General features: G+C 33.8%; 108 protein-coding genes, 1 other RNA gene and 1 riboswitch (1 of these 110 running past the window's edge). Of the genes, 68 read left to right on the top strand and 41 right to left on the bottom strand.

From position 1 onward, the window contains the following. Positions 1 to 1,119, bottom strand: partial view of an endonuclease MutS2 gene (locus FQU23_RS05800; protein ID WP_147673031.1) — the 5' portion only. Its footprint begins 1,050 nt before the window's first position; the window shows 1,119 of its 2,169 coding nt (coding positions 1–1,119); the start codon lies at positions 1,117 to 1,119; the stop codon falls past the left edge of the window. Between the two features lie 113 nt (positions 1,120 to 1,232). Here FQU23_RS05800 and ung point away from each other — a divergent pair, with 113 nt between their 5' ends. The 3 genes from ung (at position 1,233) to FQU23_RS05785 (ending at position 2,710) form a co-directional block, all read left to right on the top strand. Continuing rightward, the gene (gene ung, locus FQU23_RS05795; protein ID WP_147673030.1) at positions 1,233 to 1,925 is read left to right on the top strand and encodes a uracil-DNA glycosylase; all 693 of its coding nucleotides are present in this window, start codon (positions 1,233 to 1,235) and stop codon (positions 1,923 to 1,925) included. A gap of 129 nt (positions 1,926 to 2,054) precedes the next feature. After that, complete coding sequence (locus FQU23_RS05790) at positions 2,055 to 2,489, top strand: CBS domain-containing protein (RefSeq protein WP_147673029.1); 435 nt, start codon at positions 2,055 to 2,057, stop codon at positions 2,487 to 2,489. Between the two features lie 35 nt (positions 2,490 to 2,524). After that, on the top strand, positions 2,525 to 2,710 hold the full coding sequence (locus FQU23_RS05785) for a membrane or secreted protein (protein ID WP_147673028.1): 186 nt from the start codon (positions 2,525 to 2,527) through the stop codon (positions 2,708 to 2,710). On the opposite strand, the gene FQU23_RS05780 is transcribed toward FQU23_RS05785, so the two are convergent. From FQU23_RS05780 to FQU23_RS05750, 7 genes are all read right to left on the bottom strand, one after another. Further along, positions 2,707 to 3,714: an FAD:protein FMN transferase gene (locus FQU23_RS05780; RefSeq protein WP_165425732.1), complete on the bottom strand. Its 1,008-nt coding sequence runs from the start codon at positions 3,712 to 3,714 to the stop codon at positions 2,707 to 2,709. The genes FQU23_RS05785 and FQU23_RS05780 overlap by 4 nt on opposite strands. Positions 3,715 to 3,724: 10 nt before the next feature. After that, positions 3,725 to 4,990: an NADH:ubiquinone reductase (Na(+)-transporting) subunit F gene (nqrF, locus tag FQU23_RS05775; RefSeq protein ID WP_147673026.1), complete on the bottom strand. Its 1,266-nt coding sequence runs from the start codon at positions 4,988 to 4,990 to the stop codon at positions 3,725 to 3,727. A gap of 18 nt (positions 4,991 to 5,008) precedes the next feature. Then, positions 5,009 to 5,623, bottom strand: a complete 615-nt coding sequence (nqrE, locus tag FQU23_RS05770) for an NADH:ubiquinone reductase (Na(+)-transporting) subunit E (RefSeq protein WP_147673025.1) — start codon at positions 5,621 to 5,623, stop codon at positions 5,009 to 5,011. 30 nt (positions 5,624 to 5,653) lie between these two features. Then, complete coding sequence (locus tag FQU23_RS05765) at positions 5,654 to 6,334, bottom strand: NADH:ubiquinone reductase (Na(+)-transporting) subunit D (protein ID WP_147673024.1); 681 nt, start codon at positions 6,332 to 6,334, stop codon at positions 5,654 to 5,656. Positions 6,335 to 6,345: 11 nt separating this feature from the next. After that, entirely contained in the window at positions 6,346 to 7,077 is a 732-nt protein-coding gene (nqrC, locus tag FQU23_RS05760; RefSeq protein WP_147673023.1) for an NADH:ubiquinone reductase (Na(+)-transporting) subunit C, read from the bottom strand. Next, positions 7,070 to 8,251, bottom strand: a complete 1,182-nt coding sequence (locus FQU23_RS05755) for an NADH:ubiquinone reductase (Na(+)-transporting) subunit B (protein WP_147673022.1) — start codon at positions 8,249 to 8,251, stop codon at positions 7,070 to 7,072. Before FQU23_RS05755 ends, nqrC begins: the two co-directional genes overlap by 8 nt. Before the next feature lie 337 nt (positions 8,252 to 8,588). Continuing rightward, complete coding sequence (locus tag FQU23_RS05750; RefSeq protein ID WP_147673021.1) at positions 8,589 to 9,944, bottom strand: Na(+)-translocating NADH-quinone reductase subunit A; 1,356 nt, start codon at positions 9,942 to 9,944, stop codon at positions 8,589 to 8,591. A 318-nt stretch (positions 9,945 to 10,262) separates the two neighbouring features. On the opposite strand from FQU23_RS05750, the gene FQU23_RS05745 reads away from it, so the two are divergent. Both FQU23_RS05745 and chrA read left to right on the top strand, forming a co-directional pair. Further along, complete coding sequence (locus tag FQU23_RS05745) at positions 10,263 to 10,703, top strand: GNAT family N-acetyltransferase (protein WP_317165184.1); 441 nt, start codon at positions 10,263 to 10,265, stop codon at positions 10,701 to 10,703. Positions 10,704 to 10,848: 145 nt separating this feature from the next. After that, positions 10,849 to 11,982, top strand: coding sequence for a chromate efflux transporter (chrA, locus tag FQU23_RS05740; RefSeq protein WP_147673019.1), 1,134 nt, complete (start codon positions 10,849 to 10,851; stop codon positions 11,980 to 11,982). Positions 11,983 to 12,114: 132 nt separating this feature from the next. On the opposite strand, the gene FQU23_RS05735 is transcribed toward chrA, so the two are convergent. The 4 genes from FQU23_RS05735 to FQU23_RS05720 are packed head-to-tail and all read right to left on the bottom strand — an operon-like array spanning position 12,115 to position 18,342. Further along, complete coding sequence (locus FQU23_RS05735) at positions 12,115 to 13,515, bottom strand: efflux transporter outer membrane subunit (protein WP_147673018.1); 1,401 nt, start codon at positions 13,513 to 13,515, stop codon at positions 12,115 to 12,117. Then, complete coding sequence (locus FQU23_RS05730; RefSeq protein ID WP_147673017.1) at positions 13,505 to 16,675, bottom strand: efflux RND transporter permease subunit; 3,171 nt, start codon at positions 16,673 to 16,675, stop codon at positions 13,505 to 13,507. Before FQU23_RS05730 ends, FQU23_RS05735 begins: the two co-directional genes overlap by 11 nt. An 11-nt stretch (positions 16,676 to 16,686) precedes the next feature. After that, entirely contained in the window at positions 16,687 to 17,823 is a 1,137-nt protein-coding gene (locus tag FQU23_RS05725; RefSeq protein ID WP_147673016.1) for an efflux RND transporter periplasmic adaptor subunit, read from the bottom strand. 18 nt (positions 17,824 to 17,841) lie between these two features. Continuing rightward, the gene (locus FQU23_RS05720) at positions 17,842 to 18,342 is read right to left on the bottom strand and encodes a GbsR/MarR family transcriptional regulator (RefSeq protein WP_132109608.1); all 501 of its coding nucleotides are present in this window, start codon (positions 18,340 to 18,342) and stop codon (positions 17,842 to 17,844) included. A gap of 201 nt (positions 18,343 to 18,543) precedes the next feature. On the opposite strand from FQU23_RS05720, the gene FQU23_RS05715 reads away from it, so the two are divergent. The 14 genes from FQU23_RS05715 (at position 18,544) to FQU23_RS05650 (ending at position 33,300) form a co-directional block, all read left to right on the top strand. Next, positions 18,544 to 19,785 (top strand): HD domain-containing protein, encoded by a 1,242-nt coding sequence (locus FQU23_RS05715; protein ID WP_147673015.1) that lies wholly within the window; start codon positions 18,544 to 18,546, stop codon positions 19,783 to 19,785. Between the two features lie 27 nt (positions 19,786 to 19,812). Further along, entirely contained in the window at positions 19,813 to 20,856 is a 1,044-nt protein-coding gene (gene lpxD / locus FQU23_RS05710; RefSeq protein WP_147673014.1) for a UDP-3-O-(3-hydroxymyristoyl)glucosamine N-acyltransferase, read from the top strand. Then, positions 20,849 to 22,237: a bifunctional UDP-3-O-[3-hydroxymyristoyl] N-acetylglucosamine deacetylase/3-hydroxyacyl-ACP dehydratase gene (locus tag FQU23_RS05705; RefSeq protein WP_147673013.1), complete on the top strand. Its 1,389-nt coding sequence runs from the start codon at positions 20,849 to 20,851 to the stop codon at positions 22,235 to 22,237. Before lpxD ends, FQU23_RS05705 begins: the two co-directional genes overlap by 8 nt. A gap of 78 nt (positions 22,238 to 22,315) precedes the next feature. Continuing rightward, the gene (gene lpxA / locus FQU23_RS05700; RefSeq protein WP_147673012.1) at positions 22,316 to 23,101 is read left to right on the top strand and encodes an acyl-ACP--UDP-N-acetylglucosamine O-acyltransferase; all 786 of its coding nucleotides are present in this window, start codon (positions 22,316 to 22,318) and stop codon (positions 23,099 to 23,101) included. Positions 23,102 to 23,200: 99 nt separating this feature from the next. Next, a complete protein-coding gene (efp, locus tag FQU23_RS05695; protein WP_132109613.1) occupies positions 23,201 to 23,767 on the top strand; it encodes an elongation factor P in 567 nt (188 codons plus the stop codon). 69 nt (positions 23,768 to 23,836) lie between these two features. Continuing rightward, entirely contained in the window at positions 23,837 to 24,766 is a 930-nt protein-coding gene (locus FQU23_RS05690; RefSeq protein ID WP_147673011.1) for a UDP-3-O-(3-hydroxymyristoyl)glucosamine N-acyltransferase, read from the top strand. Between the two features lies 1 nt (position 24,767). After that, complete coding sequence (locus FQU23_RS05685) at positions 24,768 to 25,130, top strand: nuclear transport factor 2 family protein (protein WP_132109615.1); 363 nt, start codon at positions 24,768 to 24,770, stop codon at positions 25,128 to 25,130. Between the two features lie 86 nt (positions 25,131 to 25,216). Then, entirely contained in the window at positions 25,217 to 26,089 is an 873-nt protein-coding gene (gene sucD / locus FQU23_RS05680; protein ID WP_132109616.1) for a succinate--CoA ligase subunit alpha, read from the top strand. A 205-nt stretch (positions 26,090 to 26,294) separates the two neighbouring features. Further along, positions 26,295 to 26,717: a hypothetical protein gene (locus FQU23_RS05675; protein ID WP_147673010.1), complete on the top strand. Its 423-nt coding sequence runs from the start codon at positions 26,295 to 26,297 to the stop codon at positions 26,715 to 26,717. A 108-nt stretch (positions 26,718 to 26,825) separates the two neighbouring features. Continuing rightward, positions 26,826 to 26,922, top strand: a riboswitch (SAM-I-IV-variant riboswitch). Between the two features lie 57 nt (positions 26,923 to 26,979). Further along, entirely contained in the window at positions 26,980 to 28,302 is a 1,323-nt protein-coding gene (locus FQU23_RS05670) for a Na+/H+ antiporter NhaC family protein (protein WP_147673009.1), read from the top strand. Positions 28,303 to 28,488: 186 nt separating this feature from the next. Beyond that, positions 28,489 to 29,235, top strand: coding sequence for a 3-oxoacyl-[acyl-carrier-protein] reductase (gene fabG / locus FQU23_RS05665; protein WP_147673008.1), 747 nt, complete (start codon positions 28,489 to 28,491; stop codon positions 29,233 to 29,235). Between the two features lie 74 nt (positions 29,236 to 29,309). Then, on the top strand, positions 29,310 to 31,337 hold the full coding sequence (locus tag FQU23_RS05660; protein ID WP_147673007.1) for a hypothetical protein: 2,028 nt from the start codon (positions 29,310 to 29,312) through the stop codon (positions 31,335 to 31,337). A 16-nt stretch (positions 31,338 to 31,353) separates the two neighbouring features. After that, positions 31,354 to 32,250, top strand: a complete 897-nt coding sequence (locus FQU23_RS05655; protein ID WP_147673006.1) for a LysR family transcriptional regulator — start codon at positions 31,354 to 31,356, stop codon at positions 32,248 to 32,250. A gap of 144 nt (positions 32,251 to 32,394) precedes the next feature. Next, the gene (locus FQU23_RS05650) at positions 32,395 to 33,300 is read left to right on the top strand and encodes a YeiH family protein (RefSeq protein ID WP_317165183.1); all 906 of its coding nucleotides are present in this window, start codon (positions 32,395 to 32,397) and stop codon (positions 33,298 to 33,300) included. On the opposite strand, the gene FQU23_RS05645 is transcribed toward FQU23_RS05650, so the two are convergent. After that, positions 33,293 to 33,802 (bottom strand): YoaK family protein, encoded by a 510-nt coding sequence (locus tag FQU23_RS05645; RefSeq protein WP_317165182.1) that lies wholly within the window; start codon positions 33,800 to 33,802, stop codon positions 33,293 to 33,295. The genes FQU23_RS05650 and FQU23_RS05645 overlap by 8 nt on opposite strands. Positions 33,803 to 34,132: 330 nt before the next feature. Here FQU23_RS05645 and FQU23_RS05640 point away from each other — a divergent pair, with 330 nt between their 5' ends. Beyond that, a complete protein-coding gene (locus FQU23_RS05640; protein ID WP_147673005.1) occupies positions 34,133 to 35,137 on the top strand; it encodes a zinc dependent phospholipase C family protein in 1,005 nt (334 codons plus the stop codon). Positions 35,138 to 35,208: 71 nt separating this feature from the next. Here FQU23_RS05640 and FQU23_RS05635 read toward each other — a convergent pair whose 3' ends face one another. Then, the gene (locus tag FQU23_RS05635) at positions 35,209 to 37,302 is read right to left on the bottom strand and encodes an alkaline phosphatase family protein (protein WP_147673004.1); all 2,094 of its coding nucleotides are present in this window, start codon (positions 37,300 to 37,302) and stop codon (positions 35,209 to 35,211) included. Between the two features lie 216 nt (positions 37,303 to 37,518). Between FQU23_RS05635 and FQU23_RS05630 the strand changes: the two genes are divergently transcribed. The 24 genes from FQU23_RS05630 (at position 37,519) to FQU23_RS05515 (ending at position 65,319) form a co-directional block, all read left to right on the top strand. Next, positions 37,519 to 37,956: a thioredoxin family protein gene (locus FQU23_RS05630; RefSeq protein WP_147673275.1), complete on the top strand. Its 438-nt coding sequence runs from the start codon at positions 37,519 to 37,521 to the stop codon at positions 37,954 to 37,956. Then, a complete protein-coding gene (locus FQU23_RS05625) occupies positions 37,956 to 38,948 on the top strand; it encodes an FAD:protein FMN transferase (protein WP_147673003.1) in 993 nt (330 codons plus the stop codon). Before FQU23_RS05630 ends, FQU23_RS05625 begins: the two co-directional genes overlap by 1 nt. Continuing rightward, positions 38,941 to 39,150 (top strand): DUF4266 domain-containing protein, encoded by a 210-nt coding sequence (locus FQU23_RS05620; RefSeq protein ID WP_147673002.1) that lies wholly within the window; start codon positions 38,941 to 38,943, stop codon positions 39,148 to 39,150. The genes FQU23_RS05625 and FQU23_RS05620 overlap by 8 nt, the downstream gene beginning before the upstream one ends. A 9-nt stretch (positions 39,151 to 39,159) precedes the next feature. Further along, positions 39,160 to 40,602, top strand: a complete 1,443-nt coding sequence (locus FQU23_RS05615) for a DUF3570 domain-containing protein (protein WP_147673001.1) — start codon at positions 39,160 to 39,162, stop codon at positions 40,600 to 40,602. A gap of 11 nt (positions 40,603 to 40,613) precedes the next feature. After that, entirely contained in the window at positions 40,614 to 41,276 is a 663-nt protein-coding gene (locus tag FQU23_RS05610) for a response regulator transcription factor (RefSeq protein WP_147673000.1), read from the top strand. Positions 41,277 to 41,282: 6 nt separating this feature from the next. Further along, positions 41,283 to 42,677, top strand: coding sequence for a sensor histidine kinase (locus FQU23_RS05605; protein WP_147672999.1), 1,395 nt, complete (start codon positions 41,283 to 41,285; stop codon positions 42,675 to 42,677). 58 nt (positions 42,678 to 42,735) lie between these two features. Next, entirely contained in the window at positions 42,736 to 47,070 is a 4,335-nt protein-coding gene (locus FQU23_RS05600; protein ID WP_147672998.1) for a CusA/CzcA family heavy metal efflux RND transporter, read from the top strand. A gap of 10 nt (positions 47,071 to 47,080) precedes the next feature. Further along, the gene (locus FQU23_RS05595) at positions 47,081 to 48,199 is read left to right on the top strand and encodes an efflux RND transporter periplasmic adaptor subunit (protein ID WP_147672997.1); all 1,119 of its coding nucleotides are present in this window, start codon (positions 47,081 to 47,083) and stop codon (positions 48,197 to 48,199) included. Positions 48,200 to 48,208: 9 nt separating this feature from the next. Next, the gene (locus FQU23_RS05590; RefSeq protein WP_147672996.1) at positions 48,209 to 49,327 is read left to right on the top strand and encodes a VIT1/CCC1 transporter family protein; all 1,119 of its coding nucleotides are present in this window, start codon (positions 48,209 to 48,211) and stop codon (positions 49,325 to 49,327) included. Between the two features lie 68 nt (positions 49,328 to 49,395). Further along, positions 49,396 to 49,905, top strand: coding sequence for a hypothetical protein (locus FQU23_RS05585; protein WP_147672995.1), 510 nt, complete (start codon positions 49,396 to 49,398; stop codon positions 49,903 to 49,905). 269 nt (positions 49,906 to 50,174) lie between these two features. Next, the gene (hisG, locus tag FQU23_RS05580) at positions 50,175 to 51,032 is read left to right on the top strand and encodes an ATP phosphoribosyltransferase (RefSeq protein WP_132109635.1); all 858 of its coding nucleotides are present in this window, start codon (positions 50,175 to 50,177) and stop codon (positions 51,030 to 51,032) included. Positions 51,033 to 51,140: 108 nt separating this feature from the next. Next, positions 51,141 to 52,433 (top strand): histidinol dehydrogenase, encoded by a 1,293-nt coding sequence (hisD, locus tag FQU23_RS05575; protein WP_147672994.1) that lies wholly within the window; start codon positions 51,141 to 51,143, stop codon positions 52,431 to 52,433. After that, positions 52,423 to 53,472: a histidinol-phosphate transaminase gene (gene hisC, locus FQU23_RS05570; protein WP_147672993.1), complete on the top strand. Its 1,050-nt coding sequence runs from the start codon at positions 52,423 to 52,425 to the stop codon at positions 53,470 to 53,472. Before hisD ends, hisC begins: the two co-directional genes overlap by 11 nt. 55 nt (positions 53,473 to 53,527) lie before the next feature. Further along, positions 53,528 to 54,664 carry a bifunctional histidinol-phosphatase/imidazoleglycerol-phosphate dehydratase HisB gene (hisB, locus tag FQU23_RS05565; protein WP_147672992.1) on the top strand — a complete coding sequence of 379 codons (1,137 nt, stop codon included), beginning with the start codon at positions 53,528 to 53,530 and terminating at the stop codon, positions 54,662 to 54,664. Positions 54,665 to 54,763: 99 nt separating this feature from the next. Beyond that, positions 54,764 to 55,345, top strand: a complete 582-nt coding sequence (gene hisH / locus FQU23_RS05560) for an imidazole glycerol phosphate synthase subunit HisH (RefSeq protein ID WP_147672991.1) — start codon at positions 54,764 to 54,766, stop codon at positions 55,343 to 55,345. 69 nt (positions 55,346 to 55,414) lie between these two features. Continuing rightward, positions 55,415 to 56,140 carry a 1-(5-phosphoribosyl)-5-[(5-phosphoribosylamino)methylideneamino]imidazole-4-carboxamide isomerase gene (gene hisA / locus FQU23_RS05555; RefSeq protein ID WP_147672990.1) on the top strand — a complete coding sequence of 242 codons (726 nt, stop codon included), beginning with the start codon at positions 55,415 to 55,417 and terminating at the stop codon, positions 56,138 to 56,140. A 217-nt stretch (positions 56,141 to 56,357) separates the two neighbouring features. Beyond that, positions 56,358 to 57,113 carry an imidazole glycerol phosphate synthase subunit HisF gene (gene hisF, locus FQU23_RS05550; protein ID WP_147672989.1) on the top strand — a complete coding sequence of 252 codons (756 nt, stop codon included), beginning with the start codon at positions 56,358 to 56,360 and terminating at the stop codon, positions 57,111 to 57,113. 35 nt (positions 57,114 to 57,148) lie between these two features. Continuing rightward, positions 57,149 to 57,748 carry a bifunctional phosphoribosyl-AMP cyclohydrolase/phosphoribosyl-ATP diphosphatase HisIE gene (gene hisIE, locus FQU23_RS05545; RefSeq protein ID WP_147672988.1) on the top strand — a complete coding sequence of 200 codons (600 nt, stop codon included), beginning with the start codon at positions 57,149 to 57,151 and terminating at the stop codon, positions 57,746 to 57,748. Between the two features lie 136 nt (positions 57,749 to 57,884). Beyond that, positions 57,885 to 59,021: an alpha/beta hydrolase gene (locus tag FQU23_RS05540; RefSeq protein WP_147672987.1), complete on the top strand. Its 1,137-nt coding sequence runs from the start codon at positions 57,885 to 57,887 to the stop codon at positions 59,019 to 59,021. Beyond that, positions 59,022 to 60,452, top strand: a complete 1,431-nt coding sequence (locus FQU23_RS05535) for a leucyl aminopeptidase family protein (protein WP_147672986.1) — start codon at positions 59,022 to 59,024, stop codon at positions 60,450 to 60,452. Between the two features lie 4 nt (positions 60,453 to 60,456). Next, entirely contained in the window at positions 60,457 to 61,671 is a 1,215-nt protein-coding gene (locus FQU23_RS05530; RefSeq protein WP_147672985.1) for an acetyl-CoA carboxylase biotin carboxylase subunit family protein, read from the top strand. 149 nt (positions 61,672 to 61,820) lie between these two features. Further along, positions 61,821 to 62,864 carry an alkaline phosphatase D family protein gene (locus FQU23_RS05525; RefSeq protein WP_147672984.1) on the top strand — a complete coding sequence of 348 codons (1,044 nt, stop codon included), beginning with the start codon at positions 61,821 to 61,823 and terminating at the stop codon, positions 62,862 to 62,864. A 60-nt stretch (positions 62,865 to 62,924) separates the two neighbouring features. Then, the gene (locus FQU23_RS05520) at positions 62,925 to 64,571 is read left to right on the top strand and encodes a M1 family metallopeptidase (RefSeq protein ID WP_147672983.1); all 1,647 of its coding nucleotides are present in this window, start codon (positions 62,925 to 62,927) and stop codon (positions 64,569 to 64,571) included. 58 nt (positions 64,572 to 64,629) lie between these two features. Then, complete coding sequence (locus FQU23_RS05515; RefSeq protein WP_147672982.1) at positions 64,630 to 65,319, top strand: DUF4240 domain-containing protein; 690 nt, start codon at positions 64,630 to 64,632, stop codon at positions 65,317 to 65,319. 5 nt (positions 65,320 to 65,324) lie between these two features. On the opposite strand, the gene FQU23_RS05510 is transcribed toward FQU23_RS05515, so the two are convergent. The 6 genes from FQU23_RS05510 to FQU23_RS05485 all read right to left on the bottom strand — a co-directional run bounded on the left by FQU23_RS05510 (position 65,325) and on the right by FQU23_RS05485 (position 71,014). After that, on the bottom strand, positions 65,325 to 66,515 hold the full coding sequence (locus FQU23_RS05510; protein ID WP_147672981.1) for a hypothetical protein: 1,191 nt from the start codon (positions 66,513 to 66,515) through the stop codon (positions 65,325 to 65,327). 15 nt (positions 66,516 to 66,530) lie between these two features. Further along, positions 66,531 to 67,361, bottom strand: coding sequence for a type 1 glutamine amidotransferase (locus tag FQU23_RS05505; RefSeq protein ID WP_147672980.1), 831 nt, complete (start codon positions 67,359 to 67,361; stop codon positions 66,531 to 66,533). Positions 67,362 to 67,408: 47 nt separating this feature from the next. Continuing rightward, a complete protein-coding gene (locus tag FQU23_RS05500; protein WP_132109651.1) occupies positions 67,409 to 68,515 on the bottom strand; it encodes a carboxylate-amine ligase in 1,107 nt (368 codons plus the stop codon). A 144-nt stretch (positions 68,516 to 68,659) separates the two neighbouring features. Next, positions 68,660 to 69,607, bottom strand: coding sequence for a RimK family alpha-L-glutamate ligase (locus FQU23_RS05495; protein ID WP_147672979.1), 948 nt, complete (start codon positions 69,605 to 69,607; stop codon positions 68,660 to 68,662). 56 nt (positions 69,608 to 69,663) lie between these two features. After that, positions 69,664 to 70,377 carry an esterase family protein gene (locus FQU23_RS05490; protein ID WP_147672978.1) on the bottom strand — a complete coding sequence of 238 codons (714 nt, stop codon included), beginning with the start codon at positions 70,375 to 70,377 and terminating at the stop codon, positions 69,664 to 69,666. A gap of 235 nt (positions 70,378 to 70,612) precedes the next feature. Continuing rightward, positions 70,613 to 71,014 carry a glyoxalase gene (locus FQU23_RS05485; protein WP_147672977.1) on the bottom strand — a complete coding sequence of 134 codons (402 nt, stop codon included), beginning with the start codon at positions 71,012 to 71,014 and terminating at the stop codon, positions 70,613 to 70,615. A 69-nt stretch (positions 71,015 to 71,083) separates the two neighbouring features. Between FQU23_RS05485 and FQU23_RS05480 the strand changes: the two genes are divergently transcribed. Next, positions 71,084 to 71,467, top strand: a complete 384-nt coding sequence (locus FQU23_RS05480) for an acyl-CoA thioesterase (RefSeq protein WP_132109655.1) — start codon at positions 71,084 to 71,086, stop codon at positions 71,465 to 71,467. Positions 71,468 to 71,551: 84 nt separating this feature from the next. Here the strand turns inward: FQU23_RS05480 and FQU23_RS05475 are convergent, their stop codons facing one another. Together FQU23_RS05475 and FQU23_RS05470 are read right to left on the bottom strand one after the other, a co-directional pair. After that, entirely contained in the window at positions 71,552 to 72,811 is a 1,260-nt protein-coding gene (locus tag FQU23_RS05475) for a mechanosensitive ion channel family protein (RefSeq protein ID WP_147672976.1), read from the bottom strand. Beyond that, a complete protein-coding gene (locus FQU23_RS05470; protein ID WP_147672975.1) occupies positions 72,804 to 73,088 on the bottom strand; it encodes a DUF3817 domain-containing protein in 285 nt (94 codons plus the stop codon). Before FQU23_RS05470 ends, FQU23_RS05475 begins: the two co-directional genes overlap by 8 nt. Before the next feature lie 102 nt (positions 73,089 to 73,190). Between FQU23_RS05470 and FQU23_RS05465 the strand changes: the two genes are divergently transcribed. The 4 genes from FQU23_RS05465 to FQU23_RS05450 all read left to right on the top strand — a co-directional run bounded on the left by FQU23_RS05465 (position 73,191) and on the right by FQU23_RS05450 (position 77,750). Next, the gene (locus tag FQU23_RS05465; RefSeq protein ID WP_147672974.1) at positions 73,191 to 73,721 is read left to right on the top strand and encodes a DUF6155 family protein; all 531 of its coding nucleotides are present in this window, start codon (positions 73,191 to 73,193) and stop codon (positions 73,719 to 73,721) included. A 108-nt stretch (positions 73,722 to 73,829) separates the two neighbouring features. Beyond that, entirely contained in the window at positions 73,830 to 75,374 is a 1,545-nt protein-coding gene (locus FQU23_RS05460) for a DEAD/DEAH box helicase (RefSeq protein ID WP_147672973.1), read from the top strand. Positions 75,375 to 75,507: 133 nt separating this feature from the next. Beyond that, positions 75,508 to 76,845: a DEAD/DEAH box helicase gene (locus FQU23_RS05455; protein ID WP_147672972.1), complete on the top strand. Its 1,338-nt coding sequence runs from the start codon at positions 75,508 to 75,510 to the stop codon at positions 76,843 to 76,845. Positions 76,846 to 77,039: 194 nt separating this feature from the next. Continuing rightward, positions 77,040 to 77,750, top strand: coding sequence for a hypothetical protein (locus tag FQU23_RS05450; RefSeq protein WP_147672971.1), 711 nt, complete (start codon positions 77,040 to 77,042; stop codon positions 77,748 to 77,750). 98 nt (positions 77,751 to 77,848) lie between these two features. On the opposite strand, the gene FQU23_RS05445 is transcribed toward FQU23_RS05450, so the two are convergent. After that, positions 77,849 to 78,856, bottom strand: coding sequence for an IS110 family transposase (locus FQU23_RS05445; RefSeq protein WP_147672970.1), 1,008 nt, complete (start codon positions 78,854 to 78,856; stop codon positions 77,849 to 77,851). A 269-nt stretch (positions 78,857 to 79,125) separates the two neighbouring features. Between FQU23_RS05445 and FQU23_RS05440 the strand changes: the two genes are divergently transcribed. The 4 genes from FQU23_RS05440 to FQU23_RS05425 all read left to right on the top strand — a co-directional run bounded on the left by FQU23_RS05440 (position 79,126) and on the right by FQU23_RS05425 (position 82,979). Further along, complete coding sequence (locus FQU23_RS05440; RefSeq protein WP_147672969.1) at positions 79,126 to 79,680, top strand: REP-associated tyrosine transposase; 555 nt, start codon at positions 79,126 to 79,128, stop codon at positions 79,678 to 79,680. Between the two features lie 145 nt (positions 79,681 to 79,825). Beyond that, on the top strand, positions 79,826 to 80,398 hold the full coding sequence (locus tag FQU23_RS05435; protein WP_147672968.1) for a hypothetical protein: 573 nt from the start codon (positions 79,826 to 79,828) through the stop codon (positions 80,396 to 80,398). Between the two features lie 206 nt (positions 80,399 to 80,604). Further along, on the top strand, positions 80,605 to 81,216 hold the full coding sequence (locus FQU23_RS05430; protein ID WP_147672967.1) for a hypothetical protein: 612 nt from the start codon (positions 80,605 to 80,607) through the stop codon (positions 81,214 to 81,216). A 476-nt stretch (positions 81,217 to 81,692) separates the two neighbouring features. Further along, entirely contained in the window at positions 81,693 to 82,979 is a 1,287-nt protein-coding gene (locus FQU23_RS05425; protein WP_147672966.1) for an NAD(P)/FAD-dependent oxidoreductase, read from the top strand. A 290-nt stretch (positions 82,980 to 83,269) separates the two neighbouring features. Here the strand turns inward: FQU23_RS05425 and FQU23_RS05420 are convergent, their stop codons facing one another. Then, entirely contained in the window at positions 83,270 to 84,481 is a 1,212-nt protein-coding gene (locus FQU23_RS05420) for a multidrug effflux MFS transporter (protein ID WP_147672965.1), read from the bottom strand. Between the two features lie 522 nt (positions 84,482 to 85,003). Between FQU23_RS05420 and FQU23_RS05415 the strand changes: the two genes are divergently transcribed. Then, positions 85,004 to 86,074 (top strand): type I restriction endonuclease, encoded by a 1,071-nt coding sequence (locus FQU23_RS05415; RefSeq protein ID WP_147672964.1) that lies wholly within the window; start codon positions 85,004 to 85,006, stop codon positions 86,072 to 86,074. Positions 86,075 to 86,193: 119 nt separating this feature from the next. Here the strand turns inward: FQU23_RS05415 and FQU23_RS05410 are convergent, their stop codons facing one another. Then, complete coding sequence (locus FQU23_RS05410; protein ID WP_147672963.1) at positions 86,194 to 86,913, bottom strand: sulfite exporter TauE/SafE family protein; 720 nt, start codon at positions 86,911 to 86,913, stop codon at positions 86,194 to 86,196. Positions 86,914 to 87,017: 104 nt separating this feature from the next. Here FQU23_RS05410 and FQU23_RS05405 point away from each other — a divergent pair, with 104 nt between their 5' ends. After that, complete coding sequence (locus FQU23_RS05405; protein ID WP_147672962.1) at positions 87,018 to 87,446, top strand: Lrp/AsnC family transcriptional regulator; 429 nt, start codon at positions 87,018 to 87,020, stop codon at positions 87,444 to 87,446. 200 nt (positions 87,447 to 87,646) lie between these two features. On the opposite strand, the gene FQU23_RS05400 is transcribed toward FQU23_RS05405, so the two are convergent. Continuing rightward, the gene (locus FQU23_RS05400) at positions 87,647 to 88,078 is read right to left on the bottom strand and encodes a peptidylprolyl isomerase (RefSeq protein ID WP_147672961.1); all 432 of its coding nucleotides are present in this window, start codon (positions 88,076 to 88,078) and stop codon (positions 87,647 to 87,649) included. 382 nt (positions 88,079 to 88,460) lie between these two features. On the opposite strand from FQU23_RS05400, the gene FQU23_RS05395 reads away from it, so the two are divergent. Both FQU23_RS05395 and FQU23_RS05390 read left to right on the top strand, forming a co-directional pair. Then, complete coding sequence (locus FQU23_RS05395) at positions 88,461 to 89,828, top strand: NAD-dependent succinate-semialdehyde dehydrogenase (RefSeq protein ID WP_147672960.1); 1,368 nt, start codon at positions 88,461 to 88,463, stop codon at positions 89,826 to 89,828. Positions 89,829 to 89,895: 67 nt separating this feature from the next. Next, the gene (locus tag FQU23_RS05390; protein WP_147672959.1) at positions 89,896 to 90,336 is read left to right on the top strand and encodes a TlpA family protein disulfide reductase; all 441 of its coding nucleotides are present in this window, start codon (positions 89,896 to 89,898) and stop codon (positions 90,334 to 90,336) included. A gap of 636 nt (positions 90,337 to 90,972) precedes the next feature. On the opposite strand, the gene FQU23_RS05385 is transcribed toward FQU23_RS05390, so the two are convergent. The 4 genes from FQU23_RS05385 to FQU23_RS05370 all read right to left on the bottom strand — a co-directional run bounded on the left by FQU23_RS05385 (position 90,973) and on the right by FQU23_RS05370 (position 95,898). Next, positions 90,973 to 91,488 (bottom strand): DinB family protein, encoded by a 516-nt coding sequence (locus tag FQU23_RS05385; RefSeq protein WP_147672958.1) that lies wholly within the window; start codon positions 91,486 to 91,488, stop codon positions 90,973 to 90,975. Between the two features lie 12 nt (positions 91,489 to 91,500). Further along, complete coding sequence (locus FQU23_RS05380; protein ID WP_147672957.1) at positions 91,501 to 94,086, bottom strand: phosphoenolpyruvate carboxylase; 2,586 nt, start codon at positions 94,084 to 94,086, stop codon at positions 91,501 to 91,503. Positions 94,087 to 94,185: 99 nt separating this feature from the next. Further along, positions 94,186 to 94,665 carry an Lrp/AsnC family transcriptional regulator gene (locus tag FQU23_RS05375; RefSeq protein WP_132109674.1) on the bottom strand — a complete coding sequence of 160 codons (480 nt, stop codon included), beginning with the start codon at positions 94,663 to 94,665 and terminating at the stop codon, positions 94,186 to 94,188. Positions 94,666 to 94,743: 78 nt separating this feature from the next. After that, positions 94,744 to 95,898 carry a M14 metallopeptidase family protein gene (locus tag FQU23_RS05370; protein ID WP_147672956.1) on the bottom strand — a complete coding sequence of 385 codons (1,155 nt, stop codon included), beginning with the start codon at positions 95,896 to 95,898 and terminating at the stop codon, positions 94,744 to 94,746. Positions 95,899 to 96,210: 312 nt separating this feature from the next. On the opposite strand from FQU23_RS05370, the gene FQU23_RS05365 reads away from it, so the two are divergent. Then, on the top strand, positions 96,211 to 96,687 hold the full coding sequence (locus tag FQU23_RS05365) for a helix-turn-helix domain-containing protein (protein WP_147672955.1): 477 nt from the start codon (positions 96,211 to 96,213) through the stop codon (positions 96,685 to 96,687). 66 nt (positions 96,688 to 96,753) lie between these two features. On the opposite strand, the gene FQU23_RS05360 is transcribed toward FQU23_RS05365, so the two are convergent. Next, the gene (locus FQU23_RS05360) at positions 96,754 to 97,305 is read right to left on the bottom strand and encodes a 1-acyl-sn-glycerol-3-phosphate acyltransferase (RefSeq protein WP_147672954.1); all 552 of its coding nucleotides are present in this window, start codon (positions 97,303 to 97,305) and stop codon (positions 96,754 to 96,756) included. A gap of 62 nt (positions 97,306 to 97,367) precedes the next feature. Between FQU23_RS05360 and FQU23_RS05355 the strand changes: the two genes are divergently transcribed. Both FQU23_RS05355 and FQU23_RS05350 read left to right on the top strand, forming a co-directional pair. Beyond that, positions 97,368 to 98,033, top strand: coding sequence for a spermidine synthase (locus FQU23_RS05355; RefSeq protein ID WP_147672953.1), 666 nt, complete (start codon positions 97,368 to 97,370; stop codon positions 98,031 to 98,033). Positions 98,034 to 98,116: 83 nt separating this feature from the next. Next, complete coding sequence (locus tag FQU23_RS05350; protein WP_147672952.1) at positions 98,117 to 98,827, top strand: potassium channel family protein; 711 nt, start codon at positions 98,117 to 98,119, stop codon at positions 98,825 to 98,827. Between the two features lies 1 nt (position 98,828). Here FQU23_RS05350 and kdsB read toward each other — a convergent pair whose 3' ends face one another. The 4 genes from kdsB to FQU23_RS05330 form a co-directional block, all read right to left on the bottom strand. Continuing rightward, on the bottom strand, positions 98,829 to 99,554 hold the full coding sequence (gene kdsB, locus FQU23_RS05345; RefSeq protein WP_147672951.1) for a 3-deoxy-manno-octulosonate cytidylyltransferase: 726 nt from the start codon (positions 99,552 to 99,554) through the stop codon (positions 98,829 to 98,831). A gap of 163 nt (positions 99,555 to 99,717) precedes the next feature. Then, positions 99,718 to 99,795, bottom strand: coding sequence for a hypothetical protein (locus tag FQU23_RS05340; protein WP_317165181.1), 78 nt, complete (start codon positions 99,793 to 99,795; stop codon positions 99,718 to 99,720). A gap of 177 nt (positions 99,796 to 99,972) precedes the next feature. Continuing rightward, positions 99,973 to 101,058, bottom strand: coding sequence for an acyltransferase family protein (locus tag FQU23_RS05335; RefSeq protein WP_147672950.1), 1,086 nt, complete (start codon positions 101,056 to 101,058; stop codon positions 99,973 to 99,975). 45 nt (positions 101,059 to 101,103) lie between these two features. Next, complete coding sequence (locus FQU23_RS05330; RefSeq protein WP_147672949.1) at positions 101,104 to 102,525, bottom strand: ATP-dependent RecD-like DNA helicase; 1,422 nt, start codon at positions 102,523 to 102,525, stop codon at positions 101,104 to 101,106. 222 nt (positions 102,526 to 102,747) lie between these two features. On the opposite strand from FQU23_RS05330, the gene FQU23_RS05325 reads away from it, so the two are divergent. Continuing rightward, a complete protein-coding gene (locus tag FQU23_RS05325; protein ID WP_132109683.1) occupies positions 102,748 to 103,569 on the top strand; it encodes a DUF3822 family protein in 822 nt (273 codons plus the stop codon). Further along, positions 103,566 to 104,156 (top strand): RsmD family RNA methyltransferase, encoded by a 591-nt coding sequence (locus tag FQU23_RS05320; RefSeq protein ID WP_147672948.1) that lies wholly within the window; start codon positions 103,566 to 103,568, stop codon positions 104,154 to 104,156. The genes FQU23_RS05325 and FQU23_RS05320 overlap by 4 nt, the downstream gene beginning before the upstream one ends. Before the next feature lie 81 nt (positions 104,157 to 104,237). Here the strand turns inward: FQU23_RS05320 and FQU23_RS05315 are convergent, their stop codons facing one another. From FQU23_RS05315 to rnpB, 3 genes are all read right to left on the bottom strand, one after another. Further along, entirely contained in the window at positions 104,238 to 104,774 is a 537-nt protein-coding gene (locus tag FQU23_RS05315; protein ID WP_147672947.1) for a hypothetical protein, read from the bottom strand. Between the two features lie 140 nt (positions 104,775 to 104,914). Next, a complete protein-coding gene (locus FQU23_RS05310) occupies positions 104,915 to 105,847 on the bottom strand; it encodes a ketopantoate reductase family protein (RefSeq protein ID WP_147672946.1) in 933 nt (310 codons plus the stop codon). 26 nt (positions 105,848 to 105,873) lie between these two features. Beyond that, positions 105,874 to 106,214: RNase P RNA component class A (gene rnpB / locus FQU23_RS05305), an RNA gene on the bottom strand. A gap of 118 nt (positions 106,215 to 106,332) precedes the next feature. Here rnpB and FQU23_RS05300 point away from each other — a divergent pair. The 5 genes from FQU23_RS05300 (at position 106,333) to FQU23_RS16155 (ending at position 109,191) form a co-directional block, all read left to right on the top strand. Next, positions 106,333 to 106,644 carry a hypothetical protein gene (locus FQU23_RS05300; RefSeq protein WP_147672945.1) on the top strand — a complete coding sequence of 104 codons (312 nt, stop codon included), beginning with the start codon at positions 106,333 to 106,335 and terminating at the stop codon, positions 106,642 to 106,644. A gap of 84 nt (positions 106,645 to 106,728) precedes the next feature. Beyond that, positions 106,729 to 107,031, top strand: a complete 303-nt coding sequence (locus tag FQU23_RS05295; RefSeq protein ID WP_147672944.1) for a hypothetical protein — start codon at positions 106,729 to 106,731, stop codon at positions 107,029 to 107,031. Between the two features lie 69 nt (positions 107,032 to 107,100). Then, positions 107,101 to 107,400: a hypothetical protein gene (locus FQU23_RS05290; RefSeq protein WP_147672943.1), complete on the top strand. Its 300-nt coding sequence runs from the start codon at positions 107,101 to 107,103 to the stop codon at positions 107,398 to 107,400. 73 nt (positions 107,401 to 107,473) lie between these two features. After that, positions 107,474 to 108,559 carry a DNA polymerase III subunit gamma/tau gene (gene dnaX / locus FQU23_RS05285; protein ID WP_147672942.1) on the top strand — a complete coding sequence of 362 codons (1,086 nt, stop codon included), beginning with the start codon at positions 107,474 to 107,476 and terminating at the stop codon, positions 108,557 to 108,559. Between the two features lie 59 nt (positions 108,560 to 108,618). After that, on the top strand, positions 108,619 to 109,191 hold the full coding sequence (locus tag FQU23_RS16155; RefSeq protein WP_245181074.1) for a DNA polymerase III subunit gamma/tau: 573 nt from the start codon (positions 108,619 to 108,621) through the stop codon (positions 109,189 to 109,191). Positions 109,192 to 109,315: 124 nt separating this feature from the next. On the opposite strand, the gene FQU23_RS05275 is transcribed toward FQU23_RS16155, so the two are convergent. The 3 genes from FQU23_RS05275 to FQU23_RS05265 all read right to left on the bottom strand — a co-directional run bounded on the left by FQU23_RS05275 (position 109,316) and on the right by FQU23_RS05265 (position 112,828). Continuing rightward, positions 109,316 to 110,206 (bottom strand): Ppx/GppA phosphatase family protein, encoded by an 891-nt coding sequence (locus FQU23_RS05275; protein ID WP_147672941.1) that lies wholly within the window; start codon positions 110,204 to 110,206, stop codon positions 109,316 to 109,318. Between the two features lie 61 nt (positions 110,207 to 110,267). Then, positions 110,268 to 112,337, bottom strand: coding sequence for a polyphosphate kinase 1 (gene ppk1 / locus FQU23_RS05270; RefSeq protein WP_132109691.1), 2,070 nt, complete (start codon positions 112,335 to 112,337; stop codon positions 110,268 to 110,270). Between the two features lie 5 nt (positions 112,338 to 112,342). Then, a complete protein-coding gene (locus FQU23_RS05265) occupies positions 112,343 to 112,828 on the bottom strand; it encodes a SixA phosphatase family protein (RefSeq protein WP_132109692.1) in 486 nt (161 codons plus the stop codon). A gap of 965 nt (positions 112,829 to 113,793) precedes the next feature. Between FQU23_RS05265 and FQU23_RS05260 the strand changes: the two genes are divergently transcribed. Continuing rightward, positions 113,794 to 115,343: SprB repeat-containing protein (locus tag FQU23_RS05260; protein ID WP_209282324.1), on the top strand; the 1,550-nt coding region annotated here is incomplete at its 3' end.

The following is a 115,343-nucleotide window of genomic DNA, read 5'->3' as shown; positions in this document are numbered from 1 at the left end:
GCGTTCATGAACCGGAATCAACATGCCAGACTGCAACATCAATTGGAGCAATCCAACTGTTTTAAGGGAAATTGTTTTACCACCAGCATTAGGTCCAGAAATCACAATTATTCTGTTTTCTTGCTTCAGTTCAATGGTTTGCGGATGCGTAATTTGCTTCTTCTGTTTGTTGTTTAAATACAAAATAGGATGGTAGGCATCTCTAAAATAAAGACGTCTTTCTTCCGTAATCGTAGGTATTATACCATTGATACGATTCGCATATTTTGCTTTGGCAGCAATAACATCAATATCGCTCAGGAAATCCTGATATTGGATTAACAAGGGCAGAAACGGACGAATATCATTCGATAATTGTTTTAAAATCCGCGTAATTTCTTCGGCCTCTTCGTATTCTAAATTACTTAATTCACGAGAATATTTTAAAGTTGCTTCCGGCTCGATATAGGCGATACTTCCTGTTTTTGAACTTCCTAAAATGGATCCTTTAACCTTACGACGGTACATTGCTAGAACCGCCAAAACCCTGCGGTTTTGAACGAAACTTTCCTTGATATCATCCAAGTAACCCAAACTGTTGTATTGTGTCAATGCCACACCAAAACTCTGGTTGACTTTCCCGCGAATTAAATTGATATCTCTACGAATATTTAATAATTCTGGGGACGCATTGTCTTTGATCTCACCATATTTATCAACGATCGCATCAACAGAACTGATAATTTCCTTGGTAAACTCAACTTCTAAAGCTCTGGTATTTAGGTGAGGGTAATAGTCATCGAATTTTTTGAAATAAGTCAATAAAAAATTCACCGTTGAAGACAAGGTGGCGATTTTTCTAAAACTACCTACTTCAAGAAAGCTATCCTCTATTGCCAGAAATTTAATTTCGTGAGTTATAGCATCAAAACCATGATTTGGAATCGCATTGTTATTTTGAAAGGAAGAAACATATTCAGATGTTTGCAATAAAGCTTGCATCAAGGTTTCTTTGTCTCTAAAAGGCGTGATTTCTAATGCTTTTTGTTTCCCAATGTCGGTATTACAGATCTCTGAAATAGTTTCGAGAACGGTTGGGAATTGTAAATCTTGTAAGGTCTTTTCGGTAATGGATATCATTTTATAAGGTACGTTCTAAAAGGCTCAAAGTTACAAAGTTTCCCACTAAAAACGGTTTACTTTTTTGTGTAGTTTGCGAAAAAATTTGCCAACTTTGCACTTAAAAATATTCTATGCAAATCAACCTTAAGCCCGAATGGCAAACCCTTTTGGCCGACGAAATTCAGAAACCTTATTTTAATGAATTAGCGGTGATCGTGGAGGAGGAATACAAAATTCACGCCTGTTATCCGCCAAAAGAGTTGATTTTTGCAGCTTTTAATCGCTGTTCATTTTCAGATGTGAAAGTAGTGATTATTGGTCAAGATCCGTATCATGGAACTGGAGAGGCAAATGGCTTGTCTTTCTCGGTGAATGATGGAGTAAGAATTCCGCCTTCTTTGCGTAATATTTTCAAGGAAATCAGTGCCGATTTTGGCCATATTTTTTTGCCAACATCGGGTAATTTAGAAACCTGGGCTGAGCAGGGTGTTTTACTGCTAAATGCTTCGCTAACCGTTAGAAAAGACAGTCCAAACAGTCATAAACATTTAAAATGGAATCTATTTACAGATGCTGTAATTCAAAAAATTTCTGAAGAAAAGGACAATGTAATATTTATGCTTTGGGGCGGATTTGCTCATAAAAAAGGAGCTAAAATTGATAGAAATAAGCATTTAGTTTTAGAATCGGGCCATCCCTCACCTATGAGTGCTAATCAAGGAAAATGGTTTGGAAATAAGCATTTCACTAAAGCAAATTTGTATTTGAGGGATAATAAAAAAAAGGAGATTGATTGGATTTTCAATAATGGAAGTCTTTTTTAGTTGACCTTTAAATTACTATAAGTTTATATTTATATTCATTTACAGTTAGTTAAGTAAAAAATAATCATGTGATCTAACAAAAATCAATTTATTTTTTCTTAAATTTATGGATAACTAAAACCAACCTATATGACTGTAGATCAAATATTAAAAGAGAAAGGGCATGAAGTTTATTCAATAATTTCCACTATTACGGTTTATGAAGCTTTAAGAATAATGGGCGAAAAAAACGTGGGAGCAATTCTGGTGATCGAAGATGATGTTTTAAAAGGAATTTTATCTGAAAGAGATTACGCTAGAAAAATCGTTTTGAAAGACAAAGCTTCCAAAGATACTTTTGTTCATGAAATTATGGGCGAGGAGATTATTAGTGTAAAACCAACGGATAACATCGAATATTGTATGGATTTAATCACCAATAAAAGAGTTAGACATTTACCTGTTTTATTAGATCAAAAAGTTGTTGGTATAGTCTCTATTGGTGATGTGGTTAAATCAATTATTGAATTACAAAAAAATACGATTGATCACTTAGATTCTTATATCCACGGTACTAAAGCTTAATTATACCTAAATTTATAATAACCTAGCGAAATACTATGGCAACAATCATTCTTTCTATTGTACTTCTAGCTATTGCAATTGCTGGAATTGCCATCAAACTGTTGGTGAAAAAAAACGGTAGTTTTTCAGGTACTTGTAGTAGTAATAATCCATTGGTGCAAGGCGATGGGGAGTCATGTGGTATTTGTGGCGCTAGACCGCAGGAAAAATGTAAATCTTAATTCAATTGCTCTATACGCTTCTTTAAACTCTGGGAAGTATGGGTTTTCCAATGTCCATTTTCATCATAAATAAAATAAACCTCCAAATTTAAACTTTTGTTTTTTTCCAAAAAAGCAATCGATTTGCCAAACCCCATAACCATGAAAGCTGTAGCATAAGAATCCGCCGTGATTGCATCATCAGCAATTACTGTCGTACTCAATAAATTATGTTTGGCTGGATAACCCGTTTTAGGATCAATTATGTGTGATAGCTTTTGATTTCCTTCGATGTAAAACTTTCTATAATTACCAGAAGTGGCCAGCGCTCTATTATTTAAAGTAATAATGGCTTCGAGTTTTCTTTCATCGGATTTATCTTCAGTAGGTTGGTCGATACCTACTTTCCATTCTTCAGTATTTTTTTTCCCTTTGGCTTTAATTTCGCCTCCTAATTCGACCAAGTAATTTTTAATCCTTTTGCTTTCGAGAAAATCAGCTATAACATCTACTGAATATCCTTGCGCAATAGCATTAAAATCGATTTGTATTTCTGGTTTTGCTTTTATAATGCGGTTATTCTTCAAAGTCACCATTTTATAATTCACTAATTGTAGTAAACTATCAACTTGGATTTTGCTCAACTTGTTTTTTTTCGTTCGTCCAAATCCCCAGGAATTTACCAATGGACCGACTGTGATATCAAAATTTCCTTCCGTTTTTTGAGACACTTCAACAGATTTATTAAAAACCGTTCTAAAATATTCATCAACAATAATATTTTTTTCATTGTTATTTATTCTAGAAATAATCGAAGTTGGAATCCATGTTGACATTGATTGATCAATATTTTTTAATAGTGAATCAATCTCTTTTTGGTACAAAACACCATTGTCAGATAAATAAGTAATGTGGTAGGTTGTTCCTTGCGAATTTCCTTCTAGCTTTATAATTTCTTTTTTATCGGAAGCACAACTCGTTAGGACTAATAGCAGAAGAAGAATAAGAAGTAGTGTCTTTGTCATAAAAATATTATTAACCTCCAAAGTCATCAAATGCAATATTTTCCGGTGGAACACCTAGATCGTCTAACATTTTAAATACTGCCGCATTCATCATTGGTGGGCCGCAAATATAATATTCAACATCTTCAGGTGCTTCGTGATGTTTCAAGTAATTTTGAAATAATACATTATGTATAAAACCAGTGTAACCAGTCCAATTGTCCTCTGGTAATGGCTCAGAAAGTGCAATATTATATTCGAAATTTGGAAATTCTTTTTCTATTTTTCTAAAATCCTCGGTATAAAAAACTTCTCGTGAGGATCTTCCTCCATACCAAAAACTAACTTTTCTATTTCTTTCTTTTTCAGTGTGAAATAGATGAAATAAATGCGAGCGTAAAGGCGCCATACCTGCTCCACCGCCTATGTAAATCATTTCTCTTTCTGTTGGTTTAATGTGGAAATCTCCAAAAGGTCCAGCAATTGTGACTTTTTCTCCAGGGTTTAGCGCAAAAATATAGGAAGATGCTATCCCAGGATTAATCTTCATAAATCCACCTGATTTTCGGTCGAATGGGGGAGTTGCTAATCGAATGTTAAGGATAATAATATTGCCTTCCGCAGGATGATTCGCCATCGAATAAGCTCTAAAAATGGGTTCTGAATTTTTCATTTTTAAATCCCAGATCCCGAATTTATCATAATCCTCTTTGAAACGTTCATCAATTTTGTATAAATCATTTTTAAAGTCTACTTCACATTCAGGAATATCTATTTGAATATAACAACCTGACTCAAATTCTAGAAAATCACCTTCGGGCAATTTAACCACTAATTCCTTAATATAGGTGGCAACATTGTCATTTGAAACTACTTCGCATTCCCATTTTTTGATCCCCATCACATTATCAGGAATGACTATTTCCATGTCCTGTTTTACTTTTACTTGACATCCCAATCTCCAATTGTCTTGCTGTTCTTTTCTCGAAAAATAAGGGGTTTCAGTTGGTAATATTTCGCCGCCACCGGATAAAACTTGGCATTTACACATACCACAGGTACCGCCGCCGCCGCAAGCTGAGGGTAAAAATATCTTTTTGTTAGATAAGGTAGAGAGTAGTGTTGCACCAGCTTCTGTTTCAAGCTGATCAACTTCGTTTATAATTATCTTGACTAATCCTGAAGGAATAAGCTTTGATTTGGCATACAGAATTATATAAACAAGTAATGAGTTGAAGAGTAAAAATACTATTACGCTACTTATTATTGTTGTGCTATCAATACTTAATATTATCATTTCAATTTGATTAAAGATTTATACCGAAATGCCCATAAAACTCATAAAAGCGATTGCCATTAATCCAGTTAAAATAAACGTAATCCCTAAACCTCTTAAAGGCGCTGGAACATTAGAATATCTTAACTTTTCTCGAATAGCAGCTAAAGCAACTATCGCTAGAAACCATCCCACACCAGAACCCAAAGCAAAAACAGTCGCTTCCCCTAAAGAGGCATATTCTCTCTCTTGCATAAATAATGCACCTCCCAGAATAGAGCAATTTACCGCAATTAGGGGTAAAAATATCCCCAAGGAAGTGTATAATGCGGGCGCAAATTTTTCAACAATCATCTCTACTAGTTGTACAATAGAGGCAATGGTTGCGATAAACATAATAAAACTTAAAAAACTTAGATCAACAGACTTGTAGTCATCAGATAACCATTGCAAAGCTCCCGCTTTTAAGACATATTTTTCTAGGAGATAACAAACAGGAACAGAAATAGTTAATACAAAAGTCACCGCAAGGCCAAGTCCCACAGCGCTTTTTACCGTTTTAGAAATCGCCAAATAAGAACACATGCCAAGAAAATAGGCAAATATCATGTTTTCAATAAAAACCGCTTTTATAAATATATTGAAGTGTTCCATGTTAAAATGTTTAAATCGTTCATTACTTGATTACTTCGATTCAATTAGTTTTTCATTGCGACTTCTTTGAATCCATATAAGAATTCCCACAATGATTAAAGCCATAGGTGGCATGATGACGAGGCTATTGTTAAAATATCCCATTTTATAAATGGATTCTGGAATGACACGAAAACCCATCAGTTCTCCAGAACCAAATAGCTCCCGAATCATAGAAACGATTACCAAAATTAAGCCGTAACCAAAACCGTTACCCATTCCGTCTAAGAAGGAAGGCCAAGGTTTATTAGACATGGCAAAGGCTTCTAAACGCCCCATGATGATGCAATTTGTAATAATTAATCCTACAAAAACCGATAACTGTTTGCTCACATCAAATACAAAAGCTTTTAAGAATTGATCTACTATAATTACCATTGCAGCAACCACCGTTAGTTGAACGATAATCCGAATGCGATTGGGAATAATATTTCGAATAAAAGAAATAATCACATTCGAAAAAGCACAAACTACCATTACTGCAAGAGCCATTACAATAGAAGGTTTCATTTTTACCGTTACCGCCAATGCTGAACAGATGCCTAATACTTGAACCGTAATGGGATTGTTCTCATTTAATGGATCAAATAAAAGTCTTTTATTTTTTGGCGAAAATAAAGGCTCTTTTTCTTTTTTAGGTTTTGCAGGTAATGTGATGGTTTCTTTGCTCATATCCTGTTATTTTAGTTTATTGAAGCAACTTCTCCTTGTTTTTTGAAATATGGGATGTAGTTGCTGACCGTTCGTTTAATCATTTCAGAAACTCCTTTACTAGTAATCGTCGCTCCCGAAACTGCGTCAACACCGTGTATGTCATCTGGTTTTGCGCCACCTTTAATTACAGTAACGGAAACAAAGTTTCCAGAATCATCAAATATTTTCTTCCCAACGAACTGCTGCTGAAATTTTATAGTTTCAATCTCCGCACCAAGGCCAGGTGTTTCGCTTTTGTGGCCAAAACTAACTCCATAAACAGTATTCTTATCGCTTTCTAGCGAAATAAAACCCCAAATAGGTCCCCACAATCCTTTTCCTCTAATCGGAATAATATAAAATGACTTGCCATCTTTGGTACAAATAAATAACGGAAACAACTGCTCATTGGTTTTTCCAGTTTTGGCTTTATCCAATTCTTTTTTGAGGTCAATGTCAAATACAGTGACATTGCCAGTTATTTGTTCCCCTTTATTATTCAACACAATTTGCTTGCTAATGTATTGATTAAAGGCAGCTTCGGTTTCGGATGTTTCAGTAGGGATTGAAACAGAGGTGAGTATATTTTTCATTTTTTCGACCCTAACATTTTTCTCCTGATAGGGAGCAAGACTTATGGCTGTTACTGATAACAGAATAGCAATCACTACCACCATAACGGAGGAAAAAATAAACGTGGCTTTGTTACTGTCTTTATCCATTTTGATTGTGTATTGGAGTAACTCTATTTAGTCTTTTTTTGATATTTGCTTCTACTACATAATGGTCTATTAAGGGCGCCATTACGTTCATAAATAAAATAGCTAACATCATTCCTTCGGGATAAGCGGGGTTAAATACTCTGAAAAGAATTGCTAACAGTCCTATTAAAAATCCATAGATGTATTTTCCAGTATTCGTTTGTGCAGCACTCACAGGATCAGTGGCCATGAAAATAGCGCCAAAGGCAAAACCTCCTAATACTAAATGATGTAGCGGGCTGATTTGCATTAAGGTATTCAATCCAAAAATATTAAATATTACAGCCATCAAAAATCCTCCAGCAAAAACTGATGCCATAATGCGCCAACTACCAATGCCTGTATATAATAAAATTCCAGCTCCAATCAAGCAAGCAATAGTCGAAGTTTCCCCTACAGATCCAGGAATAACACCTATAAAGGAATCCATAATACTGGGAATTTTATCAGTAAAACCAGCTGCCGCATCTCCTAATGGTGTCGCACCACTATAAGCATCAACAACGGCTTGCCCTTTGTTTGTACTCGTGTTAATCCAAACTTCGTTTCCTGACATTTTGGTTGGATAGGCAAAGAATAAGAATGCCCTAGCGGTAAGCGCAGGATTTAAAATATTCATTCCAGTACCACCAAAAACCTCTTTTCCTATAATTACCGCAAAAATGGTGGCAATAGCCAACATCCACAAAGGGACGTCAATGGGCATTATGAGCGGAATCAACATACCTGAAACTAAGAAACCTTCATTTATGGTATGTTTTCGAATAATAGCAAAGATGAACTCTGTTGTCAATCCTGCTCCGTAAGAAACTAAGATAAGTGGGAGAACTTTAATAGCTCCATAAATAAAATTATCAATTAAAGAAACATCTGCAATCCCTAAAGCTAGATGGTGTTGGTTACCAATATTCCACATACCGAATAACAGACATGGAATTAAAGATAACACCACTAAGATCATCGTGCGTTTTAAGTCGATCGCATCGCGTACGTGTGTTCCCTTGCTTTTTGTAGTATGGTTAGGCACAAATAGGAAGGTTTCAAACGCATCAAATGCGGGATGGAATTTCTCTAGTTTTCCTCCTTTTTCGAAATTAGGTTTGAGATTGTTTAGTAAGTTTCTAAGTGGCTTCAAATTCAGATTATTTAAGGATTAAATTTGCTAACTATTAGATAGTGTGCTTTTTATATCGGTTTAATTAATTTGATACTTATATGTTTAAAAGACTCATTTTTGAGAATTGCTATAGATAATATTTTAGTGCAATTGATAATTTCCTTTTACTAATTTTCTTGATCAACCCCACCAACTTCGCTTTGATTGACGGAAATAACTTTATCGAGGCATTAAATATTCATTGTTTAACGATGCGACTTTTATTCCCTTTTATTAAGGTTTCCTATAAACTAGTTATAGAGTAAAACTAAAAAATCTTATATGTCTTATATGTTTTAAAAAGAGACATAACTATTCAACTAAATTCCTTCCGAACCATATCTAGTCCGTGACGAATGATTTCTTGCGATTTTATCTTTGATGTACAGACTAACTCGCAGAGTGCAAAATCTTCCTCTGCTACTTCATAAATACCCAGTTTTTCCATCATATCGATATCTTCAATTAGTATTGATTTTAAAAGTTGTACAGGGTAAATGTTCATTGGAAAAACTTTTTCATATTGTCCAGTCATTACAAAAGGACGTTCTTCGCCATGTAGATTGGTATTTAAATCGTGTTGTTTATTTGGTGACAACCAAGAGAAAAAAGTACGAGACATACTGAATTTATCAAAGCCTGGTTTTAGCCAACCCATAAATTCGTATTGGTTTCCTTCTGGAATCACGGTAATTTGGGAATCATAGAAACCTAAAAATCCGTCCGCGGGAACTTTACTGCCTGACAAAATAGAGCCACTAATGATCCGGTTGTCTCCTTTTTTTAGACCTGTATCTGCAAGGATATTTTTTATAGAAGAACCTACAATCGTTTTGTAATATTGGGGTTTTATAATTTGAGAACCTGTAACTGCAATGGTTCTAGCGGCGTCGAATATTCCTTTGTCAAATAATTTTCCAATGATGACTACATCTTGTGGATTAATGTACCACACGACTTCACCTTTATTTATTGGGTCAATGTGATGAATTTGGACGCCAATATTTCCCGCGGGATGAGGACCTGATATATTGTTGATTTGTACGTTTTGAGTCTGGCCAAAAGTAGCAGCGGGGGAGCTGTTTGCTTTTACATTTAAGTGTGTTTTTCCGGTCGTTAATTTTTTTAAGGCATCAATTCCCGTTTGAAAATGAGACTCTTTCCCTGACATAATGAAATCGTTATCAGGTGCTAATGGATTTGTATCAAAAGCAGAAATAAAGATCGCTTTTGGGTTTTCGCTAGGTTTCGCAATAGTTCCGTATGGACGTTGACGAATAAAAGTCCAAATACCGCTATCTAGCAGTTGCTCAACGATTTCTTTTCTCGAAAGTTGGTTGGGATTTGATTTATTAAATAAGAGGTGTTTTATTTCTCTGTCAGCAAGGATTTTAATTTCTAAGATGACTCTTTTTTCTCCACGAATAATTTCAATTACTTCGCCGCTTACGGGAGAGCAAAACAGAATATTTTCATTGTTTTTATCGTAAAATAGTTTAGTTCCAGCAAGAACATTAGTGCCTACTTTTACTAATAATTTTGGCGTAAGACCCACAAAATCTTTTGGTTTAATAGCAAATATCTCGGCCACGGGAAGTTCCAATACTGACTTAGCAGCTTCACCTATCAATTTGAGATTCAATCCCCTTTTAATTTTAATATATTCACTCATACATTAATTTCTTTTTAGTGGGTATTACTTATGATATTCTGGTTTATGGATGTAATTTTAGTATGCTATAAGATTATGCGTATTAGTTATTTGTTAAAAAAGATGTTTAAAGTACTAATTTAATGAATTTGTGTGAAAAAACAACAGTGAAAATATTTTAATTTTATATTAACAAATAATGCAGAACAAAAATTTTAGTTTTATAACTAAATGAATACTAAAGTAATAACATTGAATTTAAATTGTAAATCTAATCTTATTTTACAAAGGAAAGAATAAGTTGGATGATTTAGATTAGCTACCAGATATGTAAACTAGATAAGGAATCTATCAATTGCTTGGATTAAATTTATAGGAGATAGAAACATAAAAAAAACTCAGGATGCTAAGGATTATATATCGAATTATATGACTCCTCAACTCGAAAGACTTGGTTTTGGGAACTTTACTATTATACGAAAATTTAATGGAGTAAAAATAGGTTGCTGTGGACTTTATGATAGAGAAGCCGGGGAGGGAATCGACATTGGATTTGCTTTTCTTCCAAAATATGAAAATAAAGGTTACGGTTTTGAAAGTACAAATACCTTGAAAGAAGCTGCTTTTGCCGAGTTCAATTTAATGGGAATCAGCGCAATTACTGCACAAAGGAATATCAGTTCACAAAAATTATTAGTAAAAATCGGTTTGCAATTTGAGAAAAACATCAAACTAATTGATGATTCCGAACAGTTACTACTATTTAAATTATTGGTTTAGATTAGAAGTAATAGACTTTTTTCTAAATCCTCGACGCTAAGTATAAAAACAGTGGTGCTAATTTTAAAAAGAAATTTGGATTCCTATAAAACTGAAAAAATAGTATCTTGGCTCGCTGTAATAAAATAATAAACGAGCGATCGTGATGAATGAAAAGCAAAAATTAAAGGAAGTCGCAGGACTTTTTTTAAAGTTAGGAATTATTGGTTTTGGTGGTCCCGCCGCACACATTTCGATGATGCGAGAGGAAGTAGTGGTGAAAAAAAAGTGGCTTGATGAGCAACACTTCTTAGATTTAATAGGTGCAACTAATTTGATTCCGGGTCCTAACAGTACTGAAATGGCAATTCATATTGGTCACGAAAGAGCAGGATGGAAAGGACTTATTGTAGCTGGATTATGCTTTATCACTCCAGCCGTTTTGATAACTGGAATATTTGCTTGGCTTTACAAAGAATACGGTCAGCTGCCTGAAATCCAGCCTTTTTTGTACGGAATAAAACCCGCAATAATTGCCATTATTCTAAGTGCTATTTTTCCTTTGGCAAAAAAATCATTAAAAACAGTTCGATTAGGAATTATAGGAGGCATCGTTTTGCTGCTTTCACTATTGCAGTTCAATGAAATAGCACTGCTTTTTGGCGCTGGATTCCTGGCTTTGTTTTGTTATTCCATAACCAACAAAGATTCTAATATTAAAGGAAACAACTGGATTCCGATGATGCTAATTCCAGTTTCCAAAACAGCGTTATTAGCACCCACTAACTTAAATTTATTTCTTATTTTTTTAAAAATTGGGTCAATACTATATGGAAGCGGCTATGTGCTTTTTGCTTTTTTGGACGCCGAATTAGTTGCTAAAGGATTACTCACCAGGACGGAATTGATTGACGCCATTGCGGTAGGACAATTTACACCAGGACCTGTTTTCTCCTCAGTTACTTTTATTGGATATCAGATCAATGGTATATCAGGGGCACTTATTTCTACGCTAGCAATATTTTTACCCTCTTTTGTATTTGTGGCGCTATTAAATCCTTTGGTAAAAAAGATGAGAAACTCAAAGTCTTTTGCCCTATTTTTGGACGCGGTGAATGTAGCTTCGATTGCGATAATTGTATCAATCTGTTATGAATTAGGTACTGAAACTATCACAGACTGGCGTACGATTTTAATAGCCTTATTGAGTATTGGAATTGCGTTCAATTATAAGAAAATAAATAGTGCTTTTATTGTTTTGGGAGGAGCATTAATGGGTTATTTACTGCTTTTGGTTTAACAAAATTTGTTTCGTTTTTCTGGTCGTTTTCGAAAAATAGAGGGGAACATTAAAATATAAAAAAGCCACTAAGAACGATACTTAGTGGCTTTTTTGGAATTAACAACCTCTTAAATTTTTATTCGCAATAGCTTATTGCCATCCACCACCAAGGGCTTTGTACAATTGAATTACAGCTCTATATTGTTGGAACTTGTTATCTACTAAACTTAATTCGGCATTTAAAGCATCATTCTTAGAAGTCAAAACCTCTAGGTAATTGGCTAAACCATAAGTCAACAATTCATCTGAAAAATTAGCTGCTTTTTTAAGGGCATCAGCTTGTTTCACTCGAACCGTCATTTTATAAGTTTCATTATTGTATTGAGCTAATGCATCTGAAACTTCTTTACCTGCAATAAGCAGTGATTGTTCAAACTGTAAGTAGGCCTTCTCCTGATTGGCTTTGGCAATTTCAAATTTCGTTCTAACTTGTCTTTGATTGAAAATAGGTTGCGTTAACCCCGTAATCACATTAGCAAATATAGAATTAGCACTAAACCATTCTTTCAAATCGATACTTTGAAGTCCGCCTGTAGCTGTAATTCTTAAGGCAGGATAAAATCCGCTTTTAGCTACATTAGTCATTTCAAAATTAGTGATCAAATTGTATTCGGCTGCGATCACATCAGGTCTGTTTCTCAATAAACTTGCAGATACTCCTAGGGTAATTGCTGGTTGCATCGTTTGAGATTCGAGTGTGTTGCGTTCAATTTTAGCCGAAGGCTCTCCTAAAAGAATACTCATCGTATTTTCAAGGAAAATGATGTTGTTCTTTAGATCCGCAATGATTAGATCAGTAGCATATTTTTGAGCTTCGGTTTGTTTAACACCAACTTCAGTTACATTACCGGCCTCTTTTAAAGCAAGAATAGTTTCAACACTTTTGTTGCGGTTAATCAAGGTTTCTTCAGCTACTTTTATTTGTGCATCGACTGAAAGTAATTGATAATAAGTAGTCGCGATTGAGGCAATCAACTGTGTTTTTATCGCTTGATTTACGGCAGTAGTTTGCAAGTAAGATGCATTAGCAGCACGTTTATTGCTTCTTATTTTACCCCAAATATCTGCTTCCCAAGATAAAGAACCTGTTAATTGATACTGATCTGTGCTGCGGTCTTTTAACAAAGCGCCAAACTGACTGTTTCTAGATAATTCCTGGTGCGTCCAGTCTGCTCCTGCAGAAAGAGTAGGGAAGTAGCCCGCTTTTCCTTGCTTCATTGTTGCCTCAGCAGCAACTAGATTTTGCATGGCAATACGGATGTCTAGGTTGTTTTGTAATCCTTTAGAAATATATCCTTGCAATAATGGGTCTGTAAAAACCTTGTCCCATGATACATTAGCTAATGAAATAGTGTCCGTAGACACTACCTCATTTCTATATAAATCAGCTGTTTTTAATTCTGGTCGCTTGTAGTCTTTAGCAACGAAACATGATTGCATTACCGTTGCAGTTAGCCCTAATAGCGCGACTCTGTATATTTTATTTTTCATTTTCTTCTTCTAAAAGTGGAACATCATTTTCATTAGCAACTACTGGTTTTCCAGATAGACGTTCTTGTAATCCTTGAAAGATGATAAACAAAATTGGAATAACAAATACTCCTAAAATTGTTCCTACTAACATTCCTCCAACAGCTCCCATACCGATAGAACGGTTTCCTACCGCTCCAACACCTGAAGAAAATGCCAATGGCAATAATCCGAAGATAAAGGCTAGTGAGGTCATTAAAATAGGACGCAAACGTGCTTTGGCACCTTCGATAGCGGCTTTTGTAAGATCCATTCCATTTCGGCGCCTTTGTATAGCAAACTCGACGATCAGAATGGCATTTTTGGCCAGTAGTCCTATCAACATTATCAAGGCGACTTGGAAATAAATATTATTTTCTAAACCGGCTAGTTTTATAAAACCAATAGCTCCCGCAAGACCTACAGGTAGTGAAAGTAGCACTGATAATGGTATTAAATAACTTTCGTATTGTGCACTCAGCAAGAAGTAAACAAATATTAAACTCAATAAGAATACACCAATTGCTTGACTTCCAGCTAAAATTTCTTCCCGCGTCATTCCAGAGAATTCGTAGGTATAACTTTTTGGCAAATGTTCTGCAGCTACTTCCTGAATAGCTTTAATTGCATCTCCTGAACTGTACCCTGGTTTTGCTTTACCGTTTACGTTTACTGCTTTTAGCATATTAAATCGCGCCACGGCTTCAGGTCCATAAATTCTTTTGAAATCAACAAATTGACTTATTGCAACCTGCTGTCCTGAGGAATTTTTAACATAAACAGAATTAATCGATTCCAGATTGGCGCGGTCTGATGCTTTGGCTTGAATCATTACACGGTATTGTTTTCCGAATTTATTGAAATCCGTGGTGTACAATCCACCATAATAACCTTGCATAGTATTAAAAATATCAGTTACTGAAACTCCAGCATCCTTAGCTCTTTCTACATTAATATCCATTTGATATTGTGGAAAAGAAGGGTTAAAGTTTGTAATTGCATATTGAATTTCAGGCCTTTTCATTAATTCGCTTAGAAACTCATTACTCACCTTACTCATCGTCGCCCAGTCATCATCTCCTTTGTCTTGAATTTTTAGTTCGAAACCATCTGCTGATCCAAAACCTTGTACACTAGGTGGCGTAAAAAACAGTGCTTTTGCATCTTTAAAGTGAGCGGTTTTAGCAAATAGTTGCCCCACAACAGCATCAACTGATTGGTTGTCTTCTTTACGTTGGCTCCAGTCTTTTAATCTAATAACGGTAAAGGCATAAGAACCTCCATTTACACTGTTTAACAAACTGAAACCTACCACACTCATTCGTGCTTCGACAATGTCCATTGCTCCAAGAATAGAATCTAATTCATTGACCGCAAGTTGAGTTTTCTCTAAGGTTGTTCCAGGAGGAAGCGTCAAATCGGCCATGATAATTCCTCTGTCTTCATTAGGAATAAACCCAGAAGGTGTTGATTGGAACAAAATGAAAGTAATCCCTGAAAACACTACTAAAGCCGTAATGGTAATCCATTTTTTTCGTGCCAAGAATCCAAGAGACTTAACATATTTGTTATTCATTCGATCAAAACTAGTGTTGAAAGCGATGAAGAATTTATCTTTAAAGTTTTTGTCTTTATGGTCAGAATCTTGGTGTGGCTTTAAAAATAAAGCACATAATGCCGGACTTAAAGTCAAAGCATTTACTGCCGAAATCAAAATCGCAATGGCCAATGTTATGGCAAATTGCTTATAAAATACTCCCGATGGACCACCCAAAAAAGATACTGGAATAAATACCGCTGCCATTACTAGCGTAATCGAAATAATCGCTCCTGTAATTTCGCTCATTGCTGATAAAGTAGCTTCTTTTCCTGTTTTAGCGCCCTCATCAAGTTTAGCATGTACTGCCTCGACGACGACAATAGCATCATCGACCACAATACCAATCGCCAGAATCATGGCGAAAAGTGTTAACATATTTATAGAGAAACCAAATATTTGAAGGAAGAAAAAGGTTCCAACAATAGCTACAGGTACTGCGATAGCAGGAATTAAAGTAGATCTAAAATCTTGTAAGAATAAATAAACTACAAGGAAAACCAGCAAAAAGGCTTCGATTAAAGTATAAACTACTTTATCAATAGAGGCGTCTAAGAAGGTTTTCGTATTATAGGGAATTACATAATCTACTCCCGCAGGGAAGTTGGGTTTTGTTTCGTCAAGAATATCTACAATTTCAGTAATGATGTCTTGTGCATTCGAACCAGAAGTTTGAAATACACCTACAGCAACACCTTGTTTACCCATAGCGATATTCTTAGTCCCGTAGTTGAAACCACCTAATTCTATGGTTGAAACATCTTTAAGTCGCAAGAAATTTCCATTTCCTATTGCTTTTACAATGATATTCTCATAATCTTCTACTTCAGAAAGACGCCCTTTGTATTTGATTACATATTCATAAACTCCATCGGCATTTTCTCCAAATTTACCTGGAGCAGCTTCAACATTTTGTTCTTGCAATGCAAGTTGAATGTCTTTAGGAGTTAGATTATAAGTAGCCATTTTTGCTGGATCGATCCAGATTCTCATCGAATAATCTTTGGCTCCAAAAACATTAACCTGACCTACACCTTTAACACGCTGTAATTTAGGTACTAGATTTATTTTGGCATAATTCTGAATATATGTTTCATCAAAATCATCATTATTAGAATATAAAGCAAAGAACATCAAGGCACTAGTCTGGCTTTTTACGGTTGTAACTCCAGTTTGCACTACTGCTTGAGGCAGTTTAGAAGTCGCACGAGCCACTCTATTTTGCACGTTTACCGCAGCTAGATCTGCATCAACTCCTAATTCGAAATAAACAGAAATTTTAGCCGAACCATCATTAGCGGCAGAGGAAGTCATATAGGTCATTCCTTCGACACCGTTGATCTCTTCTTCTAGCGGTATAACCACACTATTCAATACTGTTTCGGCATTTGCACCGGTATAAGTTGCAGATACTTGAACTGTTGGCGGAGCAATTTCAGGGTATTGTTCTACGGGTAATGACATCAATCCTAAAACACCTAAAATGGTAATTAAGATTGAGATTACGGTCGAGAGTACTGGCCTCTCTATAAAAGTTTTAAACATCTCAGTAAATATTATTTAGTAGTAGTTTTTGTTGCAGTTTCTGCAGCTGCTGGAATTACTTTTTCAGCTACTGTATTTTTTGTAGGCTGTGGTACAATTTCCATGTCCTCTTTTAGTTTGGAAGCTCCCTCAACAACGACAACATCTCCTTCAGCAAGTCCTGAAGTTACAATGTAATTCAAGTCAGAAGTTCCATTAGTTTCTATAATTTTCGACTTTACTTTGTTGCTTTTATCAACAGCATAAACCATTTGTTTTCCCTGCACTTCAAAAACAGCATTTTGAGGTAATAAAATAACATTGCTTTGTACGATTGGTAAACGAACAACTCCGCTACTTCCACTTCTTAAAATCCCTTCTGGGTTCTTAAATTCGGCTCTAAACTCCGTAGTTCCTGTAGTTGGATTTACTAAGCCGTTGATTGTTGCAATTTTTCCTTTTTGATCGTATTCTGAATTGTCTACTAAAATCAGGGAAACTTCTGGAGCTGATTTTAACTTTTCAGCAGTTGTAGCACCTTTAAATGTCTTATTAAAATAGAGCACTTGTTTTTCATTCATCGAAAAGTAGGCACGTACAATTTTTGTGTCAGACACTGTTGTTAAAGGCATTTCGCTAGTAGGATTTACTAAACTTCCTTCTTTAAAAGGCAAACTACCAATGACTCCGTTTACAGGAGAATATATCGTTCCGTAACCAATATTAGCAGCAATACTTCCATAAGCACTTTTAGCTTGTGCTAATTTTGCTTTGGCTGTAGCCAATTGAACATTACTAATAATGCTTCTTTCTACAAGAGGCTTCAAACGATCTACTTCGACTTGTGCCGCTGATACCATCGCTTTTGCAGCTGATGCATCTTGGTTTAGCGTTTGTGTTTCTAATTTGAACAAAATTTGTCCTTTTCTTACCACCTGACCTTCATCAACATACACTTTTTGGATAAATCCGCTCACTTTTGGTCTAATTTCAACATTTTGTTGACCTTCAAGATTAGCAGTAAACTCTTGATAGACCGTCGCATCTTGAGTTATTATTTCTTGTACAGGAAAAGGAGCGGGTCCTTTTACTGCAGCTTGTTGTTCTTTCTTTCCGCACGAAGAGAGTAGCAGTACGAAAGCTATTAGTGGTAATGAAATTTTTTTCATCTTGTTAAATTTGATTAATTATTGATTATTATTGTTATTATCGATTTCTATTATTTTAAATTCAGCAATGGTCTTTACAAAAAGTTCCTCCATTTCTTCAATGTGATTTTTATATGCTTTTACATTCTCCAAATTGCATTTTTCTTGAGGACATGTAATGGTTTGTTCGCGATAATGAAGCATTTTATTAACAAGGAATTTTTCCGCTTCCAGCATTTTTTTATAATTCAAAAGTCGTTCGCTTAATGGAGAAGCTTTGAAATATTTTTTTCGATCACCAGCAATTGTGAAATAATTTATTTTCTCCATTTTAAGGAGTAAATTCAGGTTTGTGGATATCGAACTCTTACTCGCCGATAATTTTTCGACTAAACTCTCAAAGGTCAATCCCGATTTGCATCCGTCAATGATCAGTAATGCTAAAATTCTCGCTGCTAGTGGAGGAATATTATATGTAGACGCAAAATGAATTCCGGAAAATTCAATGAGTTCCCCTCTCTCTTTTTGTAAATTGTCCATGTTTTTTTTGCAAAGATACAATTGGTTCGCAAATCACCGAACCAATCGAACTTAATGTTATGTTAATTTTATCGAAATTAAATGAGCTCGAGAAATAGCCAGTATTCTATAAGTATCACTGGTAGTAAACAGCTGTAAAAAACACTTTGAAAAACTAAAATCTATTTTTCCTATATTTGTTGACCTAAAAACAAACTTATAGTGAGTCAAATCAATAAGCTAAAAATATTTAATGACCCTATTTATGGGTTTATTACCATACCCAATGCATTAATTTACGATTTAATTCAGCATCCTTATTTTCAACGCCTGAGAAGAATTTCGCAAATGGGATTGTCATATCTTGTTTACCCAGGAGCGAACCATACTAGGTTTCACCATGCTTTGGGCTGCATGCACCTGATGCAAAAGGCAGTTGATGTTTTGCGTTTTAAAGACGTCGAAATTTCAAAAGAAGAGGAAAATGCGCTTTATATTGCCATTTTATTACATGATATAGGACATGGACCTTTTTCGCATGCCATGGAAAGAAGTATTGTTGAAGACGTACACCATGAAGAAATTTCTTTGTTGTTTATGCATCAGTTAAACGCTGAATTTGATGGCCAACTTGATTTAGCTATAAAAGTATTTAAAGGCGAATACCATCGTTTGTTTATGTTGCAATTGATATCCAGTCAGCTGGATATGGATCGAATGGATTACCTAAAAAGAGATAGTTTTTACTCGGGTGTGGCCGAAGGAAATGTTAACTCAGAACGATTGATTCAGATGATGAATGTGGCTGATGATGTTTTAGTAATCGAAGAAAAAGGGATTTATTCTGTTGAGAAATTCTTGATGTCCAGACGTTTAATGTACTGGCAAGCTTATTTGCATAAAACCAGCTTAGCGGCCGAATTGATTTTGACGCGAATTCTAAAACGTGCCAAAGAACTAACTCTAAAAGGAGTGGTTTTACCATCAAGTAGACCTTTGAACTATTTCTTGCAACATAAAGTTACAATGGATATATTTGATGCCCAGACTTTAAATTTATTCGCTCAACTCGATGATTTTGATATAATTAGTGCTCTAAAGGAATGGCAATATCAAGATGATTTTATTTTATCTACGATGAGTAAAATGATAATTAATAGGGATTTATTAAAAATAAAATTAACTAGCGATAAAGTGCCTAGTGAAGATTTACAACCTTTAAAAGAACGTTTTGCATTAGAAAACAATATCAGTTTATTAGAAACTAATTATTTTATTTTTAAAGGAAAAATAAAAAACCAAGCTTATAGCAAAGAAGCAGAACCCATACGAATATTGAAAAAAGATAGGACAGTAGAAACTGTTATTGAATCTTCTGATCAGTTGAATTTAAAATCATTATCTAAATCAGTGACCAAATATTACATATGTTTCCCAAAACAACTCGTGGAAATGAACATTTAAAATCTATTTTTTTATATTTTTGTCGCAATGAAATTTACAGCAGAACAAATAGCGGGGATATTGGAAGGTGAAGTTGTTGGGAATCCCAATGCTGAAGTGCATGAGTTGTCTAAGATTGAAGAAGGAAAGGAAGGCTCGCTGACTTTTTTATCAAATCCAAAATACAATAACTACATATATAGCACCCAAGCTACAATCACGATTGTAAATAAAAGCTTTTTTCCAGAATCGGAAATAACGACAACGATGATAAAAGTAGAAGATGCTTATTTGGCTTTTTCTAAATTATTAGAGTTCTATGATCAGGCAAAAGGGGCTAAAAGCGGAATCGAACAGCCTTCGGTAATAGCAGAGAATGCTACTTATGGTAAGAATTTATATTTAGGTAGTTTTAGCTATGTAGGTTCTAAGGTCGTTTTAGGCGACAATGTAAAAATTTATCCTAACTGTTTTATCGGAGATAATGTTGTCATTGGCGATAATGTAACTATTTTTGCAGGAACTAAAATTTATGAGCAAACCGTAATTGGAAATAATTGTACCATACATTCTGGTGCGGTGATAGGAGCTGATGGTTTTGGCTTTGCGCCAAATCCTGACGGAAGCTTTAAAAAAATTCCGCAAATAGGAAATGTCATAATAGAAGACAACGTAGACATTGGAGCTTGTACATCTATAGATCGAGCTACAATGGGCTCTACAATCATAAGAAAAGGAGTGAAACTGGACAATCAAATCCAGATTGGTCACAACGTGGAAATAGGAGAGAATACCGTAATTGCAGCTCAAACTGGTGTTGCAGGCTCTACTAAAATTGGGAAAAACGCAATGATTGGTGGTCAGGTAGGAATTGCAGGACATTTAACCATTGGGAATAATGTTCGAATTCAGGCGCAATCCGGAGTAGGAAGAAACATCAAAGATGCGGAGATCTTACAAGGAAGTCCAACATTTGGTTACAACGATTACAGTAAATCGTATGTCCACTTTAAAAATTTACCAAAGATCGTCGCAGAATTAGAAGAATTAAAAAAACAAATATTAAACCAAAAAATCGGGAATAATGGTTAAACAGAAAACTATAAAGACAGAAGTTTCGCTAACAGGAGTTGGATTGCACACTGGTAAAGAAGTTACAATGACTTTTAAACCTGCTCCGGTAAATAATGGTTTTACTTTCGTCCGAGTAGATTTAGAAGGACATCCTGTTGTTGAAGCAGATGCAAACTATGTTGTAAATACACAACGAGGAACCAATTTAGAAAAACTTGGAGTAAAAATACAAACGCCAGAACATGTGTTAGCGGCCCTAGTTGGTTGTGATTTAGATAATGTTATTATCGAATTAAATGCTTCAGAGCTGCCTATAATGGATGGTTCGTCTAAATATTTTGTTCAAGCACTTGAAGAAGCAGGGGTAGAAGAACAAAACACAAAACGCAATGTTTATGTTGTAAAGGAAGTTATTTCATTTACTGACGAGGAAAGCGGAAGCGAAATTTTAATCATGCCAAGTGATCAATATTGTGTTACTACGATGGTTGATTTTGGTACAAAAATTTTAGGTACTCAAAATGCAACTATGAAAAGCATTTCTGAATTTAAAAATGAAATTTCAGAATCAAGAACCTTTAGTTTTCTGCATGAATTAGAATCATTATTAGAAAATGGTTTAATTAAAGGAGGAGACTTGAACAATGCTATTGTGTATGTAGATAAAGAAATATCTGCGGCTACTATGGAGAATTTGAAAGTTGCTTTTGGAAAAGAAGATATTAATGTGAAGTCAAATGGGATTTTAGACAATCTGACATTACATTATCCTAATGAAGCTGCCAGACACAAACTACTTGATGTTGTAGGGGATCTAGCTTTAATTGGAACAAAAATACAAGGTAAAGTTATTGCTAATAAACCGGGGCACTTTGTAAATACACAATTTGCTAAAAAGATGGCTAAAATCATAAAAATCGAACAAAGAAATTATGTTCCTGTTTTTGATTTAAACCAAGAGCCCTTGATGGATATCCATAAGATTATGGCTGTACTTCCACACAGACCTCCGTTTTTATTGATTGACAGAATTATCGAAATGTCTGAAAGTCATGTGGTAGGGATGAAAAATGTTACAATGAACGAAAATTTCTTTGTTGGGCATTTCCCAGAAGCACCAGTAATGCCAGGAGTTTTAATTGTAGAAGCAATGGCACAAACCGGAGGAATATTAGTATTAAGTACGGTTCCAGATCCTGAAAATTATTTGACTTATTTCATGAAAATTGATAATGTTAAGTTCAAACAAAAGGTATTACCTGGTGATACTTTAATTTTTAAATGTGATTTGATAACACCTATTCGAAGAGGAATTTGTCATATGCAAGCAAATGCTTACGCTAATGGTAAATTAGTTGCAGAAGCCGAATTAATGGCTCAAATTGCTAGAAAGCAATAAATTAATGATAGGATAAGGCCCTGAAACATACCCTTTCATGGTTTTTATTTTATAGATATAAATTATAAAAAAAAGTAGATGAATCAACCATTAGCATATGTTCATCCTGGTGCGAAAATCGCCAAAAATGTTGTCATTGAGCCTTTCACAACAATTCACAATAATGTAGTTATTGGAGACGGTACTTGGATAGGATCTAATGTTACCATTATGGAAGGCGCGAGAATTGGAAAAAATTGTAATATATTTCCTGGCGCAGTTATATCTGCTGTTCCACAGGATTTAAAATTTGGTGGAGAAGAATCACTAGCAATTATAGGTGATAATTGTACGATTAGAGAATGTGTGACTATTAATAGAGGAACTGTAGCATCTGGACAAACTGTAATTGGCAACAATTGTTTAATTATGGCTGCGGCTCATATTGCTCACGATTGCATCGTTGGTCATAATGCGATTATTGTTAACGGTGTTCTATTAGGTGGACATGTCACTATTGGGAATCATGCTGTTATTGGTGGCTTAGCTGCTATTCATCAATTTATTAGTGTTGGTGATCACGCCATGGTTTCGGGTGGTTCATTAGTGCGAAAAGATGTGCCGCCGTTTACTAAAGCGGCAAAAGAACCTTTGTCGTATGTAGGTATCAATTCTGTTGGACTGAGAAGAAGAGGTTTTACATCTGAAAAAATCAAAGAAATACAAGAGATTTATAGGATTTTATATCAAAAAAACTACAACGTAACTCAAGCTTTAGGAATAATTGAAGCAGAGATGGAAGCGACTCCTGAACGAGATGAAATCATTGATTTTATTAGAAATTCGTCACGTGGTGTAATGAAAGGTTATACAGGAAATTACTAAAGAAAGCTCTGGCTCGTGGCATCTAGCTATTAGCCTAAAAATAAATAATTTAAATATCAATCGCTAATAGCCATAAGCTAATAGCCAAAAGCAAAATAAATGGCATCTACTTCAGACATTAAAAACGGATTATGCATTAAGTACAATAATGACATATACAAGATTATAGAATTTCTTCACGTTAAACCGGGAAAAGGACCTGCTTTTGTTCGAACTAAATTAAGAAGTTTGACAAATGGGAAAGTATTAGACAATACTTTTTCTGCTGGGCATAAAATTGACGAAGTGAGAGTTGAAAACCACAAATTTCAATTTTTATATCCAGAAGGAGATGATTTTCATTTCATGAATACGGAGACTTTCGAGCAAATTTCTTTGAACAAGAACATTTTAGATTCGCCAGATTTATTAAAAGAAGGAGAAAATGTCATGGTAAGTATTAATACAGAAACAGATTTACCTCTTTCTGTAGATATGCCTGCGTCAGTAATTCTTGAAGTAACATATGCTGAACCAGGAATTAAAGGAAATACTGCTACAAATGCTACTAAATCGGCAACGGTTGAAACTGGAGCTAGCGTAAATGTACCTTTGTTTATCAATGAAGGAGATAAAATTAAAATTGATACCGCATCAGGTTCTTACATGGAGCGTGTAAAAGAGTAAATTACAGTTTTCAGTATTCAGTTTGTAATCAAGCTGAATACTGAACATTGAATACCGAATACTAAATTTATGAAATTTCCAAAAGTTTACGCGCTAAAAGAAATTGCCACTATTATCAACTGTGAATTTGTTGGGGATGCTAATTTTACAGTATCTGGAATGAATGAAATTCATGTTGTAGAAAAGGGCGATATTGTATTTGTGGATCATCCTAAATATTATACCAAAGCTTTAAATTCAGCTGCGACTATTATTTTGATTAATAAAAAAGTAGATTGTCCAGAAGGGAAAGCATTATTAATTTCAGAAGATCCCTTTACTGATTTTAATAGATTGACGAAACATTTCAAACCTTTTGAGTTTTCGAGTGCTTCAATTTCTCTTTCAGCTGTAATAGGTCAAGGGACTATAATTCAGCCTAATGCTTTTATTGGAAACAATGTAGTAATAGGTAAGAATTGTTTAATACATGCTAATGTTGCGATTTATGACAATACCATAATTGGAAATAATGTCATTATCCATGCTGGAACAGTTTTAGGCGCCGATGCTTTTTATTACAAAAAGCGCGAAGATGGATTTGATCAATTGCTTTCAGGTGGTAGAGTCGTGATAAAAGATAATGTGGGTATTGGAGCACTTTGTACAATTGACAAAGGAGTTACGGGAGATACCGTTATTGGAGCAGGAACAAAAATTGACAATCAGGTTCATGTTGGTCATGATACTGTAATTGGGGAAAAGTGTTTAATTGCCTCTCAAACTGGAATAGCAGGTTGTGTTATTATAGAAGATGAAGTTACTATTTGGGGACAGGTAGGAACAACCAGCGGAATCACGATTGGCGAAAAAGCTGTCATTCTGGGCCAAACAGGTGTCACAAAATCTGTTGAAGGTGGAAAGTCCTATTTTGGTACACCAATAGAAGAATCACGAGAAAAATTAAAACAACTGGCTAATATTAAGAAAATTCCAGAAATTTTAAATAAATTAAAATAATATGACAGCAAAGGAACTCGTTCAAAGTTTTTATAAATCAGATGCTCTTATTGATAGTGCAGTGCTGAAGGAATATTTGCACGCAGACATTCTGGTAGATTGGAATAACAGTACGGGTTTTGTACAGCTTAACTACGATGCTTTAATAAATCTGTCTGAAGAATTAGGTCGCGCATTTGTTCGATCGAAGATTAGAATAAGTCATATTATTGAAGAAAATGATATGATTACCGTGCGCTATTCTCATTTTGTTAAAACAATAGAAAACCCTAGAGAAGAGATGTTAATGGCACATTTCATATCGATTTGGCAAATAAAAGACAATAAATTATTTCGAGGCCACCAAATGAGTCAATTAGCATAATTTATTTTGTTAATAAATGGCCACAAATAATTTTCAAAACCTTACTTTTGCATCACAATTTTTAAAAATCACATAAAATATATATCATGAGTGTTTTAGTTAATAAAGATTCCAAAATAATTGTTCAAGGATTTACAGGAAGCGAAGGAACTTTCCATGCTTCTCAAATGATTGAGTACGGAACAAACGTTGTAGGTGGTGTTACTCCAGGAAAAGGAGGCTCAACTCATTTAGATCGTCCTGTTTTTAATACAGTAAAAGACGCTGTAGAACAAGCAGGTGCTGATACTACTATTATTTTTGTGCCACCCGCTTTTGCTGCTGATGCAATAATGGAAGCTGCTGATGCAGGAATAAAAGTGATTATCGCTATTACAGAAGGAATTCCTGTAGCTGATATGATCAAAGCAAATGCTTATGTTAAAGAAAGAAACGCAAGATTGATAGGGCCTAACTGTCCAGGAGTTATTACTCCAGGTGAAGCTAAAGTTGGTATTATGCCAGGTTTTGTTTTCAAAAAAGGAACTGTAGGTATTGTTTCTAAATCAGGAACATTAACGTATGAAGCGGCTGACCAAGTAGTAAAACAAGGTTTAGGAATTACTACAGCAATTGGTATTGGTGGAGATCCAATCATTGGAACTACTACAAAAGAAGCAGTTGAATTGTTAATGAATGACCCAGAAACAGAATGTATCGTAATGATAGGTGAAATAGGGGGACAATTAGAAGCTGATGCTGCTAAATGGATTAAAGCTGATGGTAACCGTAAACCAGTAGTAGGATTTATTGCAGGAGTTACCGCTCCAGCTGGTCGTACAATGGGTCACGCAGGTGCTATTGTAGGTGGAACTGATGATACAGCAGAAGCTAAGAAAGAAATCATGAGAGCATGCGGAATCCACGTGGTAGATTCTCCAGCTGAAATTGGTAAAAAAGTAAAAGAAGTTTTAGGATAGTTTGCTATTTTAAACTAAAATAGAATAAGCCTCACATTTGTGGGGCTTTTTTATTATAAAATAGAATTAAAGAATATCTTTGCACTTTATTAAAAGAGGTCATTTTTAGCCTTTTCATTTAATAAATAAAACATATGGTTGTAGTAATCCTTACTTATTGTGGGGTATTTTTTTGTGAAAGCCAAATAAAATAAAAATAAATAATATGTATAAGGAATTAAAAAAATTCAAGATTAGCGACTCATTTTCATTTGCTACAGACGACAGCTTAGAACAAGTTTGTAATGCTTCAGAAGGAAGTGGTGTGTTTTTGGTATATGCAGTAGGAGAAGAGAAAGAGTTAATCATGGTAGGTTCTACTGGAACAGTACAAAATGATGGCTCTTTGAAAATAAAAAATGGTGGCTTAAAAGAAAAGATTGTTGAAGGACATCAATTTGCAAAAACAGGAAGAAAATATTCTTGGCCAGCGCAAATGTCTAAAGAAGATATTAGTTTGTTAGAAGTAGTGTGGTATGAAACATTCAATGATAAAACTAAAGGAATTCCAACTGCTGTAGAAGCACAAATTTTACAGAACTTCTTAGATGAAAACGGTAGATTACCAAGATGGAATGTAGCATTCTAAAACATTTCAACCTATGTTATTATAAAAGAGCTTTACTTCGGTAAGGCTTTTTTTTATAAAAAATTATCAGATTTTATCGTTTAAATCTCATGAATTTATTACATTTGCAGCCGTTATCACGAATCTCTTTATGAGATAGCAACCTGCAACAACGAGCAAGGTGCTAAAACGATAAGCCAAATCCTTTGGAAAAAATGTTGTTTAATTCCCATTTTTTAGCTTTTGTTTTTCGTCATATTTAATTCATATTAAAATTAATTTTATGACTATTTTTTCGAATAAAAGAGGAAACCCGTACGCTTTGATTCCCCTGTTTGTTTTTATTTTTACTTTTCTAGGTGCCGGAATTGTATTGGATGATTTTTATGCATTTCCATCTCCAATTGCGGTAATAGTAGGGATTATTGCTGCCTTTTTACTATTCAAGTCCTCCACAGACGAAAAAGTAGCGACTTTAATTGCAGGTTGTGGCGAAAGTAAAATCATGACTATGTGTTTGATTTATTTACTTGCGGGAGCATTTGCGGTGGTTAGTAAAGCGATGGGTGGTGTCGATGCTGTCGTAAATTTAGGAATCAGTACTATCGATGTGGCTTATTTTCCATTAGGAATATTCTTAATTGCTGGGTTTTTATCAACTGCTTCCGGAACTTCTGTGGGTGCGATTGTAGCAATAGGACCAATAGCGGTGACATTAGCAGATAAAAGTGGCGCTTCATTGCCTTTAATTTCAGGTGCTTTATTGGGTGGTTCCATGTTTGGAGATAATCTGTCCATGATTTCAGATACTACTATTGCGGCAACTCAATCTTTAGGATGTAAACTGAAAGACAAGTTTAAAGTCAATTTATTTATTGCACTTCCAGCCGCGGTAATTACTATAATTTTATTCTTTTACCTAGGTTTAAATTCAGATATTGTTGCTGTTGAGCTGCCTAAAGCAAGTTTTGAATGGCTTCCAATCATTCCATACCTATTAGTAATTGTTCTGGCCTTGGTAGGATTAAATGTGTTTTCCACCTTGCTTATTGGTACAATTCTAGCGGGTATCATCGGTTTTTTTAGCGGTTCTTTTACATTTATGGAGTTTATCCAAAAAATATACGAAGGTTTTACTTCTATGACTGATATTTTTTTATTGTCAATGCTTACGGGAGGTTTAGCTGCTTTGGTGGATAAAGCAGGTGGAATTGATTTTTTATTATACCAAATTAAAAGCCGTATCAAAAGTAAAAAATCAGCGCAGGCAGGAGTTGGTGCGCTAGTTGGATTTGCTAATTTGGCAATAGCCAATAATACAGTATCGATTGTAATTACTGGGCCTATTGCTAAGGAAATAAACGACGAATATCATTTAGACCCTAAAAAAACAGCCACTATTTTAGATATTTTCTCCTGTATTGTTCAGGGTATTTTACCATACGGTGCTCAGGTTTTGTTGATTTTAAGTTTTGCAACAGGGAAGTTAGACTTCTTTGATTTAATCAGTAATGCTTGGTATCATTTGTTTTTATTCGCATTTACTTTATTTGCAATTTATAGCTCACATTGCGATAAATGGATGAAAAAGTTTTTGAAAGTATAAATTGCTGTAATGACGCAATTTTATTGAATTTGAAATTTTTTTTAAGAAAGGAATTACTCTATATTTGACAATTCGTTTTTAGCCCTGATAGCAACGAAAATCCTTTTATGTTTTTTCTTAAAAACATGAAAGATTGCAGTGGATAGCAGGAATAGCTTCAAATAAATATTAAACTTATTTTATAATATGAAATTACTAGAAGGAAAAGTAGCCATTATAACAGGCGCAAGTCGCGGGATAGGAAAAGGAATCGCTGAAGTTTTTGCAAAACACGGAGCAAATGTTGCTTTTACGTATAGTTCATCTGTTGAGTCGGCTTTAGCATTAGAAAATGAATTGAACGCACTTGGAATTAAAGCCAAAGGATACCAATCAAACGCTGCTGATTTTAATGAAGCACAAACTATGGTGGATGCCGTACTAGCTGAATTTGGAACTGTAGATATTTTAATCAACAACGCTGGAATCACTAAAGACAACCTTTTAATGCGTATGTCTGAAGAAGATTTTGACCAAGTTATTGATGTCAATTTGAAATCTGTTTTTAATATGACAAAAGCGATTCAAAGAACATTCTTGAAAAAACGCGCTGGATCAATAATTAATATGAGTAGTGTAGTGGGAGTGAAAGGTAATGCGGGTCAAACCAACTACGCCGCTTCTAAAGCTGGTGTTATTGGATTTACAAAATCGGTAGCTCTAGAATTAGGTTCGCGCAATATTCGTTGTAATGCGATTGCACCTGGATTTATTGAAACGGAGATGACTGCAAAATTGAATGATGATGTAGTTCAAGGATGGAGAGACGGAATTCCTTTGAAAAGAGGTGGTACTACTGAAGATGTTGCTAATGCATGTCTTTTTCTTGCATCAGATTTGAGCGCCTATATTACGGGTCAAGTCATGAATGTTGACGGAGGAATGCTTACTTAAAAAATAGTGATCGGTATTCAGTTTTCAGTATCAGTACAAATAACTTATAATTGATGATTAAATAATACTAAAATATGACTACAACCACTATACTATTATTGTTTTTATCATTATTAGTAGCTGGTTGTTTATCATTTTTTCAATATTTTTATAAAGCCAAAAACAAATCAAAACTGAATTTGTTTTTGGCTTTTTTGCGTTTTTTAAGTTTGTTCGGTATTATGTTGCTTTTGATTAATCCTATAATTACCAGGAATACGCTTGAAATTATAAAACCACCTTTAGCGATTGTTGTAGATAATTCAAGTTCTATCATGGCATTAGATGCCAATAAAAAAACAGTAGAAGCTTATACCAGAATAGCAACGAACGCAGCCTTGAAAGAGAAGTTTGACATACAATCGTATCGTTTTGATGCCGAGTTTGAACCTTCGGAGCAATTTGATTTTAAAGGAACGCAGACCAATCTGGGTGGGATTTCTAAAGAATTAAAAAGTATTAATAGAAATAGTAGATTCCCAACAATTCTCCTAACTGACGGAAACCAGACTTCTGGGAATGATTATGTCTATAGTTTTGATCCTAGAAATAAAGTTTATCCTATCGTCTTAGGAGATACAACTGAGGTAGTTGATCTAAAAATTGGCCATATCAATGTCAATAAATATGCGTTTTATAAGAATAAATTTCCAGTAGAAGTGTTTTTGAATTATTCAGGTAACAAAAACATAGTAGCTAATTTTACTATTTCGGAAGGAAATTCAGTTGTAGTAAAACAAAGTATTTCTTTTTCTTCTTCGAAAAAAACGGCCGTGATAAATGTCCTTTTAGCTGCAAATAAAATTGGTTCCCAAATATTCAAAGCAACAATTAGTGGTCCAGAAAAAGAGAAGAACAGTTACAATAACACTAAGAATTTTGCTATCGAAGTAATCGATCAAAAGACAAATATTGCACTAATAACAGCGATAAATCATCCTGATATAGGCGCTTTAAAACGCAGTATTGAATCTAATGCGCAGCGTAAAGTAACTATTGTTAATCCAAAAGCTATCAATTCATTAAAAGATTATAATGTATTGATTTTGTATCAACCAACTGCTGCTTTTAAATCTGTTTTCGAAGAAAATAAATCAGCAGGAATAAGTAGCTTTATCATCACTGGAACGAGTACTGATTTTTCATTTTTAAATCAAGAACAAAGTAACTTAGTATTTAAAATGAGCTATCAAAAAGAGAATTATTTGGCGAGCTTTAACCCGCAATTTAATTTGTTTGCCATTGATAATATTGGTTTCGAAAATTTCCCACCATTGGAAAATGCATTTGGTACGATTACAGCGAAAGGAAATGCTGATTTTTTACTTTCCTCAAAAATTAGAAGTATGGAAACCAATTCTCCATTACTGCTTTATGCTGAAAACAAAGGAAAACGTGACGCCTTTCTATTGGGAGAAAATATTTGGAAATGGCGCTTACAAAGTCATGTTGACACGCAGTCCTTCTCAAAATTTGATGTCTTTATAGATAAGACAATGCAATATTTGGCGTCAAGCAGTTCTAAAAGAGCATTGGTTGTTAATCATGAAAGTTTTTATAATTCTGGAGACGCGATTGAAATCACAGCTCAGTATTTCAATAAAAACTATGAATTTGACGACAAAGCCCGTTTGACCATAATCGTAACAAATACAGAGACGAAGCAAACAAAAAACTACGATTTATTAAAAGGAAATGCATTCTATAAAGTCAATCTAGACGGACTTGCTGCAGGGAATTATATTTTTACCGTAAAAGAGTTGAATTCAAATACTAGTTATTCCAGCCGTTTTGAAATTTTGGATTTCGATAGGGAAAAACAATTTGTTAATCCCGATGTGGAAAAATTGAATCAGCTGGCAACCCTAACACAAGGCAAAGCATATTCTCCGGACCAGGTGGCGGTATTGATCAAATCACTTTTAGAAGATGAAAATTTTAAGGCGATAGAAAAAAACAAGACAACCAGATCACCATTGATTGATTGGGTTATATTGTTGATTTTAATAGTCTCACTATTAGCAACGGAATGGTTTGTTAGGAAATACAACGGCATGTTATAAATAACACCATACTACAATGGATTTCAGATTAAAAGTATTTTACACGGTCGCGACCAGACTGAGTTTTACAAAGGCGTCAGTAGCGCTATTTATAACACAACCAGCAGTAAGCAAGCACATACAAGAACTAGAAGAATCGTATAAAATTAAACTTTTTGACCGAACGGGATCCAAAATTTCCTTGACTGCAGCGGGAGAAAAATTATTAAAATACACCAAAATTATTTTTGAAATCTACCGTGAAATCGATTTTGAAATGGGTGCGCTAATAAATGAGCAACGTGGAATGCTGCGAATAGGAGCGAGTACAACAATTTCTCAATATATTATTCCGCCTATATTAGCCCGTTTTCATCAAGAAATGCAGGGAATCAACTTCAATTTGCGAAATGGAAACACAGAACAAATTGAAAGTGCCTTATTGAACAAAGAAATTGAAATTGGGATTGTAGAAGGGCAATCAAAAAATAAAGGAATTAAATATATTCCGTTTTTGAAAGACGAATTGGTACTTGTATGTAACAGTACAAATACATTGGTCAACAAAGATGAAATTACAAAGCACGATCTACTGCAATTGCGATTTTTATTGCGTGAGCAAGGCTCAGGGACATTGGAAGTGATAGAACATGCTTTAAAACCTTTAAAAATTAAGATGTCTGAGTTAACTGTCGAAATGCAATTGGGAAGTACCGAAAGCATTAAGTCGTATTTAATGAACTCTGATTGCGTTGCGTTTATTTCGATTCATGCAATTCAAAACGAACTGAAAAACAACGAACTAGTGATTCTTGATGTCGATAATTTAGTAATGGAACGTTTTTTTTACATCATTAGTTTACAAGGAAAAACCGACGCTCTTTCAGACTTGTTTATTAAAAAAATTTCAAGACATTATAACCTGAAGTTATAGGAGATTGTTAATTATGCTTAGTGAAAGTCATATAAACTGCTGACCTTTGTATGGTAATAATTAAATAAATTTATTGTGAAAACGCAATCCATAATTAATAATAACAGTGCTACTTTTCTTAACCTTAATCCTAGACTTCAGAAAATTATCTTTGGGATATTAATCGTCCTGTGTCTTACAGGTACTATTTCTCCGCCAATTGCTTTATTATTGGGTTTAGTTGTCGCTAACTTATCAGGTCATCCATTTTTAGAATTAAATCACAAAGCAACTAATATCTTGTTGCAAGTTTCGGTTATTGGACTCGGCTTCGGTATGAATGTAAACAGTGCACTATCTGCTGGAAAAGAAGGTTTTATATTTACAGTAGCTTCTATATTTTGCACTTTAATTTTAGGTTTTTTTATTGGAAAATGGTTCAAAATCGAAAAGAAAACGGCTCATTTAATTTCTTGCGGAACTGCTATTTGTGGTGGAAGTGCCATTGCAGCGATTGCACCAGTGCTAAAATCAGATGATAAACAGACATCGGTGGCTTTAGGAGTTATATTTATTTTGAATTCGATCGCGCTGTTTTTATTTCCCGCAATCGGGCACTGGTTGGATCTCTCACAACAAGAGTTTGGTTTATGGTGCGCGATAGCAATTCATGACACAAGTTCCGTCGTGGGTGCTGCTAATAAATATGGACCAGAAGCCTTACAAATTGCAACTACGGTAAAACTCGCCAGAGCATTATGGATTATTCCAGTCGCCTTGCTTACAGCAGTTTTATTTAAAAACAAGTCTAGCAAGGTCAAAATACCGTATTTTATTGGATTGTTTATTTTAGCAATGTTACTAAATACCTATATTCCTCAAACTGCACTTGTCGCTCCTAGCTTGGTTTCACTTGCAAAAATTGGATTAACACTTACTTTATTCTTAATTGGAGCTGGATTAAACTTCAATGTGCTAAAATCTGTTGGTTTGAAACCGTTATTTCAAGGTATTTTACTTTGGATTTTTATTGCCACAGCAGCATTATTTTCAATTATTTATTTTAATTAGGAATACGAGTGAATTTTTTTCTTTTGATGACAAAGAATTGTAATCGGAGATAATCATACATAAGTGCTATTAAAAGGAAAAAAGCAGCGACAAAAAGATTTTTTATTTCGAAGAAAGTATACAAAAATCCACCTGAGATACAACCTATAAAAAAGAAGACAATGATTGATAATCGCAGATAAATACTAGTCTTCAATCTTTTTCTTTCGTTTGCTTTTTTGTAAAAAAACAATTGCGATAATTCGATTCCTAAATCAGTAAAAAGTCCCGTTAAATGGGTTGTTCTTACAATTGAGTTTGATATTTGCGTTACTAAGGAATTTTGTACTCCCATTGAAAAAAGCAATGAAAAAGCGATACATTTTCCCGAAATCGTTGATAAATCGCCTTTTACTCCAAAAAAACCAACTAAAACCAAAATTAGTATCTCCAGTGATATCGGAATCACATGTGATAGATTTGGATGTTTTACGGCTACTAATTCAGCTAAAAAATTTGATATAAAAGCGCCAGCTAAGAAAAAAAGAGTAAAAAAAAAAATGTAATTGCGGCGGTATAGTTCTGCTTAAAGATCTCTTCTGCAAAGTATGCAAAATGCCCCGTAACATTTGTTGTCAAGGTTTTTATTGCCAATACCCCAGTAATATTGACGATTCCTGCAACGAATGATAAAAGCGTGGCCAAACGTAAATTATGGATAAAAGTTCGGTTTTTTCCTTGGTGGCGAAACATAGTTAGATATAAGTTATTTCTTAATTTACGTAATCTTAAAGCAGATATTTTCAAATCGTCTGAAAAACAAATACATTTGTACTTCAAAAAAATAAATGTAATGATAAAAATTAAATTTAAGCGTACAATACTGTTGCTAACTGCAATATTCATTGGATTTCTAACCTTATCGTGGGGATTCGTCGGACATGAAAGAATTAATAAAGCAGCTGTGATGGCTTTGCCAAAACCGCTTCAGGTTTTCTTTTACAACCATATTGATTTTATAACCCACGAATCTACTGTTCCAGACTTAAGAAAGTATATTTTGCAAGATAAGGCGGAGACCCCGAGACATTATTTTGATATGGAAAATTTTGGTAGTGTTGATAGTTTTCCACAGTCTATGGCTGAAGCCAAAAAGAAATATGACGACAAATTTTTAGCTAAAAACGGAACATTACCTTGGCATATCCAAGATATGATGGCTAAATTAACACAAGCATTCAAGGACAAACGAAAATCAGAAATCTTATTTATTGCTGCCGATTTAGGACATTATATCGCCGATGCGCATATGCCATTACACACTTCTGACAATCACGACGGACAATTGACGGATCAGAAAGGAATTCACTCTTTGTGGGAAAGCAGATTACCTGAATTATTTGTTAAAGATTACAAATTTACAGTAGCTCCTGCACATTATTATGAAGATGTGAATAAAGCAACCTGGGACATGATTAGTGATACTCACAGTTTAGTTGCTCCTCTTTTGGCAGCCGATAAAGGTCTTAGAACAACATTAGGCGCAAATCAAATATTTGTGACGGATGCAGAAGGAAATGTGGTGAAAAACAAATACAACAGCGCAAGATATACAAACGAATATGCTGCTAAATTTCATACTGCCTTAAACGGAATGGTCGAAAGCCAAATGAAGAAAGCGATTACTGTAACTGCTAGTTTCTGGTATACGGCCTGGGTTAATGCAGGAAAACCGGATTTAAGCAAATTAGATTCTGAAGCGCTTACTAAGCGTAATGCTAAAGCCTATAAAAAGGATAGTAAACTCTTTAAAAAAGGAGACCTTTTTGGTCTTGAAATTGAAAAGGATGCCGAATAAAAATCATCCAGTTGGATATAAAAAAGCCTGTGAAAAATGATTTCACAGGCTTTTTTATTTATTGGATTTAGTTATTTCTGGTATTTCTTCTTCTTCAAAATATCCGAAGCTACTTGATAGTAAGAGATTGTTTCGTGTACTAAATCAGTTCTTTCTTTTTTCAAAGGTTTTTGATCGTAATAAATTTGGAAATCAGGCTCAACTCCAGCTTTCGGCAATAAAGTCAATTCAAATTGTTTTACTTCTTGCTTCGGTGAAATGATGGTTAAGACATTGTCTTTTATCATTCCTAAATCTTGATACGTCCCAATCAACGCTCTTGGTCTGTAATCTGACTTTAAAACATCTTGACCAAAGAATTTACTTTGGTAGTTAAAATTTAAAAGCCCAAACAACGTTGGCATAAGGTCTATTTGCGACATCAAGTTGGTGTAACGCTGTGGCTGAATAAATCCAGGACTGTAGATCATCGCTGGAATTCGGTATTTATCAACTGGTAGTTCGGTTTTTCCTGCGCTGGATGCACAATGATCTGATACAATGACGAAAACAGTATTAGTAAACCAAGGCTGTTTTTTGGCCATTGTAAAAAATTTGTTTAGTGCATAATCTGTATATTTAACTCCACCTTCACGTGATTTTACATCACCTGGAATATCAATTTTATTGTTTGGATAGGTAAAAGGCCTATGGTTACTTACCGTCATCCAATGGTTGAAGAACGGCTTTCCTGTTCTAGCTTCTTCATTCATGACTCTAATAGCTTTGTTAGCCATGTCTTCATCACAAACACCCCATACATTAGAAAAAGTAATTTCTTGTGGCAGCAGTGTTTTCTTATCTACGATATCGTAACCATTTCCTGAAAAGAAATCTTCCATATTGTCAAAGAAAGCATCTCCGCCGTATAGGTATTTCGCACTATATCCTTTCGCCTTAAAAACACTTGCTGTTGAGAATTTATCTTTATTGTCTTGTCTTTTTACAACACTTTCTCCAGCAGTAGGAGGAATACATAAAGTTACTGCTTCTAAACCGCGAACGGTTCTATTTCCCGAAGCATAAAAATTAGTAAAAAGTAAACTTTGTGTGGCTAAGCTATCTAAGAATGGCGTGATATTTTTATCGTTGCCATAGGTTTTCATGAAATCGGCACTGTAACTTTCGATAGTGATTAAAACTACATTTTTATGGTTCTCGGCAGCGGTACTTTTAATTTCTCTTAAAGTAGATTCTCCAGTAAGGCCAGGAATTTGCTGACCTAGCAAGGCATAAACTTCTTTTTCGGGCAGTGTTTTATAGAATTTAAAATAGTCCAATTCACTATTCATAAAAGCCAAATAAAATTTATAGATTCCATTGGATTGTAATTCATTTGAAAAAATATTCTGAGAATTTTCTTTAGTTGCCAAAAACGGAATCGCCAATAACGAAAGACCAAACAAAACAAAGTAGATTCCTGATATTTTAATTTTCTCAACAAATGTAGGAATACTTTCTATATAACTTCGGGATCCTTTTAGTATAAAATAAGTAACGATCCCCGCTATTATAAAAAGTCCCGAAAACAAAGGAATTACTGGATAGGACTCCATAATATTTCCAATTACCTCATTAGTGTAAACCAAATAATTAACCGCAATGAAATTGTATTTTACTCCAAATTCATTCCAGAAAAAGTATTCACTAATCGCATTTTGTAATATCAAAACAACAAATAAAAACATAACGAAGGCAAAAAGCCAATATCTAATTTTGTCACGGTGTTTTGGTGCAAAAAGTAAAAGTCCAAATAAAAACGTTTTTATCCCAACGAATATAAGACCAATCTTTGGTAATGCGCCGCCATATTCATTCAGAATTGATTTTCCTGAAGCTATGTAAAGAAATAAGGTTATAAATAGTCCAAAGACAATGTAGCCGTAGGGTTTTAGGTATTTCCCATTAGATATAAAAATCAAATACAACCATAAGAAGCCGCTGGCGAGTATAAAAACAAAAATATCAGAAACGAAACCAAAGATAAAAATCTTTAAGGCATCTGTCCAAATAAACAAGGTATCAGTGATGGGATGGAAGAGCAGTATGATTCTTAGTATGAAACTAACTGTTACATAGAAAAAAATAAGATTATAAAAAGGGGATAATTTTTTATAGAATGACATGTTTTTTTTACAAATTAAGGTATTTAGATTTATAAATCGTTCAATTATGAGGGCAATCATTCTTAATTTTCACTTAAGATGAGATTTTTTTAACAATATTGATTTTGATTTAGAGTTACATTTGATGAAGATTAGGTAGTGTTGAGAAAAGACCGCCTACAAATTGGTTTTGAAGGAGTTAATAATAATCGATTTAAAAGTAAAATGATAATGATAATGAAAAAAGCGATGGTAATAGTGTTCCTTTTTGTGATAAGTATAGGGTATTCTCAAGATTGGAAAACAAATTTTGAACTCGTTAAAAAAGAAGCTGTTAGTCAAAAGAAGCCAATTTTATTAGTGTTTTCAGGATCAGACTGGTGTGCACCATGCATAAAATTAGATAAGAACATTTGGCAATCTGCAGAATTCAAGGAATATGCTGCAACTAATTTAGTATTAGAGCGTGCTGATTTTCCTAAGAAAAAACAAAATCAACTGGAGGCTGATCTTAAAAAACAAAATGAAGGTTTGGCTGAAATGTATAATAAAGACGGTATTTTTCCCTTAGTTGTTATTTTGGATTTTAACGGAAAAGTATTGGGTAAGACCAGTTACAAAAACGTAACTCCTACAGAATATATCCAACTACTTAACTCATTTATAAAGGGATGATGAAGCGACAGCTATATTTAATTTTATTCTTATTTGTTGGTGTCGTGGTCTCTGGACAAGTCACCCAAAAAAGAACATTGTCTATGTTGGGTAGTCCGTTTGAAATGATTGTTGAAGCCAAAGACATTTCGGAAGCCGATGCTTATATTGACATGGCTGTTGCCGAAGTGTCTCGCATTGAGAACTTAATCTCAGACTGGATCTCGACTACGCCAATTTCTGACGTCAATAGAAATGCTGGAATAAAACCAGTTAAAGTGCCTCAAGAAGTATTTGATTTAGTGGAACGCTCGATAAAAGTATCTGAATTAACCTCAGGAGCTTTTGATATTAGTTATGCCTCTATGGATAAAATCTGGAAATTTGATGGCAGTATGACCAAAATGCCTACACCGGAGGAAATTAAAAAATCGGTGGAGAAGGTGGGTTATAAAAATATAATTCTAGACGCTGGGAACAATACAATTTTCCTTAAAAATAAAGGAATGAAATTAGGATTGGGCGGAATTGGTCAGGGATTCATTGCTGATAAAATAAAAGCATTACTTATTTCGAAAGGTGTGATTGCTGGAATCGTAAATATATCCGGGGATATCAACACCTGGGGAAAACAGCTCAATGGAGAAAAATGGAAAGTGGGAATTAAAAATCCGTTAAATAAGGACAAAATTTTCGCCACTTTTCCGCTGGAAGACAGCGCTGTAGAGACTTCAGGAAGTTATGAGAAATACGTGACTTTTAACGGAATACGATATTCACATATCATTGATACCAGAACTGGTTATCCTGCTTCAGGAGTGATTAGCGTTTCGGTTTTTGCAAAATCAACAGAGTTTGCTGATGCGTTAGCAACGGGTGTTTTTGTAATGGGAGTAGACGTAGGATTAGATTTAGTCAATCAATTACCGGGAGTAGGATGCATATATGTCGATGATAAGGGAAAAATATTTGCATCAAAAAATATAGATTTAAAAAAATTCAACAATGAATAGATTAGCTCTTTTTATAATCGTTTTGGTTACCCTACAATCTTGTGTTGCAGTTAAGGAATATGATAAATTATACATTAACGATCCTGATATGAAGTTAGCGGCAAAACCGTCTGAGAAATACGAAACCACTTTTCAGGTATATCGTGAGGCTGCAGCAGGTGCCAATGGCGGAAAAACAGGTGGTGGATGTGGTTGTAATTAATATAGCAAGATGAAAAAAATAATATTTGCGATGGCTTTGTTAATAAACATGGCTGTTGTTGCCCAAGTTAAAGATTCAACGACCACTTTTAAAAAGAGAGTTTTAGAAAATACCGAAGTGGATTTATTACTAAGTTACTACAATCAGGATGGTACGCATTCTGCCGTTAGCGGTGGAATAGGTTCAGAAAAACTATCTGATATAGCTTCAAATATTGTAGTGGCCGTTCCGCTAAATGAGGATGATGTCTTAACTTTTGATGTAGGGATTTCGGCTTATACTTCTGCCTCTTCAAGCAATATTAATCCGTTTAATGCAACGGGGGCTTCTGGAGCTGGATATGATGATAAAACGGCAATTGGAAAAAATGCCGCTGCGACTAATACGTATGGCACTCCTTGGCAAGCTTCATCGGGAGCTTCAAAGAGCGATCAATTGGCGTCTGTTAGTGCAAATTACAGTCATAATTCGGATAATAGAAATAACATTTGGAGTGCTGATGTTTCTTTTTCGAATGAGTATGATTATACTTCCATTGGCTTTGGAGGAGGGTTTACCAAGTTGTTTAATGAGAAAAACACCGAGATAAGCATAAAAGCCAATGCTTATTTAGACCAGTGGAGACCGATATATCCAACAGAGCTTCATGAATATGCGCAGTACGGTGCAAATTTTCAAAATCAAGGATATTTGGTAGGGGTTAGCATTTTAGATCAAAACGGTGCTACATCAAATGGGTATTTGCCATCGGCATTTAAACCTTACGATAAGTCAAACAGAAATTCGTACTCGGCTTCCTTTTCATTCTCTCAAATACTGACAAAGAAGATTCAAATGTCTATTTTTATGGATGTTTTGCAGCAGGAAGGATTATTAGGAACTCCTTATCAACGAGTCTATTTTGCTGATAAAGCAAATTATTACATAGGGCAATCACAATATATTCCAGTATATACCACTTCAGAAAATAGAGGAGTATATCAATTAGCCGATGACAAAGAGCGACTACCGAGTACCCATTTTAAAATTCCGATAGGAGCACGACTCAATTTTTATATCAATGAATTCGTCGTTGCCAGAACCTATTATAGATATTATCAAGACAATTGGGGTATTCAAGCGCATACAGCATCAATTGAGTTACCTATTAAAATCAGCGCCAGTTTCACTGCTTATCCCATGTTCCGTTATTATACGCAAACGGCTTCAGATTATTTTGCTCCCTATGAAAAACATCTTTCAACAGAGAAATATTATACTTCGGATTATGACTTATCAAAATTCGACAGCAGTCAATATGGTTTAGGTTTCACTTATACTGATATTTTTACTCGAGCTAAAATCTTTGTTTTAGGATTAAAATCAATAGATTTACGATTGAATCATTACACTCGAAGTGATGGCCTTTCAGCAAATATTGGTTCTTTAGGTTTTAAATTTTTATTGGAATAAAAAACAAGAATATGCATATTTTAATAGTGGAAGATGAAGCGGGTATTGTACAATTTCTTCAACAAGGTTTAGAGGAGGAAGGCTACCAAATAACGAGTGCTTCTGATGGACTCCAAGGATTTGAATTGATACAGAAACACCAATTTGATTTAATTTTGTTGGATTGGATGTTACCTAAAATGAGTGGATTGGATTTGTGTAAGGCTATTCGAAAAAAAGACACTAGCACACCGATACTATTTTTGACGGCTAAGGACACGGTTCAAGAAACAATTGAAGGGATAAAGGCGGGAGCTAATGATTATATCAAGAAACCATTTAGTTTTGAAGAATTAGTGGAACGCATCAAAATTCATTTCCGAAATCAAAATGAACAAGATATTCTAACTCTTGGCACAATACAGATTGATATTGCAAAACATGTCGTTTTATCTCATGAAAGGGAAGTACAGCTAACCAATAGAGAGTTTAATCTGTTGTGTTACCTTGTCAAAAACAAAGGGAAAGTATGTACCCGAAATCAAATTATAGAAGATGTCTGGGATATTCATTTTGATTATGATACTGGTGTCATTGATGTTTTTATCAATGCTATCCGTAAAAAGTTAAATTTAAAAATCGAAGAAGACTATATAAAAACAGTTCGCGGTGTAGGTTACATTGCAAATGAATAAGTACTAATGCAAAAATTTTCATTTAAAAATAGAATTGCCTTCAACTATATTATCACCACAGCTTTATTGATTTTTGTGGTGTTTTTTACTATTTATTCCATTGTAAAGTTCAGCGTTTACAATCATCTCAATAATGATATTGGCAAAGAGGTAAAGAATCACATGAACGAAATTGAAATAAGAGATAACACTATTTTTATTATTCATGTCGAAGAATGGAAAGAAAGGGAGCACAACACTGTTGATGTAAACCCCGTTTTTATTCAATTCTTAGATAATAATGGTTTTTTAATTGAAAAATCACCCAACCTAAAAAAAGAAAACTTAAGACTTCATAAGAATATCGACGATAATGAGCTATTTGACACCAAATTATTAAGCAATAAAATTCGGCAAATACAGATTCCAATATACAACCAAACAAAAAAGATAGGTTATTTATTGATTGCAATGTCTTTGGAAGATGCTTCAATGGTCCTTCAAAACTTATCTGAAGTGTTAATGATTGCTTTTCCTCTAATTCTAATTGTACTTTTTCTGATTGCACGGTTTATTGCCGGGAGAAGTATAAAACCGATTAGTTCTATTATAGAAACTTCTAATAATATTACTAAAGATAATTTGACTTCTAGAATTCCATTGCCTCAAAATCGTGATGAGCTCTATGTTTTATCTAAAACAATTAATAACTTATTAGACAGAATCGAAAATACCATTGAAAGAGAAAAAGAATTCACCTCTGACGCTTCGCATGAATTAAGGACTCCCTTGACCGTAATAAAAGGAACGCTAGAGGTTTTAATAAGAAAGCCAAGAAACGTTGAAGAGTACGAAGAAAAAATTAATTATTGTATTTCCGAAGTTAACCGCTTAAACAATCTGGTAGATCAATTGCTGCTGCTTGCGAGATTTGAAAATCAAAAACAAAGCTTAAAAAAGGAGAAAATTTGTTTAAATGCAGTTATTCTAGATTCAATTTCAAGATATTCGAATACAATTCAAACTAAAAATATTCAGGTTACAACAGAATTTAAAAAGGACTATTATATTGAAACCGATATCTATTTATTCTCAATAATAATTAATAACTTAATTTCTAATGCATTAAAATATTCGGATATAAATACTAAATTAGCTATTACTATAACAGAAGATAATAATACAATTGAATGCAGTATAATCGATTCAGGTATTGGGATAGCTTCTAAGGATGTTGAAAAAGTTTTTAATCAATTTTTTAGATCTAATTCAACAGAGCATCCTGAAATTAAAGGAACGGGATTGGGACTATCAATCGTGAAAAAGTTATGTCTACTACTTAGTATTGGTGTTCAAATTTTAAGCCAGGAAAATGTGGGAACTGCTGTAATGTTAAGCTTTCATGAAGAAGACCTTAAGTAGTTCTTAAGACAATCCTTACCGATTTACTGTATTTTTGAAAAATAAAATAAAGTAAAGAATGCTTGAAAAAATTATTGCTTTTAGTCTTAAAAACAAACTTATTGTTTTACTATTTACCTTAGGAATATTTGGATTCGGAATCTATTCTGTTTTCCAAATTTCTATAGGAGCCGTCCCAGATGTTACCAACAATCAGGTACAGGTTATTACTACTTCGCGAAATCTTTCTACCCAAGATATCGAACAATACATTACGTATCCAGTAGAAATTGAAATGGCAAATTTGCCTGGAGTACAAGAAATTCGATCTATTTCAAAATTTGGCTTATCTGTGGTCACCATTGTTTTTGACGATGATTTGGGAACTTATTTACCGCGCCAATTAATTGCTGAAAAAATTAAAACGGCATCAGAGAAAATCCCAGCAGGTTTTGGAACTCCAGAAATGGGACCCATTACTACCGGTCTTGGGGAAATTTACCAATACACTCTCGAGGTAAAACCTGAATTTAAAAATCAATATTCTGTAACTGATTTAAGAACTATTCAAGACTGGGTGGTAAAACGTCAATTATCCGGAATAAAAGGGGTGGTTGAAATAAATACTTGGGGTGGTTATTTAAAGCAATATGAAATTGCAATAACTCCTTCTAAGTTAAAAGCCATGAACATCAGTACTACAGATGTTTTTACGGCGCTTGAAAACAATAATAGTATTGCCGGCGGTGCTTATATCGAAAAAGTAAATCAGAGTTATTTTATTCGAGCCGAAGGAAAAGTAAAATCGCTGGTCGATATTGAAAATATAGTAGTTAAGAATATAAACGGAATTCCAGTTTATGTGAAAAATATAGCTGATGTCCGTTTTGGCCATGCGAATCGTTTTGGTGCTATTACCGGTAACGGTGAAGGGGAGAAGGTACTTGGACAGGTGATGATGCTGAAGGGTGCCAATTCTAAACAGGTAATCAATGACGTAAAAGCAAGAATTGCCGAAATCCAAAAATCATTACCAGACGGAGTTTATGTAAATGGATTCCTAGAGCGCAGTGAATTAGTTGCTAAAACTACTTTTACAGTTGCTGAGAACCTTATTTTAGGATGTCTAATTGTAATTTTTGTCGTGGTTTTATTGTTAGGAAACTGGCGTTCTGGATTGGTAGTGGCTTCTGTGATTCCGCTATGTTTATTATTTGCGATATCATTTATGAATATTTTCGGAATTGATGCAAACTTGATGAGTTTAGGCGCTATCGATTTTGGAATTATTATTGACGGAGCGGTTATTATCGTTGAGTTTATAGCTTTTCAGATAGCCAGTAAAGCAGCCCAATTAGGACCTATGTCTAAGGAAGACCGTCAACTAGAAATTGATCAGATTACTTATAAAAGTGCTTCAAAAATGATGAATTCCGCTATTTTTGGACAATTGATCATCTTGATTGTTTTTATTCCAATTCTTTCTCTTTCAGGCATAGAAGGTAAAATGTTCAAACCTATGGCAATGACGTTTAGTTTTGCCTTAGTGGGAGCGATGATCTTTTGCTTTACCTATGTTCCGGTTGTTTCATCGTTATTTTTGAAACCAAAAGAAGAGAATCCAAACTCGTTTTCCAGTAAATTAATACGGAAATTTAATTCGTGGTATCTTCCTGTCATAACATGGGCTTTAAGGAATACTAAAAAAGTATTATACGGCGCTTTGGGATTATTAGTAATGGCAGTAGTTTTATTTACTACAATGGGAGGGGAGTTTATACCAACATTAGACGAAGGAGATTTTGTAATTCAACCCGTATTAAAGACAGGAACTTCCTTGACAAAGACGATTGCTACCACGACTAAAATAGAACAAATTATTCTAAAAAACTTTCCAGAAGTAGAGCAAGTAGTGAGCAGAATAGGTGCAGCCGAAGTTCCTACTGACCCTATGAGTATGGAGGAAAGTGATGTTATAGTTAAGCTAAAGCCAAAATCAGAATGGGTATCAACAGAAAGTAAAGATGAACTGGCAGATAAAATTAAAGCAGCGATTGAAAAACAGATTCCAAATATGGAAATTGAGTTTACCCAACCGATCGAAATGCGTTTTAACGAATTAATCTCGGGAACTCGATCTGATGTTGCAGTAAAAGTATTTGGTGAAGATTTAAATGTATTAGCTCAAAAAGCACATGAAATCAAAAAATCCATTGAAAAGGTAGAAGGAGCCTCAGATGTTATTATCGAAAAAACAGAAGGTTTACCTCAAATGACCGTGCGTTACGATCGTTCTAAAATTGCTCGTTATGGTTTAAATATTTCGGAACTAAATGATATGATTGCGCTCGGATTCGCCGGAAAAACAGTGGGTAATGTATTTGAAGGTGAGAAACGATTTGATATGGTGATTCGTTTGGATCAAAGCAATAGACATGATATTAATGACTTGAAAAATTTATATGTTTCAGCTCCTAATGGGGAACAGATTCCGCTTCAGGAATTAGCCAAGATTGAATACACGGAAGGTCCTGCGAAAATATCAAGAGATAACACGAATAGAAGAATAGTAGTAGGAATTAATGTTCGAAACAGGGATTTACAAAGTGTGGTTACTGATATCCAGCACATTATAAATACAAAAATCAAACTACCTCCAGGTTATTATGTTCAATATGGAGGACAGTTCGAAAACCTTCAAAGTGCCAAAGCCAGATTATTGATTGCCGTACCTATTGCCTTAATATTGATTTTTATCTTATTGTATTTTGCTTTCGGTTCGATCAAAGAAGCCTTAATGGTGTATTCAGCAATTCCGCTTTCAGCAGTGGGAGGAGTACTGTTTTTATGGATGAGAGGTTTGCCTTTTAGTATATCAGCGGGTGTTGGTTTTATTGCGCTCTTTGGTATTGCAGTTTTAAACGGAATTGTATTAATTGAACATTTTAAAGAATTAAAACATCAAGGAATGAAAAACATTGATGAACTCATATTGAAAGGAACGACCGATAGATTGCGTCCTGTTTTGCTAACGGCCGCCGCTGCAGCCTTAGGTTTTTTACCAATGGCAATATCTTCTTCTGCAGGAGCAGAAGTACAAAGACCTTTGGCAACAGTCGTAATTGGAGGTTTATTTACAGCGACAATTTTAACGATGGTAGTACTACCTATTTTATTCAAGGTTTTTGATGGAAAAGAGTTTAAAAAGGCAAAATTTAAAAAACACCATAGTAACACCTATCTAATTCTATTGTTGTTGAGTACTTCGTTTGCCTTTGCACAAAATTCAAATCCCGAATTAGATAGTTTAATAGTAAAAGGTATTACAAATAACAAAGGCATAAAAGCCATTCAATTGCAGGTAGATAAGTATCAGGCTAATATAAAAACTGCCTTCACCTTTGAAAAAACCACTATTTATTACAATTACGATCAAAATAATCTGGCTTCTAATAATGAACCTTTGAAGATCTTTGGAGCACAACAGCGGTTTTCTTTCCCAACGGTTTATGGAGCTCAGAAAAAAGTTTATGAAACGGAATATGAAAAGGAAAAAGCCAGCTTTGAAATTCAAAAAAATAAACTTTCGTTAGAAATTTCTAAAGTATATTATCATATTGCGTATTTACAAAACCGTGAAAAATTATATTTCTATTTGGATAGTCTGTACCAAAATTTTTCAAAAGCAAGTGATCGACGTTTTGAATTAGGGGAAACCAATTATCTCGAAAAAATAACTGCACAAGCCAAATTTAGACAAATAAAAACAAACTTGTCTCAAATTGAAAATGATAAAAAAGCACAGTATAACTTGTTGTATTCATTGGTTCAAACGGATGAAAAAATAGCTATAAAAAACAATTTAATTATTCCGTTATTTAATACAACTGAAGAATTAAGTACTGGAATTCATAACGCTTATTTAGAGAGCGTTACGGCTAGTTATAAAAATCAAATCAGACTTGAAAAACAACATTGGCTGCCAGATTTGCATTTAGAATATTTTAGAGGTTCGAATACAGGATTGTCACAATCATTAAATGGTTTTCAAATTGGAATTGGGGTTCCCATTTTATTCTCGGGAAATATTTCAAAATCAAAGGTGGCTCAGTTAGAATTACAAAGTTGGGAGCAAGAAAAGCAAAACGCAGAACACAAGAGAGAACAGTTTATTCAACAAAAAAAGAACGAATTAGCCAAGTACCAGGAATCAATAAATTATTACAACCAATATGGAAAAAAGTTATCGGATGAAATTATTAAGGTGGCGAATTTAAGTTATAAACACGGAGAAATTGATTTCTTCCAATATATTCAAAGTTTAGAGAACGCAACAGCTATTCAAGTTGAATACCTAGACAATGTACTTCAATTCAATGCAACCCAACTCGATTCACAATACCTTAATTTCTAATACATAAAAAATGAAAAAAACACTATATATACTCGCCTTGTCAATCGTTCTATTTTCGTGCAAAGAAACTAAAACAGAAGAAGCAGTTGCTACCGATGCTACTTTAGTCATGGTGACACTGCCTCAATTTAAATCTTCGTCAATGGAAATTGGAAGTCCTATTGAACAAGATTTTGAAGTAACTGTAAAAACAGCTGGAAAGATAGATGTTCCGCCACAAAACAGAGCCAAAGTAACTACGTTTGTTGGAGGAAACATCAAAGCAACTAGGTTACTAGTAGGTGATAAAGTGAGAAAAGGACAAGTATTATTGACTTTAGAGAACACAGAATTTCTTGATATTCAAAAAGAATATTTGGAAGTAGCCGAGCAAATTAAATATCTAAAATCAGAATACGAGCGTCAAAAAACATTGTTTGATGAAAAAATTACTTCTCAAAAAAACTATCTAAAAGCGGAAAGCGAGTATCGAAGAGCAAAAGCAATGTATCAAAGTTTAAAAGCAAAATTGCAGCTGTTAGGCATTAATCCCGCATACGTCGAGAACGGTAAATTGACCTCTATAATTACTATTTATGCTCCTATTTCGGGAGACATCGTGGTAATGAATGCCAATGTTGGTATGTATGTAGCGCCTTCAGATGTGATGCTTGAAATTATTGAAACGGATCATTTACATTTAGAATTGAATGTATTCGAAAAGGACATATTAAAAGTAAAAGTGGATCAGGACATCAATTTTACAGTACCAGAAGCGACAAATGAAGTGTTCCACGCTAAAGTACATTTGGTAGGAAAATCTATTGAAGGAAATGACAGAACAATTAACATTCACGGGCATTTAGATGACAATATGAAGCAAAAATTAATCACCGGAATGTTTGTGGAAGCGGTAATTGTGGTAGATTCTAAAAAAGGACTGGCCATTCCAACAGAAGCTTTGATTACTGAGAACGACAAAAATTACGTACTTTTATTAAAGGAAGAAAAAAACGACAATTATTCTTTTAAGAAGATTGCGGTCAAAATAGGAGAGAAGTCAGAGAAATATGTTGAAATTATTCCTGATAATCAAATTAATTCTTCTTCTAAAATTTTAACAAAAGGCGTTTTTGACGTTGTTAATTAATTATAAAGTATGGATTTAAATAAATTGAAAGGGCAACTGCAAACTGAAGTTGACACTGCTTTTCTTTATGATAGCATTGCCGAGATTCAAGCTGATGAAAATCTCAATAGGGTCTTACGTAGTTTGTCAGATATTGAGAAAGGGCATGCGCAACATATGTTGGATAAAGTAAGGACTATTGAACAGAAATACAAAATGCCTGCTCCATCTTCAAGAGCTAAATTTCAGCTCAAGTTGGGTAAGCTTTTTGGTTATGGATCCATAATCAGTAGCTTGTCAAGTATCGAAAAACAGTTTGCTGTCAATTCGATAAAGAATAAAATTGAAAAAGGAGAAAAGCCAACTGGTTTTGAACACAATCACCTTAATATAATTGAAGCGGTGAACAATAATGCCGCTTTAAATGTCTCTGGAGGTTTTCTTTCTAAATTTGAAAGCCGACATAAATCAGTCGGTGGAAATGCCTTACGCGCAGCTGTTTTAGGTTCTAATGACGGTCTGGTTTCTAACATGAGTTTGGTTATGGGTGTTGCTGGAGCTGCAGTCTCTAACAATACTATTTTATTGACGGGAATTGCAGGATTGATGGCTGGAGCTATTTCGATGGCACTAGGAGAATGGCTCTCGGTTCAAAGTTCTAGAGAATTGAATCAACGGCAAATCGACTTAGAGACAGAAGAATTAGAAGCGTCTCCTGAAGAAGAAAAAAAAGAATTAGTTTTATTATATCAGGCCAAAGGAATGAATGTGATTGAAGCTCAAAAACTGGCAGATAAAGCTTTTGAAAACCATGAAACAGCTATTGATGCCATAATCACAGAAGAACTAGGCATAGATAAAGAGGAATTGGGAGGTTCAGCCTGGGAGGCGGCAATCGCTTCCTTTGTTTTATTTTCAATTGGAGCCATTATTCCTTTATACCCTTTTATGTTTTTAGATGGGAAAAATGCTATACTTTTGAGTGTCGGTAGCAGTGTAATAGGGCTTTTTGGTATAGGTGCTGCCATTACATTGTTGACGGGAAAAGGGGTTCTATTTTCGGGATTCAGACAAGTTTTCTTTGGATTGGCAGCAGCAGCAATAACGTATGGAATTGGATCCTTGATTGGAGTTTCCTTGGCGGGCTAAATATTGCAATAAATCAAGTCACATGAATTTATTCAAAAACAGATTATTAACTATTTAAATATAATACTATGAACGACGCGCATTTACATTTAATGGTAAACCATTTTCCGATCATCGGAACGATTTTCGGCATTGGAATATTAATAGCCGGTTTAGTACTAAAAAATAACGCTTTAAAAAACACAGCCTATATTTTGTTCATAGTTGCAGCGCTTTTTGCAGCTCTAAGCATGAATACTGGTGAAGGAGCGGAGGAACTTGTTGAAGACATGCCTAATATCGGAAAAAAGATAATTCACGAACATGAAGAATTAGCTGAAAAGTTAGCTTTATTATTGTATGCTACAGGGATTTTTAGCTTACTGTCAATATATACAAGTAGCAAAAATCATAAATTGGCTATAATAGCATCTTATATTACATTATTTTTAGCGATCGGAGCAGCTGTGCTAGGGTCGAGTGTAGGAACTTCAGGTGGCGAAATACGTCACACTGAAATTCGTGATAATGCAGGGATTTCAGCTGCTGAAAGCGACAACATAAATTCAGAGATTACGAGGACTAGAAACGAAGAATAATGCTTTTTAACAAAATAGCGGTATTTAGTTAAACTAAAAAAGCTTTTTAATAAAAAAAGTATTTATATTTGCACAAGTAAAAAAAGACAAAATTATGTTCGCTATACAATTACATCATCATCATTTTCATTATTGCTCTCAAGCGATGTGTTAACGATATGGTTGTAAGTCATCCTATTCTAAAACCCGTTTGAGTACATCAAACGGGTTTTTTGTTTAATATCCTTTGTACTCAAACATAATATTATAATCAAATAAAAAAAAATACAATGAGTACATTAAAAATTGCAATTCAAAAATCAGGACGTTTAAACGAAGAAAGTATTCAAATCTTAAAAGACTGCGGAATCTCGATCAACAATGGAATCGATCAATTGAAAGCCGAAGCTTCTAATTTTCCTCTTGAAGTTTTATACTTAAGAAATTCAGACATTCCTCAATATCTAATTGATGGTGTGGTAGATATCGCCATTGTTGGGGATAATTTATTAGTCGAAAAAGGAAAAGGAATTCAAGTTGTTCAGAAACTAGGTTTTTCAAAATGCAAAGTTTCAGTTGCAGTTCCTAAAACATTCGAGTACAATTCGATTCAAGATCTAGACGGACTACGAATCGCGACTTCTTACCCAAATACAGTAATTGAATATTTTAACTCTTTTGGAGTAAATGTTGATATTCACCAAATTTCTGGTTCTGTAGAAATTGCTCCTAATATAGGTCTTGCAGATGCTATTGTAGATATCGTTTCAAGCGGAAGTACCTTATTCAAAAACAACTTAAAAGAAGTTGAAATTATTCTTAAAAGTGAAGCGGTTTTGGCTGTTTCGCCAAAAGTAACGCCAGGCGTTCAAAAGCTAATTGATACTTTAAAATTCCGAATCGAGTCTGTTTTAAGAGCTAGAAAATCAAAATACATTTTGATGAACGTACCAAATGATAAAATAGAGGAAGTTGGAAAAATTCTCCCAGTATTGCGTAGTTTAACGGTATTGCCATTAGCACAAGAAGGATGGAGTAGTGTACACTCGGTAATCGATAAAGACACTTTTTGGGATGTAATTGATCAGTTGAAAGAGGCTGGTGCCGAAGGAATTTTGATATGTCCTATTGAAAAAATGGTACTATAAAAATATAAATTATGAGTATGAATTATGAGTTTAATAAAAACGTCTAATTGATACTTTTGCGAACTTTGCGAATATCCTTTGTGAACTTTGCGGTTAAACTACAATAAAATGAACAAAATATACAACCCAATTCCCGAAAACTGGTTTGCGATACTCGAAAGACCAACTAAAACGGTTGACGATATCGAGCAAACCGTAAAAGAAATTTTTAAAGAGGTTCAGAAAAAAGGAGATGAAGCAATCTCAAAATATACTTCGTTATTTGATGGCGTGACGATCAGTAATCAAGAGGTGACTGAAACGGAAATAAAGGAGGCTGTCGCTGCAGTTTCGGATCAACTAAAAGCGGCAATACAATTGGCTAAAAGTAATATTGAAAAGTTTCACGCAGCACAAAAAACAAGTCGCGTTGAAGTCGAAACTATAGAAGGAGTTAATTGCTGGCAAGAAAAAAGACCAATTCAAAAGATAGGTTTATATATTCCAGGCGGAACGGCACCTTTGTTTTCTACCGTATTGATGCTTGCGGTACCAGCAAATATCGCGGGATGTAAAGAGATTGTTTTATGTTCCCCGCCAGATAAAACTGGAAAAATAAATCCAGCTATACTATATGCCGCTAATTTATGTGGAGTCACTAAAATTTTAAAAGTGGGCGGAATTCAAGCGATCGCTGCTATGACTTTTGGAACCAAAACGATTCCGAAAGTACATAAAATTTTTGGACCAGGAAATCAATTTGTAACTGTAGCCAAACAATTAGCAACCCAATATGGTGTAGCAATTGATATGCCTGCAGGGCCATCGGAATTATTGGTTGTTGCAGATGATAGCGCTGTTCCAGCATTTGTAGCCTCAGATCTATTGTCGCAAGCAGAGCACGGAACGGACAGCCAAGTAATTTTGGTGTCAACCTCAAAAAAATTAATCGAGGCCGTTGAAGAAGAAATCCAAATTCAATTAGACGCTTTACCAAGAAAAGAAATTGCCGAAAAAGCTATTGCCAATTCAAAGATGATTTTTGTCGAAAATGACCAAATCGCATTAGATTTAATCAATGAATATGGCCCAGAACACTTTATAGTTTGTACGTCATCTGATGATTTTTATATTGATGGAATCGAAAATGCAGGTTCTATTTTTATAGGGAATTATACACCGGAAAGTGCGGGAGATTATGCTTCTGGAACAAATCATACTTTACCAACGAATGGTTATGCTAAGAATTATAGTGGTGTAAACTTAGATAGTTTTACAAAATCGATGACTTTCCAGAAGATTTCTAAAGTTGGAATTCAAAATATTGGAAAAGCGATTGAAATTATGGCCGAAGCAGAAGGCTTGCAAGCACATAAAAATGCAGTGACATTACGATTAAAAGCGATTAAAGATGAAAAATAGTTTCGACATAAATAATTTAGTTCGTGAGAACGTTAAAACAATGAAACCGTATTCATCTGCTCGTGATGAATTCAAAGATTTTGATGTTGCTCAAATGATATTTTTGGATGCCAATGAAAATCCATATCAAAATGGAGTGAATCGTTATCCAGATCCGCAGCAAAGTAGTGTAAAAGCCGTTTTAGCTAAACAAAGAAATCTGAAAGTAGATCAAGTTCTTTTAGGTAACGGAAGTGATGAAGTATTGGATTTATTATTCAGAGCTTTTTGCGAACCCAAAACTGACAATGTAATCACTTTACCACCAACGTACGGAATGTATGGTGTTTTGGCGAATATTAATGCAGTTGAAAATAGAGAGATTTTATTATCTCAAGATTTCCAGCCCGAGATTGATGCTATTTTAGAAGCTGTCGACGCAAATACAAAAATGATCTTTTTATGTTCGCCGAATAACCCAACAGGAAATTCTTTTTCTGATGAAAGTGTGGTTACTTTACTTCAAAATTTTAAGGGATTGGTAGTAATTGATGAAGCTTATATCGACTTTTCAAAGAAGCAAAGTTGGTTAAATGAATTAGATGAATACCCTAATTTGATCATTACGCAAACCTTATCAAAAGCGTATGGTTTAGCGGGCATTCGTTTGGGGATTTGCTATGCATCTGCAGCCATTATTTCGGTTTTAAACAAAATAAAGCCACCTTATAATGTGAATGAATTAACACAACAAAGAGCATTAGAAAGATTAGCAGATAAAGAAAAAATACAATTAGAAATAGACTCAATTGTAATACAAAGAGATGATTTACTTAAAGTATTAAATGAAGTTAATTTTGTATCAAAAATTTATCCGACAGAAGCTAATTTTGTTTTAATAAAAGTAGATGATGCCAATAAAAGATATGTAGAATTGATAGCTAAAGGAATTGTGATTCGTAACAGAACAACCCAACCTTTATGTGAAAACACCTTGCGTTTGACTATTGGTACAGCGGAAGAAAATAAGAAGTTAATGGAAGCTTTGCAAAGCTGTTAATGATAACAACTCTTTCAGGGTTTTGAACCCTAAAAGAGTTTTAAAAAATATACAAATGAAAAAAGTACTTTTTATCGATCGTGATGGAACGATCGTTTTAGAACCAGAAGGATATCAATTAGATAGTTTAGATAAACTGGAATTTTATCCAAAAGCATTTCAATATTTAGCTAAAATTGCTAAAGAATTAGAATACGAATTGGTCATGGTGACTAATCAAGACGGATTAGGTACAGATAGTTTTCCAGAGGACACTTTTTGGCCTACTCAAAATTTCATTTTAAGAGCTTTCGAAAATGAAGGTGTTCTTTTTGATGATATTTTTGTAGATCGTTCTTTTCCGGAGGATAATGCGCCAACGCGCAAACCAAGAACAGGAATGTTAACAAAATACATCGATAATCCCGCTTACGATTTGGCAAATTCCTTTGTATTAGGAGATCGTTTAACAGATGTCGAATTGGCTAAAAACCTTGGTACAAAAGCCATTTTCATGAATGTTAGCGAAGGTGCTGGAGTTACAGAAATAGCTTCCAAGCGCGAAGAATTGGATGATGTTATCACTTTACAATCAATTGATTGGAAAGAAATATATGAGTTTTTGAAATTAGAAGCACGTTCAGCTACAATTTCGAGAAAAACGAATGAAACCGATATTTACATCAATCTGAACTTAGACGGAACAGGGAAAAGCATAATTGAAACTGGAATTGCTTTTTTTGACCATATGCTAGACCAAATTGCCCGTCATGGCCAAATGGATTTAGAAATCCTTGTAAAAGGTGATCTAGAAGTTGACGAACACCATACTATTGAAGATACCGCAATTGCTTTAGGTGAAGTTTTTGCGAAAGCATTAGGAAATAAATTAGGCATTGAGCGCTATGGTTTTTGTTTGCCAATGGATGATTGCTTAGCGCAAGTAGCTATTGACTTTGGGGGTAGAAACTGGCTGGTTTGGGAAACCGAATTCAAACGAGAAATGGTAGGGAAAATGCCAACAGAGATGTTTTTACATTTCTTTAAATCTTTCTCTGATGGAGCAAAAGCAAACATCAATATCAAAGCTGAAGGAGAAAACGAACATCATAAAATCGAAGCTATTTTTAAGGCTTTCGCCAAAGCGATAAAAGTTGCCGTAAAACGCGATACCGAGAAAATGATTTTGCCAAGTACGAAAGGGATGTTATAGAATCGTAATTTCCTGCAAGTTTTTTTTTAACGTTGTAGGCATTCAAAAATAAATAAACCTACAAGGTTTTGGAAACCTTGCAGGAGTAATAGGATAAAAATGAAAATAGTAATCATAAATTACGGAGCAGGAAATATTCAAAGCATTATGTTTGCCATTGAAAGATTAGGCTTCAAAGCGGTTTTAAGTAACAATCCAGACGAAATAAAAGCTGCGGATAAAGTGATTTTTCCAGGCGTGGGCGAAGCCAGTTCAGCGATGAAAATGCTTCTAGAAAGTGGTTTGGACAGTCTAATTCCAACTTTGACACAACCTGTTTTAGGAATTTGTTTGGGTATGCAGTTGATGTGCAACAAATCAGAAGAAGGAGATACCAAAGGTTTGGGGATATTTGATGTGGATGTGATTAAATTCACTCCAAAGGTAAAAGTACCACAAATGGGTTGGAATCAAATTTATAACTTGAAATCGCCTTTATTCGATGAAATCGCTGAAAACGAATACATGTATTTAGTACATAGTTTTTATGCCCCAGATTGTGCGGAATCCATTGCAACCACAAATTATGAAGTTGAATACGCATCAGCTTTGCAAAAAGATAATTTTTACGGAACCCAGTTTCACCCTGAAAAAAGCGGCGATGTGGGAGAAAAAATTCTAGGAAATTTTCTAAAATTATAAATAATCTAATGGCAAAAGTCAATTTCAATCTTAACTAAAAAAAAGCGTTAATCTACAATCAAAAATCAAATGAGAATAATACCAGCAATAGACATCATCGACGGAAAATGTGTTCGCTTGTCAAAAGGAGATTACAACACCAAGATAATTTATAATGAAAATCCATTAGAAGTAGCCAAAGAATTTGAAGCTCACGGCATTGAATACTTGCATTTGGTAGATTTAGATGGCGCAAAATCAAGTCAGATTGTCAACTATAAAATATTGGAGCAAATCGCTTCTAAAACAAAGCTAAAAATTGATTTTGGTGGTGGTTTAAAATCGGATGCCGACTTAAAAATTGCTTTCGAAAGCGGCGCTAACCAAATTACCGGTGGAAGTATTGCGGTTAAAAACAGAGTTTTATTCGAAAAATGGATTCAAGAATACGGCGCGGATAAAATTATTCTTGGAGCAGACGCTAATAATGAAAAAGTAGCGGTATCAGGTTGGTTAGAAGAATCTGATGAAGACTTAATTCCCTTTATACAAGGATATCAAGCTAAAGGGATTCAACATGTTATTTGTACAGATATAGCCAAAGATGGAATGCTTGAAGGACCGAGTTTTGAATTATATTCTAAAATTCTGGCGGAAGTCAACGGAATAAAGTTAATCGCTTCGGGGGGAATTTCTACCTTTGATGAATTACCAAGATTAGCCGAATTAGGTTGCGAAGGAACCATTATAGGAAAAGCCATTTACGAAGGACGAATTAGTTTGAAACAACTAGAAAACTATGTATTAAATAAATAAGGTTATTTTGCAAAGTAACACAAAGCAAACATGAAGATTCACTAAAGTTTTTGTGAATCTCTGTGATTTCTTTGAGAACCTCTTTGTAACAAGAATTAAATGAATTTATAAAGCGATAGAACATTCCGCAAAGAGACACAAAGTAAACACAAAGATTTGCTAAGAATTTTTTGTATCTCTATTTAACTTTGCGAATCTCTGTGTAACAATAAAAACCATGTTAACAAAAAGAATCATCCCCTGTCTCGATATAAAGGACGGTAGAACGGTAAAAGGTATTAATTTTGTAGATTTACGTGATGCCGGTGATCCGGTGGAATTAGCTAAAATCTATTCGGATGAAGGAGCTGATGAATTGGTGTTTTTGGATATTTCTGCAACCGAAGAAAGAAGAAAAACTTTAGTTGATTTAGTGCGAAAAGTAGCATCAACTATAAATATTCCGTTTACGGTAGGTGGCGGAATTTCATCTGTAGAAGATGTAGAGATTTTGCTTCAAAATGGTGCAGATAAGGTTTCTATCAATTCCTCGGCAGTAAAAAACCCGCAATTGATTAATGATTTGGCTCAAAAATTTGGAAGTCAATGTGTAGTTGTTGCAATCGATGCCAAACAGATTGACGAACAATGGATAGTGCATTTAGTTGGTGGAAAAGTACCAACGGAATTAAACCTATTTGATTGGGCAAAAGAAGTGGAAGAAAGAGGAGCAGGGGAAATCCTGTTTACATCCATGGATAATGATGGTACAAAAAATGGTTTTGCAAATGAAGCGTTGGCCAAGCTTTCAAGTATAGTCAATATCCCGATAATTGCTTCGGGAGGTGCTGGGAACATTCAGCATTTTGTAGATACTTTTAAAGATGGAAAAGCGGATGCAGCATTAGCGGCTAGCGTATTTCATTTTAAAGAAATCGAAATAAAAGAATTGAAAATAGAACTTAAAAACAGCAATATCGAAGTTAGGCTATAAAATCCTAAATCGAAAATCTTAAATCCTAAATTAAAATGAACATAGATTTTTCAAAAAACACGGATGGATTAATTCCGGCCATAATTCAAGATAGCGAAACCAATGCTGTTTTGATGTTAGGCTACATGAATGCAGAAGCCTATCAAAAAACAATAGATACTAAAAAAGTAACTTTCTATAGCCGTACCAAACAAAGACTTTGGACAAAAGGTGAGGAAAGCGGTAACTTTTTGAATCTGATTGACATCAAAAATGACTGTGACAAGGACACCTTGTTAATTCAAGTCAAACCAGAAGGACCAACATGTCACAAAGGAACTGATACTTGCTGGGCAACAGAGAATAAATCGGATTACGGTTTTATTTCTGATCTAGAAGAAACGATTCAAGTACGAAGAGAGAACGCAGATTCTGAAAAGAGTTATGTGGCTTCTTTGTTCAAATTGGGAATCAATAAAATTGCACAGAAAGTGGGTGAAGAAGCAATCGAAGTGGTCATCGAGGCAAAAGATGATAACGATGACTTGTTTTTAAGTGAAAGTGCAGACTTGCTTTTTCATTATCTCATTTTGCTTCAAGCGAAAGGATTCAAAATCAACGATGTAATTGACGTTTTAAAAAGCCGCCAGAAATAGAGCTTTTTTTCTTGTTAAATTAAACTTTGCAAACCCAATAGTATTTTCATTTACTATTGGGTTTTCTTTTTTCTTTTATTTCAGGTCCCAATCCACTATATTTACTTTTATTATACAAAATACCACTATACGCGTTATGAATTTTGACAATACAACTAGTACATTAGAACCAAAGCAAACCATCATAAAAACAGGACTTCACATAATATTAACCACAGACGAAGACGATTTACGTCCAGTATATCTCGCAGGAAATTTTAACAACTGGAGTACCCAAGACAAGGAGTTTGTAATGGAGAGAATTGGAACTGGCGTATATCATTTCAAATTTACACATGATTTCGACTACCCAGAAACACTTTTGTACAAGTTTACAAAAGGTGATTGGAGTGAAGTGGAAATTGACAGCGAAGGAAATCGTACTGAAAACAGATCTACGACGCAGCACACAGGAGTACAAAAGGAACACGTAGGAAGATGGCGAAAAAACTGGCTGCCTTTTAAGCAAAACTATTTGCCACAGGTTCTTCTTATCTCTGATGAATTTGAGATTCCGCAGCTGAATCGAACTAGAAAAATATGGGCGTTACTTCCGCATGACTATGATACCTCGGACGAAAGTTATCCGGTAATGTATTTGCAGGATGCACAGAATTTATTCAATGAGAATGCTGAATTTGGCAATTGGGAAATAGACAAAAAACTGGCAGTAATGTCAGAATATAAAATTGGCAAAATTATTATAATTGCTATTGAACATGCGGACGAAGATAGAATTCAAGAATACAATGTTGGCAGAACAATATTAGGAAAAGGACAGGGGAAAAAATACATTCGTTTTGTGACCAAGACCTTGAAACCCTTTGTAGATAATAATTTCCGCACTAAAAAAGACCGTGCTAATACCGGAATTGGAGGGAGTTCGATGGGCGGACTTATTAGTATTTTTAGCGGTTTGCGATATCCAAAAGTATTTGGTAAATTGATGATCTTTTCGCCTTCACTTTGGGTAAAACCCGAAATGAAAATAAAAATGGACGAAGAGCAAACAGAGGACACTAAAATATATTTGTATGCCGGTGGCGATGAAAGTGATACCATGATTGAACATGTAAAAAACTTCAAAGAAAGAGCGATTGCAAGTGAGTTTGTAAAAGATAAAATGAAAATTAATTTAAGCATCAATAAAGAAGGAAAACACAACGAGACTTATTGGAGTGATGAATTTCCAAAAGCAATAGAGTGGCTTTTTTTTAACACCAAAGACAATTAAATGAAAACTAAACAAATAGATAAATTAGATAATTTTTCAGGAACGGTATTGATTCCTGTTTTTGAAACCGCTGCTAAAAGTATTAATTCCATTAAGTTTGAAGATTTAGAAATTTCGTCGAAAGTGTTTTACGGTAAGAAAGACACTCATTATTTAGTGGAGAAAAATGGTAATACCTATCTATTTGTCGGACTTGGGAAAACCATTGAATATAAAGCATTAAAAACAATTGCTAGGAGAATTTCGTTTAAGGAAAAAGAAGTTTTCGGAGAAAGTGTCGCTATATTTATACCAGAAGAATTCAATAATGAGCAAGTGGAAGCCACGGTTTCGGGATTGTTGTTAGGTACCTATAATTTAGGTCATTATAAAAATCAGAACGAGCATCCATTTTTAGACGCTAATTTTGAATTGGAAATTCTGTCCACTAAAGATTATACTACAGTAGTTGATAGAGCAATTAAAATAGCTAGTGCCCAACTTCAAACTTTAGCATTAGTTGATTTACCACCAAACAAGGTCACACCGAAATATTTGGCCAACTGGGCTCAAGATAAAGGAGAGAAATACGGTTTTGAGGTAAATGTTCTTGGTCTAGAAGCTTGTGAAATAGAAGGACTTGGAGCTTTTTTGGCTGTAGCCAAAGGGAGTCAAAACGAACCACAATTCATTATAATGAATTATACTCCAGCTGCGACTATTCCTAACTTGAAACATGTAGGTTTAGTGGGAAAAGGAATCACTTTTGATACTGGAGGACTTAACATAAAAACGACTGGAATGCTGCATATGAAGTGCGATATGGCCGGCGGTGCTGCGGTTTTTGGTGCGATGCAACTTATTGCAGATTTACAATTAGCCGTAAAAGTTACTGCGATTGTTCCTTGTGCCGAAAACGCTGTTGACGCTAAAGCATTTTTACCTAGTGATGTGATTCATAGCTACAACGGAACCTCAATCGAAATTATTGATACTGATGCTGAAGGTCGTTTGATCTTAGCTGATGGAATTTCTTATTTAATAAAAAATTACAATCCAGAATATATTGTAGATATCGCTACACTTACTGGAAGCAGTGTTGGAACTTTAGGTTACGAATGTGGCGCTTTGTTTACCAATAATGAATCTATTTCTAAAAAACTGCAGGAAGCGGGAGATTCAGTGGGAGAACGACTTTGGCAATTGCCACTTTGGGATGTTTATAAACAAGATATAGAAAGCGATATTGCCGATGTTAAAAATTATAGTGGAAAACCGGTGGCCGGCGCCATTAGCGCAGCTAAGTTTTTAGAATATTTTACGCAAGAGCACGCTGCATGGGCACATTTAGACGTTGCTGGTGTTGCATTTGGCGACGATGAATTTGCAAAAAGCAAACATGCTACTGGGTACGGAGTACATTTATTAACCAAGTTCATTGAAAATTTATAAACTTATGCAAAATCCTAAAACATTTATTTGTATTTCAAATTATTTCAAGGGAGCCGATTTTTTAATTCATTTAAAAAGTTTGGGCAACAAAGTCTATCTTATCACTAGTGAAAAACTGAGAGATAAACCATGGCCGCATGATGCTATTGATGAAATATTCTACATGGCTGGTCAGGATACTGACTGGAATTTAGAGCATTTATTATTGGGCGTAGGTAATTTAATGAAGTCCAATAAAATTGATGCTATTGTTGCATTAGACGATTACGATGTAGAAAAAGCAACCTATCTAAGAGAGAATCTGAGAATTGACGGTATGGGACAAACTACAGGTCGTTACTTTAGAGATAAACTGGCGATGCGCATGAGGGCAAAGAGTTGTGGTATTTCGATTCCTGATTTTTGTTCCTTGTTTAATGATCATGATATCAATGCTTTTGCTGACAATGTATCTCCACCCTGGGTTTTAAAACCTCGCTCAGAAGCCTCAGCATCTGGTATTATAAAAGTGCATGATAAAGAAGCTTTATGGATTCATATTAACGAAATGGGGAATAACCGTTTCAAATATTTACTAGAAGAATTTATACCTGGAGCGGTTTACCATTGTGATAGTTTGATATTAGATCGAAAAGTCATTTTTAGTTTGTCTTCAAAATATTTAGCTACGCCAATGGAAATATCGCATGCGGGCGGAGTTTTTCGTAGCTCGAATATTCCATATAATTCTGAAGATGATAAGGCGATAAAAAAAGTAAATGAACAAGTTATGAAAGGCTTCGGATTAAAATTTGGTGCCGCACATACAGAATTTATAAAAAGCGATGAAGATGGAGAAATTTACTTTTTAGAAACATCATCACGTGTAGGCGGAGCCCATATAGCTGAAATGGTTGAAGCTGCTTCCAATATTAATCTTTGGAAAGAATGGGCAGCCATTGAAGATGCATTGGTAAGAGAAAAGAAATATACTTTACCTAAAGTAAAAAAAGGATATGCAGGAATTGTACTTACTTTGTCAAAATATGAAAATCCTGATTTATCATCCTTTTCTGATCCCGAGGTCTGCTTTAGAATCCCTTTGGAGTACCATGCAGGATTAGTAGTGAAGTCAGATAAAAATGATAGGATTTTAGAGTTATTAAATGATTATGTCGACCGCTTAGTTGCCGATTATGCCGTTGTAGTACCGCAGGAAAAGGTATCTAAGTTGCATTAGTTTTTTCTTTTAAAGTTTACAAATAAGCGACCATTTTTAATTGATGAGTCGCTTTTTTAATAAACTTAATTTAACTCTAAATCGCATTGTTATTATTACCTTCGAAGAAATTTTTAAAAAATTAAAATTAGATTTTATTATTTCTTCAGATGAAAAAAATGGTTCTTCTTTTATGTATTTTATCCTTTATAAGTTGTAAAACACCGCATGCACAGGATTCGATTGTAGTTCAAAAGTCTGCTCAAGATTCACTTTTCACAATAGCTTTTGGTTCCTGCGACAACCAAAAGATTAAAAATGAACTTTGGCCAGACATAGATAGTAATCATCCTGCTGTTTGGATTTGGGGCGGAGATAATGTTTATTCGGATACTGAGGACATGCAATTTCTTGAAAATAATTATAAAATTCAAAAGCAAGATTCAGCGTATCTTTCGTTTATTAAAAATAAAATCATTTTAGGAACTTGGGATGATCATGACTTCGGGGCAAATGATGGGGGAGTTGAATATCCATTTAAAAGAGAAAGTCAACAATTATTACTCGACTTCTTAGGTACTTCAAAGAATGCTACTGAACGAAATAGAGACGGAGTTTATACCGCAAAAACGATTCTTGTAAATAAAAACCGCGTAAAAATTATTGTATTAGATACCCGATTTTTTAGAACTAAACTAACGAAAGCATCTGGGAATAAACGTTTTCAACCTAATAAATACGGTGAAGGAACGCTTTTAGGTGTTACGCAATGGCAATGGCTAGAAAACGAACTCAAATCATCGAATGCCCAGTTTAACGTGATTGTAAGTAGTATTCAATTTTTGTCTAATAAGCATGGTTTTGAAGCTTGGGCAAATTTTCCTCATGAAGTGGAGAAGTTAGAAAAAATGATAGTTTCCTCAAAAGCACGTGGTGCTTTTATAATATCAGGTGATCGCCATATTGCGACTTTTTCATCAAAAAGTGTTAGTGGTTTAAATTATCCTTTAATTGATTTTACTTCAAGCGGATTAACGCATACTTATACCACTTATTCAGGAGAGGAAAACCCATATGTAAAAGGTGAAGTAGTAAACGACATTAATTTTGGTCTACTAAAGTTTGATTTCGAAAATAATAAAGTAATTATGCAAATACGAGGAAAAGAAAACAAATTACTCCAAGAATTTATTCAAAATTATCCCCGAAAATAACATTTAGAGAATTAAATTTACAGATTATAAAAGTTTAAATTTATTTATAACGAATACAATATGAAAAAGCAGATAGGCATTATATTATTATCATTTTTAGCATTTAGTGAAGCAAAGGCACAACATCATTTAGAACAAAAATTTACCAGACAAGATAGCTTAAGAGGAAGTATTACCAAAGAAAGAGCTTGGTGGGACGTTAAACACTACCATTTAGATATTAAAGTAAATCCTAAGGATAGTACTATAACTGGTTCAAACACTATTAAATACAAGGTTGTAGAAGAATACAACCGCATGCAAATTGATCTTCAAAATCCTTTAACAATAAATAAAGTGATTCAGGACGGTGTCGAATTAAAGTACAACAGGGAAGGTAATGCCTATTTCATTGACTTGGTTGCTCGACAAAAAGAGGGTAGCATAAAAGAGCTTACAGTTTTTTACGGCGGAAAACCAAAAGTGGCTAACAACCCACCATGGGACGGTGGTATAACTTGGAAAAAAGACAGTAACGGTAACCCATTTATAGCGTCAACTTGTCAAGGATTGGGAGCTAGTGTTTGGTGGCCAAACAAAGATCATATGTACGATGAAGTTGATAATATGCTAATTAGCGTGAATGTTCCTGGAAATTTGACGAATGTGTCTAATGGACGTCTGCAAAGTGTTAAAAAACTAAAAGACGGAACAAAAACCTTTAATTGGTACGTTTCGAATCCGATCAATAATTACGGAGTAAATATAAATGTAGGCGATTACGTTTCCTTTTCAGAAAAATACAAAGGAGAAAAGGGCAATTTAGACCTAAGTTATTATGTTTTAAAAGATAATTTGGCTAAAGCCAAAAAACAATTTAAAGATGCACCTAGAATGCTTGAGGCTTTTGAACACTGGTTTGGGCCGTATCCTTTTTATGAAGACAGTTTTAAACTGGTAGAAGCGCCATATTTAGGAATGGAACATCAGAGCTCGGTTACTTATGGTAACGGTTTTGAAAATGGTTATAGAGGTACGGATTTAAGTGGAACAGGTTGGGGGCTAAAATTTGATTTCATCATCATTCATGAAGCTGGACACGAATGGTTTGCCAATAACATTACAAATAAGGATATCGCAGACATGTGGATTCATGAGAGTTTTACCAACTATTCTGAAAGTATCTTTGTGGAATATTTTTATGGAAAACAAGCCGGTTTTGAATACGTAAGAGGACTTCGAAAAAAGATTCAAAACGACATGCCAATTATAGGAACCTATGATGTGAACAGTGAAGGTTCAAGTGATATGTACTACAAAGGCGCTAATATGCTACATACTTTACGCCAAATTGTAGATAGCGATGAAAAATGGAGATCGATATTAAGAGGATTGAACAGTACTTTTTATCATCAAACGGTAACTACAAAACAAATTGAGGGTTACCTTAGTGACCATGCTGGGCTGGACTTACAATCTTTCTTTGATCAATATTTAAGAGACACTAGAATACCTACATTAGAGTATTTCTTCAAAGACAATAAAATGGGCTTCCGCTGGACTAACTGTGTTGCAGACTTCAATATGCCGGTAAAAATTTTCATTAATGGAAAAGAACAATGGCTTAAACCAACAACAGCATGGACCAATAACACTATTTCTGTTGAGAATCCGAAACTTAAAATTGATCCAAATTTTTATGTAGCAGAATTTAATATTACAGAATAATTTTAATTAATTTTACCAAGGTTTATTAAAAACAGCATTGCCAAATTCCATTTGCTTTATGAAAAATTCAATTACGCTACTATCTCTATTCTTCAGTATTGTTGTTTTTAGTCAAAACAGCACAAAAAATCAAGGAATAGAGATGGATAGTATTGAAAATCAAGCAAGTAATTTTCGAATTAATCTTGATTCGATAGGACTTGTAAAATCAAGTGAAATGCTAGCTGAGGAAGCGTATTGGGCACTTATAGATAATTCAATTAAGGAAACGACAAACCAAGAAGATCAAGAAATTTTTCTAGTTGCGGCAATTGAGAAATTGACGCCACAGGAAATGATAGGCTTCCGTTTGCGAACAGACAAACTCCTTTTTGACAGTTATAATCCTGAATTATGGTGTGCGGCTTATATAGTTAGTGGCGGATGCACTGACGGCGGTTTTGAATATTTTAGATGTTGGTTGATTTCTCAGGGTAAAGAAGTGTTTTACAAAGTAAAATCTAAACCAGACGCTTTAATTGATCAAGTGGTTGAAGACAAAGAATCTTATGAATTTGAAGGGTTTTGGTATGTGGCGATGAATGCATTTAAAAACACAACAGGCCAGGATCTGTATGCCTATATTGATTATGATACTTTTGTGACCAATGACGAAAACTATCCATTACTAAATTTCAATTGGAATCCAGATGAACCAGAAACCATGGGGAAAATTTGTCCAGTTTTATTCGAAAAACTTTGGAAGTAAAGGTATTACCTCTCAAATAAACCAATTGTTCCACCAACCCAGTCTTTGTCTTTATTGAATTTTACACCTATCATTTCGCCCCGGCTTAAACGAACCAGGTTGCATAATAGTGTAGGAGCGACATCGTCTTTTTTCCAAGTGCAAAGTACACGAACTTCGGCTTTTACTTTGCCATCAGGAGATTGTACGATGGGAATATAGTTTACTTTCTTCTGAAGAATATAGAGTTCTTTTTCTTCAACTGCTTCGATATCTTCTTTTTTCACATGGAAAATAACGCCTGTACCAGAAAAAGAAAATAAGGGTTTTAATACATAATTCTCTAAATCCTTAGGGATTTCAGTCAAGTCGCTTAGCAATGTCGTTTCAATAAAATATTTCCCTTTTAAGAAAGGCAGAATGAATTTACTGATTCTAAAAAACCAATTGGGATGTCCAGCCCATTCTACATCAAGATCATCGGAGAAGCTAAAGTCTAATTTTAAATCAGTGCGTAAATCTAATTCATCAAAAATTACCCTGTTGTAAATGCGCTTGACAAGTATATCCTCGCCATTTTCATTTTTATAAAATAGTTGCTTGCCTTTTTTAATTAGTTCCGTTACGCACACAATCGGTATTCCAATATCTCTTTGACAATAATAAAAGTCAATTTTAGTATTTTGCTTTTCGGGCTCTATTTCGAGTAAAATAACATTTTCCTTAGGATGATTGTTGCAGATTACTTCTTCCACAATTTTGAGATATTCTTCTTCGTTGAGCCCATTAAAGTAAGGAGTCAATTCGTTGAGAAAAGGATATTGACACACATACTTATTATACAAATTTGCCTGATAATTGTATAAGGTAGGAAATCCCTGGACTTCAATCAACTTCGGGATTACAACACTGTCTTCTTCACAAATTCCAAAATCAATCGCTAAAAAAGTGGTGTGATCGTCTTCATTAGGTACTTTTGTATTTAAATCTAATGATTTATTTGTCAAGGACTTGAAGTCTTTGTTCTGAATTAAAGCTATAATAGCATCACAGCCTTCTACTAATTGTTCTTTTAGCTCGTTAGAAATAAAAAAAGGAGTTTCCGCTATTCGAAAAGTAGGTTCATAATCAAAATCGGCTGCAATATCATCTTTTAATAGCTGGTATTTTTCTTCCGTAAATTGCTCATTGAATTGTTTTCGAAATTTTGAAATCATAACGACTAGGAGGAATTAATTAGACATCGTCTTTTTTGTTTTTAATAAATCGTTTATAGCCGTACGAAGAAAATTCGGAATCAAGGTTTCGTTCGTTCTGTAGATCTTGTCGTCATCCATCAAATCTTCTAGCATATTTCTAAACTTTCTTTTTCCTTTCATCTCTTTTATTTTTTCCTTGGCCTCCTTATTTCTAAGGTGAGAAACGAAGCTAATTGCATCTGCTTCAGGATGAAATTGAGTACCTACAAAATAATCTGTGAATCTCACCGCCATAATTGCACGCTCGTATTGTACATGATCTCTTATTTTTTCGAGGGAAATTATTTTGGCCCCCTTTTTCGAAAAAACTTTGAGATTAGGCTGTACCACTTGGTAATCTCTAGAATCAATAGCATAGAATGGATCGCTTAAGCCTTCGAATAAAGGATCTGTTTGACCTTCTTTGGTTTTATGTATCGTCATTACTCCAAAGGAAGTATCATTCCTTTTTGTTATCTCTGCTAAGCCAAAGTGCTTGCAAGCCATTTGAAAGGAATGACAAATAAACAATACATGTTTTTTTACCGGATTTTCTAAGTTCCATTTGGTTAAGGTGTCAATAAATGCGTAGTATTTTGTATCCCAAGTACCATCCCCAATTAATGGATTTCCTGGACCGCCAGTTGAGATATAAATATCGTACTGCTCGATTTTCGGTAATTCACATTTTCCTCTTACATCATATATTTTGAAGCTAACAAAAGGGCTAAATCTGTTTATGATGTCAATTATACAGCGCATTCCCTGATTAGGTTCACCGTTGTACATGTCTAAAAGAGCGATTGTAATTTTTTTCTTGTCCATGTTGGTAATCGTTAATAAAAAGTAGGTTACAAATGTAATCTAATAATTTATAAGCCTTTAGTGAATTCATCGGTAATAAAATCGACCACTTTTATAATGTCATTTGTTTTTTCGAAGACTGCTAATTGTTTCGCTGCACCAGTTCCGTTTTTCAATATCTGATGCACATAATTAATCTGTTCACGGCTGCCTAATTCGTCTATAACATCATCGACAAAGTCCAACAATTCGAGAATTAATACCCTTGTTTCCACTTCCTTTTGAAGTCCGAAATCAATCATATGCCCCTCGATTCCATAACGCGAGGCACGGAATTTATTTTCTTTTATCAGCGCTAATCTGTAGATATTGAAACTCATATTCTGCAAGTTGAGCTTATATAATTTTGCCACAACAGCTTGGATAACAGCAACGATACACATGGTCTCTTCAACTGTTAGACTCATATCACAAATTCGGAATTCAATGGTGTCATAAAAAGGATGCAAACGCAAATCCCACCAAATTTTCTTTGGATTATCAATACAATTGGTTTTTACCAAGGTCTCTAGGAAATTATCGTAAGAAGCCACAGAATCAAAATATTCAGGCAAACCGGTTCTTGGAAATTTATCAAATACTTTTGTTCTGAAGGATTTGTAGCCCGTATGACGGCCTTCCCAAAAAGGAGAATTGGTAGAAAGAGCAAAAATATGCGGTAAAAAATAGCAAGCTTGATTCATTAATTTCAATCCTATTTCGCGATTTTCAATCCCCACATGGCAATGCATCCCAAATATTAAGTTAGAGCGCGCAGCATCTTGTAATTCGTTTACAATGGTATGATACCTCGGATCGTCAGTAATAGGTTGATTTTGCCATTTCGAAAAAGGGTGCGTTCCAGCGGCACCCACAATTAATCCCTGTTTATCGGCTAATTCTACAATTTTGCTTCTCAGGAATTTAATTTCTTTTTCGGCTTCGTTGACATTTGTACAAATGTTAGTACCTACCTCGACAACCGACTGATGCATTTCGGCCTTAACTTGCTCGTTGAGGATAATCTTTGCACCATCCACAATTTTTGACAAATGGGAGCGTAGGTCTCTGGTTTCGGGATCTATAATTTGATATTCTTCTTCAACACCAAGTGTGAAAGCAGGTAATTTTTTCATTTCTAAAGTTTTTTCAGAAGCTGTTCCTGATTGCGGACAAGCAGGATTAGCTATTTGATACAATCCATCTCGTAAAAAAAATGATGGAATTTCTTCCCGATATTTGGGGACTATCTAGGCTAGGATTTTGGCTGTCTGATAATTTTAATTTCCTGCAACCGCCTCTTTCATAAAAGTTCCCCAGGTAAGATTCATTTTTCCTGGTTTTTGCTTTTTGGCCGCAGCAATTGCCATTTTAGCCGATTCTTCTACAACCCATTCAAAGTTTTCTGCGCCTACAGAAGTTAACTCAGCATCGGGTGCTGGATTACCAAAATCAATGGCATAAGGAATACCATCACGGACCGCAAACTCGACGGTGTTAAAATCATAACCCAATCCTTTGCAAAGTCGCAAAGTATAATCTTTTATACTTGCTAATAATTTTTTATCCACGGGCGGACCGTCAATTACGTAACGAAGGTGATGCGGGTTGCGTGGTTCATACTGCATGATTCTAACCGCTTTACAACCTAAGCAATACACTCTAAAATATTCGGTAAAAACTATTTCCTCTTGAAGCATCATCACTAACTGATTCGTTTCTTGATGTTTCTCCCAGAATTCTTCTTTGTTTTCCAATCTATAAACATTTTTCCATCCGCCGCCAGCATAAGGTTTCATGTAAGCGGGAAATTTTATATAATCGAATATTCCTTCCCAGTCCATCGGGAATTTTAGGTTTCTGAATGATTTTCCAGTGGTATCTGCCGGATGTTCTGCAGACGGCAATAAAACCGTATTGGGTAATGGTACTCCAAGAGTATCAGCTAATGAATTATTAAAAAACTTATCATCTGCACTCCACCAGAATGGATTGTTGATGACATTTGTGCCTGTTATGGCTGCATTCTTTAAATAGGCGCGATAAAAGGGAACATCTTGAGATATTCGGTCGATGATGACAGCATATTCTCCGTCTTTATTTTGAACTACTTTGTCGATGGAAACCGCTTCAGCAATAATTCCTTTTTCGTTTTTCGAATTAACACGGTCAATAAATGCTTGCGGATAGGTATCTTCCATCCCAAATAAAATTCCAATTTTCTTCATTTTTTATCTCGTTTACCTTATTAATTTAGATATATTTTTTGTGTTTAGTTAGAACTTTAGAAAAACTTGATTCGGGATAGGTAATGAGCAAACATTTCCTGCCATAAAGGCCAATCATGGGTTCGTTCTTGGCGTATATCAAGCCAGTGATGTACATTCTTGTCGCTCAATACTTTGCTTAATTTTAGATTGGCATCAAAGCAAATATCCCAATTTGAGGTTCCTAGAACAATATCCATCTGCCATAATTGGCGATCTTCTAATCCATATAAATAATCCTCAGGACTATTAAAAAACACATCGTCATTATGAAAACCATCTAGAAAGCTTTTTATGTTAAAAGCACCACTCATAGAAAACAAATGACTCACATAACCAGGATGTCTGAAGGCAAAATTAGCTGCGTGATAGCCACCAAAGCTACAGCCAGCAACGGCAACTTTCGCCGTAGGAGTATTATTTTTTACTTTCTCTACAATTTCGTGACAAATCATTTTGTCGTAGCGGACATGATTTTCGATGCGATGTACAGGATGAATATTCTTGTTATAAAAGCTATCTCTATCAATGCTATCTGGACAATAAATTTGAATTAAACCTTGCTCCACATACCATCTAGCCGATTCTATCAGACCCATATCTTTATTTTCATGGAAACTTCCCATCGAAGTAGGAAACAGTATTACCGGATATCCGGAATGTCCAAAAACTAACATCTCGATCTCCTTATCTAGGTTAGGAGAATACCACTTAAAATATTCTTCTTTCATACATTTTACTTTTAACAATAATAACGAAAATATTTGTGTAAATAGAAGTAAAAAGCTATACAATTCGTGTTTTTACATTAAAAATAGTATGAATACTTAAATTATTAGATATTCCTATTATTTTTATTCGAATGCTTGAGTTTATTGAGAATATCAAAATATAAACGCGCATGCTCGCTGTCTGTTGAGAAAAAACCAATCCGAATTTAAATCTATAGCTTAAATTTCATTTTTACTAAAGTGTTTCGACTTCAAACAGTTGTACCTGGCTTTTTAACCTTTCGATCAACATATTCATCATTCTTTTATTGAGGTTTGATGAATTATTGATATAAAACACATATTCCTCAGCTGTGAAAAGTCCTATAACCATTCCCTTTAAAGCATTTCTATATTTAATGTCTTTTTGAATGGCGTTTTCGATGGAAGCCAACTTCTTTTCCGTCGTTTGTGAATAAAAATCACTCTTGTACTTAGCAGAATAATTTTTGAAACTGGCAACAAATAAATCATTTTGTAGCTTTAGTATGGGGCGAAGAACTTCATTTTGGAACATTTCTTCAGTAGAGGAATGCGAACTAATACTTCCTATTGTTGCTCCTCTAAATTCTTTTAAAAAATTATCTCTCTTATCCATTTTTTTTTCTTTAAAAATAGAACAAAAGAAACGGAGATAGGTTAATTTAGCATTATAAAAAATAAAAAGATGCGATTTCACACCAGAAAATGGATAAAACCAGAAGACTTAAATCCAAATGGAACTTTATTCGGCGGGCAATTATTAGCTTGGATCGATGAAGAATTAGCTTTATATTCAATAGTTCAGCTAGAGAATCAAAGAGTGGTCACTAAACACATGTCGGAAATTAATTTTACTAGTTCAGCAAAACAAGGAGATATTATCGAAATTGGTATTGATGTAGTAAAGTTTGGAAACACTTCACTAACCTTAAAATGTGAGGTTCGAAATATGATGACGCGCGAAACGATTATTTCTATAGCGAGTACTACTATGGTAAACTTGGGAGCGGACGGTAAGCCGAAAGCGCACGGTAAAACAGAAATTGAATTTGTAAGAAATCGATTGTAACGATTTTCGATAAACATAGAAAAGGGAATGAAGATTAAAGTCTACAGTCCCTTTTTTGTGGTTATATCAAATCTGAATTTTTACTTATTGTTGAAGAAACTCATTGCTTGAAGGCATTTCATAAAGCTCCAGACCAAAATATGGAACTGATGCAATAATATGATCAAATATATCCGACATGATATATTCATAATTTTGCCATTGCTTGTCGCTTGTAAAAGCATAAACTTCTAATGGAACACCTTGCGCGGTGGGTTGCATTTGGCGACATAGAAGTAACAAATCTTTGTTTATGGCCGGATGTTTGTTTAGATACTGGGTAATATATTTTCTAAACAAACCTACATTCGTAAGATTTCGACCATTAATAGCTAGTGATTTATCGATAGCATTATCCATATTGAATTTATCAACTTCAGCCATTCGTGTGTCAATGTAATCACTGATAAGCGATATATCCTTTAGTTTTATAAGTTCTTCATTAGTCAAAAAATGAATACTGCTGGTTTTTATCAAGACATGCCTTTTGATACGTCGCCCATCTGAGTTAAGCATACCGCGCCAGTTTTGAAAAGAATCAGAACTTAAGCTATACGTTGGAATAGTAGTAGTCGTATTATCAAAATTTCGCACTTTTACAGTAGTCAAATTGATTTCGATAACATTTCCGTCAGCGCCAAATTTACTCATCGTAATCCAGTCGCCTATTCGAATCATATCATTAACAGACACCTGAACGCTGGCTACAAAACCTAGAATAATATCTCTAAATATTAAGATGATAATTGCTGATACGGCTCCAAAAGTGGTCAAGAGTTCCGTATGACCTATTTCGAATAATCTCGAGATGATAATTGTAATTCCCACAATCCATAGCACAATCATGATAACCTGAATGAAACTGTCAATGGGTTTATCGCTGTATCGCGGTTTTAGTTTTAGATAATCGCGTAACGCATTAAAGATCGTACGAATGATCCATAACACTAAAATAACAATATAGATTCCCACTAACTTCCCAAAAACGCCTTCCCAATATTCATAACGTTCTAAAATTACCGGAACTGATTTATAAATGAAAAGCAAGGGAATTAAGTGGGCTATGTATTTCGCAGTTTTATTCGAAACTAATAAATCATCGAAATTCGTTTTGGTCTTTTGTGCTATAAAAATCATTATAGTAACTAGAACAAGTCGGAATACAATATAGATAGTATATGCCAAAATGCACATCAACGCTATATTAAGAATCAGACTTATATAAGATGCAACGCTGTAACCCATTCCCCATTTACGGAATATAGGATAAAAAAACGTGAATGTTTTTTCTATGAATTTAAGCATTTACGCAATATTTCTTTTCGATATAAAATGTACCAAATGGAATTAGAGATGCTAATTGGATAATAGAAAAAGTCTTAAAATCCCAATTTTGTGGTTTTTTTAGTAAAATAGCCATCAAAACATAACCTATAAAAAGTACCCCGTGACTCATTCCTATGGGATATAATAGAGTTTTGTATAATTCTAAATTTGTAGGTTTGATAAAAAGCATATTCGAAAATAAAGCCAAATATGAAATTCCTTCTAGGATCGCTATAATCTTAAAAAACTTGAGCATGTAATTTTTTTTTGTTAATTAGTGACAAAATTAAGTAATATGATTGATTTTATAGGCATCCAATCTTAAACTCTTTTACTTTTGTAATCTGAAACTTTTAAAATGAGTAAACGAGATTTAAAAAAATACCTGTACCAACTTACGAAAGACCAACTTGAAGAGCAAATTATTGAATTGTATGAGAAATTTAGTCCCGTAAAAGTGTATTATAATTTTGTTTTTAATCCAAAGGAAGACACGCTACTGCAGGAATGCAAGCTTAAGATTTCAAATGAATACTTCCCGATTCAGACTGCTGCCAAGAAACGCAAAAAACCAAAAATGCGTCGGTCCGTGGCCCAGAAATACATCAAGCATTTTATTACTTTGGGCGTAGACCCATTTGTAATTGCTGATGTAATGTTATATAATATCGAAATTGCGCAGACCTTCTCCTCAGAGAATATCATAAAACAAGAGCTATTTTATAAGAGTATGTTCAACTCCTTTGAGCAGGCTGTGGTTTTTATGATTGCAAATGGAATTCTCAATGAATTTAAAAGCAGAATTGAATCTATTCATAAGGAAACGATTACACAAAGGTGGAAAAACGAGCCTGAATTTAACGCAATCATCGAGAGATTCGAGTATTAGCCGATGCCTCATAACAGAAATTTCTTCACTCTATCCCTATATTTTAAATTAAATATAACAGAATAACTGTTTTTTAGACGTATTTTTGCAAAAACCCAACAAAATACAATGTTTGAAAATACTATAGAAATAGAAAAGGAAGACAGAAAAGAACTCTATGGATACCAAAAAGGAGATATTGATTCCATTTTTGAAAGGATAGACAATGCGCCAAAGCAACATCACCTATTATATCAGCTGCCTACTGGTGGTGGTAAAACCGTTGTGTTTTCTGAAATCGTTCGTCGTTATTTATCAAAAAGCGACAAAAAAGTAGTTGTTTTAACACACCGAATTGAGTTGTGTAAGCAAACTTCTAAGATGTTAAAAGGTTTTGGTGTAAAAAACAAAATTATTAACAGCAAGGTAAAAGACCTTCCAGACCAAAACGAATATTCTTGTTTTGTGGCGATGGTTGAAACTCTAAAAAACCGTATCAATGACGAAAAGCTACATTTAGATAATGTAGGACTAGTCATCATTGATGAGGCGCATTACAACTCTTTTAGAAAATTATTGAGTTCGTTTACAAATGCGTTTATTCTTGGAGTTACGGCAACGCCTTTGAGTTCAAATATAAAATTGCCAATGCACGAAAGCTACAATGAATTAATTGTAGGAGACACCATCAGTTCATTAATTGATAATGGTTTCTTGGCTAAAGCAATTACATACAGTTATGATGTAGGTCTTACTTCTTTAAAAGTGGGAATCAACGGTGATTACACCGTAAAATCATCAGATGATTTGTATACAAATATGGCCATGCAAGAGAAATTATTGCATGCTTATACTGAAAAATCATTGGGTAAAAAGACCCTGATTTTCAATAACGGAATTAACACTTCCTTATATGTTTATGAAACATTTAGAGAAGCAGGTTACCCAATACGCCATCTTGACAATACGAGTAGCACTGAGGAACGTAAAGATATTTTACAGTGGTTCAAGAAAACACCAGATGCGATTTTAACTTCGGTGGGGATTCTTACCACTGGTTTTGATGAGCCTACCGTAGAAACTATCATTCTAAATAGAGCCACAAAATCGTTGACTTTATACTATCAAATGATTGGTCGTGGATCTAGAAAATTGCCTAACAAGGATATGTTTACAGTAATCGATTTAGGAAATAACGCTGCCCGTTTTGGTTTGTGGAGTGAGCCGGTAAACTGGCAACATATCTTTAAATCACCCGAGTTTTATCTAGAAAATCTACGAGATGATACCGAGATAGAATTGTATTTCAAATATTCTATGCCGCCAGATTTACGTGCTAAGTTTAGTAAAACTGCCGATGTAACTTTTGATGTCGATGAAGAGCACAAACTTATCATTGCCCAAAACCTGCGTTCCAAAGTAGTTTTAGACAAATCGCTAGAGCAACATTCGTCAATGTGTGTGGATAATACGGAAACATTGCAGGAAGCAAAATCACTGTCACGCGAACTGGATGAAGATATTGAATGCCGTATTAAACGCTATTCTAAATGCCTGAGTCAGTGTAGTAAAAACTACCGCGAATGGCTGGTTGACGACTATAAATTGAAAATGACATTAATGATTGGGAAGAAGTATCGTGAGAAAATCATGAACGAACCTGATGATGAATAATATAAGGAGCTTTTTCCTGCTGTACACTGTATCTGTTGTGGTGAACACCACCACAACAGGATGCCGTTTCCATCAGGGCTAGGAATCCAGCATACAAAACAACTATTTTTTATAAAATAATAAATCCAAAAAAATGCCAAAACAATTCTCTGATTTAGGGATTTCAGCACCAATTCTAAAAGCAATTTCCGAATTGAAAATTGTTGAACCCACAGAAATTCAGCTTAAAGCGATTCCGCTACTTTTAGCAAACACCACTGATCTAGTTGGACTTGCAAAAACAGGTACTGGGAAAACTGCTGCTTTTGGATTGCCTCTTTTACAATTAATAGATACCACTTCACCTACGGTGCAAGCGCTTATTCTGGTTCCTACAAGAGAGTTAGGACATCAGATTTTTAGAAACTTAGAAGATTTTGCAAAATACCTTCCCGAAGTTTCTATTGCAGCAACTTGCGGTGGAATCCCAATAAAACCACAAATCGAACGCCTAGCTTCAGCTACACACATTGTGGTAGCCACACCAGGTCGTTTGATTGACTTAATTCAGCGCAAAGCGATCAATTTGAAGGAAACAAAATTTCTTGTCTTAGATGAAGCTGATGAAATGGTGACAATCCTGAAAGAAAGCCTGGATGAAATTATAGCCGAATTACCTAAAGAACACAAAACATTATTGTTCTCAGCTACTATGCCGGGAACCATAAAACAGTTGATCCAGAATTACCTGAATAAAAATGTAGTTCAGGTAAGCGCCAGTATGGAAACAGTAGGAAATCAAGGAATCGATCACGAGTTTATTGTGGTAGATCCTATTGAAAAACTAGATGTTTTAATGCATTTCCTGAATTCTAAAGAAGGAGAACGCGGAATCATATTTTGCAAAACCAAAGCAGCGGTTAATAAACTAGCTAAAAACTTGGCGATCAATCGTTTTTCTTCGGGAGCCTTGCACGGAAGTTTGTCACAAGGAATTAGAGATAGAATCATGGAGCAATTTCGTGAAGGTCATATCAATATCTTGGTAGCGACAGATTTAGCTGCCAGAGGAATTGACGTAAAGGAAATTTCGTATGTAGTTAATTATCATTTGCCAGATGTTTATGAAGCTTACGTACACCGTAGCGGAAGAACAGCCAGAGCGGGAGCAAAGGGACTTTCGTTAACGGTACTACAAGAAGAAGAGGTAAAAGAAATCGCCGACTTTGAAAAAGAACTAGGAATTAAATTCACTGAATTTAAAAAACCAAGCGCGCTAAGTATCGAAGAGAACAATACACTTTTATGGGCCAAACAAATATTCAAAACCAAACCCAACCACGAAGTTGATGCGGAATTGAAAACAAAAATAAAAACCGTTTTTCATCACCTGACGAAAGAGGAATTGATCGAAAAACTATTGGCTAATTATTTGTTACAAAACAAAAACGAGCCAGTAGAAAAACCGGTAAAAAGACAAAAAATGAAATAGTACTTTTTCTGTTATATATATGAAAAACCATTGCAATGCTTGAAGAAAGTAGTGTAATGGTTTTTTTGTTTTAAGGCTGTTTCTGTAATCAACAGGAAAAAATGCAAGAAAAAGATTAACTATTTATTAAAAATGAAACAAAAAGATGTATATATTTGATGTTATATAGTAGTTATAAGCTATTTTACCTCCAGATGAAAATAAAAGGTCTAACAATAATATTTTTTTTATCTCTAACAATCACTGTTTGGATAAACTTTGTCAATTATAAGTTTTCTACAATACCTTTTTTTTCAGGTAAAGAAGATAAATTGGAAGGAATGATTGATGGATTTTGCTTGTCTTATATCGCAGGTTACTTTTTTTATTTTATAAATGTATATTTAGTAGAAAGAACAGAAAAAAAATCAATTTTACCATATATATCATTTAAAATCAATTTAGTTTTAGGTCGCAATAATCATTTTATCCAAGTTTTAAAAAAGGATATTAAATCAAACAAAAATTATCCAAGTAAAGAAGAATTTGCAATACTCCTTGAAAAGAAAAATTTGGATGATTTGAAAATATTTAATTTTGAAAAATATAACTTTCTTGAGTATCTAAAATACAATCGAAATTCAACATTAAAGAATATTAATAAAATACTAAAATCAGGAAAATATGTTGATGCAGAATTGAAAGAGATATTATTTAGCTTAAAAGAGTCGTTATTTTTAAAAAAAAATTATGCTTTTAATTCTCTAGATTTTGATTTGTCAAAAATGAAAACTTATAATATTGTACTCTATAAATATTCTGAAGATATAAAAGCGTTACAAAATTATTTTAACAGAAACTTAAAGAAATATTATTATTTAAACTATCCGAAACATTACCGAGAGAAAATAAAAAACAGCTTATAATAAGTAAAACTTCATGCGGTCCGCAAGACCAGATCGCTCGGATATAACTCCACAACGATAGCGCATTCTATGATAAAAAACAAATTAAAAATAAAGAATTAACAGGCAAATTTATATGTATTTACGTAAGGAGTTTGTCTGTTAATTACAGAGAAAACTCGACAAATAATTTTGCACTTTACATTGTTTAAAACCAGCATTGCATTCTTACCTTCACCTTTTTTTCTCTCATAATATTCTTTGAGTTGCGGATCATGTTTTACGGCCACTAAAGCACACATTTGTAATATTGATTTCATCTTTTTATCTGCCATATGATTCACTTTGGTTCTGCCTTTAATACTCGAACCCGAACTATATTCAAAAGGTGCTGTACCAGCGTAACAAGAAAATTTTCTAGCATTGTCAAAAGCCGTGAATCCTCTTGTAACAATTAGCATATAAATTGCAGTTTTGTCCCCAACACCAGGAACACTTTTAATCAAATCAAATTGCTTTTTTAATTCAATTTGATTTGAGATTATTACTATCATTTCTTTCTCAATCGTTTTTAATGCAACTTTTAGAAACTTCACTGTTTTATTATTTATTCCAACAATCGATTTGTAAACTTGTTTTGGCATAAAATCAATATTTTCTTTTGTAGCCTCAAAAAGCTTGAAGGATTTCATCACTTTTTCTCTTTCAGTATAAAGTAATTTTAGTTGTTGAATCGCTGTTTCTGGTAAATTTGAAAGTTTAAGTTTATCAATATTTCGAATACTGTACAAAGCAATATCTTTTGCGTCTGCTTTATCATTTTTACCTCTTGAAATACCTTTAGAACGTTTAATTTTTATGGCAGGAACAACCCAATAATCAAGTTTTTCTTCAGACAAATGACTACTTAACGGAAAAGTATAAACTCCTGTATTCTCACAGCAAAACAAAACAGTTGACAAGTCTATTTTTTGTTTTATTAAACTTTTTAAAATTCCCTTAACACCTTTTAAATTGTTTTCTACAATGAAATGATGTATCAAATTAGGGGTTTCTTTTTGTAAAACAACCACATCTAATTTTGATTTTGAAATGTCAATACCAACATAAAATAAATAGTTTTTCATAACTTTGAATTTAGGATAAACAAAAATGTTGAACTTCTTTAGAGCCTTTATTAGACCTCGATGTCTATCATTCTATTTGAAGCAATTCAACGGGATTCAAGGAGAAGACAGAGGACTAATGCGCGATATAAGGCATACTTAGCGGAATTGATAGTTCACCTCTGTTTTCCTTTGAATAAATTTAGTGTTTTTTATCAAATACAAAGTAAAGGCGGAATTGCATTCCGTGCCCTCAAACAAAAGCAACCAAAAGTAAAAAACCAACTACAATGTCTACCAAATATAAAGCTACTAGCACAGAAGAAGCTTATTTTATCACTATAACAACAGTGGGCTGGATAGATGTTTTCACTAGGTTAAATCAAAAATATATTCTTATAAACGCACTACAACATTGTCAGCAAAATAAAGGTTTAGAGATTTATGCTTATTGTATTATGAGTAGTCATATTCACTTGTTATGTAAAGCAACAAATGGTTTTATATTATCAGATGTGATGCGTGATTTTAAAAAATTTACTTCAAAGAAAATAATTCAGACTATAATTGAAGAACCAGAGAGTAGAAGAGAATGGATGTTAGAATATTTTCAAAAAGCATGTGTAAATCTAAAGCGAGAACAAGAATATAAAGTTTGGCGAGATGGGTATCATGCAGAAATTGTTGAAACGAATTGGTTTATAAAGCAAAAGATAAATTATATCCACAATAATCCTGTCAAAGAAAAAATCGTTACTTTGCCTGAAGATTATTATTTTAGTTCAGCTAGAAATTATTCTAGTTTCGAAAATGATTTGGACGTTATTATATTAGATTTATTTTAGTTGCCTACTGCAGCGGGCACGGATTACAAATCCGCGCTATCGAGTTTTGAAGTTGTTAAATTAGATCCCGCTTGTGCCCACAAACAAAAAAAAATCACTAGAAAATATCAAAATAACGAAAACTCATTCTATTTAAAAATAAACTATGGACAAAACAAAAACCTTCTGTCTTTTAGGATTACTCTTTTTTGTAAGCAGTTACGTTTTCTTTTCTCAAGGGGAATTGAATGCGCAAAAACATATTGATTTAGCACATTGGTTTAACTTGACAGGTGCTGTATTACTGTTTTCTTTTAATTTTGTATTTCCTAAAAATAAGCTTAACTCCGTTGCCTCGGTTTTGACAGCTTTAGGAGTTATAGCTCATATAGGGCTTTGTACCATTGACATTATCATGTGGAGTTTTGGAGACGATCAAAAAAGCAGTGACAAACTACGTGAACATATTAGCAATACACCTCTAATTTTATACCCTTTTGTCATAATAGGGCCATCATTGCTCTTTCTCGGTTTAGCGGCTCATGCTTTAAATTTTATTAAAACAAATCCAATACCTTCGCTTATGGTAGTAATTGGAGGTCCATTTGTTGGAATTTCTTATTTTATTTGGAATAATGGAATGCTAATGTTGTTAAGCTGCCTCGTATTTACTTTTGGGTTAGGGCTCCTTTTATATAGAAAAGAAGTAAAGGTAGTAGTTCCAAAAGCGATGATTTAAATAGAATGCACCAAGCTACATAGATCTAGTAGCGACGATCTCGAATATTTTATTTAAATATTTTTTATTGTATGAAAATTCATATTAATGTTCGTTAAATGTGCTGTTAGTCGATAATAATTCCAATAACTAGTATTATGGCTCGTTACATTATCTAACAAAAACTAGTTTCTATATCTAGTTTCGAATTCAAAGGATTTTTAGTCATGAAGCACATTACAATTACGGCAATTGCCCTATTTCTTTTTACAACAAACATTTTTAGTCAAACCACAAACAAAATTGTCAATTTAGCTACCGTAGAAGGTCAGTTTCAGAATCTTATTGATAAATCAAATAGTTTTCAGGATTACAAAGTTATTAAGAAAACTTCATTACTGAAATTACAATCGAATGTACTTGATTCTCTTAAGGTTTCAAAAAATAAAGTGTTAGCTAATGTAAACTTTCTTAATTCCCAAAAACAAGTTATAGACGATTTACAAGCCAGATCAACTGCTTCGCAAGCTGTTCTAGCCAATTTAAGGTCTGAAAAAGATAGTATTTCACTTTTGGGTATTCCATTAGAAAAAACACTTTTTAAAACATTGTTTTTCTTTATTGTTATTGGTTTAATCGCTACACTTGTGTTTTTCATTTTTAAATTCAAGCAAAGTAACCTCATAACTATCGAAAGTAGGCTAGCTTTACAACAGTCTGAAAAAGAATTTGAAATCTATAAAGAAAAGGCTTTGGAACGGGAACAGAAAGCAATGCGTAGATTGCAAGATGAATTGAATAAAAAGAAAAAAGAATCTTCTGCAGTTTTAGCTAGATAATAAAAAGCAAAGTTTGAAAACCTGAAGTTTTCATTAAACAAGAATTTAAAAATAGTATAAGGGGGGGGGGGGGTGAAAACGTATCAACAGCTCTTTCTTTATCCCATTAAATAAGGAATTTAATTGTAGAAAAAGTTTGCGGAAATAGAATGTTATTCGGTTTTTAATTCCATATAAAGCATTGATTATCAAATATAATTTATTTATTAGCTAATTACTAGCTTTGGCTATATAGCAAAAAATAGTATTAGTATTGCAATTTTAAGGGTTATCCAATCGATTATTAATTATACCAATAAAGATTTTACCTTGGCCGAAAAGACAAATTTTCGATTAGTTATATTTTGGTTGTACAATAGATAAAGTGAAATAACTAATCCTGCTATAGTTTTTTACTATTTCGTATCTTTAAAATCCCTCATAATTATTGTATATTTAGGGGGAATTTTCACATTAAAAAACCTAATTAAGAGCATATGAATATTGTAATAATAGGAGGCGGATTTGCGGGATTAAATCTAGCTAAAGAACTTTTGAACCAGAAAGATATTCAGGTTACCCTTGTTGACAAAAACAACTATAATTTCTTTCCACCATTAATATACCAAGTAGCTACTGCTTTCTTGGAACCCTCGAGTATTAGTTATCCTTTTCGAAAATTTTTTGCAGGGAAAAAAAACCTACAGTTTCGTCTTGGCGAACTAAAGAAAGTCATTCCTGCTGAAAATAAAATTATTCTAAACAATGGCGAATTAAGTTTTGACTACCTAGTATTTGCAACCGGTGCTGAAACGAGCTATTTCGGAATGGAAAACGTGCAGAAAAACGCGATCCCGATGAAAACGCTCAATGATGCGATCGAGATGCGTAACACCATTCTTAAAAATTTAGAAAAAGCTGCGATTTGCAAAGACATTAGAAAACGCCGCAAACTCCTTACCATAGTTGTAGCCGGCGGCGGACCAACAGGCGTGGAGGTTTCTGGTATGTTTGCCGAAATGAAAAAGAATATTTTCCAGAAAGAATACCCTGAACTGGGAACTGCAGCGAGTAATATTTATTTAATCGATGGCGGACCAGCATTGCTAGCGCCTATGAGTAAAGAATCGCAGGAAGATACCCATACAGCACTGACAAAATTAGGAGTAGTAATACAATTGAACACTCAGGTAACTGATTATGTTAACGATACCGTTTTTCTTTCTAATGGCGAAACTATTCAAACAAAGAACTTGATATGGGCTGCTGGAGTTTCGGCTAAAATATTTGATGGAATTCCCGCTGAAAGTTATGGTCGAGGAAGAAGAATGGCAACCGATGCATTCAATAAAGTAAACGGAACCGAAAATATATACGCTATTGGAGACACTTGCATCCAACTCACTGATATAGATTTCCCCGGCGGACATCCACAAGTAGCGCAAGTTGCTATTCAGCAAGGATTAAATCTAGCCGAAAATTTCAAATTAATAGGGAAAAACAAGCCTTTTATTCCATTTAAGTACAATGATAAAGGTTCAATGGCGATTATAGGAAAAAATAAGGCAGTAGTAGATTTACCAAGTCCTAAAATGCATTTCAAAGGCTTTTTTGCTTGGGCGATTTGGTTGTTTATTCACCTAATCTCGTTAATTACGTATCGCAACCGAATTAAAACATTCTTCAACTGGATGATTGCTTATTTTGCCAAAGATCAATCTCTTCGAATGATTATTCGACCAGATAGCTCTAAAAAGATAGGTAATAACGAACCTGTTTGCTAAAACGATAAGTTTTTAACAACTCACAAAGAATAAAATTTAAACCATATAGAAATATGCCTCTACGCGGTTATAAAACAAAGTAATATCAAGGTACTGGTTTTAATTTTTAACTTATATGACTTATATGTTTATAAAAAACGAACCATATAAGTCATATAAGTTTCTAGTAGAATTAATTCCCGAAACCCCTCTGTTTTCTATTTAATAGCGAAGCTTCTTTCTGGTAAAAAAAGACTAATTCTCCTAAACTTTTAACTTATATGTTAAAAACACGCAAACCATAAAACACCTTAATCTTGAGCAACAATATTCCTCTTCCCAACAGTCAAAACCAGCAAAGCCGTAATAGAACTCACCGCCATGATCGCCACCATAGGAACCATAGAATCAGTTAAAAAGATTCCTACCGCAAAAGAAGCCACAGCGCCCAACCCTAATTGAACCGCACCCATTAATGCAGATGCACTACCAGCATTTCGCTTAAATGGTGCCAAAGTCAAGGCAGCCGTATTCGGATTTGCAATCCCTAAACACACTAAGAACATAAACAGCATTCCAATCGTTTCATACAATCCCAGTAAATCACTCATCGCAAGAGCTAAAAAACTGATACTAATAACAGATTGCGTTATTAAGGCACCAAAAATCATTTGCTCACTACTGAATTTTCTCAGCAATAAAGAATTCAATTGACTGCCACCAATAAAACTCAGTGACATAAAAGCGAAAATCCAACCATACGTTTTGGCATCGACCTTAAAAATATCCATAAATAGAATAGGGGAGGCCGCAACATAAGTGAACAATCCCGAGAAAGCGATCGCTCCCGTAAAAGCGTAAGTATAAAACTGAGGTTCTCTAATAACACTCCAGAAATTTAGAATAATCGGTTTTGGTTTCAACGAAATCGTAGTGTCCGGTTCGTAGGTGTGCGGTAAACCAAAATGAGCTGCCAGCAGAACTAAAATCCCGATAACCATTAAAATTAAAAATACAACGTGCCATCCAAAAGCATCGGTAACATAACCACCAACAGTTGGCGCCAACATTGGTGAAAGACCTACGACTAACATCAACATAGAGAGCACTTTGGGAATCTCTTTCACTTCAAATAAATCCCGAACCATAGAAATAGAAGCCACCGTGGCAGCACAACTTCCTATGGCTTGTATGAATCGTAGACCTATAAACGTATCAATATCAGTCACAAATGCACAACCTAAAGAGGCCAAAATATACACCATCAACCCAATAAACAAAGGAGTTTTTCTACCATAACGGTCTAATAGCGGGCCGTACAGTAATTGCCCTGCCGAAATCCCAATGAAATAACTCGATAAAGTCATGGCAACCTTAGCCACGGTAGTATTCAAATCAGTGGCAATTCCCGAGAAGCCCGGTAAATACATATCAATTGAAAACGGCCCCAATGCGGTAAGCGATCCTAAAATTAGGATGAGCTGTAAATATCTTTTTTTGGATTTATGTGTAGTAGTACTCAAAATAACTTTTTTAATTTTTTTGCAAAGGTAAAAATTTAAAATGCCAAAAGACCTACCATCTTACAATATAAAACACACCCTTTCATTTTATTTTCTTTCAGGAACTATTCTCGCTATTTGTTTCAAGCTTTATGGCTTTAGCCCTTTTTCTAAGTCATGGCCGGCGCTTCTTTTGGTCGCACTGTCACGACTAGAAAATAGTGGTTTTACCTCATAAAGGCTTTTTCACTACTATCAAGGCTAGGGAATAATACAAATTATACCCGTTTACGGTTTCCCGTAACCTAATTGTATAGTAAGAAGTTATATTTGAAAAGCTATCCGAGCATCTCATTTTATAAGAATAATCTCAAAAAAAAGTATACATTTGATAATTAAGGTAAATACTATTAAATAGCGCCTATCCAGTTAAAAGTAGTTGTGTCGGTATCTATTAGATGATTATATTATACAAGTTAGCTATAACCGTAACGTAGAATCGCAGTAGAATATTAATTAACATAATATTAAAAAACAATACCTATGGAAGATTTGAAATTAAAATTGCAGCAATTACACCAAAGAGTTGACTCTTTAAAAGACCAAATTAATACAGAGGAAGCGACAAAGAATGCTTTTGTTATGCCTTTTATTCAAATTCTTGGTTATGATATTTTTAATCCGACAGAAGTAATTCCCGAATTTGTTTGCGACATAGGTACAAAGAAAGGAGAAAAAATTGACTATGTAATTAAAAGAGATGGAGTACCAATTTTAATCATCGAATGTAAAAATTGGAAAGAAAATGTAGATGCTCATAATTCTCAATTACATCGATATTATCACGTTTCAAAATCACGTTTTGGTGTTCTAACTAATGGACATATCTATAACTTTTATGCCGATCTAGAGAAACCAAATATAATGGATGAAAAACCATTTTTTACTTTAGATATTTCGAACTTGAAAGAGACTAGTTTAAAAATTTTAGAGAATTTTTCTAAAAACGGATATAATCTTGAAGAAATTTTAGATTCTGCCGAAGGCCTTAAGTATATAAAAGCGATTAGAAACGAATTTGAAAAGGAATTACAAGAACCTTCAGACGAAATTGTTCGACTTTTAGTAAATAGATTTTTTAATAAACCATTGACTGCTACAAGGTTAATTGCCTTCAAAGAATACACAAAAAAAGCATTTTCAAATTCAATAAATGATTCAATAAACTTCCGATTAAATAATGCTTTAAATATTACTGAATCTGTTCCTTCAAAAACGGTTGAACAAACTACAACAATTGATGAAAATGTTGAAGCTCCAAAGTTCATTACTACGCAAGATGAAATTGAAGGTTCTCAAATAGTCAAAGCTATTTTAAGAGAAATTTTACCAGCGACAAGAATAGCATTTAGAGATACCCAGTCCTATTTTGGAGTATTATTAGATGATAATAATCGCAAACCTATTTGTCGTTTACATTTTAATTCAGGAAATAAATACATCGAACTATTCAATAACGGAAAGGACAATGGGGAGAAAAAACCAATATCATCTTTAGACGAAATTTACGATTATAAAGCTGAATTATTAGGAGCAATTAAGACATACGAATAAAAAGCAGGGCTACAGACTATCTCAAAGCACCAAAAACATTCCCTATCAACCACAAAAAACCGAATTAAATCTATTACTATAATTCGGTTTTTTGTTTTCAAAGTAAATAAAATTAGCTACTAACTACCTATTAATAAAGCGATTCCTGAGATAAATAGCAATCCTAGAATGATTTTTTTCAGCACTACTTCATCTAGTTTAAGATAGACTTTTTTGCCTAAAAATAAGGCCAAAATGAAAAAGGGTAAAACGTATAGTGAATTGTACAACTGGCTTACCGTCAAAAATCCACCTAGAGCCAAAACGGGAATTCGCATTACCGTTACTAATCCCAAAGAGGCAAACATAGTCGCTCTAAAAGTCTTAACATCGGAAGTTTCATTTTTAACGATCATCACATACAAAGGACCGCCAGTGGCAAAAAGCCCAGAGAAAAAACCTCCCATGAAACCAAATACATGTTTCATTTTGGTCATTAATTGCAGTTCTTTCCTAACTTTTAGGCTATTCAAAACAAAAAGAATAATAAATAGACCAAGCGCTTTTTTTAGAAACAAGGGCTTTCCATAAGTCAAAACAACGATCCCAACAATAATTCCCACGAAAGAAGATAAAGCTAAATTTTTGACCAGTTTTTTATCAATATGCGCCCATTCTTTATAAACATAAATAGGAGTAGAGATCAAGTAAAAAATAGAAATATAACCCACCGCCTCAGATAAAGGCATTACAAAAAGTAAAAAGGGTAGTGCAATTAAAGCGCCTGCAAAACCAATTATCGTTTGAATAAAAAAACCGGTAAATATCCCAATGGTAAGTACTAAAATCGTTGTGTCCATAGCACAAAAGTAGTCTTAGAATTAGGAACCTTAAAATTTTTTCCATCGATAAAAACGTATTTATCCGCAATAAAATGGTATTTTTATGCTTTAAAACTTTTTTAATGGTAGATACGATAGATTTAAAGATAATTGCGCAATTAGAGGGCAACGCGAGAGCTTCTTATGTAGAAATTGGCAAGCAAATAGGGCTTTCGCCATCATCGGTTCGCGAGCGAATCCAGAAACTGGAAGACAGCGAAATCATCACGGGCTATAAATTAGCCTTAAACAATCAAAAGCTGGGTTATGGTTTAGAGGTTTTTATTATGTTTAAGTTGTTTAGCGGAAAGTTAAAAACTTTTTGCAATGAGCTAAATGCATTTCCAGAGATTTCTCAGATAAACAGAATCACAGGAACCCATAATATATTTATGAAAGTGGTTCTTGTAGATCAATTGCATTTACAAAAATTCATTGACCGTCTATTAGTTTATGGTGAACCCACAACGCACTTAATTTTATCGGACTTGAAAAATTCAAATACAATTTAGCTTCTACAAACTTTCACACTGCAAATTTAGAAATAATTATAATTTGCTATTTTCGGTTAATAATTTGGTTTAGTGGCAACTTTAGTCACAGGATATGTTCCCAGAAAACCATTGGAGTGGAGCTTTATGAAAATATTCTATGAAAAAAGCCTGACAGAAAAACAATTCTTGTCAGGCTCTAATAAAACTATTACTTCTAATTATACTGTAATTTCAACTACTTCAAGATCAAAAATTAGTTCTTTTCCAGCTAAAGGATGATTTCCGTCTAAAATAACAGACTCTTCTTTAACTTCAACAACTAATAAGTTTATTTCTTGACCTTCTGGCGTGCGAGAAACCAATCCCATACCTACTTCTGGATCCATTTCTTGAGGCAATTCGCTTTTGGGTACTTCGATAAGTAAATCTTCACGAGGATCTCCATAAGCTTCATCTGCTGGAATGGTTATCGTTTTTTTCTCGTTTAATTTCATATCGATCAGCCCTTTTTCAAAGCCAGGAATCAAACTTCCTTGTCCTAAAGTGAACGCTAATGGCTCTTTTCCTTCAGAAGAATCAAATACTTGTCCGTTTGCTAGTTTTCCTGTGTAATGTACTTTAACCGTGTTGTTCTCTTTAACTTGAGTCATAAAATTCTTTTTTAAATTTTTAAAAATACGTTTTGTGCAACTTTTAAAACCTGCACTCTTAAATTTAAACTTTTTATCTCTAGGCGCCAAAATCATTCCAAAGTAGCAATAAATGAAACAAATTTAGAAAAAAGACCAAATCTGTATCCAATATTTCTGAAACCTAGGAATAACGCAGTGATTTATGAAAAACGCTAACTATAAAAAAGCTAATAAGATTCTATTTTATGCCTTAATACTACTGACAGCGTTGTCAGGTACACAATTCGAAATCATATAATTATGCAACTAATAATAGGAATGTTGATCTACTTTTGACTAGCTTTTTAGTACTTTTATACTTTCGAATACATAAAATAGTACTATTTTAAAGATAAAATCCATGGCCACTTCTAAAAGTATAAATCCCGCAACAGGAGAAACAATTAAGGAATACGACCGAATTACGACTAATGAAGCCTTAGAAAAAATAGCTGCTTCTAAAAAGGAGTTTCACCAATGGAAACAAAAAACTTTTGAGGAACGCGGGAATTTAATGTACGCATTAGCTGATGTTCTTGATGAAAACAAAGAGGAATATGCCCAACTCGCAACTCGGGAAATAGGTAAAATGATAGCGCAGGCCCGCAAAGAAATTGAAAAATGTGCTTGGGTATGTAGGTATTATGCAGAGCACGCAGCCAAATTACTAGCTGACGAAACCGTAAAAACCGAGGCGACAAAGAGTTATGTAACCTTTCAGCCTATTGGAGTAATACTTGCAGTAATGCCTTGGAACTTTCCTTTTTATCAGGCGATTAGGTTTGCCGCTCCTTCATTAATGGCGGGAAATACGGGTGTTTTAAAACACGCTTCTAATGTACAAGGTTGCGCCTTGGCAATTGAAGAGGCATTCCTAAAAGCCGGATTTCCAAAAGGCGTTTTTACAAATTTGAATATAGATTCTAAAGAAGTAAAAAAACTTATCGAAGATAAAAATATCGCCGCCATTACACTCACTGGAAGTGATGCAGCCGGTCGTTCTATTGCGGCAATTGCTGGCCAGAACTTAAAGAAAACGGTGATGGAACTAGGAGGTAGCGATGCCTATATTATTTTGGAGGACGTTGATTTAGAAAAAGCAACTGATTTAGCCACTTTGGGTCGATTGCAAAACAACGGCCAAACCTGTATTGCAGCAAAGCGATTTATTGTCCTGGATGCTATCTATGATGACTTCGTAGCCTTATTCACTAAAAAAATGAAAGCCGCCAAAATGGGAGAACCAACAAATGAGGATATCTATTTCGGACCAATGGCAAGAATAGATTTAAGAGATGAATTGCACGAACAAGTAACAAAAACAATCAAGCAAGGCGGACGATTAGTGCTGGGAGGAACAATTCCCCAAGGAAAAGGCGCTTATTATCCAGCAACAATACTCGCCGACTTAAAACCGGGGATGGAAGCTTTTGATAATGAATTATTTGGACCTGCAGCCTCAGTGATACGCGCTAAAGACGATGCTCATGCCGTTGAATTAGTTAATAATTCTCAATTTGGTTTGGGTTCAGGAGTATTCACTAGAAATAATGAACGGGGAGAAAAACTAGCGTTACAGTTGGAAGCGGGAAGTAGCTTTGTCAATAAATTAGTAGTTTCTGATCCAAGATTACCTTTTGGGGGAATCAAGAACAGTGGCTATGGAAGAGAACTCGCTGCTTATGGAATTCGGGAATTTGTGAATACAAAAACGATTTGGATTGATTAGAAATCCTTAATAGCTAAAGAAACTATGCAATTTTAGTGCGAACTGATAATAATCAAAATTTAGATAAATGAAGAAAGAAAATGCAGCTGTTGATTCTGTTTTGGTTCAGGATTTTAACGGCAAACAAATTGATTTACTAGAAAAATACCAGGGAAAAGCTATTTTGGCGATCATTTATAACAATCAATGTTTGGGATGTACTGGACGTGCAATTCCTTTGGCATACGAATTACAGAAAGAAAATAAAGGAATTCAGGTTGTTGGTATTCATACTAGCTTTAACAATACAGAAACTACTGAGGCTGATATTATAAGTATTTTTACAATTGACGAACTTCCGTTTCCAATTTACTTGGATTACGGCCATTCAGTATACGATCAATTTGATTCTGCGGGAACACCGCAATGGGTTTTAATTACAAAGGAAGGAATTTTATCGCGTTCCATATTTGGTTCTCAAGAAAACGCTCAGAATCGTTTGATGTATGCTTTGGAGGAATTAGTTTAGAAATTTCGCAAAATATACTTGAACTAAAGGTATCACAATTAGTGATTTTTGATGGTTTTCATTAATATTTACTTCAAATTGGAATACATTATAATTGAACTATAATTTATATTATGTAAAATAGGATTATTCAGAAATATTCTAGCTCCACTACTTTAGTTATTAAACGAGCCATGCTATCAAATGTGTAGCTCTAATAAATTATGAGGATATTGAATTTGTACTATTATAAAATAGTTATAGAATAAGTATTTTGCTAGTTACTATTTATTATTATTGCAGATCAAAAAAAATAATTTGCGAATTTGCGGTCGTTATCTGTAATTCAACTTCACTAATAATAAGAAATAATTAGTGAAATTCGTGGCGGTTTTTTTTTTTTTAGATTCTACACTAGAAACACTAGAAAAACACCGTTTTATCCTTGTATAGCTATAGCTGACAGACTATTTACTAAAAAATAATTGGTGAAAATTCGTAAAACTTGTATCTCTTTTTTTAATTCATCTAAGACATCATCAAATATTAGTGCAATTAGTGTCTGTTTTTTAAAAATTCATTTAAGGCATCAGTAAATTACGCGATGCCTTAAATAAATCCATTGAATTAAAAATTATAATTTTTGGTTTCAATACTTTATAAATACCTTTCCTGGAAAACTTTTTGATGGTGTTTTTGATGTCCAATGACAATAAAACCAATCGCACGCACCGATACGGAACAATTTGATGCAACTCCTACTCTAGTTAATTGCTCTTCTGAAAAGCTTTTAAAAAGAGCTAAAGTAGATTGTCTCACCACCGCTAATTCTGTCAATAAAACTTGCAAACCTCTTTCATTGGCATTTGTATTTTCAACATATTCATTTTCGTCAAAACCCGGTAATGGCGTTTTATCATTTCTAGAAATTCGCAAAGCGCGGTAACTAAAAACGCGCTCTGTATCGATAAGATGCTGAATGATCTCCTTTATAGTCCATTTTCCTTCCGCATAACGGTAGTCAAACTTATCCATAGGAATGTTCTGCACAAATTTTATAAATTCATGCAGACAAATTTCTAACTCTTCAATTAAGTTAACATCGTCCAATGCTTCGATATATGGCGCATAATACGGGGCATATTCAGTATTGGGTAATTGACTTGATTTCATATTTTTTATTGTTTATGCCGAGTTTCTACTTGCGTTTGTGTTTCCAAAAAGAGAACGCATTACAATTTTTTCATAGACTTTTATTAAACTCTCATCTGGAACACTTTCTTTGTTAAGTTCGTTGATTCTCAATAAAGCATATTGTTGTATTGTCAACAAAGGCAATACTATACGTTCTCTTATTTGAATCGACGCTTTACCATCAGGATAGTTTTCCATAAGCTCTGTATGACCGGCTATTTTCAGTAATAACCTTTTCGATTCTAAAAATTCATCATAAATAATTTGCCAAAATTCTCCAAATTCAGGATCCTTCTTCATGTAAGCCGTTAGCGGAAAAAATGACTTCGCAATTGACATCATACTATTCTCTAATAGTGTTTTGAAAAACAGCGAATTGTCATATAAATCTTGAACCTTGTCCCACTGACCGGATTCTTCAAAATGCTTCAGCGCTGTACCTACTCCATAAAATCCGGGAACATTTTGCTTCAGTTGACTCCAAGAACCTACAAACGGAATTGCACGTAAATCTTTGAAATCCAATTGCTCCGACTTGCTTCTTTTAGAAGGGCGACTTCCTATATTTGTTTTAGCATAATATTTCAAAGTACTCATCTGCTCTAAATATGGAATAAACTTAGGGTGATTTTTGAAACTTAAGTATTTTTCATATCCTAAATTTGCTAATTGCCCCATTACATCTTTCTCTTCGACAGAGAGTTCATTCTTATTTTTACTAAATACCTGATTTGTAACTCCAGCGCTCAATAAATTTTCTAAATTGTAACGACAGCTATCTAAAGTTCCAAAATTTGAACTTATCGTTTGTCCTTGTACTGTAATTTGAATTTCTTTGTTTTCGATATTTGGACCTAAAGAAGCATAAAATTTATGTGTTTTTCCACCACCACGAGCCGGTGGTCCACCACGACCGTCAAAGAATATAACTTTTATACCATATTGTCTCGAAATCGCTGTAAGCGCTTCTTTGGCTTTATAGATACTCCAGTTCGCCATTAAATAACCGCCATCTTTTGTACCATCAGAGAAACCAAGCATAATTGTTTGCTCCATTTTTCTGTTTTTCAAGTGGTTTGCATACATTGAGTTTGTGTACAATTGCTCCATAATATTGTGGGCATTCAGCAAATCTTCAACTGATTCAAACAAGGGCACAACATCAACAGTAGGCTCTTCCCAGTCTGTCAAACGGATCATCGCAAAAGTTTCCATTACATTTAGCGCACTTTCATTGTTACTTATAATATAACGATTAGCACCAAATTCGCCATTTTTCTCCTGAATAATTTTTATCGCTTGAATGGACTCGATAGTTGATTTTGTTATTTCATCGTCAAAATCATTCGAATCAATATTTCCTTTGACATTCGATAAAACTTCAAATTTTTGAGCTTCGGTTAAATCAAAGTAGTTTTTAGGAAAAACAGCGGAGTCTGAATTTACAAAGTGCTTGTGAATATCTTTGAAAACAGCGTCATGAATACGACTATTTTGACGGATATCTAAAGTAGCAAAATGAAAACCAAATAGATTCACTTTTATGATAAGCGCTTCCAATTGATCCAAATAAAGAGACTGATGTTGTTCTATAACGATTCGCTTAATCTTGTTCAATTGAACTTTAAATTCTTCTAAAGTGAGATAAATTTCACCTTTCGAATAGAAAACAGAACGATAAAGTTTATGTTCAAGTTCAGCTACTAAAACATCAACACCTGAGAATGTTAACTTTCTTTTTAAACTTCTAATTTCGATGTAATAACACTTTAAAATAGATGTTCGCAAACGCTCTGCCACATTCAGTGTAATATCAGTAGTTACAAAAGGATTCCCATCACGATCTCCACCAGGCCAGAATCCTAGTTTTATCAAAGGATTTTGAACTGACTCGCCTTGAAATACATTTTTTTGCAGGTAATGAACCATATCGCCTGATGTGCTGTAAAAAACATTTTCAAGAAACCAGATCAAGCTAACTGCTTCATCAAAAGGATTTGGTTTTTCACTTTTTATGAAAGGAGTTTTCCCTAATTGAGCTAAGAGTTCTTTTATATTCAATAAATTATTTTCGCGTATTGCCTCAGTTAGATCATTTATAATCCCTAAAACAGAACCTGGGTAAAACTGGGTAGGATGCGCTGTTAAAACAGTTCTAACATTAAAGCTTTCGAGAAAATCAATCAATTCCTCTTTCTTTCCTTTAGCATCTGCTTTTTCTTTAATATCTCTGAGCGATCCTCTACCTTCCATGTTATTAACAATAGGAAAAGCAGCGTCTTCAACAGCATCAAACAATACGATTTGGCGCTCGATGTACTGGATAAAACGAAACATAAAATCAATCTTATCTGCCTCTTCTGTACTATTCGAATATTTACTAGTAAAATAATCTACAATTTCTTTCGGAGTCTGTGATTTTTTGAAACCACTCTCGCAAACATCAGTAAATAAAGGAAGTAAAGCACCTGTATTATCTATGGAGTCAAATGGCAAAGTGATAAATACGCTGTTGTAAATATTGTATTTAGACAGGACGTTTTGATTAAAACGTTCAATTTTTGGCAGTGTATACATAATTTTGTTATAGTTGGTTTGTTATAGTGGAAAATAGTTATAAAAAAATAACCCCAAGAACTAACTTGAGGTTATATAAAAATATAGCATTCAAGTGAATTACATGTTTTTGAAAATAGTATGCATCAAGCGTTTCTTGTCATTGATGCTTTCTTCTAATGAAATCATAGTTTCAGTTCTATAAACTCCTTCAATATCATCAATCATAAAAATAACATCCTTTGCATGTTTAGTGTCTTTAGCTCTAATTTTACAAAAAATATTAAATTTTCCCGTAGTTACAGAAGCTACAGTCACGAAAGGAATTTCGTTAATACGTTGTAAAACGAATTTAGTTTGAGAGGTATTATTAAGAAATACTCCAACATAAGCAATGAAAGAATAACCCAATTTATCGTAATCAAGAACTAATGACGAACCCATTATGATTCCTGCATCTTCCATTTTTTTAACCCTAACGTGCACGGTTCCTGCAGAAATTAATAACTTTTTTGCAATATCCGTAAACGGAACTCTTGTGTTATCAATTAACATATCTAATATCTGATGATCTACTTCATCTAAACGGAACTTACTCATATCTCTTAAATTAATATTTATACTTGACTAATACAAAGTTTAAAAATATACTAAAAAACGATAAATTGATGTAAAATATTATTTATTTATCAATCCATTAACAAATTTAATGCTATTTTCTAAATAAAAATCGGCTTTTTGATTTAATTTCGGAAAGTTACTGTCATTATCTTTATATGCTGCTTCTTTTGCATCGTACTCAAAATGACCATAATACCCGTCTAAATCTCCAATCTCTACAAAATAAGCATTAAAAACCAATTCGTCTTCTATTAACTCCTCCTTGTATTGTGCAGCAAAATTCGTAATTTTTTCTATACCATCATAATTTAATTTGACATTTTTATATAAAAAATCATAAAAAACGACTTTATTTTGAGGAATATTCAAGTATTTGTTAATTCCGTTGTCAACTATATCGTTTTCGCTAAGTATAGTAAAACTCGAAAGTAAGGCCATAAAAATATATTTCCTGGTTTTTTCCCTCTGATAATCTTCATGATAATGACCGGCCTCAAACAACAAAGTAGGTACTCCAAGCGCCTGAAAAGTATCACCAATACAATTTAGATTAAAAGAATCATCAAATCGCCCTACTTGACCTGGAATATACTTTTGCAAAACTTCATTAATACCGGCAATAAGATGAATGGCTTTTAATCGGGATTCATTTATTTCTCGTTCCTCATTATAAGAAGGTGCTAAAAAAGAGACTGTAGCTGGTTTTCCACTACTCCCAACTCCGAAAATAGTACGCTGATCGTGTAAATTAAAACAATAATGTGGTTCGAAGGATCGGAACACTTCTTGTAACACCAGGCTTTCCGGCTGCGTTAAGTCTTGTGAATCCCTGTTTAAATCTATTTCATTAGCATTTACGCGGGTATACGTTTTGGCTCCATCTGGATTAAGCATTGGGATACAACAAAATGTAAATGCTTCTAATAATTCGCTTGCAAGGGATGAACCATTATGCAACACATTGATAAAGTCAAACAGCGCCTTTGTAGTTGTACTTTCATTTCCATGCATTTGCGACCAAAGTAATATTTTGGTTTTCCCACACCCAATGTGGTACTTATAAATTGGTTTTTTAAGTACTGATTCCCCAACAATCGAAAGTTGATTGTTGGTGTTTAATTTATTTAATAAAGGCTCAATTGATTCTAAAGTAAGATACCTACCTTCAATAGACTGCTCCTTATTATCATTGAATATTTGTTCTAAATCCATAGTGTATTGTTTGATTTACAAAAGTAAACATCTTTATTTTTACAATTGTAAACGATTTAAAAAGGTTAATTTTTAGAATTGTAAACAGTTTATAGGCACTATCGCCTATAGCGCTAGTCTGATGAATTGACAAATGTCACCTCTATTATATTCCATTAACAAAGTATTAATTGTCAGTTAATTGAATACTATTATAGAATGTATTACTTTTATTAAAATAATGGTTTAAGTACAATTTACAGATGTAATTTTGCTATTGTCAGCTGTTTATGTTACATTTGTAAATAAACTAATACTAACGCACTATTTACAATGGTAAACATTGAGGATTTTATAAAACGACTCGAAATTATATTGGATTATTACGGTTTAAACGCTTCCGCATTTTCAGATAAAATTGGCGTACAACGTTCTAGTTTGTCTCATCTTCTATCCGGTAGAAACAAACCTAGTTTGGATTTTATTCTTAAAATTCTAGATGTTTTTCCTGATGTGGATTTGTATTGGATTTTGAACGGTAAGGGTAGTTTTCCGAAAAATAGTGAGCCTATTCACAAACAAGAAAATAATTTGGAAGCGATTGACAGAACAATTCCAACTGTTCCAACTCCTGAAGTTACAACTACGCGAGATCTATTTTCTGAAGAAAAAAATAAGGACGATAAAAATAGTTTCGCTTCAAAAAGTGAAGAAATTCAAAACGCTGTCAACTCATCCATTTCTGCTGATGTCGAAAAAATTGTATTTTTTTATAGGGACGGTACTTTTAAAGTTTTTACGCCAAACTAAAAAAGCCAATCCTTTTTTAAGTCTAAGTCTTGGCTTTTTAATAGTACAACTAATTCTAAATGTAAATTATTCTTTGAATCCTCTTCCAGGAATCTTTCCTTCTACTCCTTTAAAATGTTTTTTTAAAATAGTAAGATCTTCCTCAAGATTTCCTGTTGGCATTAAAGGAGCTCCTAGATTAACTTCTTTTTTTCCAAAATCAAATGCTACTGGAATTATTGGCACATTTGCTTTTAAAGCGATATAGTAAAATCCGGTTTTAAGTTGGTCTACTTTATTGCGAGTTCCTTCGGGAGCTATCGCAAGACGAAAAACTTCCCTTCTACTAAATATAGCTGCAATTGAATCTACTTTATTCATCCCGCCAGATCGATCAAGTGGTTCCCCGCCCATATATTTAAAATAGTGACCAAACGGAAAAGTAAATAATTCCTTTTTCCCCACAAAGTTCATTTCTAATCCGGTAATTCCTCTAGTAAAAATCCCCAGATAAAAGTCGTGGGCACTAGTATGTGGCATCACCATCAGTATGCATTTCTTAATGTTAGGATCAATCTCGCCAACAATCTTCCAACCCATAAGCCGGAAAAAGATCCATTTATAAATTTGTTTTTTCATTACTATGTAATTTGTTGCAAAATATATAATTTAAAACTTATTTTTGATAAAAACCGTTGTTGATGCTAAAAAAAGTACTTAGTTACCTTATTCCCATTAAAATTCATACCGAAAAGTCGTCTCTTAGTAAATCTATTGAGATCACTTGGGCTAACGGTCAATTAGTATTGGATTCAGAAAGCACTAATTACTCTTATGGTAGTTTGCAACGTGTTTTAAGATATGGATTGAAAAACATCGGATTTGACAAAATCGTTAAAATGGAGCACATTTTAATTCTTGGCGTTGCCGGCGGCAGCGTTGTAAAAACTTTAGTTGATGAAATTAAATTTGGTGGTCAAATTACCGGTGTCGAAATTGATCCTGATATTATCAAGATTGCTAATCAGTATTTTAAGTTGGATGAAATTCAGCAGCTGGAAATCATAATTGACGATGCTTTCGAATTTGTTTTGAAAACCAAAGAGAAGTACGATCTGATTGTCATTGATGTATTTCAGGATACTACCATGCCGAACTTTCTTTATGAAAGTTATTTTACTAATCGCGTTTGCTATTTACTAAAAAGTAAAGGTTTTGTACTTTTTAACACCATGCTTTTAAATAAGCAAGATAACCTTAGAAATGAAAAATATATTGCTGATTTTTGCACGGTCAATCACAATATAAAATCGATACCTAGAATTGAAGTTCACAATGAACTAATTGTGATCGAAAAAAAAATGTAATCAATTTTTAAATAATCTGCTTTTCCTTTTTCTTAACTAAAACATATTTCGTATTTTCCATAGGAATAGCAAAATTAAACTTGATGAAAAAAATCATTCGCAAACTGCTCTTGGGCAATGTAACTAAAAAGGAAAATCCACAGTTTAATCCTATTCAAAGGCGAATTCAGAATATAAAAGCAATTTGGAATAACGACCATCAAGATGACAATGGAATTGAAAAAATTGTTCGTTTATTTCTTTCCTCCTCACAGTTATTCTTCCCTGGAATATATATAAAGTATTTAGTTGCTAAAAAAGGTGCTGAGTATGAAGACCTGGCAGTAGATTTTTATGTGTTATTAAAAGTCGCTTTTCCGTTACTGATTTTAATGAACCACTGGCAAAATAACCATCTCGTTCTTGAGATAATGGCTTATGTTATGCTTGAAACGATCTTGTACATTCCTACATTGATATTTGCGTCTGATTTATTTTCGAAACCGCGTTCTTATAAAAGGTCAATGTTATTGCTCTTTTTTAATTATATCGAAATGGTATTCGGTTTTGCTGTTTTGTATTCCTTTACAAATAATTTTAACAAACCCTTTACGCATTGGTTTGATGCCATCTATTTTAGTACCGTAACGGCATCCACCATTGGCTACGGAGATTTTTATCCCGTGGATCCTTTTGGGAAATTTTTGGCGAGTGTACAATCTATGATCGTATTGATGTTTGTGGTTTTATTCCTGAATTTTTTCTCTACCAAAATAAAATCAAAAGGCTATTTTGATCAAGACAACAAGGACTAATTTAAAGCATCAGTCTTGCTCTTTCTAAATCTTCGGGAGTATCGATTCCAATCCCTACATGGGTTGTTTCGACCATTTTTATTCTTTTTCCAAACTCTAAATAACGTAGTTGTTCCAGTTTTTCGGATGCTTCCAATGATTTCATTGGCAAATTATAAAAATCTAACAAAGCCTGTTTCCTGAAAGCATAAATGCCGATGTGCTGCATGTACCGAACACCCACATTCTTCTCCCTAGGATATGGAATCACCGAACGAGAGAAATACAAAGCAAAACCATTTTGATCTATTACTACTTTAACATTGTTGGGATTAGTAATATCTTCTTCCTCTTTAATTTCTCGCATTAAAGAAGCCAAATCAACCTGAGCGGCAGTGTCTTTTCTAAAAACATCAATCAATTTTACCAAAGGTTCAGTATCGATAAACGGTTCGTCGCCCTGTACATTAACTACTATTTCTACCTCTAGATTTGCTATTGCTTCTGCAATTCGATCACTCCCCGACTCGTGTTCTTTGATGCTCATAATGGCTTTTCCGCCATGAGAAATAATTTCGTCATAGATTAAATCAGAATCTGTTACTACAAAAACATCGTCAAACAAATGCGTGTTTACTGCGGCTTCATAAGTTCTTAAAATCACGGTTTTACCACCAAGGTCTTGCATTAATTTTGCTGGAAATCGTGTGGAAGCATATCGGGCAGGAATAACGGCTATTATTTTCATGTTTTATTTTTGGAATTACTGAAGCACGAAGTTAGGTAGTTTATTTTAAAAGGGTAACTTTATTAGACTCGAATTAAACGTATAATTCATAAATTTTCTAAGTTCTTGGAAAGAATTCAAATAAAAAAAGCAAACCTCACGTAATTATAGTGAGGTTTGCTTTTTAAATATTCAGATTAGTATAGTGTCCTTTTAAACTATGGATCAATAAAGTATTATCATCCGGAATTTCATAAACAATACGATGTTCTTCATTTATCTTTCTTGACCAAGTACAGTAATATTTTTGACTCCTTTTAGATGTTCCAAAAGTGCCTTAACAAATGAAACGTAATTTTCATCGACTTCAATAGTTATTGTACTCATAATATGGTTTTTAATACTATAAATACAATAAAAAATTAATCTTCTTTTAGAACTACGATAAACCTTTAGGTTTCTTAATCAAAACTCTTTTTAAATATTTATTTACTGGGTTTTCAAACCAGATTAAACTCATATAACTTATTAGAAGCGAAACGATTAGAATAATCGAAATGATATAATATTCGTTGGCAATGTGAAGATGCAATTTATTGAATTGGAGGAAATATTTCAAAACTAATTGATGAAACATATAGAAACCAAAACTTATTTCGCCAAGTAAAATCAAGGTGTTATTAGATAATAATTTTGATAAAACACCTTTTTGGAAAGAGAAAACTAATATTAAAAAACTCATTGGTAACCAATAATAAACGGAGTATCGTACTACTAGAGGTAGCTCGCGATGAAATATAAAGAAAACAATTAGTAATACTAAAGAACTAAATTCTAAGATATTGTAATTAATTACTCGCTCTCTATTTTTTATTTTAAAATATAATTCGAAAAGTAAAATCCCCACGATAAAATCAAAAATCCTAAAAAACGGATTTACATAGAAAAGGCTTTTATAATATATAGGTGGGACTAGTAACATCAATAATGGCACCAAAAGCAAAAACGGAATCAATAAACTCTTATTGTATTTAAGATTTTTTAGTTTCGCTATTAAAAGAATTATTAAAGGAAACATCAAATAGAAAAAGAGTTCAGTAGAGATACTCCAAGACGGAGAATTAAAAGAAAAGTATATTTTCTTTATGGGAATAAAACTTTGGGTTAGTGTAGAATTAAAAAGCAACTGTTTCAACCATAATGAAATCTCAAAATTCATATTTTGAAGTGTCAACGGCACAGCAATTAATAATGTCAATAAATGCAGCGGATAGATTCTAGCAATTCTAGCGATATAAAAATTAGATTTTGATGTTTTCTTGTTAATGATTGAATCCCTGTAATTATAAGCCAAGATAAAACCACTTAGAATAAAAAAGAAACTAACTCCAATATAGCCTTCTTTTAATATGAACTCATGAATCCACCTTAAATTGGGTGATTTGCTTTTTGCCAAAAAAGTCATATGATGTACAAATATCATAAATGCAAAAAAGAAGCGTAATGAAGTAAGTGGTTTTATCATTTATATATAAAAATTAGATTGGGTTATGACAGCTAAAAAATAAAACTACTCCACAAAACTCTCATCTTTAAAACCGATCAAATATAATTTATTTTTTGCTCTCGTCATAGCAGTATACAACCACCGAATGTAGTCTCTGTCAATTCCATTAGGTAAATATGGCTGTTCAATAAAAACTGTATTCCACTGCCCCCCTTGCGATTTATGACAGGTAATGGCATAGGAGAATTTTACTTGTAAACCATTAAAATATTCGTTGGCTTTTACTTTTTGAAACTGCTTGTACTTGGTTTCTCCTTCATAATCTTTCAAAACTTCCTGATACAATCTATTGGATTCTTCATAAGTCAATGACGGTGATTCACTTTTTATAGTATCTAATAGTAAAACTGTTTCAAAAGGTTTTTGATCTGGATAATCGACCATTCTAATTTTTACGTTGGCAAACTTAAAACCGTACAATTCTTTAATATTGAAAATTTCTAATATTTCGATAATATCGCCATTAGCAATAAATCCAGCATGATCTGAATCTTTCAACCAAAAATAATTATTCTTTACGACCATCAAGAAATCGCCTGATGACAATTCGCTTTCTTTATCGAGAATTTTGGTTCTAATTTGTTCATTGTATTGATTCGCTCTTTTATTCGAACGAACAATAAAAGCGGTGTCCTCTATACTATAATTGCTATAAGCCGAATTGATTGCATCCTGAATATCGTAGCCATCAGTTAGGCGAACGATATCTTTAAATTTTCGAACATTAAATTTAAACTCTGTGATAAAAGAATCTTTCAATAACTCGCGAAGCTCCGTAGCATTATACAAAATTCCAGAATCTTCTTCCTGACGCATTACTTCGTCAAGTTCTATATATTCGACTTCCTTATTGTAATTCAAACTTAAAGTGTGAGTATCTAGTGCAGGGCTGATGTCTAAATTCACTGGCGGCAACTGAGCCGTGTCACCCAGCAGCAGCATCTTACAATTAGTTCCTGAATACACATAAGAAATCAAATCATCAAGCAAAGAACCATTTTCATAGAGTTTAGAATCCGAGTTAGTATCCGAAATCATCGAAGCTTCATCGACTATAAAAATGGTGTTTTTATGTTTATTTTGTTGCAAGGTAAAAGAAACGCCACCAACGGAAGACTTCTTCGGGAAGTAGATCTTTTTATGAATCGTAAAAGCGGGTTTGTTCGAATAACTGGCAATAACTTTAGCTGCTCGACCAGTTGGCGCCAGCAAAACATATTTTTTATCAATGTCCAAAAGGTTATTTACAATTGTCGAAATCACAGTCGTTTTTCCCGTTCCTGCATATCCTTTTAGAACAAAAATCGTGTCGTTATGAGTATCAGTTAAGAAAATAGCAATTTTTTGAAAAAAAATATCCTGTTTGTAGGTAGGTACAAAAGGAAATTTATTTCGGATAAGGCTATAAAACGAGGAGGAATTCATCTGACAAATTTTAACTGCAAAGTAAGGGTTTCAATCTCAAAAATCAATGCATTTATCTAATTCAATTTCGATTTTAGTTTCGATTATTCTAATAAATTATTTGTACTGCTTTTTGCAGTTGGCGTGGTCATAGTCATTGCTATTGTTATTTTAATTTGTAAGTTTGTCATCGCATTTAATCTTTTTGTTTTTCTAAAGACAGAATGGATTATAAATCAGATTATGTCTACACAAAACACGAATATTACCGAAAAAAAATATAAAAAACTCTCCATTCAAGTTTCCTTGTCTGGTTTGTCTTTTTGCTGTTTTGACACACTCAATAACACAATTACTTCCTTTAATGAAGTGCATTTTGATTCATTTCATAAAGGAATTAAAATTGAAGATTTATTTTCGAATGCCTTTAGAGATTATCCGGAATTAACCGAAACCTATGATGATGTATTAATTATTCACAATAATAATTTGTCCACATTTGTTCCCGCACCACTTTTCGACGAAAATTTTCTGGGAAGTTATTTACAATACAATACCAAGGTTTTTGACACTGATTTTTTTGCATACGACGAAATCAGTAATTACCAAATTAATTCGGTTTACATTCCTTATGTAAATATGAACAACTTTTTTATTGATCAATTTGGCACTTTCGATTACAAACATGCCAACAGTATTTTAGTGTCAACTCTTTTGGATGCATCCAAAAATATTGACGATAAGAAAATGACCGTTCATTTTAGTGAAGGACATTTTGAGATTATTGTGATTCAAAATCAGAAGCTTTTGTTATTCAATTCATTTGATTATCAAACTCCTGAAGATTTTATTTATTATGTATTGTTTACCGCCGAACAATTGAGTTTAAATCCAGAATCTTTCGCATTAGAACTAATTGGAAATATTGACACCGAAAGTGATTTTTTCAAAATAGCATACAAATACATCCGTAACGTTTCACTAATTGATGTGGAAGATTTACGATGGAATAATTATTTTTCTGAGGCCGAAAACAGAAATCATTTTATACTTTTCAACTCATGAGAATCATTTCAGGAAAATACAAGGGAAGACGCATTTCTCCGCCAAAAGGCTTACCCGTTCGTCCCACTACCGATATGTCTAAGGAAGCATTATTCAATGTTATCAACAACCATTTTAATTTTGATGGTTTGAAAATATTGGATTTATTCGCAGGAACCGGAAACATCAGTTATGAATTTGCCTCCAGAGGTAGCGAGCCTATTACCTCAGTAGATGGTGATTTTGGCTGTGTGAAATTCATAAAGCAAGTAGCAGCCGAGTATGATTTTAATATTGCAGCAACTAAGAGTGATGTTTTTAAATTTTTGGAAAGAAACAATGCTAGTTTCGACATTATTTTTGCAGATCCACCGTACGGTCTGGACCAAAAGATTTTTGAGAAAATTGTCTTATTGATTTTCGAAAAAAACACACTTAACGACGATGGGATGATGATAATCGAACATTCTAAATACACCAAGTTAGACCATATGGATAATTTTTCGTTCAAGAAAAGTTACGGCGGTTCTATTTTTAGTTTCTTCGAATTAAGTTCCGCCGACCAAGAAACAGATCCTGATCTTTTTGAAGATGGCGAAGAAGAATAAAAATCATTAAACCTATATAAATACTAAAGTCCCCGTGAAAACGAGGACTTTTTTTTATGTCTTTAAAATCATTTAATAAAACTATTTCCCAATAACCCAACCCAATGAAAAATTAGCAATTGGAGTAAATTCATCTTCAAATTTATCCATATTATACCCAATTCCTAAATTCAAGCCTAGATTAAAATTGCCTTTATAGGTGCGCTCAAATCCCCAAACTGGCCCAACAGTTAATGACGGAATTGTTTTCGAGAAAGAATCATTTGTAGTGCTAGATTCAAAAAAATAAGCTGCGGTAAATGCAACAAATCCTCCAGAATTATGTGCTGTAACTTTACCTTTTGCAGCTCTCTTTTCTAAATTATAGTAGTGTCGAAATTGTTCGTTTATTACGGGATAAAAATCCCAAGTAGAACCAATAAAACTATGCGAGCGATACCCAAAACCTAAGCTAACTTCAGAATATAAGGTATTTTTAGCATTAAATCCATGCTCGTACACAATCCCTGGAACAAGAACATTAATTTTGAATTGACTTTTTTCTACTGTGGGTTTGTCTTGTGCCTGTAAAGTAGTGAAGACAAGTAGTATTGAAAATAGTGTAAACTTCCTTTTCATTTGTAAAACGGTTTGTTAAGTAGTATATTTTGTACTTGGTTCGAAATTAAAACACTACACAAACATAATTAATAGATTACAAATACAAACAGCTACTCAAACTTATTTTTGATTTTTTATAATCTTAAAAGAAAATAATCTTAAGATTCCAATTTCTCTGATAATTTATCCAGCACCTTTTTATAAGTAGGCATTTCCATTTCGTATTTCAGACCTTCATTTACCACAAATTCAGTCAAAGAAGCCAGTTCAAATTTTCTGCCAGCTAATACATCGCGATGCATCGATGAAGTAGCGTCTTTTGGAGTTTTTTCCAGTTTAAGAATCGCCTGCATTACAATATCATTAGGCAAGTTCAATCCTTTTACAGCGGCTAAGATGGTAATCTCGTTTAAGAGTTCAACATAGACTATTCTATTAGAATTACTATTTATGATTTCGCCAATATTTTGGTTTAAATAAGATGTAGCTGAAGCCAAAGCAGAAATAAAAACAAATTTCTCCCAGACCTTTTCTTCTATATCATCAACGAAATCACTATCAATGGACGCGTTTTTAAAAATAAGTTGTAATGCTTTCAGTCTAGCAATTGGTGCTGTATTAGAGCCAAAATATAGTTTTTCAAAAGACCCCATTTTTCTAATTACTCCTGGAGATTGAATCATTGAAATGATATACACGCAGCCTTGTAATACTTCATTATCAGGATAAAGGGTACTTATTCTTTCGGGTGCATCGACTCCATTATATAAAGGAAGGAAAATTGTATTTTTAGTAATGCATTTTTCTAATGCGAGAAGACTTTCTTCAATATCATACGTTTTTGTCGCACAAATAAGATAATCGAGTTTCCCGATGACAAGCGGATCATTAGAAACTATACTTGGAAAGGCTATGATTTCATTTTCGTCACTGACGATCTTTAATCCTGAAGCTGCGATTGCTTTTTGAGTTTCCCCGCGAGCTATAAAAACAATTTCGATTTGGTCTAATTCAGCGTAGGCTTTCGCCAATAATCCACCAAAATAACCACCTACTCCACCCATTCCTAAAATTCCAATTCTTGTAAGCATAGAAAAAGTATAATCAAAAACGTTAAAAAAAAAACAGACCTATAAGCCGGATTCTGTTAACACTGAATTAATTTCAGTGTCACCTTATCATTTATCTAGTCTCGTTGTTACCAACGAGATCAAGCTATCTACCCTTCAACAACGGACGAGAAGCCCTTAAATGCTGATATACTTGATATTTCACCGCATAGAGTTTACCTGGTTTCACTACAGCATTACCTGTACATACTTTCTGTTGCACTTGTCCTAATCTTGCCTTTGCAGACAAAACCGACGGGTGTTACCCGCTATGCTTCTCCATGGTGTCCGGACTTTCCTACTTGTCTCGTTCCTAAAAACGAGACGAGTCGATAAGGCGGTCTGTCGTGCAAATTTACAACATTTTTAATGCCAAGTCAACAATTGAGTTTCTAGTTTAACAGCTATTTTACAAAGTCTTAATTTTAAATTGGTTATCTTTAGAATTAATTAAAAAGCCGGTCACTATGAAACCTATTTATCATTATTCAACAGTATCAGAAGCTCTTAATGAATTAAGACAATTGGGATTTGAATACGATTATAATATCCATCACGAGGATATTATTAGAAATCCTGCTGATCATGATATAGAACATGTTTATCGATATGAAGGAAATTCTGATCCCGGTGATTCGGCCATAGTGTATGGTATTAAATCAGTGGATGGAAAAAAAGGTGTTTTTGTTACCGGCTTTTCAGCAACTTCAGGAAATCAAGCAGCAATTGTACTCGCTAAGTTGTGTATCACAAATAGTGAAAATCAATGTAGAACTTAATTATCGTCTTTTAATAAAATAAAATTAGCTTTGTTACACCTAATCTATTAACCTCCAATAATTAAATTCCTTAAAATAAAAATTATGACTAAAATGTATCATTATGCCACGGTTTCCAAAGCTTTAGACGAACTAAATGAAAATGGATTTACTTATGACTTCAACCTTCACGAAGAAGAAATTGCAAAAAACCCTCAAAAATATGAAATCAAGCACATTTATCGCTATGAAGGGGATACAGATCCTGGGGACGAAGCAGTGGTTTATGGAATTCAATCAATTTCTGGAAAAAAAGGAGTTTTTGTAGCTGGCTTTGCTGCAAATTCAGTGACTAAGGCCGCTCAAGCACTAATAGAAATCAGCATAAAAAATCGAACTAAATCATAAAAATAATCTATAAATTTTCATGAAAGCAATTTTAGGATTTATAAGTTTAAAATGAACTAAAAAAATATTATGGAACATAACTATCACTATGCCACTGTATCAAAAGCCTTAGAAGAATTAAAAGAAAAAGGATTCACTTATGATTTTAACCTTCATGAAGAGGACATTGTAAATAATCCCAATGATTATCAAATTGTCCACATTTACCGTTATGAAGGAAATACAAATCCAGACGACGAAGCCATCGTTTACGGAATACGGACAAAATCTGGTAAAAACGGTGTTTTTGTAAGTGGATTTGCAGCAAATTCAGTTAGTGATGCCGCACAAGTGTTAATTAATATTACTATTAAAGGTAGAAATAAATAATTTCTGAATTAAACAAATTATCGTTTTCATAATATAATGGCAATGCCTATATTTGCTTTCGAATATAAAATTTATGGAACAATTTGTTGTATCGGCTCGTAAGTATCGTCCTCAAACATTTAATGATGTGGTGGGACAAAAGGCTATTACCAATACTTTATTGAATGCCATAGATAGTAATCATCTTGCCTCTGCCCTATTATTTACTGGTCCTAGAGGAGTTGGTAAAACAACTTGTGCTCGTATCTTAGCTCGAAAAATCAATCAACCGGGTTATGATGATCCTAATGAAGATTTTGCTTTTAATGTATTCGAATTAGATGCTGCCTCTAACAATTCTGTTGACGATATCAGGAACTTGATTGATCAAGTTCGTATTCCGCCACAAACCGGAAAATATAAAGTTTATATTATTGACGAGGTCCATATGTTGTCTTCAGCGGCTTTTAATGCTTTCCTGAAAACACTAGAAGAGCCGCCAAAACACGCCATCTTTATATTGGCAACGACCGAAAAGCATAAAATTATTCCAACGATTTTATCGCGTTGTCAGATTTTTGATTTCAAAAGAATCACCGTAAAAGACGCCAAAGAACATCTTGCCGAAGTTGCAACTAATCAAGGAATCGTATTTGAAGATGATGCCTTACACATTATTGCACAAAAAGCAGATGGTGCCATGCGTGACGCTTTGTCAATTTTTGACAGAGTAGTTTCTTATTGCGGAACAAATTTGACGCGTCAAGCTGTTACTGAGAACTTGAACGTATTAGATTATGAAACTTATATCACGGTTACCGATTTAATTCTTGAAAATAAAATTCCTGAGTTACTGATGGCTTTCAACGATATTCTTTCGAAAGGATTTGATGCGCATCACTTTGTATCTGGATTGGCTTCCCATTTTAGAGACTTATTAGTTAGTAAGACGCCTTCAACTTTAACTTTATTAGAAGTTGGTGAGCAAGCTCAAAAAATGTATGGATTGCAAGCACAAAAATGCAGTCAAGATTTTTTATTGAAAGGAATTGCCATAGCAAATGATTGTGATTTAAAATACAAGCTGAGTCAAAACCAACGATTGCTTGTTGAACTTTGCTTAATGCAACTTGCCTCTATCACTTTTGATGGAGAAAAAAAAAAGTTGAGTCCTTTATAATTCCCCCTACTTATTTTAGAAAAAATGATTATTCGATAGCTGACCAATCAAAAGCTGTGGTGGCAAAGCCAGTTGCTTTACAAGCTGTCGTGGAACCACAAGAAAATGTGTCTGAAAAGAAAATTGAATTTGTTTCTCCCAAAAAAGTAGAAGCAACTACAAATGAGCCTAAGATTTCAGCCTTTTCATTGTCTAGTATTCGTGCCAAAAAAGCATTAGAAGAAAGTAATAAATCGTATGTAAAGGAAGTAGTTGATTTCCCTACGGAGGCATTTACAGAAACAGAGATGTTATTGCAATGGACCAACTATGCAAAACGTTTAGGAGATAAAGGTTTTAAAATTATGGAGTCCTTATTGCTGATCAATGATCCCGTTTTGAATGGCTTTAACATTACAATCGAATTACCCAATGAAGGATCAAAGTTAGATTTTGAAAAAGAATTAAATGGCCTCTTAGGACATTTGAAAGGACATTTACACAATCACGATATTACAATCGATATTATTGTAAATGAAAGTTTCGAAAATAAAAAGAATTTTAATGACCAAGACCGCTACAATCGTTTACACGAAATAAATCCTAATATTGAATTGCTGCGAACTACGTTTGGATTAGATTTGAATGCCTAAAAGTCGCATTGTTGAGCACCATTTATTTCTTGTGTAACTCATTACTCAAAAAACTACTCTTCAATTTTAAGCAATTAGCCCAATATTACATAAATAACATTAGGCTTTTCTAAAGTACTTAAACCTATATTTTGCCAAAATACATGGCTTTTACAATTCCATCCGATAAACCTATTTTTGGAACATAAATTTGCCTTGCTCCACTCCATTTCATTGCATTGAGATAGATTCTAGTGGCTGGTATGATAACATCGGCACGATCTGGGTTTAATCCTAATTCCGAGATCCTTTGTTCGTATGACAATGAATTCAAGAAGGAATATTGTGAGTTCATATAAATATAAGACAATGGCTTTTCTTGAATTTTCCCCGACATTTTAAATAATTTATTAATGTTTCCACCAGATCCAATAAGGGTAACTTCTTCGTAATCTTTTGTATTAACTTTAATCCATTTTTCAATTTCATCCCATACCACATCGCAGACCATTCCGTTCAACAATCGAACCGTTCCTGCTTTAAAAGATTTGGAAGCAACTATTTTCCCGCCCGAAAAAAGTGTAAATTCTGTACTTCCACCACCCACATCTACAAAAAGATAGGTTTGATCTGTTTTTAGCAAATGATGCAAATCCGTTGAAGCAATAATTGCCGCTTCCATTTTACCATCAATAATATCGATGTTAACATCGGCTTTTTCCTTTATTAGGGCCACAATTTCTTTTCCATTGTAAGCCTCCCGCATTGCAGAGGTTGCAAATGCCTTATACGATTGAACTTTATGTACTTTCATCAAGAGATTGAATGCTTTCATGGCATCACACATTCTGTCGATATTTTCTTCAGATATTTCACCAACAGTAAAGGCGTCCTGCCCTAAACGAATAGGTACACGTACTAAGGAACTTTTATTAAATTGAGGTTCTTTACCCTCTTGTTCGACAATATTTACTACTAATAAACGCATGGCATTTGATCCAATATCGATTGCTGCGTATTTTTTTATGTTAATCATTCTTGATTATGATTTTGAATTTACTTTTTTACTGCTATATCAGTTAAAAAAAATGTTGTTTCTATGAAGTTTCAGCTAATAATTCGACTTTCTTTTGATAATATTCATAAGTTTCTATCTGAGCTCTAAATACAGGATCATCTTTTCTTTGGCGATACTTATTATCTAATAGCTCAGAATGAACACGTGCTTTTACGTTTCCTTTCCAACCTAAATCAAAATTGTCAATTAATTCTTTTTTAATTCCTTGATCATAAATTGGGCAGGTTACTTCTACCCTTCCATCAAGATTACGCGTCATAAAATCTGCAGAGGATATATAAACCTCCGTTTGTCCGGCATTTCCAAAAATATAGATTCTAGAATGTTCTAAATAGTTATCAACAATACTGATCGCTTCGATATTAGCACTCATCCCTTTCACTCCAGGAATCAATGAACAAATCCCTCTAACTTCCAGTTGTATTTTTACTCCTGCATTACTGGCTTCATACAATTTATCGATCATACCAAAATCAGATAAACTATTCATTTTTAGTTTGATGTATGTTTTTCGTCCAGCTAATGCATGCAGAATTTCTCTATCGATTAACTTATAGAATCGAATTCTAGTGTAATGAGGCGAGACAATTAGATGCTTGTAGCGATACAACCTATAGTTAATATTAAAGAAATCAAATATTTTGTTTATGTCTTTTAGAATCTGTTGATGACTAGTAAATAATGTCACATCAGTATATACCTTTGCCGTTGCCTCATTAAAGTTTCCTGTCGATATAAAGCCGTACCTTTTTACTTTACCATTTTCATTTCTTTCGATAACACATATTTTACTATGTACTTTAAGTCCCTTTACTCCAAAAATAAGTTCGATACCTTCCGTTTGCATTTGTTCAGCATAGGATATGTTTGACGCTTCATCAAATCGAGCTTGCAATTCAATTTGCACTGTTACTTTCTTACCATTTTTTGCGGCATTGATCAACGAGCTTATAATTTGCGAATTTTTAGCTAATCGATACAGTGTTATTTTTATAGTAGTGACTTTAGGATCTAATGCAGCTTCACGAAGAAACTTAGTGAGATATGAAAAGGTTTGATAAGGTGCATTCAATAGATAATCTTTTTCACTGATTTTCTCTAAGATACTACCTTCTAGACTTAATCCAGGAATGGGTAATGGATCGTTTTTTGCATACAATAAATCGAATCTCCCCAAATTTGGAAAATCCATGTAATCCCTTCTGTTATGATAGCGACCTCCTGGTATAATACTATCTGTAGAATCGATTTTCATCTTGTCAAGAAAGAATTTCAAGGTGTCTTTATCGATTGTTTGATCGTAGATAAAACGAACAGGTTCTCCTATTATTCTGTCTTTTACACTTGTCGAAATTTTCTCAAGCATACTTTTACTCAAATCGCTGTCAATATCTAATTGTGCATCACGACTAATCTTTATCATATGAGCACTAACACTTTGGTAATCAAAAATATTAAATATACTTTTTAAATTGTGTCTAATTACATCATCGATAAGAATTACATATTGCCTGTCATCATCTGAAGGTAAAACTACAAATCGATTCATCGTCTTTGGAATTTCGATAATTGCATAGCGAACTTCTGAATTTTTTTTCATGACTAATTTAATAGCCAAATACCCCATATTGTCTCTTAATAAAGGAAACTCAGATAAATCATTTAAGATTATAGTTACTAACTCAGGACTCAGTTTTTGTATAAAGAAATCTTTTAAATAAATTTCTTGATCAACTGAAATTTCATTCTCGTTAATGATGAAAATATTTTCGGCTTCTAGTTCAGTTTCAATTTTTTTAAGGATTAGAAGACTTGCAGTTTGATCTTCGATTACAATCTCTGTAATGTCTTTTACTAGTTGTTGAGCCGAAATACCTCCTAAAATTTTCTCTCCGCTTTTACCTGATAGACTTAGTCTGCGAATGGCTGCAAAACGAACTCTAAAAAACTCATCTAAATTATTCGAAAAAATTCCTAGGAATCGCAATCTGTCTAAAAGTGGTACTGAATCATCTGCTGCTTCTTGAAGTACTCTGGCATTAAAGGCTAACCAACTTTTCTCCCTATCTATATATTTTTTCTCTCGCACTATTTTTATTTTAAATCTTTTGGAACAATTATTTTTTGGGTGATACCTTTTTCAATTTCTTTCCAGTATTTGGTATCGAATTGTAAAGATACAAAACCAGCTGTAGGTACATTACTAATAAATGTATTTCCAAATTTATTAACAAAATTTGTAATTGCCGCATTATGTCCGAAAAGAATGATGCTTTCAAAACTATTATCACATGATTTTATAATCTTTTCCAATTGATTTTCGTCAAATGTGTATAGCTCGTCTTTATATACAATAGAATCTAAAGGGTATAAAATGTTTTGCGCAAAAATAGTTGCAGTATCTATCGCTCTTTTTGCAATACTACTCCATATTACAAATGTTTTAGGAATAAAATCCAAAATACTTAATGAAACTAGATGCGCATCTTTCATTCCTCTTTGCTCTAGTGGTCGATCAACATCTTTTAAAGGTACATCCCAATTAGATTTAGCATGTCGTATTAATATCAAATTTTTCATAATAAGTAGTATTAGTGTAAATCTCAATAGGAATTAACTGAAATAGAAAGATACAATTAATATTAATTAAATATGTTTTTTTGTTCGAAAGAAATATCATAAATAAATCATATTCAAAACAATGTACGTCAGTTATTTAAGACTAAAATTAGGTTTGTTTATTTAGAAAAATACCTGTTAAAAAGGGAGCTGTTTTATTTTGATACAATTAGCAAGAATTATCATCGATATGTACTGTTTTGATTTTCAATCATTTAGTTTTATAAATTATTAAAAATCAAAATCTTAAAGTAAAAAAGTTGGAATGATAGTAGGGATTAGAGCGTTCAACTTTTTGATACAACTGGGAAATGAAACATTATAGCAATCAATTATTTTTAAAATTTCGAAAGAATTAATTTATATACTCACATTAAACTAATGTGCTCAAACATCCTTTAAAATTGTTAAACTTTAACATAAAAATAAGGTTTTTCACAGTAATTTCTAAAAAAACATCTAAAACAGGCTCCGTTTTTTTGCAGAAATATGCAATTGAACGAGTATTTAGGTTATTCAAAGACAAAAAAATAAAAGGCTACTATTTCTTATTAATTTTGAATAACAATAATTAGATAAAAAATATTTTATTGAATTGCAATGGTTTCCTGCCCGAAATCTATCGTCCATTTTAAAAACAAAAAATCCTACTGTTATGATACTAATAATTACTCTTTTAATACTGGCAAAATTAATAGCCACTAGAATCAAATATTCAGAAATTCAATTTCTAAAATATTGGATTAGAATGCTTTCTCATAAAGCATTATTCATATCCTCCTTTTTTGATTCCCTTAAAACAAATTTTACCACTATAGTTGTGATTCCTTTTGAATCACATCTATTCGATGATCATTATTGTAAATCAGTGTAAACTTGAATTACTTCTACTAACAACCCATTTCTAACGATTTAAAAAAATCAATATGAAACCAAACTTTACTTACAAAAAATCTACAATTACTTTTTTTAGTTTAGCGACCTTTTTAGTTTTGTTGTTTTCAACTACGGTTGGATATTCTCAGACTATAGAGATTATGAATCCAAATGTTACATACAGCAGTATAGGAAACACAACTTCTTGTAATTCAAATGAAGTTATTATTGAAAAAGTTTTTCTAGGGGATGTTAGTGGAAATCCAATAACTAATTGTCCAGTAACAGGAGATGTTTTTATTTACATTAAACTTTCCAAAACTGCTACTAAATATGCATTGTATACAGAGTTTAAACTATTCATTGATGGAATTCAATATAAAATTGATGGTACAACTGTAACTAATGAATTCATTCAAGTAAAACAGGCACTTTCTACCGCTAATGGTACTAATCAATTAAGTACAACAACAAATTATCAAGTAGCAAAAATCCCTTATAATTGTGGAGCTTCCTTTGAGTTAAAAGATATATATGTATCTTGGGGTCCTAACGCAAGTACAAAGCCAGATGATGATCAAGATGGTCCGAAATGTGATAGCGGTGTTCCAAATATTACAGTTGATGGTCCACTAGAAGTTGATTTTACTTCTACCAGAGATTGTAATGCAATAACTGTTACTTCAGATGTTACAGGTGGTAAAATATATCAATCAGGTGGTTTAACAGCAATTCAGACACCATATAAACTTAAAATTAATTATGGTGATGGCACAGGAGATATCACAATCACTCCAAATCCAGATCTTTATAATGATACAAATCAAGAATTTATTGATTATGTTTTTTCAGCTCATTCTTACCCTGTAAACAATACGGCGATTCCGATAGTTTATACAATTACATTAACTGCAACAGATACCGCTACACCATCAGCGGCTTCTAAAACTAAAACCCATACTGTTACAATTTACCCGCAATTAGCAGGGCTTACTTTAACGCCTTCACAAACTTCATGTAATGGAAGTACAGGCAGTATTACTACTAGTGGAGCAACAGGAGGTAATGGAAGCTATACCTATGATTTGCTTTATGCGTCAACAAGTACAGGAAGTTATAGCGCAGCAGGACAACCAACTAATGGTGATATTAGTGGTAATTACACAGGTTTGGGAACAGGTTTTTATAAAGTTACAGTTAAAGATACTAATGGATGTTCCTTTACAAGTAACTTTGCACAAATAATTGTTGCAACACCACCAACAGTCACCAAAACCCAAACCAATGTATTGTGTTATGGTGCTTCGACTGGAGCAATAAACATTACTGTAGCAGGCGGCGTAGCACCATATACTTATGCTTGGACAGGAACAGGCGTTTCCGCCAGTTCAGAAGATCAAACAGGCTTGGCAGCAGGTGATTATATAGTGACTGTAACGGATGCCAATGGTTGTACTGCAACTACTTCGGTTACTATTGATGCGGCACCTGCACAAATAACTTTAACGGCTACTCCATCACAAATTGTATGTTTTGGTGGAAAAGCTTCGGTTACTTTATCTTCTAATGGTGTAGCTCCTTTCACTTATGGTGGAGATGC

It is taken from the genome of Flavobacterium sp. XN-5 (assembly GCF_008033395.2).
Lineage (GTDB): Bacteria > Bacteroidota > Bacteroidia > Flavobacteriales > Flavobacteriaceae > Flavobacterium > Flavobacterium hiemivividum.
Note: the sequence above shows the minus strand (reverse complement) of the source record. Positions and strands in the feature narration are given on the sequence as shown.

Bases quoted from the DNA above. Each gene is read 5' to 3' on its own strand.
- ung (WP_147673030.1), top strand. From the start codon at position 1,233: ATGCAAATCAACCTTAAGCCCGAATGGCAAACCCTTTTGGCCGACGAA.
- FQU23_RS05790 (WP_147673029.1), top strand. From the start codon at position 2,055: ATGACTGTAGATCAAATATTAAAAGAGAAAGGGCATGAAGTTTATTCA.
- FQU23_RS05785 (WP_147673028.1), top strand. From the start codon at position 2,525: ATGGCAACAATCATTCTTTCTATTGTACTTCTAGCTATTGCAATTGCT.
- FQU23_RS05780 (WP_165425732.1), bottom strand. From the start codon at position 3,714: ATGACAAAGACACTACTTCTTATTCTTCTTCTGCTATTAGTCCTAACG.
- nqrF (WP_147673026.1), bottom strand. From the start codon at position 4,990: ATGATAATATTAAGTATTGATAGCACAACAATAATAAGTAGCGTAATA.
- nqrE (WP_147673025.1), bottom strand. From the start codon at position 5,623: ATGGAACACTTCAATATATTTATAAAAGCGGTTTTTATTGAAAACATG.
- FQU23_RS05765 (WP_147673024.1), bottom strand. From the start codon at position 6,334: ATGAGCAAAGAAACCATCACATTACCTGCAAAACCTAAAAAAGAAAAA.
- nqrC (WP_147673023.1), bottom strand. From the start codon at position 7,077: ATGGATAAAGACAGTAACAAAGCCACGTTTATTTTTTCCTCCGTTATG.
- FQU23_RS05750 (WP_147673021.1), bottom strand. From the start codon at position 9,944: ATGAGTGAATATATTAAAATTAAAAGGGGATTGAATCTCAAATTGATA.
- chrA (WP_147673019.1), top strand. From the start codon at position 10,849: ATGAATGAAAAGCAAAAATTAAAGGAAGTCGCAGGACTTTTTTTAAAG.
- FQU23_RS05735 (WP_147673018.1), bottom strand. From the start codon at position 13,515: ATGAAAAATAAAATATACAGAGTCGCGCTATTAGGGCTAACTGCAACG.
- FQU23_RS05730 (WP_147673017.1), bottom strand. From the start codon at position 16,675: ATGTTTAAAACTTTTATAGAGAGGCCAGTACTCTCGACCGTAATCTCA.
- FQU23_RS05725 (WP_147673016.1), bottom strand. From the start codon at position 17,823: ATGAAAAAAATTTCATTACCACTAATAGCTTTCGTACTGCTACTCTCT.
- FQU23_RS05720 (WP_132109608.1), bottom strand. From the start codon at position 18,342: ATGGACAATTTACAAAAAGAGAGAGGGGAACTCATTGAATTTTCCGGA.
- lpxD (WP_147673014.1), top strand. From the start codon at position 19,813: ATGAAATTTACAGCAGAACAAATAGCGGGGATATTGGAAGGTGAAGTT.
- FQU23_RS05705 (WP_147673013.1), top strand. From the start codon at position 20,849: ATGGTTAAACAGAAAACTATAAAGACAGAAGTTTCGCTAACAGGAGTT.
- lpxA (WP_147673012.1), top strand. From the start codon at position 22,316: ATGAATCAACCATTAGCATATGTTCATCCTGGTGCGAAAATCGCCAAA.
- efp (WP_132109613.1), top strand. From the start codon at position 23,201: ATGGCATCTACTTCAGACATTAAAAACGGATTATGCATTAAGTACAAT.
- FQU23_RS05690 (WP_147673011.1), top strand. From the start codon at position 23,837: ATGAAATTTCCAAAAGTTTACGCGCTAAAAGAAATTGCCACTATTATC.
- FQU23_RS05685 (WP_132109615.1), top strand. From the start codon at position 24,768: ATGACAGCAAAGGAACTCGTTCAAAGTTTTTATAAATCAGATGCTCTT.
- sucD (WP_132109616.1), top strand. From the start codon at position 25,217: ATGAGTGTTTTAGTTAATAAAGATTCCAAAATAATTGTTCAAGGATTT.
- FQU23_RS05675 (WP_147673010.1), top strand. From the start codon at position 26,295: ATGTATAAGGAATTAAAAAAATTCAAGATTAGCGACTCATTTTCATTT.
- FQU23_RS05670 (WP_147673009.1), top strand. From the start codon at position 26,980: ATGACTATTTTTTCGAATAAAAGAGGAAACCCGTACGCTTTGATTCCC.
- fabG (WP_147673008.1), top strand. From the start codon at position 28,489: ATGAAATTACTAGAAGGAAAAGTAGCCATTATAACAGGCGCAAGTCGC.
- FQU23_RS05660 (WP_147673007.1), top strand. From the start codon at position 29,310: ATGACTACAACCACTATACTATTATTGTTTTTATCATTATTAGTAGCT.
- FQU23_RS05655 (WP_147673006.1), top strand. From the start codon at position 31,354: ATGGATTTCAGATTAAAAGTATTTTACACGGTCGCGACCAGACTGAGT.
- FQU23_RS05640 (WP_147673005.1), top strand. From the start codon at position 34,133: ATGATAAAAATTAAATTTAAGCGTACAATACTGTTGCTAACTGCAATA.
- FQU23_RS05635 (WP_147673004.1), bottom strand. From the start codon at position 37,302: ATGTCATTCTATAAAAAATTATCCCCTTTTTATAATCTTATTTTTTTC.
- FQU23_RS05630 (WP_147673275.1), top strand. From the start codon at position 37,519: ATGAAAAAAGCGATGGTAATAGTGTTCCTTTTTGTGATAAGTATAGGG.
- FQU23_RS05625 (WP_147673003.1), top strand. From the start codon at position 37,956: ATGAAGCGACAGCTATATTTAATTTTATTCTTATTTGTTGGTGTCGTG.
- FQU23_RS05620 (WP_147673002.1), top strand. From the start codon at position 38,941: ATGAATAGATTAGCTCTTTTTATAATCGTTTTGGTTACCCTACAATCT.
- FQU23_RS05615 (WP_147673001.1), top strand. From the start codon at position 39,160: ATGAAAAAAATAATATTTGCGATGGCTTTGTTAATAAACATGGCTGTT.
- FQU23_RS05610 (WP_147673000.1), top strand. From the start codon at position 40,614: ATGCATATTTTAATAGTGGAAGATGAAGCGGGTATTGTACAATTTCTT.
- FQU23_RS05605 (WP_147672999.1), top strand. From the start codon at position 41,283: ATGCAAAAATTTTCATTTAAAAATAGAATTGCCTTCAACTATATTATC.
- FQU23_RS05600 (WP_147672998.1), top strand. From the start codon at position 42,736: ATGCTTGAAAAAATTATTGCTTTTAGTCTTAAAAACAAACTTATTGTT.
- FQU23_RS05595 (WP_147672997.1), top strand. From the start codon at position 47,081: ATGAAAAAAACACTATATATACTCGCCTTGTCAATCGTTCTATTTTCG.
- FQU23_RS05590 (WP_147672996.1), top strand. From the start codon at position 48,209: ATGGATTTAAATAAATTGAAAGGGCAACTGCAAACTGAAGTTGACACT.
- FQU23_RS05585 (WP_147672995.1), top strand. From the start codon at position 49,396: ATGAACGACGCGCATTTACATTTAATGGTAAACCATTTTCCGATCATC.
- hisG (WP_132109635.1), top strand. From the start codon at position 50,175: ATGAGTACATTAAAAATTGCAATTCAAAAATCAGGACGTTTAAACGAA.
- hisD (WP_147672994.1), top strand. From the start codon at position 51,141: ATGAACAAAATATACAACCCAATTCCCGAAAACTGGTTTGCGATACTC.
- hisC (WP_147672993.1), top strand. From the start codon at position 52,423: ATGAAAAATAGTTTCGACATAAATAATTTAGTTCGTGAGAACGTTAAA.
- hisB (WP_147672992.1), top strand. From the start codon at position 53,528: ATGAAAAAAGTACTTTTTATCGATCGTGATGGAACGATCGTTTTAGAA.
- hisH (WP_147672991.1), top strand. From the start codon at position 54,764: ATGAAAATAGTAATCATAAATTACGGAGCAGGAAATATTCAAAGCATT.
- hisA (WP_147672990.1), top strand. From the start codon at position 55,415: ATGAGAATAATACCAGCAATAGACATCATCGACGGAAAATGTGTTCGC.
- hisF (WP_147672989.1), top strand. From the start codon at position 56,358: ATGTTAACAAAAAGAATCATCCCCTGTCTCGATATAAAGGACGGTAGA.
- hisIE (WP_147672988.1), top strand. From the start codon at position 57,149: ATGAACATAGATTTTTCAAAAAACACGGATGGATTAATTCCGGCCATA.
- FQU23_RS05540 (WP_147672987.1), top strand. From the start codon at position 57,885: ATGAATTTTGACAATACAACTAGTACATTAGAACCAAAGCAAACCATC.
- FQU23_RS05535 (WP_147672986.1), top strand. From the start codon at position 59,022: ATGAAAACTAAACAAATAGATAAATTAGATAATTTTTCAGGAACGGTA.
- FQU23_RS05530 (WP_147672985.1), top strand. From the start codon at position 60,457: ATGCAAAATCCTAAAACATTTATTTGTATTTCAAATTATTTCAAGGGA.
- FQU23_RS05525 (WP_147672984.1), top strand. From the start codon at position 61,821: ATGAAAAAAATGGTTCTTCTTTTATGTATTTTATCCTTTATAAGTTGT.
- FQU23_RS05520 (WP_147672983.1), top strand. From the start codon at position 62,925: ATGAAAAAGCAGATAGGCATTATATTATTATCATTTTTAGCATTTAGT.
- FQU23_RS05515 (WP_147672982.1), top strand. From the start codon at position 64,630: ATGAAAAATTCAATTACGCTACTATCTCTATTCTTCAGTATTGTTGTT.
- FQU23_RS05510 (WP_147672981.1), bottom strand. From the start codon at position 66,515: ATGATTTCAAAATTTCGAAAACAATTCAATGAGCAATTTACGGAAGAA.
- FQU23_RS05505 (WP_147672980.1), bottom strand. From the start codon at position 67,361: ATGGACAAGAAAAAAATTACAATCGCTCTTTTAGACATGTACAACGGT.
- FQU23_RS05500 (WP_132109651.1), bottom strand. From the start codon at position 68,515: ATGAAAAAATTACCTGCTTTCACACTTGGTGTTGAAGAAGAATATCAA.
- FQU23_RS05495 (WP_147672979.1), bottom strand. From the start codon at position 69,607: ATGAAGAAAATTGGAATTTTATTTGGGATGGAAGATACCTATCCGCAA.
- FQU23_RS05490 (WP_147672978.1), bottom strand. From the start codon at position 70,377: ATGAAAGAAGAATATTTTAAGTGGTATTCTCCTAACCTAGATAAGGAG.
- FQU23_RS05485 (WP_147672977.1), bottom strand. From the start codon at position 71,014: ATGGATAAGAGAGATAATTTTTTAAAAGAATTTAGAGGAGCAACAATA.
- FQU23_RS05480 (WP_132109655.1), top strand. From the start codon at position 71,084: ATGCGATTTCACACCAGAAAATGGATAAAACCAGAAGACTTAAATCCA.
- FQU23_RS05475 (WP_147672976.1), bottom strand. From the start codon at position 72,811: ATGCTTAAATTCATAGAAAAAACATTCACGTTTTTTTATCCTATATTC.
- FQU23_RS05470 (WP_147672975.1), bottom strand. From the start codon at position 73,088: ATGCTCAAGTTTTTTAAGATTATAGCGATCCTAGAAGGAATTTCATAT.
- FQU23_RS05465 (WP_147672974.1), top strand. From the start codon at position 73,191: ATGAGTAAACGAGATTTAAAAAAATACCTGTACCAACTTACGAAAGAC.
- FQU23_RS05460 (WP_147672973.1), top strand. From the start codon at position 73,830: ATGTTTGAAAATACTATAGAAATAGAAAAGGAAGACAGAAAAGAACTC.
- FQU23_RS05455 (WP_147672972.1), top strand. From the start codon at position 75,508: ATGCCAAAACAATTCTCTGATTTAGGGATTTCAGCACCAATTCTAAAA.
- FQU23_RS05450 (WP_147672971.1), top strand. From the start codon at position 77,040: ATGAAAATAAAAGGTCTAACAATAATATTTTTTTTATCTCTAACAATC.
- FQU23_RS05445 (WP_147672970.1), bottom strand. From the start codon at position 78,856: ATGAAAAACTATTTATTTTATGTTGGTATTGACATTTCAAAATCAAAA.
- FQU23_RS05440 (WP_147672969.1), top strand. From the start codon at position 79,126: ATGTCTACCAAATATAAAGCTACTAGCACAGAAGAAGCTTATTTTATC.
- FQU23_RS05435 (WP_147672968.1), top strand. From the start codon at position 79,826: ATGGACAAAACAAAAACCTTCTGTCTTTTAGGATTACTCTTTTTTGTA.
- FQU23_RS05430 (WP_147672967.1), top strand. From the start codon at position 80,605: ATGAAGCACATTACAATTACGGCAATTGCCCTATTTCTTTTTACAACA.
- FQU23_RS05425 (WP_147672966.1), top strand. From the start codon at position 81,693: ATGAATATTGTAATAATAGGAGGCGGATTTGCGGGATTAAATCTAGCT.
- FQU23_RS05415 (WP_147672964.1), top strand. From the start codon at position 85,004: ATGGAAGATTTGAAATTAAAATTGCAGCAATTACACCAAAGAGTTGAC.
- FQU23_RS05410 (WP_147672963.1), bottom strand. From the start codon at position 86,913: ATGGACACAACGATTTTAGTACTTACCATTGGGATATTTACCGGTTTT.
- FQU23_RS05405 (WP_147672962.1), top strand. From the start codon at position 87,018: ATGGTAGATACGATAGATTTAAAGATAATTGCGCAATTAGAGGGCAAC.
- FQU23_RS05400 (WP_147672961.1), bottom strand. From the start codon at position 88,078: ATGACTCAAGTTAAAGAGAACAACACGGTTAAAGTACATTACACAGGA.
- FQU23_RS05395 (WP_147672960.1), top strand. From the start codon at position 88,461: ATGGCCACTTCTAAAAGTATAAATCCCGCAACAGGAGAAACAATTAAG.
- FQU23_RS05390 (WP_147672959.1), top strand. From the start codon at position 89,896: ATGAAGAAAGAAAATGCAGCTGTTGATTCTGTTTTGGTTCAGGATTTT.
- FQU23_RS05385 (WP_147672958.1), bottom strand. From the start codon at position 91,488: ATGAAATCAAGTCAATTACCCAATACTGAATATGCCCCGTATTATGCG.
- FQU23_RS05380 (WP_147672957.1), bottom strand. From the start codon at position 94,086: ATGTATACACTGCCAAAAATTGAACGTTTTAATCAAAACGTCCTGTCT.
- FQU23_RS05375 (WP_132109674.1), bottom strand. From the start codon at position 94,665: ATGAGTAAGTTCCGTTTAGATGAAGTAGATCATCAGATATTAGATATG.
- FQU23_RS05370 (WP_147672956.1), bottom strand. From the start codon at position 95,898: ATGGATTTAGAACAAATATTCAATGATAATAAGGAGCAGTCTATTGAA.
- FQU23_RS05365 (WP_147672955.1), top strand. From the start codon at position 96,211: ATGGTAAACATTGAGGATTTTATAAAACGACTCGAAATTATATTGGAT.
- FQU23_RS05360 (WP_147672954.1), bottom strand. From the start codon at position 97,305: ATGAAAAAACAAATTTATAAATGGATCTTTTTCCGGCTTATGGGTTGG.
- FQU23_RS05355 (WP_147672953.1), top strand. From the start codon at position 97,368: ATGCTAAAAAAAGTACTTAGTTACCTTATTCCCATTAAAATTCATACC.
- FQU23_RS05350 (WP_147672952.1), top strand. From the start codon at position 98,117: ATGAAAAAAATCATTCGCAAACTGCTCTTGGGCAATGTAACTAAAAAG.
- kdsB (WP_147672951.1), bottom strand. From the start codon at position 99,554: ATGAAAATAATAGCCGTTATTCCTGCCCGATATGCTTCCACACGATTT.
- FQU23_RS05335 (WP_147672950.1), bottom strand. From the start codon at position 101,058: ATGATAAAACCACTTACTTCATTACGCTTCTTTTTTGCATTTATGATA.
- FQU23_RS05330 (WP_147672949.1), bottom strand. From the start codon at position 102,525: ATGAATTCCTCCTCGTTTTATAGCCTTATCCGAAATAAATTTCCTTTT.
- FQU23_RS05325 (WP_132109683.1), top strand. From the start codon at position 102,748: ATGTCTACACAAAACACGAATATTACCGAAAAAAAATATAAAAAACTC.
- FQU23_RS05320 (WP_147672948.1), top strand. From the start codon at position 103,566: ATGAGAATCATTTCAGGAAAATACAAGGGAAGACGCATTTCTCCGCCA.
- FQU23_RS05315 (WP_147672947.1), bottom strand. From the start codon at position 104,774: ATGAAAAGGAAGTTTACACTATTTTCAATACTACTTGTCTTCACTACT.
- FQU23_RS05310 (WP_147672946.1), bottom strand. From the start codon at position 105,847: ATGCTTACAAGAATTGGAATTTTAGGAATGGGTGGAGTAGGTGGTTAT.
- FQU23_RS05300 (WP_147672945.1), top strand. From the start codon at position 106,333: ATGAAACCTATTTATCATTATTCAACAGTATCAGAAGCTCTTAATGAA.
- FQU23_RS05295 (WP_147672944.1), top strand. From the start codon at position 106,729: ATGACTAAAATGTATCATTATGCCACGGTTTCCAAAGCTTTAGACGAA.
- FQU23_RS05290 (WP_147672943.1), top strand. From the start codon at position 107,101: ATGGAACATAACTATCACTATGCCACTGTATCAAAAGCCTTAGAAGAA.
- dnaX (WP_147672942.1), top strand. From the start codon at position 107,474: ATGGAACAATTTGTTGTATCGGCTCGTAAGTATCGTCCTCAAACATTT.
- FQU23_RS05275 (WP_147672941.1), bottom strand. From the start codon at position 110,206: ATGATTAACATAAAAAAATACGCAGCAATCGATATTGGATCAAATGCC.
- FQU23_RS05265 (WP_132109692.1), bottom strand. From the start codon at position 112,828: ATGAAAAATTTGATATTAATACGACATGCTAAATCTAATTGGGATGTA.